Source organism: Nocardia sp. NPDC060249, from assembly GCF_042728755.1.
Lineage (GTDB): Bacteria > Actinomycetota > Actinomycetes > Mycobacteriales > Mycobacteriaceae > Nocardia.
The window spans coordinates 1-90,403 of the sequence record NZ_JBHXAQ010000017.1 but is presented as its reverse complement, the minus strand read 5'-3'; the positions used below and the strand labels follow the sequence as shown (position 1 = coordinate 90,403).

Genomic DNA, 90,403 nt, shown 5'->3' with positions numbered 1-90,403 from the left:
CCTCGTGTCCCAGCCAGTGGCTGAGTCGGTGTCCGTGTCGCTCTGACTCGAATAAAGTTACGTGCCGACCAACACGAAGTCAAATCGGCTGGTCAAGGGTGGTTTCCAAACAGCGGTCCGGTGGTGAACCAGCTCGCCGCGGCCGCGGTGAAGCGGTGGCGGTCCCACTGCCCCGCGCCTGCGGGGATCGCGCCGACTATCGGGGTCTCGGTGACTCGCGGAAGGTCTTCGCGATTGCACTGCGAGGCGAGGTCGGGATCGGTCGGCCAGGAGCCGATGACCAACCCGGCGCAGGGAACACCAGCCGCGGCGAGGGTCCGGGTGGTGAGTTCGCTGTGGTTGAGGGTGCCCAGGCCGGCCGCGGCGACAACCAGGACCGGTGCACCGATCTTCTGGGCGAGGTCGAGCAGGGTGAACTCGCCCATCCGCACCAGCAGTCCGCCCGCGCCTTCGACCAGTACCAGGTCGGCGTCGGCGAGCGATTCGACGGCGGCGACGGTGTCACCCAGGCTCAGCAGTGGCATGGCCGCGCGGCGCGCGGCGGTGTCGGGTGCGAGTGGTTCCGGGTAGCGGGCGAGCTCGAGGGTACGGGTCACCCCGGTCAAGCGGGTGACCTCGGCGAGGTCGCCGGGTTCACCGGGGGCGATGCCGGTCTGCGCGGGCTTGCAGACAGCGACGGTGCGCCCCGCGGCCTGCGCGGCGGCGGCCAGTGCCGCGGTGACGACAGTTTTGCCGACGTCGGTCGAGGTGCCGCTGATCAGCAGGACAGTCATGCCGTCACCGATTCCTTGCCGCGGGCCGAGGCGAGAACATCGCCGAGGACCTCGGCGATCGTGTCGAGTTCGGCGGATGTCAGGTCGGCGCGGGCGGTGAGCCGCAGCCGGGAGGTCCCTTCGGGGACCGAGGGCGGGCGGAAGCAACCGACGTCGAGGCCGCGGGCGCGGCATGCCTGCGCGGCATCGAAGGCGACGTGAGCTTCGCCGAGAACGACGGAAACAACCGCGGAATCCGGTTCGGGGACCCCGGCGATCCGGGCGATGTCGGCGGCGCGGTCGAGTACGCGGGTGGCCATCGACGGGTCGCGGCGCAGCAGCGACAGGGCGGCGCGGGCCGCGCCGACCGCGGCGGGGGCGAGGCCGGTGTCGAAGATGAAGGTGCGCGCGGCATCGATCAGGTGGGCACGGATTCTGGCATCGGCCAGGACAACGCCGCCCTGGGCGGCGAATGCCTTCGACAGGGTCGCGGTGATCACGAGGTCCGGCTCGCCGGCCAAGCCCAGCTCGTGCACGAGTCCGCGTCCACCCTCGCCGCGGACCCCGAGTCCGTGGGCTTCGTCGACGATCAGCACGGCGCCGTTCGCGCGGGTGACGCGATGCAGGTCGGTCAGCGGCGCGAGGTCGCCGTCGGCGCTGAAGACCGAATCGGTCAGCACCAAGGCGCGCTCTTCGGTGCGCTCGGCGAGCAGACGTTCGATCGCGGCGACATCGCGGTGTGGCGCGATCGCGACCCTGGCACGAGAAAGCCTGCACGCGTCGACCAGTGAGGCGTGCGAACCCGCGTCGGAGACCACGAGGGTGCCGCGACCGGCCAGCGCGGTGACCACGCCGAGGTTGGCGGCGTAGCCGGTGGCGAAGACCAATCCTGTTTCGGCACCGACGAATTCGGCCAGTTCGAGCTCGAGGAGCGCGTGCTCGGTGGTCGTTCCGGTGACCAAGCGGGAACCCGTAGAGCCCGCGCCCCACCGACGCACCGCCTCGATCGCGCCCTCGACGACCTCGGGGTGCCGGTGCAGGCCCAAGTAGTCATTGGAGGCGAGGTCGATCGCGGACGACTCGGCGACACGCTCGCGCAGATGCCTGCGTAGCCCGGCGTCGACCCGTTCGGCCGCACGCTCGTCCAACCAGCTCAACGGATCCGTACTCACAGTTGAGCAGCATACTTGAACACCGTTCAGGACGGTCGGGCTCATGCGATCGAGGCCTTCACCGCCGCGCGCACGGCCTCGGTGATGGCGGCGATGTCGGCACTGGTGCTGATGAACGGGGGCATCGTGTAGACGAGGTTGCGGAACGGGCGAAGCCAGGCACCGGCGTCGACGGCGGCATCGGTCGCGGCGCGCATATCGACGGGTTCGTCGAGTTCGACGACGCCGATCGCGCCGAGCACGCGGACTTCGGCGACACCGGGCAGCTCGGCCAGCGGCGCGAGGCCGGTCCGCAGCTCCGACTCGATCCTGGACACCTCACCTCGCCAGTCCCGCGAGCGCAGCAACTCGATCGAGGCGACCGCGACGGCGCAGGCCAGGGGGTTGCCCATGAAGGTCGGCCCGTGCATCAGCCCGCCGTGTGCCGCGCTGATGGTCTCGGCGATCCGCGCGGTGCACAGTGCCGCGGCCAGGGTGAGATAGCCGCCGGTCAGCGCTTTGCCGACGCACATCACGTCCGGCGCGACGCCCGCGTGGTCGGCGGCGAACAGCTCGCCGGTGCGGCCGAATCCGGTGGCGATCTCGTCGAAGACGAGCAGCACGTCGTGGTCGTCGCAGATCCGGCGTAGTTCGGTGAGGTAGCGCGGATCGTGCCAGCGCATGCCGCCCGCGCCCTGGACGACCGGTTCGACGATCACCGCGGCCAGCTCGTCGCGATGGGTGGCGACGGCGAGTTCGAGTTCGGCGACATAGCCGGGTTCGAACTCTCGTGGCGGCGCGGGGACGAAGACCTGCTCGGTGAGGACGTCGGTCCACAGCGAGTGCATGCCGCCGTCGGGGTCGCAGACGCTCATCGGGGTGAAGGTGTCGCCGTGGTATCCCCCGCGCCAGGTGAGCAGCCGGTTCTTCGCCGGGCGCCCGGCCCCGCGCCAGTACTGCAGGCACATCTTGGTCGCGACCTCGACCGAGACGGAGCCGGAGTCGCAGAGGAAGACCTTGTCGAGACCGGCGGGCGTGAGTTCGACCAGCAACTGGGTCAGGCGGGCGGCCGGTTCGTGGGTGAGCCCGCCGAACATCACGTGGCTCATGCGCTGGGATTGCGCGAGCAGGGCGGCGTCGAGGACGGGGTGACAGTAGCCGTGGACGGCCGCCCACCACGAGCTCATCCCGTCGACGAGTTCGCGGCCGTCGGCGAGAGTGAGCCGCGTTCCCGCCGCACTCGCCACGACCAGCGGCTCGGTGGTCGCGGGGAATCCGCCGTAGGGATGCCAGACGTGTTCGGCATCGAGGGCGGTGATCTGCTCGGGGGTCAGGTCCACAGGTTTCCTCGTCGTCGCCCGGGGCTGCCGAAACGACAGCCTTGAACGCTGTTCAAGTTATCACTCGCCGTGCTCGGCGGAACGGGTGTCGGCGTGATTCGCGATCGCGGCGGGCAGCCGAGCGAGGGCATCGCGGACCACGGCGAGCGATTCCGCGCCCCACTCGGCGGCGATCACCTCATCGATTCGCTGGATGTGGCGCCCAGCCAGCGCCACCACCTCCCGACCGGCCGCGGTCGTGACCACCAGCCGCGCCCGCCCGTCCGCGGGGTCGGGCGCGCGCCGCACGTATCCGCACTTCTCCAGGTGCGTGACCAACTCCCCCATCGACTGCTGGGTCATTCCGGCGGCCTCGGCTAGCGCGGTCACCCGGGATCCTTCCGGCGCGAGGTAGCGGAATACCGCGTAGTGGGCTGGGCGCAGATCGGTTCCGCGCCCGGCGCGCAGCGCGGGGTTCAGCGCGCGTTCGTAGGCATCGGCCGCCTGGACCAGCAGTTTCAGCAAGGACGATCGCTCAGCCATTGACATACTAGGAAGGTTACCTTTATATCTGAGTAATGGCTGCCATCGGTTCCGTCCTCACCTTCCGCAACGGGCATCGGGTCACGCTCGTCGACCGGGGCGCCGACGCGCAGGGCGCCTATCTGCGCCTCGAACACGTATTGCCGCACGTCGGCAGGCAAGCCGGCCCGCACTGGCATCCCGAGATCAGCGAAACCTGGACCATTCGCACCGGTCAGGTGCGGTTTCGGGTCGACGGCGAGGACATCGTCGCGGGGCCGGGCGAGACCGTGACCGCGCCCCCGCGCGCCGTACACGAGTTCTGGAACGAGGCGAACGACACCGTGATGGACCATCTGATCCGTCCGCCGCTGCAGCACTGGGAGATGTTCGAATTCTGGAGCGGCCTCGACAACGCGAACAAGACGACGAGGAGCAAGCTCCCCCGCAACCCGCTCGCCCTCGGGCTGCTGTGGGAATACCAGGACGGCTATCTCGCCGGTCCGCCCGCGTTCCTGCAACGGCTGATCTTCGGCGGATTGGCCGGGCTCGCGCGGCGCACCGGCTACGCGCGGCGGTTGCTCGCGACCACATCGGCCTGAGCAGCGGTCCGCGAGCGGCCGGTCACATCGTGCGCGGTGGGACCCACGGTTCCATTACTGTCGTAGCATGTCGAGCCCGAACGACCGACCCGAGGTGTGGCCGGGCACCGCGTATCCGCTCGGCGCGACCTACGACGGCGGGGGCACCAACTTCTCGGTGTTCTCCGAAGTCGCCACTAAGGTCGAGCTCTGCCTGATCGCCAAGGACGGCTCCGAGACCCGCGTCGACCTCGACGAAGTCGACGGCTATGTCCGGCACGCCTACCTGCCCTCCGTCACGCCGGGTCAGCGGTACGGCTTTCGCGTCCACGGTCCCTACGATCCGGAACTCGGATTACGCTGCGATCCCAGCAAACTGCTGCTCGACCCGTACGGGAAGGCGTTCGACGGCGAATTCGTCAACGATCCCTCGCTCTACACCTACGGGCTGGATTCGCTGGGCAACACGATGACCGGGGTGGTGATCAACCCGTTCTTCGACTGGGGTCCCGACCGGCCGCCGAACCGGCCCTACCACGAGACGGTGATCTACGAAGCGCACGTCAAGGGCCTCACGATGACGCACCCGGAAATCCCCGAGGATCTGCGCGGCACCTACGCGGGCCTGGCGCATCCGGCGATCATCGGGCATCTGAAGTCGCTGGGCGTCACCGCGATCGAGCTCATGCCGGTGCACCAGTTCTTCCACGATCATGTGCTCACCGATCAGGGATTGCGCAACTACTGGGGCTACAACAGCATCGGCTATCTCGCGCCGCACAACCAGTATTCGGCCCGGCCGCGTGGCGACGGCGCGGTCGCGGAGTTCAAGGCGATGGTGCGCGCGATGCACGCCGAGGGCATCGAGGTGATTCTCGACGTCGTCTACAACCACACCGGCGAGGGCAACCACAACGGGCCGATACTGAGCCTGCGCGGGATCGACAACGCCGCCTACTACCGGCTCGACGAGGCCGACCCCGAGCACTACAAGGACTACACCGGTACCGGCAACAGCCTCAATGTCCGGCATCCGCACACGCTGCAACTGATCATGGACTCGCTGCGGTACTGGATTCTGGACATGCACGTCGACGGCTTCCGCTTCGACCTCGCCGCCACGCTGGCTCGCGAATTGCACGATGTGGACCGGCTTTCCGCGTTCTTCGACCTGGTGCACCAGGATCCGGTGGTGAGTCAGGTCAAGCTCATCGCCGAACCCTGGGACGTGGGCGAAGGCGGCTACCAGGTCGGCAACTTCCCCAGCCTGTGGACCGAGTGGAACGGCAAATACCGGGACACGGTGCGTGATTACTGGCGCGGGGAGCCCGCGACATTGGGCGAGTTCGCTTCCCGGCTCACCGGGTCGTCGGATCTGTACGAGTCGACGGGACGGCGACCGGGCGCCAGCATCAACTTCGTCACCGCGCACGACGGCTTCACGCTGCGAGATCTGGTGTCCTACAACGAGAAACACAACGATGCCAACGGCGAGGGCAATCGGGACGGGGAAAGCCACAACCGATCGTGGAACTGTGGCGTCGAAGGCGAGACCGACGATCCCCGGGTCCTGGCGCTGCGTGCTCGCCAGCAACGCAATCTGCTGGCCACGCTGATCCTGAGTCAGGGCACGCCGATGCTCGCCCATGGTGACGAGATCGGACGCACGCAGCTCGGCAACAACAATGTGTACTGCCAGGATTCGCCGCTGGCGTGGATGGACTGGTCGCTGGCGGAGTCGAATGCCGAGCTGCTCGAGTTCACCCGGACGGTGATCGCCTTGCGCACCGCGCATCCGATCTTCCGGCGCCGTCGCTTCCTGGCCGCCGGTCCGAGCGACGATCAAGGTCACCGCCGCGAGATCGCCTGGTTCGCGCCCGCGGGCACCGAGATGACCGACGCCGACTGGGACAGCGGCTTCGGGAAGTCCCTGGCCGTGCTGCTCGACGGCGACGGCATCGCCGAACCGGGTCCACGGGGTGAACGCATCACCGACGACTCGTTCCTGCTGTGCTTCAATGCGCACGACGAAGCGATCGATTTCGTCCTGCCCGGACCGGAGTTCGGTGCGCACTGGTCGCTCGCCCTGGATTGTTCGACCCCGACCGGCGCGGCCGACGCGGTGTACGCCGCGGCGGCGACGCTGCCGGTCGCCAGCCGCTGCCTGCTCGTATTGCGCCGAACCGCCTAGCCGCCGAGCGAGACGATGACCCAGACCTATGTGACCGACCCGCTGACCATGCTGCATCGCGCGCCCGTCCGAGCCGGCACGGTGCGCAGCACCTACCGGTTGCAGTTGCGCCCCGACGCGCTCACCTTCGCCGATGCCCGCGCCATCGCCGAATACCTGCAGCAGCTGGGCATCTCACACCTGTACCTGTCGCCGATCCTGACCGCGACGCACGGGTCGACCCACGGTTACGACGTCACCGATCCCACCACGGTCTCCGCCGCGCTCGGCGGGCCGACGGGCCTCAAAGCACTCTCCGACGAAGTGCGAAGCCGGGGCATGGGACTGATCGTCGACCTGGTGCCCAATCATGTGGGTGTCGCCGATCCGCGGCAGAACCCGTGGTGGTGGGACGTGCTGCGCACCGGCCAGAAGTCGCAGTACGCCAAGTACTTCGACATCGACTGGAGCTCGGGCAACGGCGCGGGCGGGCGACTGGCGCTGCCGGTTCTGCAGAACGAGAACGACCCCGCCGCGCTGACCGTCGACCGCTCCGGCGCGGAACCGATGCTGGCCCTGCACGATCTGCGATTCCCGATCGCGGCGGGCACCGACGGCGACAACGCGCTGCGCATCCACGACCGCCAGCACTACCGGCTGGTGAGCTGGAAGGCCGGGGTGTGCACGTATCGGCGGTTCTTCGCGGTGAACAGTCTGGCCGCGATCCGGCAGGAAGACCCGGAGGTGTTCGAGGCGACCCACCGGGAGCTGGCAGCCTGGTGCGAACACGATCTGATCGACGGTGTTCGCGTCGACCATCCCGACGGCTTGTCGTATCCGAGCGCATATCTGACCCGGTTGCGCAGGCTGATCGGCCCACAGCGGCTCCTGCTCGTCGAGAAGATCCTCGCCAATCGCGAGCCGCTGGACGCGACGCTGCCGGTCGACGGCACCACCGGCTACGACGCGCTCGCCGATCTCGGTGGGGTGCTGATCGACCCGGCGGGCGAGGCGACGCTGACCGAACTGTCCCAGCGCGTCGCGGGGCACGGTAGCGACCGGGCGTGGTTCGGTGAGACCGAGCACCGGATCAAGCGTGCCGTCGCCGAAACCATTCTGGCGCCGGAGATCCGGCGATTGGTCGCCGCGATCAAACGCGACGGCAACGCGGGTAGCTTCGACACTCTCGCGGTGAGCAACGCGACCATCGAGGTGCTGGCGTTCATGCCGGTGTACCGGGTGGACTACGCACCGCTGGCCGGGATGACGGCCGCGGTCGTGGCGGAGGTGGAGAAGCGCAATGCCGAGCTGACGGCGCCGCTGTCGGTCCTGGTGACCGCGCTGTCGGTGGGTGGTGAAGCGGCGACGAGGTTCTCGCAGGTGTGTGGGGCGATCACCGCCAAATCGGTCGAGGACACCATGTTCTATCAGGGTGCGCGGCTGGTATCGCTGCAGGAGGTGGGCGGTAACCCGGCGCGATTCGGCCACTCCGTCAACGACTTCCACCTGTCCAACAGTGAACGTGCGCAGCGCTGGCCCGCGACCATGACGACGATCTCGACCCACGACACCAAACGCGGGGAGGATGTGCGCGCCCGGATCGGGGTGTTGTCGCAGGTCGCCGATGTCTGGTCGCAGCGGGTTCGAGGCTGGCTGGAGACGACTCCCGCACCCGACGGGGCCACCGCGTTGTTCCTGTTGCAGAACATGTTCGGGGTGTGGCCCGCCGACGGGCGACCCGCCTCGTCGGTGCCGGGGCTGCGGGACCGGCTGCACATGTTCGCGGAGAAGTCGATTCGCGAAGCGGGCACGAAGACGTCGTGGGAGGAGCCCGACGCGGCGTTCGAGTCGGCCGTGCACGGCTGGCTCGATGCGGTGATCGATGGACCGGTCGGCACGGGCATCGGCGATCTGGCCCATGAGCTCGCGCCCCACGCGTGGTCGGACGCGGTGGCGCAGAAGCTCTTGCAGCTGGGTGCGCCGGGGATTCCCGATATCTACCAGGGCACCGAGCTGTGGGAGGACTCCCTCGTCGATCCCGACAACCGACGGCCGGTGAACTTCGCCGCCCGGGTCGGGATGCTCCAGTCACTCACCGACACACCGACTTTGGACACCACCGGCGCGGCGAAGATGTGGGTGGTCGCCTATGCGCTGTGGTTGCGCCGGGAGCGGCCGGAGTGCTTCGTCGGCGGGATGTACCGGCCGCTGTACGCGATCGGTGAGCACGCGCATCGGTTCATCGCCTACGGTCGGGGGCCCGCGGGCGACGCGCCGGAGGTGATCGTGGCGGCGACCCGGCATTCGGTCGGGCTCGGCGCAACGGGCTGGCTCGATACGACGTTGCCGCTGCCGCAGGGCAACTGGACCGATCGGCTCACCGGGAACACCTTCGCGGGTAGTGCGCGGGTGGACAAACTGTTCGCCCGGCTTCCTGTCGCGTTGCTGGTGCGCTGACAGCGAGGGCAGCACACGCGGGACCGAGGGGACGCACCGGCGAGGGACCGGCCACCGCGGGGGTCGGTCCCTCGTGTCCAGCTCAGTGACTACGACGCAGTCCCAGATACTGCAGCGCGGCGAATCCGCCGACCGTCACCGACTGCATCACCGCCCACACCGCGCCCACCGTGGTGAGACCGAGCGCACCGGTCGACAGCGTGGCGAGACTGGCCACGACCCAGGCGGTGTTGCCGATCGCCACCGCCGACGCCGCGGCCCGGTTGACAGGCGCCGATCGGCCGACGACCGCGACGGCGAGGCCGTAGGCGGTGAGGAAGGCGCCGATCGCGAGGCCGACCCGGGCATCGAGTCCGAGTAGCCGTTCCAGTGGTTGCGCCAGTGCCAGATAGGCCAGGCCGTTGACGGTGGTGACGACGGCGTCGAGGCGCAGCGACAGCCGCAGCAGGTTCTCGCCGGAAGCGAACAACCCGGACAGGCGGGACGGGGCCGTGGTGGTCATGGCGGATCTCCTTGTCTGCGAAGGGGTTACGTGGTGGCGGGGACCTGATCGAGGAAGCCGTAGACGCTGTCGATGCGACCGTCGGCGAGGACGGCGACGTCGAAGCCGATCACCACGGCGGGGGCGTCGGCGGGGCCGAGTCCCCAGGTGAAGCGGACCTGGTCGTGGTGGGCGTCGACGGGGCCGGCCAGGGTGAACGTCCACTCGGGGAACTGGGCCTGGACACCGGCGATGGCGGCCTCGAGTTCGGCGTGGCCGGTGACCGCGACCAGCGGGTCGACGTAGCGCGCATGCGGGGTGAACAGACGGGCGACGGCGGAACGGCGGGCGGCGGGCTCGCGGGTGTTCCACGCTTCCAGGTACTGTGCGACGACGGTGTTCATCTCGACCTCCGAAATGGGCTGTGAGCTGGTGTTTCGCGGGTTGTTCCTGCGATGACACCAACGTTATGGCGCACGGGGGGTCGGTCGAATCAGTCGCCTATAGGTACTTTTCCCGTCGCGACTACTGGCGATACCGGCACGGCGATACGGTGGAGCCCATGCTGCACGGACGCGATACCGAACAGGCCAGGATCGACGACCTGCTCAGCGGGGCGCGCGCGGGGCGAAGCGGGGCCATGGTGGTGCGCGGCGAGGCCGGGATCGGGAAGACCGCGCTGCTGGATTACGCGGCAGCGCAAGGTGTTCCGGCAGTGCGTAGCGCGGGGATCGAGTCCGAGGCCGAATTGCCCTTCGCGGCGCTGCATCTGCTGGTCCGGCCAGGTATGGAGCTCGTGCGCCACCTGCCGTCGCGGCAGCGTGACGCACTCGAGGCGGCGTTCGGGCTCGGCGAGGGCGCGCCCGCCGATCGGATGCTGATCGGGCTGGCGGTACTGACCCTGCTCGCCGAGGAGGCAGCCAACGGGCCGCTGCTGTGCCTGATCGACGACGCGCATTGGCTGGACCGGGCCAGTGCGGAGGCGCTGCTGTTCGCGGCGCGTAGGCTCGAGGCAGAGGGGGTGGTGATGCTGTTCGCGACGCGCTCGGGGCCGCAGGATTTTCCCGCGCCCGGGCTGACAGAACTCCCCCTGTCCGGTCTGCGTCCCGATGCGTCAGCGGCACTGCTCGATGCCGGTACGACCCCGCTGAGTCCGGCCGTCCGGTATCGACTGCTCACCGAGTCGGGCGGTAATCCCCTTGCGCTGCTGGAACTTCCGGCGGTAGTCGGCGACGGCAGTGTCGACGACGCGAATCCGCTGCCGTTGTCGCAGCGGTTACAGCTGGCCTTCCACGGCCGCGTCACCCGCTTGCCCGCGGCGACGCGGACCGTGCTTCTGGTCGCGGCGGCGGCCGGTGCCGCGGACCTGGCGCCGATCCTGCGTGCCGCGGCCGGTCTCGGTGCGTCACTGCGGGATCTGCAACCCGCCCAGGACGCGGGCATGATCGGCACCGACGGCCAGGTGCTGACCTGGCACCACCCACTGCTGCGGTCGGCGGTGTATCAAGGCGCCGCGCTCACCGACCGACTGGCCGCCCACCGAGCCCTGGCCGACGCACTGAGCGGCGACGACACCGTGGACCTCCGGGCATGGCATCTCGCCAGTGCCGCAACAGGTCCCGACGAGAACACCGCCACCGCACTCGAGCACACAGCCGACCGTGCCCGGCGCCGCCACGGCCTCCATGCCGCCGTGACCGCCTACGATCGCGCGGCCGCGCTGAGCCTCGACAGGAGCGCCCGCGTGCGCAGACTCGTCTTCGCCGCCGAGTCCGCGACGGAGGCGGGCCTCACCGACCGCGCAGAGCGACTGGCCGAGCGAGCCGCGTCCCTGTGGAGCGACGTCCGCGAGCCGGCGGGCGATGCCCCCGGCACGCCGGCAACCGGCGGCCCGACGCCGCAGGCGGCGCGACCTGGCGAACGAGAGGCTGTCGGCTCTGCCGGGGTAGTCGACGGGGGCGGCGAGCAGGGCAGCGCGGCCGAGGAAGGCGGAGCCGCGTTCGAGCTGCGGCTGGACCTGGTGCGGGCGCAGGCCGAATTCGCGGGCGGCAAAACGGGTTCCGCGCATCGTCGGTTGATGTCCGCGGCCGTCGCGATGCGCGAATCCGATCCCCGTGGCGCGGCTCGGATTCTGACCAAGGCCGTGCACACCGCCTGGTACCTCGGACCCGATGAGCTCGACGAGGTCGCCGATGTCCTGGCGACGCTGCGGCTGATGGAGGCAGACCCCGCGACGCCGATCGCGCGGTATCTGACCGGGTCGGTGACAGGTCAGCGGGTCGCCGACCTGCGGGACGCGGCGGCCGCCGCCCGGACCGGCGGGGCGGACAGTCCGGCCGACCTGGTGCAGCTGTGTGGCAGCGGATTGGTCGTCGGGCAGGACGATCAGGTCGAGGAGCTGGCCGGCGAGTTGATCAGGGAGTGCCGGGAGCAGGGGCGGATCGGGTTGCTGGCGCCGCTGTTGTTCTTCCGATCCGAGGGGTTGTTGTTCGGTGGGCGACCGAGGGAGAGCCGGATCGCGGCCGAGGAGGGGTTACGGATCGCGCAGGACATCGGACAGGCGCAATGGGTGAGTCAGATCCACGCCTTTCTGGCGTATCTCGCCGCGCTACAGGGTGATTCGGCCTCGTGTCGCGACCATGCCGCCCGCGCGGTAGCCGAGGAATTCGGTGGGCCGGGCGCGGTCGGTGCGTCCTGGGCGCACGCGGCCGTGGCGCTGCTGGCACTCGGCGAAGGCAGGCTGGAGCAGGCGCGGACCGAACTCGCGCAGATGACGATCGAACCGGCGCGGCACCAGGTCATCGGGCTGCGCACGCTCCCGGATCAGATCGAGGTGGCGGTTCGGCTCGGCGCGACCGACCAGGCGACCGAGGCGCTGGATCGGCTCAGCGCCTGGTCGCAGCGGGCCGAGCAGGAGTGGATCGCGGCGCTGGCGGCCCGTGGACGCGCGTTGCTGGCCGACGGCCCGGAGGCCGAAGAGCACTTCGTGGCCGCGCTCGCCGTCAACCGGCCGTTCGACGAAGCCCGCACTCGGCTGCTGTACGGCGAGTGGCTGCGCCGCGACAAGCGCAAGGTCGACGCGCGGGCCCAGCTTGAACAGGCGACAGCGCTGTTCGATCGGCTCGGCGCGGCACCGTGGAGCGAACGCGCACGCACCGAACTGGGCGCGCTCGGGGTCGGAACCGGTACGCGCGCGAGCGGCGGCCCACTGAGTCTGCTCACCCCGCAGGAATCACAGATCGTGCGGCTGGCGGCGCAGGGATTGTCGAATCGGGAGATCGCGGCACGGCTGTTCCTGAGCCACCGCACCGTCGGCCATCACCTGTACAAGGCGTATCCGAAGCTGGGCGTGTTGTCGCGCGGTGAGCTGAGCGCGCTCGACCTGACGGAGTGATCCGCCAACCGGCTCGGACCTGAGCTCGGGACTCGCGTCGAACACCGAGCCGGGCGCGGCGCGCCGAATCAGCTACGCGACGCGGCGCGGGTAGCGCCGACGGTCCAGCGCACGGCGGCGACCGCGGCCGCGACCAGCACCGCGACCTGCGGCGACCCGATGATCAGCAGCAGCAGCGCACCCACCACGAGCGCGGCGACGAGCGCCTCGAGCTTGTAGACCGGCCACGCGCTACCCGCGATGTCGACGGTCGCGGATGCTGCCGATGAGGTGAGCACTGCCATGCAGACCAGGATAGGCGCACATCGAAGTTCGGTCCACCGAACTTATTCGAGGAACCCTATCGGGAACATCACATAGCGTGGATTCGTTGTGCAGGTCATGCCACTCACAGGAGAGTACGCACCGAGCACGTCGGACTGGGCACGCGAACAGGCCGAGACCTACGAGAACTCCGGCGGTGCCGAAGGCACCTCGTTGCAGGGCAAGCCCGTCATCCTGCTCACCACCAAGGGCGCCAAGACCGGCAAGCTGCGCAAGACGCCGCTGATGCGGGTCGAGCACGACGGCGAGTACGCCGTCGTCGCGTCGCTGGGCGGGGCGCCGAAGAATCCCGTCTGGTACCACAACATCAAGGCCGATCCGCACGTCGAACTGCGCGACGGCACCACCACCAAGGACTACACCGCGCGCGAGGTCGTCGGCGACGAACGAGCGCAGTGGTGGGAGCGCGCGGTGGCCGTCTGGCCCGACTACGACGAGTACACGAAGAAGACCGATCGCGTGATCCCGGTCTTCGTCCTCACTCCACGCTGAACCGCAGGTCCGAGCCCACCCGCCGTGGTCGCCACGGCGGGTGGTTCCGCTCGCCGAGCGCGCGAGCCGCCTCGGTAGCATTGTCCGGGTGTCCCCCATCGCTGACGTCGCCGACGTGTCCGTAACCCGTCCGCCGCTCACCGCGGACGAGATCGACGCCGCCGCCAAGCGAATTTCCGACATCATCGAGCCGACGCCGCTGCAGTACAGCGCGCGACTGTCGGCGAGTACCGGTGCGCAGGTGTACCTCAAGCGCGAAGACCTCACCGCGGTCCGCTCCTACAAGCTGCGCGGCGCCTACAACCTGATGGTGCAGCTCACCGCCGCCGAGCGCGCGGCCGGTGTGGTGACCGCCAGCGCGGGCAATCACGCGCAGGGCGTGGCGTTCGCCTGCCGGGCCATGGGTGTGCGCGGACGCATCTATGTGCCGACCACCACCCCCAAGCAGAAGCGCGACCGCATCCGCGTGCACGGCGGCGAGTTCGTGGAACTGATCGCCGTCGGCGAGACCTACGACGCCGCGGCTGCGGCCGCCGCCGACGATGTCGCCCGCACCGGCGCCACCATGGTGCCGCCGTTCGACGACGCGCGCACCGCCGCGGGTCAGGGCACCATCGCCGCGGAGTTCCTCGAGCAACTCGGCACGGCCCCCGACCTGGTGATCGTCCCGGTCGGCGGCGGCGGCTGCCTCGCCGGTATCGGCACCTACCTGCGCGAACGCGCACCGCACACCGGCCTGCTCGCCGTCGAACCCGCGGGGGCGGCCTCGTTGACCGCAGCGCTGGTCGCCGGCGCACCGGTGACGCTGCCCGAGATCGACCCGTTCGTCGACGGCGCCGCCGTGCGCCGCATCGGCGAATTGCCCTACCGGGCGGCGGCGTCGTTCGGCGGCCGGATGGTCTCGCACGCCTCGCTGCCCCTGCTCACCACACCCGGATCCTCCACCGGCACAGCGGCTTTCCGGGTGATGCTGGTCGACGAGGGCGCTATCTGCACCGCGATGCTCGACCTCTACCAGAGCGAAGGCATCATCGCCGAGCCCGCGGGCGCGCTGGCCACCGCGGCCCTGGCCGAGATCGACATCGCACCCGACAGCACGGTCGTGGTGCTGGTCTCGGGCGGCAACAACGATGTGTCGCGCTACGGCGAGATCATCGAACGCTCCCTGGTGCACCGCGGTCTCAAGCACTACTTCCTGGTCGACTTCCCGCAGGAACCCGGTGCGCTGCGCCGCTTCCTCGACGATGTCCTCGGCCCCGACGACGACATCACCATGTTCGAGTACGTCAAACGCAACAACCGGGATACCGGGGCCGCGCTGGTCGGCATCGAACTGGGCGCCACCGACAACCTGGCCTCGCTGATGCACCGCATCGAGGAGTCCCCGATCCAGGCCGAACGCCTCGAACCGGGGTCCCCCGCCTATCGCTACCTGACGTAGGTCCGCCGCACGGCGATCACGCCGCCGCGCGGTCCTCGCGGTGTCCGGACGTGCGGCTCGCGCGCACACTCGACACGACCAACGGCAGCAGCCAGCCCATGGCGAGCTGGTCGTAGGGCAGCAGTACCTGGTCGAGCCGGTTGTGCACGTAGGCCACCGAGAGGCCCGACTGCGGGTCGACCCAGCCGAACGAACCGCCGAGCCCGATATGGCCGAAGCCGTGCCGCGCGCCGGGGACGGGCAACGAGTGGTAGCCCAGGTGCCACATCATCGGCAGGTAGAACAGCGCGTGGTCGAGCCGGTAGCTCTGGACCCGGCGGATCGCGGCATGCGTGCTCTGCTGCAGGTACGGCGTGCCGTCGACGGTGACGCCGTCGGCCAGCGCGGCATACATCTTCGCCAGTCCGGCGGCCGTCGCGACACCGTTGCCCGCCGGCATCTCGGTGTTCAGGATCGGGGGGTCGTCACCGTCGAGAATGCTGTCGAGGCCGGGCACGAACAGGCAGCGGGCGGCCGCGCCGAGCGGTCCGGGCAGCCGGAACCCGACATTGGCGAGGAAACCGGCCGCGACCGGGTGCGCGGCGAAGCTCATGTGCGCGCCGGCGAGCCGGGCGTATTCGGTCGAGGAGTCCGCGGCGGGACGACCGAGGTGGATGCCGTCGATACCGAGCGGATCGGTGACCTCGCTGCGGATCAGCTCGCTCATGCTCCGGCCGGTCACGCCCCTGGCCAGGCCCGCGAGCAGCCAGCCGTAGGTCAGGGCGTGATAGGCGGGGGTGCCGAGCATCCGATCCGGGGCGGCCAGCGCCAGGCGGTCCTCCATCAACTCGTGATCGAGGGCTTCGGCGGCGGTGTTGGCAACCGTGGACAGCGACGACAGTCCGGAGCGGTGGGTGAGCACGTCGGCGACGGTGATCGCGCCCTTGCCGTGCGCGGCGAAACGCGGCCAGTATTCGGCGACCGGCGCCTGGTAGTCGATCAGCCCGCGATCGGCGAGCCGGTGGATGACGGTGGCGGTGACGCCCTTGGTCGCGGAGAACACGATCGCGCCGGTCTCGGCGGTCCACGGCCGGTCACCCGCGCTACCGGTCCAGAAATGGGCGAGTGGTTCACCGTGCCGATAGATCGCCAGTGCTCCGCCCGCGTCGCGGCGATGGCCGATCAAGGTGGCGAATGCGCGCACCAGCGGGCCGAATCCGGCCGGGGCGTAACCCCCGATACCGACCGGGAGGGCAGCGCTGTCCTGCCCGTAAGCGTCGTTGCTCATCATCCGACTATACGGCGTTATGCCGATTCGGCAATGCCACGTTTCGGACTGTGGCCGACCCGTAGCCCGGCGTCATCACTCGGTGACCACCGTGCCCGCGCCGTCACCTTCCTCGAGCACGGCGAAACTATGACCCGAAATCAGTGTTCCCGCACCGCTTTCGGTGGCGGGCGACCAGGCCAGCAGCACTCGACCGTGCACCGGGATGACCACTTCGTCCTCGGCGAGGTTGCACACCACCGATATTCGGCCACGACGCAGGATGAACCAGCGCCGCGCTTCGTCGTAGTCGGCCCACACCCGTTCCAGCCACGGATCGGCGAACTCGGGCCGCGACCTGCGCAGAGCGAGCAGGCCGCGATAGCAGGCGAGCAACCGGGCGTGCGGTTCGCGACCGACCTCGGTCCAGTCGAGCTTGGAGCGGGCGAACGTGGCCGGGTCCTGCGGATCGGGCACCTCCTCGCCCGACCAGCCGTGCTCGGCGAATTCGGCGCGGCGCCCGGTCGCGGTGGCCGCGGCGACGACCGGGTCGGTATGGGAGGTGAAGAACTGGAACGGGGTGCGCGCGCCCCACTCCTCCCCCATGAACAGCATCGGCGTACTCGCCGAGAGCAGCACCAGCGCCGCCTTCACCGCGAGTTGACCGGGGGTGAGGTAGGCGCTGGGCCGATCACCGATCGCGCGGTTGCCGATCTGATCGTGATTGCAGGTGTAGCCCAACAGCGCGCTGCCGGGGATGAGGTCGCGCCGCAGTGGCGCGCCGTGGGTGCGTCCGCGAAAGCTGGAATAGGTCCCGGCGTGGAAGAAACCGTGGGTGAGGGTCTGCATGAGGCAGGCCAGTGAGCCGAAATCGGCGTAGTAGCCCTGTCTTTCGCCGGAGACGGCGGTGTGCACGGCGTGATGCAGGTCGTCGTTCCACTGGCCGGTGAGCCCGTAGCCGCCTGCCGCGCGCGGGGTGATCAGGCGGGGATCGTTGAGGTCGCTCTCCGCGATCAAGCTGAGCGGTCGGCCCAGATGTGCTGCCAGCGCGGTGGTTTCGACGGTGAGCTCGTCGAGCAGGTGGGTGGCGGTGCGATCGACCAGCGCGTGGACGGCGTCGATGCGCAAGGCGTCGAGATGGAATTCGCGCAGCCAGCGCAGGGCGTTGTCGATGATGTAGGCGCGGACCGCGTCGGAGCCGGGACCGTCGAGGTTGAGGCTCTGCCCCCAGGTGTTGCGGCCCGCGGTGAGGTAGGGGCCGAAGCGCGGCAGGTAGTTGCCGCACGGGCCGAGGTGGTTGTAGACCACGTCGAGGCAGACTGCCAGGCCACGGGCATGGCAGGCGTCGACGAAGCGTTGCAGACCGTCCGGACCGCCGTAGCTTTCCTGTACCGCGTACCACCCGACGCCGTCATAGCCCCAGTTGTGAGTGCCGTCGAAGGCGTTCACCGGCATGAGTTCGACCGTGGTGACGCCCAGTGTCACGAGATGGTCGAGGTGCTCGATCGCCGCGTCGAAGGTGCCTTCGGGGGTGAAGGTGCCGAGGTGGAGTTCGTAGAACACCGAGCCGGCCAAGGGTCTGCCGGTCCAGTTCCGGTCGGTCCAGACCGTCTGGTCGAGGTCGTGGACAGCGGAGGTTTCGTGCACGCCGCCGGGCTGGCGGGCCGAGCGCGGGTCGGGCAGCACCGTCGGGTCGTCATCGATCAGGAAGCCGTAACGGGCACCCTGACCTGCGTCGACGCGGACCGACCAATTGCCGCCTCCGTTTCTTCGCATCGGGTGCTCGACCCCGTCCAGTTGCAGCCGCACCGCTCCCGCCTCCGGCGCCCACACCCGAAACTGCCTCATCGGCCCAGCATCGCATGCCCCGCGCCGGTGTGCTCGATCAACGATTCACCGCGCGTGCGCGGCGACCCCGACCGGTCCCGCGCCCACGCACAGCGACTGCCGCTCGTCGAGGGATCTGATCCGCAGGGTGTCCCCACCGCCGAGCAGCCGGACGTACACGGTGTTCAAGCCCGCGCGCACGTCGGCGATCGTCTCAGTCTCGCCCTCGAAGGACAGCGCGATCCGGCCGTCACGTGCGGCGTTGTAGTTCACCTGGGCGGTCCAGTCGCGGATCTGCATGGGGCCGTCGAGGGGAAGATTGGCGCCGGCGGTGCCGTGTACGCGGTACCCGCAGCGGGGTTCGGGGCCCTCGACGATGGCACGGTTCCACCAGACCTGCGCGTCGACGACGGCGCCGTCATCGGTGATCATCCGCAGGCGCGGGGTCGAGAGGGCGAAGGTGGTGGGGGTCGCGATCGGGGCGAAGACGCGGTCGGTCATGTTCTCGGGGAAGGCCAACGGGTTCAAGACATTCCACGGCACCTCTTGTGGCAGCAGTGGCGCGTCGGCGGCGCCGGGGAGCGCGGCCCGCACGCCGCCGACGTAGGTGCGAGCCGGGCTCGGTTCCCAGGACCTGGTGAAGGTGATCGTCGAGTACACACTGCTCGCGAGAAACACGACGATCGCCGAGATACCCACGATCCGCCGAGCTCGACCGTCGTGTCCCGCCTCGACCGGAGCCGATCCGCTGACGGTGCGCGTCGGATCGGCGTCGGCCGGAACTCGTCGGCGTGCAGGCTCGTTCGATCCCGATGCGGAACTCGACCGATGCCGACGTGGTGCCAGCGTGATCAACGCGAGCGCGACGGTCGCGACGACGGCGAAATCGGCGAAATAGCGCACCGACTGGAGAAGCAGTCCCGCGGTACTCGGGCCGTCACGCAGGAGGACGACGGGCGCGATGGTCAGCGCCGCGTATCCGGCGGCGCACACCCAGATCGCGATGACCCGGCCGCGGGTGCGAATCGTCCACGCCGCGAACAGGATCAGCGACAGCCAGCTCAGCGCGACCAGCACGCTCGGCGAATCCGCCCACGGGGTGGCGGGTTGCCAGCGTTCCCAGCGCCATGGGCCGCCGAACAGCGCGGGCACCAGTCCGTCGGACAGCGCGCGGCTCCACAGGGCCGCGGGGTGTTCGGGCGCCGAGAGTCCCCGTGGACGTTGGACGACGAGCAGAAAACACGCCGACCACGCCAGCAGCACCGCACCGGCCGCCGTCCACAGCGCGCCCCCACGCCGAGCGGCCGCCCGCACGGATCCCCCCGCCACGTGGGCGGCCAACACCGCCACCGCGAAAGCCACCGGCAGCACGACCACCGATTTCTCGAAGAACAGCAACGCCACCGCGAACACCAGCGCCCCCGACACCGCGTACCGGCGCTGCCCGGTGCGCACCAGCCGCACCGCGTCCGCGCTCACCCACGCCAGCGCGATCTGCAACGGCAACGCGTTCACCGCCGCCGACCACCAGGCGAACGCGGGCACCGTCAACGGAACGAACAGGAAGAACGCCAGGGGTCCGAGCATGCGAGCGCGAACCCCGAGCAGCACGATCAGCAGTCGCAACACCGCCAGCGAAGCGAGCAGTTGCAGCCCGGTCAGCACCACGACCGCGGCTGCCCAGTTCAACGGCGCCACCTCGGTGACCAGCCAGGTCAGCACGAAGGCCAACGGCATCACATGCCCGTCGTGACTGGTGAACAGCAGTTCCGTCGAGAGCACCGGCTGACTGCTCACCCGGCCGATCAGCAGGAAATCGTCCCAGTAGAAAAAGCCCGACGCGGCCACCCAGCCGCGCAGAACCAGCTGGGCCACGATCAGCGCCGCGGCGACGAGCAGCACCGTCCGCCCGGCCATCCGCCGCGGCACCGGCCGCGACGGGTCACGGGAATGCGGCGGCGAGTCGAGCAGCGGCACGGACGTCACGTCTCTCGACGCTAGCCCGTAGGTCGCGGGGCGGCCATCACGACCCACCACAGGGGACTCACCGATGGGCTGTGCCTGCACACAGCCCAGTTTTGGACTGATCTGTTCAAAACATGCTACGGTCGTCGACATGGCCAGACCCAAGGAATTCGACGAGCACCGCGCCGTGGACGCCGCCATGCGGGCGTTCTGGTCCGCCGGTTACGAGGCGACCTCCACCCAGGACCTCTGCGCCGCGACAGGTTTGGGCCGCAGCAGCATCTACAACACCTTCTCCAGCAAGCGCGATCTGTTCGATCGGGCTCTGCGCCAGTACATGACCACGAAGAACGCGCCCCTCTTCGACATCCTCGACAGCGACGCACCGGCCAGGGAGCGGATCGCCGGCGTTCTGCGCCGGACCGCCGACGCGCCCGATACCGAACCGGCGGGTTGTCTCGTGGTGAACTCGATCGTCGAACTCGCCCCACACGATGCCGCCGCCCGCGCAGTCCTGGCCGCCGACGGCGAGCGCCGTCTCGACGCGCTCACCGCGGTTGTCGAAATCGGCCAGCGCGCAGGCGAATTCGCCGCTGATCGGGATGCGCGCGCCATCGCCCAGTTCCTGACCGCCACCATCAGCGGCATGCGCGTCGCCGCGCGCGGCGGTGCCGATCACGCCACCCTCACAGCGATCGCCGAGACCGCGATGCACTGCCTCTGAAATCCACCGGCCCCCTCGTCTTTCACCATGCCGTCATTTTGAACTGATTGATCCAAAATATTTCGACGTACGAGAGGTTGTCATGCCGACCGCTGTCTACATCCTGGGCCTGTCCATCTTCGCCCAGGGCACCTCCGAGCTGATGCTGGCCGGGCTCCTCCCCGAAATGGCCCCCGACCTGGGTGTTTCCATTCCCCGTGCGGGACTGCTCATCTCGGCCTTCGCGCTCGGCATGCTGGTCGGCGCGCCGCTGCTGGCCGTGGTGACGCTGCGGTGGCCACGCCGCGACGCGCTGCTGGCCTTCCTCGCGATCTTCGTCGCCGCGCATGTCGTGGGCGCGCTGAGCAGCGACTACGGCGTGATCTTCGGGACCCGCGTGGTGAGCGCCTTCGTCTACGCGGGATTCTGGGCGCTGGCGGCGGCGACCGCGGTGCGCCTGGTGGCCCCACAGCTCCGCGGACGGGCGATGAGCATCGTGGCGGGTGGACTCACCATCGCCACGATCTTCGGGGTACCCGCGGGCACCGTCATCGGCCAGCATCTGGGCTGGCGCGCGGCCTTCTGGGCGGTCGCCGGGCTGTCCGCACTGACGATGATCGGTGTGTTCGCGAAGATTCCCGGCGGTCGCCCCGCCACGGTCCCCGCGCTGCGCGGGGAATTGCGAGTGATGGCGAACCCGCGACTGTGGGTGTCCTACGGCGCCACCGCGCTGTCGACGGGTTCGGCGTTCGTCACCTTCGCCTACCTCGGCGCGATGCTGGCCGACACCACCGGCGTCTCGGTGGCGTGGGTCCCCGCCGTGCTGGGTCTGTACGGCGTCGGCGGATTGATCGGTATCACGATCGGCGGTCGATTCGCCGACGCGCACCCGTTCCGCACGCTGTATGTGGGGGCAGCCGGAATGACGGTGGTCGCGGCCGCGATCGCGGTCACCGCGCACTCCCCTGCCCCGATGATCGTGCTCGTGTTGCTGCTCGGCGCTGTCGGTTTCGCTACGAACCCGGCCTTGAACACTCGCGTCTTCACGCTGGCCGACGGTGCTCCGACACTCGCCGCGGCGACCAACTACTCGGCGTTCAATGTCGGAATCACCGTCGGTCCGTGGCTGGGCGGGCTGGCCATCGGCGCCGGACTGGGCTTCACCTCGGTCGGCTGGATCGGCGCCGGGCTCGGTCTGGCCATGCTCGTCACCGTGGGGCTGTCCCATCGGCTGGAACGCGAGCCCCGCACGGCCGCTGCTACTTCCGGGCAGGGGGTGCCCGCGCTCACCCACCCGTAGACCTGGAACGTCGACACCACCCGCGGCAATGCGGGTGGTGTCGACGTTTCCGGTTCGCTCAGCCCAGGCAGCCCGGGCCCAGTAGCGCTTTCAGGTCACCCATCAGCGCGGAGGACGGGGAGACGCGCCAGGCGTCGTCGAGTTTGAGCACGGTGGTCTTCTCCCGGGCGCCGACGTGGCGGATGAAGACATCCGAGGTGCCCTGGTGCCGGGTGAGAACCTTCTTCAGCTCGCCGAGCTTGTCGGGTGTGCACATCCGGGTCGTCATGACCACCGCCACCGGCTTGGCCACGCCGATGGCCGAGAGGTCGGGGACGACGAGGTCGTTGGCGATCAGGGAGATCCGGTCGTCACGCACGGAGACGCGGGCCTTCACCAGCACCACGGCGTCTTCGACCACATCCATGCCGTACACCGAGTACGACTGCGGGAAGAACAGCACCTCCACGCCACCGGTGAGGTCTTCCAATTGCGCCGAGGCCCAGGCCAACCCGTTCTTGTTGATCCGGCGGTTCACCGAGGCGAGGATGCCGCCGATGGTCACCTGGGCGCCGTCTTTGACATCGCCTTCCAGGATCGCCGGGATGGGGGTGTCGACCTGGGCGGCCAGCACGTGCTCGACACCGTTGAGCGGGTGGCCGGACACGTAGAGGCCCAGCATCTCCCGCTCGAGGGCGAGCTTGTGCTTGGTCTCCCATTCGTCTTCGGGGACTTTGACATTGAACACCGACGCCATCGAGTCGTCGCCGTCGTCGAGACCGCCGAACAGGTCGAACTGGCCGATCGCCTCGGCCTTCTTGGTCGACATCACCGCGTCGATCGCGTCGGAGTGGATCAGCAGCAGGCCCTTGCGCGGGTGCCCGAGCGAGTCGAATCCGCCTGCCTTGATGAGGGATTCGGTGACCTTCTTGGAGCAGGCGATCGCGTCGATCTTGTTCAGATAGTCGGAGAAGTCGGTGAACTTCGACTTGTCCTTGCGCGCGGCGATGATCGAGCCGACCACGTTGGTACCGACGTTGCGGACCGCGCCGAGACCGAAGCGGATATCGGTGCCGACGGAGGCGAAGTTCAGCTCCGATTCGTTGACATCGGGCGGCAGCACCGTGATGCCCATCTTGCGGCAATCCGACAGGTAGATCGCGGCTTTGTCCTTGTCGTCACCGACGGAGGTGAGCAGACCCGCCATGTACTCGGCCGGATAGTTGGCCTTGAGGTAGGCGGTCCAGAAGGAGACGAGGCCGTAGCCCGCGGCGTGTGATTTGTTGAACGCGTACCCGGCGAACGGGAGAATCGTGTCCCACAGCGCCTTGATGGCGGGCTCGGAGAAGTCGTTGGCGAGCATGCCGTCGCGGAAGCCGGCATAGGCCTCTTCCAGGACGGACAGCTTCTTCTTACCCATGGCGCGGCGCAGGATATCGGCTTGGCCGAGCGAGTACCCGGCCACCTTCTGCGCGATCTGCATGATCTGTTCCTGATAGACGATCAGGCCGAAGGTGTCGGCCAGGATCTCTTTCAGTGGCTCTTCGAGTTCGGGGTGGATCGGTTTGACTTCTTGCCGGTTGTTCTTGCGGTCGGCGTAGTCGTTGTGGGCGTTCATGCCCATCGGGCCGGGGCGGTACAGCGCGAGGACGGCGACGATATCGCCGAAGCCGGTGGGCTGCATGCGGCGCAGCAGGTCGCGCATGGCACTGCCGTCGAGCTGGAACACGCCGAGGGTGTCGCCGCGGGCGAGCAGTTCGTAGGTGGCCGGGTCGTCGAGCGGCAGGTGATCCATGTCGAGATCGATGCCGCGGTTGGCCTTGATGTTCTCCAGGGCGTCACCGATGACGGTGAGGTTGCGCAGGCCGAGGAAGTCCATCTTCAGCAGGCCGATGGCCTCGCACGACGGGTAGTCCCAGCCGGTGATGATCGCGCCGTCCTGGGCGCGCTTCCACACCGGGATCGCGTCGGTGAGCGGTTCCGAGGACATGATGACCGCGCAGGCGTGCACACCGGCGTTGCGGATCAGGCCTTCCAGACCGCGCGCGGTTTCGTAGATCTTGGCGACATCGGGGTTGGACCCGATCAGTTCGCGAACCTCGGCAGCTTCCTTGTACCGCTCGTGGTCGGGATCGGTGATGCCCGAGACCGAGATGTCCTTGGCCATGATCGGCGGCGGCAGCGCCTTGGTGATCTGGTCGGCGATGGCGAAACCGGGCTGGCCGAACAGCACTCGCGCGGAGTCCTTGATCGCGGCCTTGGTCTTGATGGTGCCGAAGGTGATCACCTGGGCGACACGGTCGCTGCCCCACTTCTCGGTGGCGTAGCGGACCATCTCACCGCGGCGGCGATCATCGAAGTCGATATCGATATCGGGCATCGACACGCGCTCGGGGTTGAGGAATCGCTCGAAGAGCAGGCCGTGCGGGATGGGGTCGATATTGGTGATGCCCATCGCGTAGGCGACCAGCGAACCGGCGGCCGAACCACGGCCGGGGCCGACGCGGATGCCCACTTCGAGCGCGTGCTTGATCAGGTCGCCGACGACGAGGAAGTAGGCCGGGAAACCCATCTCGCAGATGACTTTGAGTTCGAAGTCGGCGCGGTCGAGGTATTCGCGCGAGGGACCGTCCGGGAAACGGCGATCGAGACCGTCGAGGACTTCCTTGCGCAACCAGCTGGCCTGGTCGTGGCCTTCGGGCACCGGGAAGATCGGCATCCGGTCGCGGTGAGCCCACACGTCGTCGTAGGACTGGACCCGCTCGCCGATGAGCTCGGTGTTGTCGCAGGCACCGGGGACCTCGGCGTCCCAGATGGCGCGCATCTCCGCGGCAGACTTGAGGTAATAGCCGTCGCCGTCGAACTTGAAGCGAGTCGGATCCGACAGCGTCTTGCCGGTCTGAATACACAGCAGCGCTTCGTGATTGACCGACTGGTCTTTGGTGACGTAGTGGCAGTCGTTGGTGGCGATCGGCGGGATACCGAGCTGGTTGCTGATATCGATCAGGCCCTCACGGACCCGGCGCTCGATGGACAGACCGTGGTCCATCACCTCGAGGAAGAAGTTCTCGGCCCCGAAGATCTCCTGCCACTTCGCGGCCGCTTCGAGCGCTTCGCGATCGTGGCCGAGACGCAGGCGGGTCTGCACCTCGCCCGACGGGCAGCCGGTGGTCGCGATGATGCCCTCGGCGTGCTGGGCGATGATCTCCTCGTCCATGCGCGCCCACTTGCCGAGCTGGCCCTCGATCGAGGCGAGCGAGGACAGCTTGAACAGGTTGCGCAGGCCGGTCGCGTTCTCGGCGACCATCGTCATGTGGGTGTAGGCACCCGAGCCCGAGACGTCGTCGCCCTTCTGACCCGGATCGCCCCACTTCACCCGCTTGGTGTCGAAGCGCGAGCCCGGTGCGATGTAGGCCTCGATGCCGATGATCGGCTTGATGCCCGCCTTCTTGGCCGAGTTGTAGAACTCCGAGGCGCCGTACATGTTGCCGTGGTCGGTCATGCCGACCGCGGTCATGCCCAACCGCTCCGCCTCCGCGAACAGCGGCGAAATCTTCGCCGCTCCATCGAGCATAGAGTACTCGGTGTGGTTGTGCAGGTGAACGAACGATCCGGACGGAGCCAAGACGGTCCTTCCTCCCAAAGAGTCGACGGGGGTTGGCCTTGGCATTCTATGCACGGGGGTCCGACACATTTCGCACTCGGCGCGCGCGCCACGAACCGCACCTCGGTGTGGGGCGGTGTGTCGTGGTGAACGTCACCGAGGGGCGCTCGACCTCGCGAAGACGGCGACCTGGTCCGATTCCGGTGCCCACACCGACATAATCGATCGGTGCACACCGATCGGCCGACTCGATGACCCCCGTCATCGTGGCCGCTGCCGCCATCGCCCTGCTGGTCGTGGCCTTGCTGGTGTGGCGGCGCACCCAACGGGTGGTCACCACGCCCGCCCAGCGGGCCGTCCATCAAGCGCTGCACACCGCGTCGCTGGCCGCCGTGCCGTTGCGGCGTGGGCTGACCGAGGAGTCCGCGAGCGAAGCCGCGCCACACCTGCGGGCGCTCGCCGGTGCCGAGGCGTTGGGTGTGGCCGACGCCGAGGGGACGCTGCTGGCCTGGGACGGTCCGCACACCGCGATGTTCGCCTCGTTCGCCGAGGCGGCGCGTCGCGCCGTCGCCGATGTGCGGCCCGTGCTGGTCACCGGTGACGAACACACACTGATCGCGCAGCCGTTGCCGATCGACACGGGGGCGGCGGTGGGTGTGCTCGGCATGGTGACGACCGGCAAGCCGGGACCGGGCATGCTCGGGGCGGTCGCGGAGGTGGCGCGCTACGCGTGTGGGCAGTTGGAGCTCGCCGAGTTGGATGCCTCGAGGGCGCGGGTCGACCGGGCCGAATTGCGGGCGCTGCGAGCCCAGATCAGCCCGCATTTCATCTACAACGCGCTCAATACGATCGCCTCGTTCGTCCGCACCGACCCGGATCGGGCCCGCGAACTGATCCTCGAATTCGCGGACTTCACCCGCTATTCCTTCCGCGCCGCGGGCGAATTCACCGTGCTGGCCGACGAACTGCGCAATATCGAGCGCTATCTGGCGCTGGAACAGGCCCGCTTCGGCGATGCGCTGGACGTGCGACTGCGCATCGCGCCGGAAGTTCTCGGCGTCGTCCTGCCTTTCCTCGCCTTGCAGCCGCTCGTGGAGAACGCGGTCCGGCACGGCCTCGCCGGCGGCGGCCGAGGCGGCCAGCTGAGCATCGTCGCCACCGACGCGGGCACCGACTGCCTGATCAGTGTCGAAGACGACGGCATCGGCATGGACCCCGATCTCCTGCGCTCGGGCGCCCTCGACGCCGTCGACACCGACTCCGGCCCGGCCCGCACCGGTGAGGCGGCCCACGTGGGCCTCGCCAATGTCGACGACCGCCTCCGCGCCGCCTTCGGCAACGACTACGGCCTGGTCGTGGAAACCGCACCCGGTGCGGGCACGAAAGTCAGCATGCGGGTCCCGAAGTTCCGCGCCGGTATCCGCGCCTGATTCCTCGCGTGGGCAGTGTCGGCACCGCCGCCGACGGTGCCGGTTACGATGGATGGGTTGTGACTTGGAACACCGATGAACCCTCGACCGCTCTGCGGGTGCTCGCCGTCGATGACGAGAAACCGGCGCTGGACGAACTCGTGTATCTGCTGAGCACGCAGGCGGGGGTCGGCGAGATCTATCGGGCCGGTGAGGCGACCGGGGCATTGCGGTTGTTGCGGGCACATCCCATCGACGCGGTATTTCTCGATATCGATATGCCGGGACTCACCGGAATGGAATTGGCGGGAATCCTGTCGGAATTCGCGGAGCCACCCGCGGTGGTGTTCGTGACCGCGCACGATGATCACGCGGTGGCCGCCTTCGATCTGGGGGCAGTGGATTACCTACTCAAGCCCTTGCGAGGGGCTCGATTGGGTGAGGCGGTACGGCGGATTCTGGCGGGGCGGATTTCGGTGCCCGCGGCGGTGGTGGCGGAGTCCGCGCATCCCAGTGAGGTGATTCCGGTGGAGCTCGGCGGGGTGACCACCTTGGTGAACCGGGCTGATGTGGCGTGGGTCGAAGCGGATGGGGATTACGCACGGTTGCATACCGGCAGTGGGTCGCATTTGGTGCGGATTCCCTTGTCGGCGTTGGAATCACGGTGGGAGGATGCCGGTTTTCTGCGGGTACATCGGTCATATCTGGTGGCATTGAGATTGGTGACCGGTTTGCGGAGCGCGGGAAACGCGACGGTGGTGTGTCTGCGGGCCGAGGGGGCGGCGGGCGCGGTGGAATTGCCGGTGAGCCGGCGGCAGGTGCGCGAACTCAAGCAGCGGCTGGTGCACGGACCTCGGCAGAACTGGTCGCAGCGGTGACGGGTCCGCAGCGACCGCCGCGCGAACGCGTGGTGCTGGCGCAGCGGCGGGGTGCGCGTCAGGTGCGCACTCGCACGGAGGTGGTCGAGCAGACCGACCTGGGCGCGGCACTGATCGGTGGGCTGATCCGGGCGCAGCTGGGTCTGGCATTGCGTCTCGGGCTGGTGGTGGCGGTCGCGTTCGGCGCGCTGCCGGTGCTGTTGCGCATCGACGCGATCGCCGAGGCCGCGGTTCTCGGCATTCGGCTGCCGTGGCTGATCCTCGGAGTGCTCGCGTTCCCGGTGCTCTACGCGGTGGGGTGGTCCTATGTTCGCCTCGCCCAACGCAACGAAGACGACTTCCTGGAACTGGCCGGGGACTGACACTGTGCCGTGCGAACAGACGCGGACCCGATGAGTCCGGACAATCCCGCGCTCACGGTCGCCGCACTACTGCTGGCGGCGCTCGCCACTGTCGGCATCGGGTTCTACGGAGTGCGTCTGTCCCGCACGACTTCGGACTTCCTGGTCGCCTCACGCACCGTGGGTTCGCGGTGGAACGCCGCGGCGATCTCCGGTGAATATCTCTCCGCCGCTTCTTTTCTCGGCGTCGCCGGATTGATCGCCAAATACGGCGCCGACGCCCTGTGGTATCCGGTGGGTTTCACCGCGGGCTATCTGGGCCTGCTGATGTTCGTGGCCGCGCCGCTGCGCCGATCGGGCGCGTACACCGTGCCGGACTTCGCCGAATTCCGGTTGGGCTCGATCCGATTGCGCCGCATGGCCGCCGGTCTCGTCGTCCTGGTCTGCGCGGTGTATCTGATCCCGCAGTTCCAGGGCGCCGGACTCACCCTGCACATTCTGCTCGGCGTACCCGACTGGGTGGGTGCGGTCGCTGTCGGCGCGATCGTGCTGGCGAATGTGATCGGCGGCGGCATGCGGTCGGTCACCTTGGTGCAGGCATTCCAGTACTGGCTGAAATTGACCGCGGTGGCGGTGCCCGCGCTGGTACTCGGCATGCATTTCCTCGCCGACGAACGACCGGTCGCCACCCCGGTCCCACCCACCGTCGACGAGCGCACCACCGTCGACATCTCCACCGATGTCGTCGTGCACCTGGATGTTTCGCAACCGGTCACGATCACCGGAACACTCGACGGGCATCCCGCCGCGGGTCCGGTCGTGCTGACACCGGGCGATCACACCCTCGCCGAAGGCACTGAACTGATCCTCGCGCCGGGCTCGGCTGTGCCGGTGGTGGCCGGAGCACCGGCCGACGGCGCGAGCTGGGTGGCGCCCGGCGGCGGATTCGGCGGGCAACATCCCCAATACCAGGTGTTTTCGCTGATGGTGGCGACCTTCCTCGGCACCATGGGGCTGCCCCATGTACTCGTCCGCTTCTACACCAATCGTGACGGCCCGTCCGCGCGCCGGACCGCGCTGACGGTGATCGGGCTGGTCGGCGTCTTCTACCTGTTCCCGATCCTGCTCGGCGTCTTCGCCCGCCTCTACGTGCCCCAATTGCTGATCACCGGCGCGTCCGACGCCGCGGTCGTCCTGCTGCCGGGCGCGGTGCTCGGCGGACTCGGTGGACAGCTGCTGGCCGCGCTGGCGGCGGCCGGGGCGATCGCGGCCTTCCTGTCCACCTCGTCCGGGCTGCTGGTCAGCCTGGCGGGCGTACTCAGCACCGACGTGCTGCGCGGCCGGATCCGGGACTTCCGGCTGGCCGCCCTGGTCGCGGGACTGGTCCCGCTGACGCTCGCGGTCACCGTGGCCTCCCTCGATCTGTCGCGCACCGTCGCCCTCGCCTTCTCGGTGGCCGCGTCGACGCTGTGCCCGCTGCTCGTGCTCGGCATCTGGTGGCGAGGACTCACCGCAACCGGAGCCGCCGCGGGCATGCTCACCGGCGGCATCACCGCGGGCGGAGCGACCGTGCTGGCGGTGCTCGGTGGCGTCTCCCCCGACCTGGCGCACGGCTGGCCCGCCGCGATCGTCGACTATCCGGGCGCGGTCAGCGTGCCGCTGGCTTTCGCGGTGACCATCCTGGTCAGCCTCGCCACCACGGGTCAGGATCCCCGGGCGGTGGCGGGCGTGTTCCTGCGCATGCACGCCCCCGAGCGGCTCGGGATGAGTGCCGATCGCGACCCCGAAACCGCCACGCACCGGTGATCTCGCACCGACCGTTCGTCGCACCACACCGACCGCTCACCGCACGGGCGGCCACCTTCACCGAGTGACCCACACCACACCGTCATGCGCCCAGGTCCGGGGACCTACCGTCATCCCCACGCACGACCCCCCTTCACGCTAGGACGACCGGCATGACCCAAACCGACACCGAGGCGCCAGATCCGCGCACGCCGAGTGCCGACGAATGGCTCGCGGTACAAGCGAGTCCGCAGTTCCAAGATCTGCGAAACCGGCTGCGCCGCTTCATCTTCCCGATGACCGCGCTGTTTCTGGTGTGGTACCTGAGCTATGTGCTGCTCGGCGCGTACGCGCACGACTTCATGGCGCAGAAGGTCTTCGGCAACATCAATGTGGGCTTGCTGCTCGGCCTCGGGCAGTTCGTCTCCACGTTCCTCATCACCGGGCTCTACGTCCGTTTCGCCAACCGTGAGCTGGATCCGCGCGCCGCGGCCATTCGCGAAGAACTCGAGGGGGGCCGGGCATGAACGTCACCCTTGCCGCGTCCGACACGGTGGGCAACCCCATCGCCAATATCGCTATCTTCCTGCTGTTCGTCGCGGTCACCATGGTGGTGGTGATCCGGGCCAGCCGCAACAATGCCAGTGCCGCGGACTATTTCACCGGTGGGCGCGGCTTCTCCGGCCCGCAGAACGGCGTCGCCATCGCCGGTGACTACCTGTCGGCCGCGAGCTTCCTCGGCATCGCGGGCGCGATCGCCGTCTACGGCTACGACGGGTTCCTGTATTCGATCGGGTTCCTCGTCGCCTGGCTCGTCGCGCTGCTGCTGGTGGCCGAAATGCTGCGCAACACCGGCAAGTTCACCATGGCCGACGTGCTCAGCTTCCGGCTGAAGGAAGGCCCGGTGCGCACCGCCGCCGCGCTGACCACCCTCACCGTCTCGCTGTTCTATCTGCTCGCGCAGATGGCGGGCGCCGGTGGCCTGGTCGCGCTGCTGCTCGATATCTCCAGTCGCGCCGGACAGTCCGTCGTCATCGCGGCCGTCGGTGTGCTGATGATCGTGTACGTGCTGGTCGGTGGCATGAAGGGCACCACCTGGGTGCAGATCATCAAGGCGGTGCTGCTGATCGCGGGCGCCGCGCTGATGACGGTGATGGTGCTGGCGAAGTTCGGCTTCAACTTCTCCGACATCCTCGGTGCCGCACAGGAATCGGTGAGCGAGTCCACCAGCAAGGCGGTCGCCGCCCGCGACGTGCTCGCGCCCGGCGCGCAATACGGCGGTAGCGAGATGTCGAAGCTGAACTTCCTCTCGCTCGGCCTGGCCCTGGTACTCGGCACCGCGGGTCTGCCGCACGTGCTGATGCGCTTCTACACGGTTCCGACCGCGAAAGAGGCTCGGCGCTCGGTGGTGTGGGCGATCGGTCTGATCGGCGCCTTCTACCTGTTCACCCTGGTGCTGGGCTACGGCGCGGCGGCCATCGTCGGCCCGGACAAGATCCTCGCCGCGGCGGGTGGCCAGAACTCCGCGGCGCCGCTGCTGGCGTTCGAACTCGGCGGGGTGATCCTGCTCGGGGTGATCTCGGCGGTCGCGTTCGCGACGATCCTCGCGGTCGTGGCCGGACTCACCATCACCGCGTCGGCCTCGTTCGCCCACGACATCTACGCCAGCGTGCTCAAGAAGGGCGAGGTCGACGAGGTCAAGCAGGTGCGGGTCTCGCGGATCACCGCCGTGGTGATCGGTGTGCTCGCGATCGGTCTCGGCATTCTCGCCAACGGCCAGAACATCGCGTTCCTGGTGGCGCTGGCCTTCGCGGTGGCGGCGGCGGCGAACCTGCCGACGATCCTGTACTCGCTGTTCTGGAAGCGGTTCAACACCACCGGCGCGCTGTGGTCGATGTACGGCGGTCTGATCTCGACCATCGTGCTCATCGTGTTCTCGCCCGCGGTGTCGGGCAACAAGACCGCGATGATCAAGGGCGCGGATTTCGACTGGTTCCCGCTGTCCAACCCGGGCATCGTGTCCATTCCGCTGGCCTTCGCACTCGGCGTGCTCGGCACCTACCTGGGTGGCCGCGGTGAGCAGGTCGACCAGGTCAAGGCCGCGGAGATGGAAGTCCGGTCCCTGACCGGCGTCGGTGCGGAGAAGGCGATCTCGCACTGACGCCAACCCTGCCCGTGCCGCTGGTTCGCCCCACCGGCACGGGTTGTACCCCCATGCTTTTCGAAGGAGAGATTCTTGTGACCAGTTACCCGCCCGCCCCGGAGTTCGTCGCGCAGGCCAATGCCGATGCCTCGCTGTACGAGCGAGCGCGCACCGATCGCGACGGTTTCTGGGCCGAGCAGGCCAACCGGCTGCACTGGCACAAGCCCTTCACCGAGGTTCTCGACTGGACCGACGCGCCGGTCGCGCGCTGGTTCGGCGACGGCGAGCTCAATGTCGCCTACAACTGCCTCGACCGCCATGTCATCGACGGACACGGCGACCAGGTCGCCATCCACTGGGAGGGCGAGCCCGGCGACTCCCGCGCGATCACCTACGCGGAGCTGCTCGATGACGTGTGCAGGGCGGCGAATACTTTCACCGCGCTCGGCCTGGTCGCCGGTGATCGGGTCGCGATCTACATGCCGATGGTGCCCGAGGCGATTGTCACGATGCTGGCGTGCGCACGGCTCGGGCTCACCCACTCGGTGGTGTTCGCCGGGTTCTCCCCCACCGCGTTGCGTCAGCGGGTCGACGACGCGCAGGCACGGTTGATCGTGACCACCGACGGACAGTGGCGGCGCGGCAAGCCCGCGGCGCTGAAGTACGCCGTCGACGAGGCGCTGGGTTCGGACCCGTCGAGCGTCGAGCATGTGCTGGTGGTGCGCCGGGTCGGCCTCGACGTGCCGTGGACCGAGGTGCGTGATCTGTGGTGGGACGAAACCGTCGCCGTCGCTTCGCCGTCGCACGAGGCACAGCCCTTCCCCGCCGAGCACCCGCTGTTCATCCTCTACACCTCCGGCACCACCGGAAAACCGAAGGGGATTCTGCACACTACCGGCGGCTATCTCACCCAGACGGCCTACACCCACCACAACGTCTTCGATCACCAATCGGGCCACGACGTCTACTGGTGCACCGCCGATATCGGCTGGGTCACCGGACACAGCTACATCGTCTACGGTCCCCTCGCCAACCGGGCGACTCAGGTTGTGTACGAAGGCACTCCGAATTTTCCCGACGAGCATCGTCATTTCGAGATCATCGAGAAGTACGGCGTCACCATCTATTACACCGCGCCGACGTTGATCCGCACCTTCATGAAGTGGGGCCGCGAGATCCCCGGCGCACATGATCTGAGCACCCTGCGCCTGCTCGGCTCCGTCGGCGAACCGATCAACCCCGAAGCCTGGCGCTGGTACCGAGAAGTGATCGGCGCGAACACCACACCGATCGTCGACACCTGGTGGCAGACCGAGACCGGCGCCATCATGATCGCGCCACTGCCCGGCGTCACCACCACCAAGCCCGGCGCCGCGATGGGCCCGCTGCCCGGCATCTCCGCCCAGGTCGTCGACGACGACGGCACGCCGCTGAGCACCGGCGAATCCGGGCTGCTCGTCCTGGATCAGCCGTGGCCGTCGATGCTGCGCGGCATCTGGAACGACATGGACCGCTACCGCGAAACCTATTGGCAGCGTTTCGCTTCCGAAGGCTGGTACTTCGCCGGGGACGGCGCCAAGCTCGACGCCGACGGCGATCTGTGGATTCTCGGGCGCGTCGACGACGTCATGAATGTGTCCGGTCACCGCATCTCCACCGCCGAGGTGGAATCCGCGCTGGTCGGGCATCCGGCCGTCGCCGAGGCCGCGGTGGTCGGCGCGTCCGACGAGACCACCGGTCAGGGGATCGTGGCCTTCGTCATCCTCACCGGCGCGGCCGGGGCGGCCGAGTCGCTGGTGACCGAGCTCAAGGCGGCGGTCTCGTTGGAGATCAGTCCGATCGCGCGGCCGCGCGAGATCCACATCGTGCCCGAGCTGCCCAAGACGCGCAGCGGCAAGATCATGCGCAGGCTGCTGCGCGATGTCGCCGAAGGCCGCGAACTCGGCGACACCTCGACACTGGTCGACCCGACGGTGTTCGAGTCGATCGCCACCCCGTGACGGACCGGACGACAGCCCGCGCCACCGGTCAGTGCGCACGGTGGCGCGGGAATCATCGACCGGCCCCTGTCACCGCGGGGCAGGCCGGAACCTGCCGAAAGGACACAGCATGAGCGCGCCGGATGGCGGCAGTCCGCGCGACACCGGGCATGCTGGAACGGTGGAGATACCTGTGTTCCCGCTGGGGGCAGTGCTGCTACCCGGTGAGTCGTTGTCGTTGCAGATCTTCGAGCCGCGGTACGTGGCGCTGGTCGAGGACTGCATGGACGGTCGGCGCGAGCCGGAATTCGGTGTCGTGCTGATCGCGCGCGGGCACGAAGTGGGTGGCGGTGAGGTACGCACGGAGGTGGGCACCGTCGCCAGGATCACCGACGTCATCGAACTGCCCGGCTCGCGATACCGGCTGCGCTGCAAGGGAACCGACCGCATTCGCATCGAGAAGTGGCTCGTCGACGCCCCGTATCCGCAGGCGGAAGCCGAAACATGGCCGGACGGCCCCGGCGCCGACGACAGCGCGTTGCTGGCGAGTCTGCGTGAACGCGCGGACCGCCTGCACACCCTCACGGCCCAGTTCGCGCGACGCAACGGCATCCGCCGTCCGCCGCCGTCGGCATCGCTGGACGATCTGTCCGACGATCCGACCACTCGCTCCTATGAGCTCGCGGCTCGCCTGCCGATCGGCCCGACCGACCGCCAGACGGCGCTGTCGGCCCCGAATACGCACAGCCGGCTCGAGGCCCTGTCCACCTCCGTCGACGACGCGATCGCGATGATGGAGTTCCGCCTGCTGTGAGTCAGCCCGCCGGGGCGATGCTGATCACGATCTTCGCGCGCGCGTGTTCGGTCTCCATGTACTCGATGGCGGCGGCCGTATCGGCCAGTGGATAGGTGCGGTCGATGACCGGGCGGAGCGCACCCGACTCGATCAGTGCGCGCAACTCGGACAGTGACTGCGTCGTCTGCTCCGCCAGTGGGGCACGGATGCCCGGTTTCACGAACGGTCGAGCCAGCTGACCCCGCGCGAGCAGACCGACCGGGCCGAACCAGCTGCCGCCGTCGAAGTTTCCCCCACCGGACAGGACGAGCGTGCCGGTGGGTTCGACCAGGCGGAGCAGGGCCCGCAGCGTCCGTGTTCCGGCCAGGTCGAGGACAGTGTCGTAGCGGCCGGTCAGGGTGTCACGGGTGTAGTCGACGACGTGTTCCGCGCCGAGTGCGCGCGCCGCCTCGACATTGCGGGTGCTGCACACCGCGCTGACCCGCGCACCCCGCGCTCGGGCGATCTGGACCGCGAAGGTGCCGACCCCGCCGGACGCGCCGATGACCAGCACGCGCTCGCCCTCGCCGACGTGACGCAGGCAGGTCTGGGCGGTATTGGCGGCCAACGGCACCGCCGCCGCTTCCTCGAAACTCAGGTTCGCCGGTTTCCGGTCGAGCAGCCCCCGCGCCACCGCGACGTACTCCGCGAACGCACCGCTGACCGCCTCCCCGAAGACTTCGTCGCCGATGGCCAGATCCGTGACACCGTCGCCCACCTCCTCGACCGTCCCCGCGAAATCACCGCCCTGCACCGGGTTCGCCGGTCCCCGACGGCCGAAGACCGACCGATCCATCCACCGCGCGATCTTCGGATCTCCCCGCATCACATGCCAATCCCGCGCGTTCACCGACGCGGCGCGCACCCGGACCAGCACCTCCCCCGCTCGCGCGAGCGGCCGCTCGATCTCCGCCGTCGCCAACATCGCCGATGACCCGTATACCTGCTGCACAATCGCCCTCACACCGAGAACGCTAGGCGCCCGGCCCACCCACCCACATCAGGGAATTCCCCGATACATCCGGAGATTTCACGCCAGGTGCGCAACTACCCGCGTGGCAGCGCACACTGCGAGGATCTCGAGGAATCGGTCGAACCAGGAGGGGGTGTGGGCCGTTGTCAGGGCAGGAGCCGGTGGGCATGGGGCCACAGACCGGCGGCCTCACCAACTGAAGCGGAGAACGACCGATGACCATCAACGATTTCTCGCTGAACCGCCGCACCGTCGTGGTGGGTGTCGGCGTCTTGGCCGCCGCGGCGACGTTGACCGCGTGCGGTTCCGACGACGACACCGAGTCGGCTGCCGCCGCGTCGCCCGAACCGGGGGCGCCTGCGGGTGCGCTGACCAGAGCGGCGGATGTTCCGGTGGGCGGTGGGGTGATCGTCGGCGACACCGTCGTCACCCAGCCGACCGCGGGCAATTTCGTCGGCCTGTCATCGACCTGCACACACGCAGGCTGCAAGGTCGCCACCGTGGCCAGAGGCACGATCAACTGCCCCTGCCACGGCAGCCGATTCGAGCTCGACGGCGCGGTGCGCGGCGGTCCCGCGACCGAGCCGCTGCCCGCCAAACCTGTTCGCGTCGAGGGTGACTCGATCGTTCTCGCGTGAACGCGCGGCACGCCCGCACCGCGGCCTTCGCCGACGGCGCGGGCGTGTCGTTCCGATCAGCCGGCGGCGTCCATCATTTCGGCCATGCGCCGTTCCATTTCTTCGGGCGAGACGTCTTCGATGTGGGTGGCCACGGTCCAGCGGTGACCCCACGGGTCCTCGAAGGCGCCGCTGCGGTCGCCGTAGAACTGGTCGGTCATCGGCGTGATCGCGGTGGCGCCCGCGGTGAGCGCCGCGGCGAAGGCGGCGTCCGCGTCGGCCACGTAGACCATCAGGTTCACCGGGGAGCCGCCGACAGCTTTCGGGTCGGTGAAGCCGATCTCGGGGACCGGGTCGCCGACCATCAGTACCGAGTCGCCCACGAGCAGTTCACTGTGGACGACGGAGCCGCCGGGGCCGTCCATCTTCATGCGCACGGTCGCACCGAAGATCGCGGTGTAGAAGTCGATCGCGGCGCCAGCTCCCGCACACGCCAGCCCGGGACAGATCCGCGGATAACCGTCGGGAAAGGGGGAAACATCAGACATCGGATACCTCCGTGTCGAGAGTGATGCTCGGACGACCACCAGCGTATTCCCCTCACTTGATCGGGGAAAGATCGTCCATCCGATGAGATCGGGACTAGTAGAACTCGTGGTACTCCTGTAGAACTTGTTTCAGGTTTAGAACCTGTTTCAGTTTTGCTGCCGAAGTCGGAGGGCCGGGACGTGCGCTACGGGGTTGTCTTGTTCACCAGTGACCGGGGCATCGCGCCCGCCGATGCGGCGAAGGCCGCCGAAGACGCCGGATTCGACGCGTTCTACGTCCCCGAACACACCCATATCCCGGTCGTACGGGCCGCGGCCCATCCGCAGACCGGCGACTCCTCGCTGCCCGACGACCGGTACCTGCGCACGCTCGACCCGTGGGTCGCGCTGGCCACCGCCGCCGCGGTCACCGAGCGGATCACCTTGTCGACGGCGGTGGCGCTGCCCGCCGAGCACCACCCGATCACCCTCGCCAAGACCATCGCCTCGCTCGATCACCTGTCCGGTGGGCGGGTCGAGCTGGGTGTCGGATTCGGCTGGAACACCGACGAACTCGCCCATCACGGCGTGCCCGCGAACAAGCGACGCACGGTGTTGCGCGAGAATCTCGACGCGATGCGGGCACTGTGGTCGCAGGAGGAAGCCGAGTTCGCCGGCGATTTCGTGACGTTCGGCCCGAGCTGGTCCTGGCCGAAGCCGGTGCGCGCCGGGGTCCCGGTTCTGCTCGGCGCGGGCGGTACCGAGAAGTCGTTCGGCTGGCTCGCGGCCAACGCGGACGGCTGGATCACCACCCCCACCGAAGGTGACCTGGGCGCCAAAGTCGAACTCCTGCACCGGGTCTGGAAGGACGCGGGCCGCGACGGCACCCCACGGGTGATCGCGCTGGCCGGTCGCCACGATGCCGAGCAACTCGCCCGCTGGGCCGATCTCGGTGTCACCGAGGTGGTCTTCGGTCTTCCCGACAAGAGTGCCGACGACGTCCGTGGCTATCTCGGCCACCTCGGCGGGAAGCTCGCCGTCGCGGCGTGAACCCGAACCGGCCTCAGCCGCGCAGTTTGCGCACCTGCACCGCGGTGAGATCGGCGAGCACGCCGGGGTCGACGACCTCGGGCGCGGTGACGACGACCTGAACCAGCGTGTTCCCCACCTGGACCAGTGAGGTCGCCGAGGTGAGCGTGAGCCCCTCACTCGTGGCGGTCAGGGTGAACGCCGAGGCGGCGTCGCCCGCGGGCGGCTGCGCGAGCGCGCTGGTTCGGTACTCGATCCGCACGCCCGCGTCGTCGCCGGAGTAGCTGGTGCAGCGCCGTGGCTGCGCCTGGAGCGCGTCGAATGCCGGGACCAGCGCCGCGTCCGGGTAGCTCGCGGCGTCGATGTCGATGGTGGCGAAGCTGGGCCCCGCGAACTGCACCGACGCGTCGGCGGCCGACCCCGGCCACTGCTGCGCGATCGGCGAGAGCAGCCGTCCGCAGTCCGGCGGATCCGTCAGCGCCGCGGGCGGCACCGCGGGCTCGGCGGACTCACCGCGCGGCGGCACGACCGCGAAATCACCGGGCAGATCGGTAGCGGCGAGCAGACCGGCCGACAACTGCGCCGCATCGCGGATCACGGCCCCGGTTCCCGGTGCGGCCGTGACGGCGGCGGTGAACGGACCCGATCCCGGCGAGTCCACCGCGTCGCCGGACCCACAGCCCGCGACGCCGACCAACCCGACACACGCCGAAACCACCGCGCCTGCGCGCAGCGAATCCACCCCCATCATTCCGTCCAGGAAACCCGGGTCGACTGCGTCTGCACCAGGGTGCTCACACTGCGCGCGTCGCGGTAGGTCTGCTGCCCACCGATCTCGATGGAACCCGAAACCGGCAGCGGCATACCGAGATCGATGGTGATCGAGCCGACGCCTTCCATCACGTAACCGTCGATGTCGAGCTCACCGGCGTCGTTGGGCAACTCCCACACCGTGTCCGTGGGCGTCTGATTCACCTGCAGATCGATGGTGAGCCGGTCGCCCTCGCGGCTGGTGAGCGTGGCGGTGGTGATCTGGTCCAGGGTGACCCCGCCGGTGATCTTCTGGTGCACCGTCCACACCGCGCCGACGCCGACGGGCTGGTCCGGGAACGCGATCGACTGGTACACAGCCTGATAGAAGGCCTGTTCGAGCGCGGCCCGCGCCGTGTTCGGGGTGTCGGGCGACGGCGCCATGCGCAGCTCGGTGATCGCACCGAGGTCGCTCATCCCCAAACCGGCGTGTGAACCGTCGGCGGAGGTGAACGCCTTGTTGAGCGCGGGGTCCGGCGTGGTGACCGCGCCGACGGTGAGATCGACGCCATCGGCGCCCGTGCGCGCGGTCATCGGGATGGTCAGCGCGGCGGGCGAGAAGTCACGCGTCGGCTGATCATTGACCTGCTGCTGGATCCGGTAGTCGGTGCGCAGCGTCACCTCCTGCGTGGTGCCCGCGGCATAGCGCGGCCGCAGCAGGTCGCGCGGCTCCTCGCCGGGCGAGATCATCGTGGTGACCGCGGCCGAGATCGGCACGGTGACTTCCTTGCCGATGCCGAGCGGCTCGGTGCCGTCCATCTCCGCGGCAGGGGCCGAGCGATCGGCGCAGCCGGCGCCGAAGGTCGCGAACCCGAGCACGAGCGCCACCAGTAACACCCCGGGGCGCGCGATGCGGGGTACGCGAGATCTAGACAACACCGTCACAGCCATCAGGGTACGACCGCTTCCTGAGTAACACCTGGGACTCCCCGGCACCGCGGCGCGGGCCGGATCAGCACTAAGGAATGATGGACGCGTGAGTGAAGACCGGCCATCCGACAACGCTGCTGTCCCCGAGACCGGCGACGACTCCGCCACACCGTCGGCGGCTGCCGTGCCAGAGGCTGCCGAGACGGCGAAACCCGCTGGTCGCCGGCGTTTGACGACGTTGCTGATCATCGCCGTCGTCCTGTTCGGGCTCGACCTGCTGACCAAGTGCCTCGCGGTCGCCTTCATCGACCCGGGCGAATCGGTGCCGATCATCGGCGATTTCGCGCGGTTCACCCTGGTCCGCAACCCGGGCGCGGCGTTCTCGATGGCGACCGGCATGACCTGGCTGCTCACCCTGATCGCCGCCGCGGTGGTGATCGGTGTGATCCGGATCGGACGCACCCTGCGATCACTGTGGTGGGCCATCGGCCTCGGCATGGTCCTGGGTGGCGCGCTGGGCAACCTGGTCGACCGGCTCTTCCGATACCCAGGCCCGCTGCAGGGCCATGTGGTCGACTTCGTCGCCGTCGGCTGGTGGCCGGTCTTCAACGTCGCCGACTCGGCCATCGTGTGCGGGGCGATCCTGCTGGTCGCGCTCACCGTGTTCGGTTTCGAACCGGACGGCACCCGCAGCGGTCGCAAACACACCGAGGAGACCGCATGAGAGAAACCAGGACGATGCCCGTTCCCGACGGACTGGACGGGATGCGGGTGGACGCGGGTCTGGCCCGCCTGCTCGGCCTCTCGCGGACCGCGGTGGTGGCGCTGACCGAGGACGGCTCGGTGCAGATCGACGGGGTCGCCGCGGGCAAGTCCGACCGGCTGACCGCGGGCGCGTGGCTGGAAGTGATCTTCCCCGAACCCAAGCGCGAGCTCACGGTCGAGCCCACCCCGGTCGACGGGATGAACATTCTCTACGCCGACGACGACATCGTCGCCGTGGACAAGCCGATCGGGGTCGCCGCGCACTCCGGCGTCGGCTGGACCGGTCCGACCGTGGTCGGCGGCCTGGCCGCGATGGGCTACCGAATCTCCACCTCGGGCGCGCACGAGCGCCAGGGCATCGTGCACCGGCTCGACGTGGGCACCTCCGGAGTGATGGTGGTGGCACAATCCGAACACGCTTACACGATGCTCAAGCGCGCCTTCAAGGAACGCACGGTCGACAAGCAATACCATGCACTCGTGCAGGGACACCCGGATCCGAGCAGCGGCACCATCGACGCGCCGATCGGGCGTGCGCGGGGCAATGCCTGGAAGTTCGCGGTGACCGGCGACGGCAGGCCCAGCGTCACCCACTACGACACCCTCGAGGCGTTCCAGGCGGCCAGCCTGCTCGACGTCCACCTCGAGACCGGCCGCACGCACCAGATCCGGGTGCACTTCTCCGCGGTCCGCCACCCCTGCGCGGGCGACCTCACCTACGGCGCCGACCCGACGCTGGCCAAACGCCTCGGCCTGGAACGGCAGTGGCTGCACGCGCGTCAGCTCGGCTTCCACCACCCCGCCGACGGTCGCTGGCTCGAGATCACCAGCGAGTACCCCGACGATCTGGCGGGCGCCTTGGACGTACTACGCAATGCCTGACGACCCGCGGTCGTCCGAACCGGCGCCGGATGCGGCGCCGGACGACCGCGGGGATTCACCGGCCGGGCAGGCACCGGCGGACGGCGGTCCGGGTTCGACCGCCGCGGATCTCGGGAACATGCCCGCCGAATCGACTGCCGCCGAGCACGATTCGGTCGACCGGCGGATATCGCTGCGCAACTCGGTGATCTTCGGGATCGCGGCTGCCGGCGCGGCGATCCTGTTGGTGATCGCCTTCCGCGAACCGCCGCCCGCGTCGGCGGTGGCCACCGATCGGCTGGGGCCCGCGCCCGGCGAGCAGGTCGAGCAATACCTGGTCGACGCGAAGGCTTCCCTCGACGGTGGCGACACCGACCAGCACTGGGCGCTGGTGTCGTTCACCGAATACATCGCGCCCCCACAGCTTCCGGCCGTAGCCGACGGACTGCGGATCTCCGGGGTGATCCAGCACGTGCCGGTCGACCGGGTCCAGACGCCGGTGATCACCGTCGCGACGCCGGGTGGTGACGAGCCCGCGGTGAAGTCCGGCGAGGCGGCCGCGGGGTTGGTGGCGGCCCAGCAGTTCCGCGACGAGCGCAGCGCCGCGATCGCTCACGTCACCGAGAGCCGCCTGCGTGCGGGCTGCGCGTGCACGGCGGGCATCGTGGTGCACGGCACCCTGTCCCAGTTACGTGAGCTCGCAACACAACCCGGCATCCGGACGGTGCAGGCGTTACCGGCCGACGCCATCGCGGGACGCTTCGCGGTGAGTCCGCTCCTGCCCGGCACCGGCGACACCGTCACACCGAACCCCGACGACGGCCCGGTTCCTGCCGAGTAACACTCCGGTCACTGCCGCTCGATCGCGCTGAGCCGCGGTGTCTACTGAGCCGCGGTGTCTACTGAGCCGCGGTGTCTACTGACGATCGCTGCCGCGACGCGCTTCGGCCATCACCCACAGCTCGCGGGCCCGGTCGACATCTCCGGCCTGGTCATAAGCAGCTGCCATTAATTCCAGCGCATCCACGTCGAGCCGATCGATCTGCTCGATGAGCTCGGCGAACAGATCATCCAGTTCGCCGGGGGTCACCGGGTGGTCCCGAGACGGTGCGAAAGCGGCAGCAATACCTCCATAACCGGCAAAGGTACTCCAACACCGAATGTTCATCCGGCACAAGGGTTCTCGAAAACCACCCGACCCGAGTCAGTGGCCGGTCACGCCCCCTGCGCGCCCACCGGGGGAAAGAGCTTGCCCGCGCCGCCCGAGCGCCGCGCCTGCACCCACCATGCCAGCTCGACCAGCACGATGCCGACCACACCGCAGACCACCGCCGCCAGCGTCAGGCGCGGGTTGGAGGGGTCGAGTTTGAAGAACTCGCGGGTGAACGGGATCGTGAACAGCGCGACATAGGCCAGCACGGACACCGCGATCAGCACGACTTTCCACCACACGTACGGCCGCGCGACCAGCACCAGCACCCATACCGCGATCATGATCAGGGTGATCAACGCGGTGGTGCCCGCCTGTACCTTCTGCGTTTCCGTGGCCTCCGGCCCGGCGTAGGCGATGAGGTAGGCCACGAACGTCGCCACGCCGATCACCACGCCCGAGGGCACGGCCAAGCGCATCACCCGGCCGACGAAGCCGGTGCGGGCACGCTCGTTGTTGGGCGCGAGCGAGAGCACGAACGCGGGGATGCCGATGGTGAACCAGGCCGCGATGGTGACGTGGCGCGGCAGGAACGGATACCCGATGGGGTCGTAGCCGAAGATCTGCGATCCCACACCGGCCAGACCGACGAGGAAGGCCAGCAGCACCGAGTACACGGTCTTGGTGAGGAACAGGTTCGAGACGCGTTCGATATTGCCGATCACCCGGCGCCCCTCCCCCACCACGTAGGGCAGGGTCGCGAACTTGTTGTCCAGCAACACGATCTGCGCCACCGCGCGGGTGGCCGGGCTACCGGCGCCCATCGCGACACCGATATCGGCGTCCTTGAGCGCCAGCACGTCGTTGACGCCGTCACCGGTCATGGCGACGGTGTGCCCGCGCGACTGCAGAGCACCGACCATGGCGCGCTTCTGGTCGGGACGCACACGGCCGAACGTGGTTTCGCGATCGAGCACGTCGGCGAGCGCGGCCGGATCGTCGGGCAGGGTGCGCGCGTCGACGGCGTGATCACCGCCGGGCAGATCGAGCGAGGAGGCGACCGCGCCGACCGACACCGCGTTGTCGCCGGAGATCACCTTGATCGAGACCTGCTGGCTCGCAAAGTATTCCAGGGTTTCCTTGGCGTCGGGACGCACCTTCTGCTCGAGCACCACCAGCGCGGCGGGCTCGACCCGGCCAGGCGCGTCCTCGGCGTCGACCGAGCGGTCGCTGCGCGCCAGCAGCAGCACGCGCAGCCCCGACGAGCCGAGCCGCTCGGCGTGGGCGGCGTCGTCGGAGGCGGGATCGAGCAGCACGTCGGCCGCACCGAGCAGCCAATCACCGTGGGCGCCATAGGAAATGCCGCTCCACTTCTTGGCCGAGGAGAAGGGCGCGACGGCGGTCTGCGACCAGCCGGGGGAGTCGGGCAGCGCTTCGGCGATGGCCTGGACACTGGCATTGGGACGCGGGTCGTCGCTCGCGAGCGCGGCCAGCGCGGCCTTCACCCCGGCCTCGTCGAACGCGCCGAGCGGTTCGACCTGCGCCAGGCGCATACCGTTCTCGGTGAGCGTGCCGGTCTTGTCGGCACACACCACGTCGACCCGGGCCAGGCCCTCGATCGCGGGCAATTCCTGCACCAGGCACTGGCGTTTACCCAGGCGAACCACACCGACCGCGAAGGCGATCGACGTCATCAGGACCAGGCCCTCGGGAACCATCGGCACCAACGCCGCGACCATGCCGGTGACGGCCGGGCGCCACGATTCCCCGCTCGAGACCAGCTGGTTGTAGATGCTGAGCAGCCCGGCGGGAATGAGCAGGTAGGTGATGAATTTCAGGATCTTGTCGATGCCCGACCGCAATTCGGAGTGCACCAGCGTGAACTTGCTGGCCTCCTCGGCCAGTTTCGCCGCGTAGGCGTCCTTGCCGACCTTGGTCGCGCGGTAGGCGCCCGAACCCGACACCACGAAACTGCCCGACATCACCGGCGCGCCGACGCCCTTGTCGATCGGGTCGGCCTCACCGGTCAGCAGCGATTCGTCGATCTCGAGCGCGGCGGCCTCCTCGACCTCACCGTCGACCACGATCTGGTCGCCGGGGCCGAGCTCGATCAGATCGTCGAGCACCACCTCGCCGGGGGCGACCTGCTGGGCGACGCCGTCGCGGCGCACCGTCGGTTTGGCCTGGCTGACGATCGCCAGCTCGTCCAGGGTCCGCTTCGCCCTGACCTCCTGGATGATGCCGACCGCGCTGTTGGCCACGATGAGCAGCCCGAACATGCCGTCGATGATCGAACCCGTCGACAGCACCAGCAGGAACAGCACCCCGAGAATGGCGTTGATGCGGGTGAAGACATTCGCGCGGACGATCTCGCCGACCGACCGGCTCGCCCTGGCGGGGACGTCGTTGGTGCGCCCGTCGCGGCGGCGCTCGTCGACCTGTGCGGCGGTGAGCCCGGCAGCCGCCGGTTCCTGCACGGAAATGGACATGCTCGCCAGATTAGCCGGTCGTAACATGGGATGAATGCAGCGCAGCTCATCCCCGCCCGGTGTCGTTTTCGGGGCGGGGGCCTACCTCATCTGGGGTTCGTTCGCCGCCTTCTTCGGGCTGTTGTCGTTCGCCTCGCCCGCGGAAGTGGTGGCGCAGCGGATCGTGTGGACGCTGGTCGTGGTGCTGCTCGTGCTCACGCTGACGGGGCGACTGGGGAACGTGCGCGGGATCGATGCCAGGACCTGGCGCCTGGCGGCCGCGGCCTCGGCGGCGTTGTCGCTGAACTGGGGCGTGTACGTATTCGGCGTCACCACCGGGCACATCGTGGAATGCGCGCTCGGGTACTTCATCAATCCGCTGGTCACCGTCGCCATCGGCGTGTTGCTGTTCCGGGAGCGGCTCACCAGGGCGCAGTGGGTGGCGTTGGGGCTGGGCGCGCTGGCGGTGGTGGTGCTGACCGTCGACTACGGCAGGCCGCCGGTGATCGCGCTGATTCTGGCCTGCTCGTTCGCGGCCTACGGGCTGGTGAAGAAGGTGATCCGGCTCGACGCGCTCCCCGGCATCGCGGCCGAGGGTATTGTCGCCGTGCCGTTCGCGCTGGCCTTTCTGATCGTCTTGATGGCCACCGGCCGCAGTGAGATGACGTCCAGCCCTGCCCATTTCGGTCTCATGCTGGCCACCGGGCCGGTCACGCTGCTGCCGCTGCTGCTGTTCGCCGTGGCGGCCAAGCGGGTCCCGCTCTCGACCATGGGCATCCTGCAATACCTCACCCCCGCCCTGCAGATGGCCTGGGGCGTGGCGGTCATGCACGAACCCATGCCCGTGTCACGCTGGGCCGGATTCGCCTTGATCTGGACGGCGCTGGCGGTGTTCACCACCGACGCCCTGCTGCGGGCACGTCGCACCAGGCAGCTCTCCGTGGCCGAGGCGGCGGACGCGATCACGCGCTAGCCCGATCCGGTGTCACACCGGAAGCTCGATTCGGTGTCACACCGGTGTGAATCACCGGTGGATCACAAGCCGACCGGTAGGCTTGTCAATCGGACGATCGGAGGGTGGATACACCCGAGAGGGGTGGATTCTGTGCACGATGCGGGGTACTCGGATCGGGTCGCCGGCGTGCTGGTCGGTACCGCCGCCGGCGATGCGCTGGGGGCGGGCTACGAGTTCACTCAGCCAGGTCCGGACACGGTGATCGACATGATCGGCGGCGGGGTGTTCGACTGGGCGCCGGGCGAGTGGACCGACGATACGTCGATGGCCGTCGCCGTGGCGGTCGCCGCCGCCAGTGGGCCGGGAATCGATCTCGACGCGGTCGCGGCCGGGTTCATCTCCTGGTACGACTCGAAGCCGCCCGACATCGGGAACCAGACGCGAAACGTGTTGTCCGCCCGACCTTCCTCCGCGCTGGACATGCAGGCCGTGGCGATGTCGCTGACCGGCCGAACCGGCGGCAACGGCTCACTCATGCGGACCGCGCCGGTCGCGCTGGCCTATCTCGACGACGCCGCCGAATGCGTCGCGGCGGCGGGGCGGGTCGGCTTGCTCACCCACTACGACGAGAACGCTGTCGAGGCGTGCAAGATGTGGACCTACGCCATCCGGCATGCCGTCCTGAACGCCGATTTCGACGGGGTTCGCGAATACATCAGCGGCTCAGCGCAATCCGCGTATTGGACTGACCGGCTGGACGAAGCGGAGAAGGGCACCCCCGCCGACTTCCCGAACAACGGTTGGGTCGTGCACGCCCTGCAGACCGCGTGGTGGGCCATCACGAGCACCGATCAGTCGACGCCCGAGCACCTTCCACTCGCACTGGAGGCGTGCGTGCGCGCCGGAAACGACACGGACACCACCGCGGCCATCGCTGGCGGCCTGCTCGGCGCCCGCTGGGGAGCCTCCGCTGTACCCGCCCGCTGGCGCGCCATCCTGCACGGCTATCCCGGCCTCTCCGGCGCCGATCTCCCCGACCTCGCTCTGCGCATCGCTACCAACTCCCGCTAGGCGTGGCTCCCGCCAGGCGTGGCTCCCGCCAGGCGTGGCCGAGATGGCACCACACCTAGTGCAAGGAAACCACGCCCACACCGCTCTGCGATCCCGAGACGGGCGGCTACCAGGCGGTGATGACGGGGCCGGGAGTCCAGGTGCCCCAGCGGTTCGCGGAGTCGACGGTGACCTTCGCAGGGGAGGCGGTGGTGTCGAGCGGCAGATACTGCTCGAGCGAGCCCCAGTCCCTGTCCCAGTCGTTGTTCAGGTACGTCGGCAGGGTACGGGCGGTGAAGAGGAGCTGGGTCCAGCCGAGCGGACCGCCGCCGTCGTGGCCCTGCCAGAGGTTGGTGATGGTGGCGCCGTTGCGGTCGGGCAGGATGCGGTATTCGGGGAGCTCGGCGATGCCGTTGTAGGTGGGCATCTGGTTCTGGCACGGGAAGTGCAGTCCCACAGCCCAATCCAGCAACACCGGCGCCTCACGGCCGACCAATGCGCTGAGCGTGGTGGTCTGCGGCATGCGCGGCGGGGTGACCGCGAGCCACTGGTCGGCACCGAGGTCCTTGTCGGCGGCGACCAAGCGAACAGCGCTCGTCTCGGCGGGCAGCTGGTCCATCGGGACACGCAGATTGCGCCACATCGGCGCCGGGCCGATATCGGTCGGCGAGATCTGGCCGGTCACGGTGACGCTGCCGTCGGCCGCGGCGGTGCCGTACTCGAGGGCCAGTTCCTGGCCGGGGTGAACGATGCCGTCGGCATCGACCGAGCGGATCCGGCCTGCTACCGACATCGCGAGCAGCGGGCCGCGCGGGCCGTCGGGCAGCCGGAACCAGCCCGTGGTCAGCGCGGCGGGCTCCTGGGTGCCGGGCCGGTAGCTACCGAGAACCGGGGTGGTCGCGGGGTCGAGACCGAAGGGCAGTTGCAACGAGCCCTGCCGTGACTCCGAGCCCGCCGAGGTGGCGGCGTCGCGCGGCTTGTCGGGGTCGTCGGACACCGAATTCGCTTGGCCGGTGGTCGATTCCACCTCGTCGGAGGTGAGCACCGGCGCGACACCGCCGGCCCGGAAGCCGGTCGAGTCGGTGCCGTTCATCGTGCTGGTCATATCGCCGGACAGCGGCGCGAGCATCGACGCGTTCGGGTCGGTTTCGACGAGTACCTCGTCGGCCATCCCACACCCACCGGCGAAAGCCGCGGAGAGGTTGGAGCCGGCGAGCGAATACGCGGGGTACTGGGCGACGGTGGCCTTGGCGAAGGAGGCCACCTCGAACAGCACCATCATCGCGGCGGCGACAGCGAGAACGGGGGTCCCCGCGAACCAGCCGACCTTGGCCTTCGGGTTCAGGTTCGGGTGGACGTGGAACCACGCGGCCGCGGCGAGCGCCAGCAGGGTCAGACCGACGAACACGGTCGAGACGCCGTAACCGGCGACGGTCGGCGGCTTGTCCCACCAGGGAATCCCCCACGAGGAGACATACCAGTAGCCGTTGGCGCCGACCCAGGTCATGGCGAGGGCGAAGAAGACACCGGCGGCGAACAGCGCGCGATTGCGCATCGGCCGCAGGACGTGCCCGCTCACCGCGACCGCCGTCACCGCGGCGACACAGGTGGCCAGGCCCGCGAACACACCGAACTGGTGGGTCCACTTGGTGGGCGAGAACATCATCAGCACCATGGCGGCGAGGGTGATACCGAGCATGCGCCGGGTCGGGCCGACGGCGATGCCGGGGATGTGGCCACCGCGCCGCAGCATGACGGCAATGCAGACGATGAGGCCGATCAGCATCGCGAAGACGCCGAAGCGCCTGGTCAGCCAGCCATCGGCATTGAGTTGCAGCAGGTATTGGTAGCGCAGGAACTCGAAGAACCAGGACTCCCCCGGCCCGATCACGTTGTGCACGGCGAACATCTCCCGCACCCCGGCGAAGGTCCGGTCGGCGAAGACGACGGTGAGCACCACCGTGCCCGCGGCCAGAATCGGGAGCAGTTGCGCGAGGTAGCCCACCGACTTCGACCGCGTCACGATCATCGCGGTGACGACACGCGCACCGGCCACCAAGGCGCCGAGGCAGATCAGGCCCGAGGGCGCGCCGGTGAGGGTAAACGCGGCCACGATCACCGCCACGGCGAACGGGACGAGTCGACGGGTCGCGATCGCCCGTTCGACCGATACCCACGTGACCAGAACACCCAGCGCGACAACGAATTCCGCACGCAGCCCGTTGTTGTAGGGCAGCCAGAAGGCCAGGAAGACGAAGGCCGCGGTCCACGTGGCGATGCGTTCGCGGCGCACCGCGACGCCGAGGCGGGGCAGTACTTCGCGGCTGATCAACCACCAGGTGAGCACGCCCGCACCGAGGGCGGGTAGCCGGACCAGCGGGCTGACCGCGGAGATGTGGGTGAGCCAGCCGATGATGTCGACGTACGGGGTGTAGAACGGGCCCTCGTCGAGGCTGAACCAGCGGTAGTAATTGGACATGTTGCCCGAACTGCGCGCACCCCGCGCCATGCCGAGGATGTAGCCGTCGTCGGAGGTGTTGGCGCCGATGAAATGCCAGACGAGCAGCACCGAGAACACCAGCCAGTCGACCGGGCGCAGCCGCCACCAGCGTTGCGGCAGGAATCGGCGCGCGGAGCGGCCGTCGAGGGCGTCGAGACGGTGCAGCGCGAACAGCGACACCGCTGTGGCCAGCAGGCACAGCACGATGGCAGCCAGTTTGAGCCAGGTCGGGGACGACGTGTAGCGGGCGTCGACGTCGACACGTACCGCGAGGTCCGCGGGGGCGGCGCCGGTGAGCTCACTGAATACGCCGACGACCTGGGGACGCAGATCGGCGGCGACGGCGGCACCCTCGCCGACACCCGTTGTGGTGACCGTGGATTCCTGCGGAGTGATCGCGATCGTCAGCGCGCAGGATCGGTCGAGCACGTCGGCCAGCGGGGCCGTCCACACCAGGGTCGAGCGCGAGACCACGTCCACCCGGCCGGGACGTTCGGCGGTATCGGCGACCACCTTCACGACGAAGCCGTACTTCTCCATATCGGCCGATTGCCGCGGCACGGTCGAGACCGCGACACCGCCGGTCGCGGCCAGCGAACTCAGCGCGGCGCACGGCACCGTCGCCGAGAGGGCGGCGGGCGCGTAGGCGACGAGCGGCGACTCGACCGCGGCGGGCGACCCCTGTTGGGGCCAGGACACCGTCGCGGCGTCGACCCGCACGGGCAGGAACGGGATCACCGCGGCACTGAGAATGCCGATCAGTCCCGCGACGATCGCGACGATGCGCGCCCACCCGGGGCGATCACGTCGCGCCGGCTCCGACACATCCTTGGGCGGATGCCCCTGCCGCACGATCGTCTCTACCACGGGGCCCGATAGTAGCCGCGCCACCGGCAGCAGGCGAAACACCGTCGCGACTCACACGCGAAAGCCCCGCCCGGAAACGTCCGAACGGGGCCGGGGCGTGGCAGATCAGGGGCAGGCGACCGAGGTCTGGCCCAGGTTGGTCATCATGCCGCAGGCCCACGACTTCTGGACCTTCCACTTGCCGTCTTCGGCCACGAACGGCACGTCGACGACATTGGTCTGGCCGTTGACCGTGAAGTTGGCCTTGGCGTTGACACTGTCGCCGAAGGAGGTCACCTCGGTGACCTGCACCTGAACATTGGCGTCCGAGGCGGCCTGGGCCAAGCGGTTCGGCAGCTCGGGGTCGGCCTCGCCGCCCTGCACGAAGTCCAGCTTCTGGTCGTTGGGGACCGAGGGATCCAGCGCGGTGGTGAGCTGCTGGTTGAGCTGTTCCACGGTCGGCACCGGGGGCAGGTCCGCGGCCGCCGACGCCGACGCCTTCGCGCTGGTGGTGGCTTTGGCGGCGGGCTTGTCACCCTTGTCGTCGCTGCACGCGCTCAGGCCGAGGGCGGCGACCACGGCCAGTCCGGCGATCGCTACACGTCCGGTCGTACGAAGCTTCAACTGCTCGTCCTTTGCGTTCGAGGTGGGAGTGATTCCATCGCGGTAGCCGAGGCTACTCTTCACGCGAGACTGGCGAGCGGATCGGCCCGTGTCAGCCCCGTGTCATCGGCTGGAAAGGTACGCGCCGCACCGGGACCTGTCGAACTGGTCTCGAAACGCACGGTCACCACGCCGTAGCCCGCGCCCTGCACCCAGCCGTGCCCGAATTCCGGATGATGCACATCCATTCCCGGAAACCACAGTCCCGCAGGCAGATCCGGCTCGTCCGGGGACGGCGGCGGCGGATCCTCGACAGTGCCGAGATCGGCGGGCACCGCCTGATCCAGTTCGGGGAACAGCGATTCCTGGCGCACCAGCGACAATCCCCCGTAGCCCACACCGACGAGCCGGATCGGGCCCAGTTCGGCCGGATCAATCGCCGAACGCTGCGCGGCCGCGGCCAGGGTGGCCAGGTCGGCGGTGGCGTACGGCAGAGTGAAGGACCTGGTCACGATGCCCATATCGGACTTCCTGAGCTTGAGGACCACGGTGCGGGCGGCGCGGCCGTCGCGTTCGAGCCTGCGATGCGCCGACGCGGCCATCGCGGTGACGGCGGCGCGCAGGTCGGCCATGGTGACGATGTCGCGCTCGTAGGTGTTCTCGGCGCTGATCTGCTTGGCCTCGGCGCGTTCGGTGACCGGACGGTCGTCGATCCCGCGCGCGAGCCGGTGCAGGGCGGCGCCCATGCTGCCACCGAGGGTCGAGACAGCCTCCGATTCCGGCAGCGCGGCGAACGCGCCGACCGTCTCGATGCCGAGGCTGCGCAGTCTGGACTCGGCCACCGGGCCGATCCCCCACAGCTTGCGCACCGGCAGCGCGGCGAGCAACGCACCCTGCTCCGAAGGCGAGATGACCCGCATCCCATCGGGTTTGGCGAGACCGGAGCCGATCTTGGCGAGTTGTTTCCCGGTCGCCGCGCCGATCGAGGCGGTGAGCCCGGTCTGCGCTCGGACCAGCGCGCGCAGCATCGCGCAATAGTCCTCGACCTGCCCGACACTCGCTCCGGCCAACTCGGCCGGTTCGGCGAAGGCCTCGTCGAACGACAGCGTCTCCAGTACCGGAACACGGCTGCGCAACGCGTCGAACACCTGCCCGCTCAGCACCGAGTACAGCGCGCCACGCGGCGGGACGACCACCGCCGACACGCCGATCAACCGCCGGGCCTGGTGCATCGGCATGGCCGAGCGCGCGCCGTAGACCCGAGCCTCGTAGCTGGCCCCCGCGACGACACCGCGCTGACTCGCCCCACCCACGAGGACCGGGCGGCCACGCAGCGTGGGTCTGGTCAATTGTTCGACCGACGCGAAGAAAGCATCCATATCGATGTGCAGCACCCAGCGACGGGCGGTGACCGCCGCATCCGGCCTGGCCGGAGCCCCGGCGGCAGGGGTGTGGGTGCTCACGAGCGCAATCTACGCCGCGCCACCGACAATTCCTCGAGCCGTTGCCAGCCGTCGCACACCGATCACACAGCCGAATATGTGATGATCGGGAGATGAAGATCCGCAAGGCTGTCATTCCGGCGGCGGGAATCGGCTCCCGGCTGCTTCCGCTGACCAAGGCGACGCCGAAGGAGATGCTGCCGGTCGGGGACAAACCGGTCATCGAGCACACCGTGCGTGAGCTGGTGTCCTCCGGGATCACCGACATCACCATCGTCGTGAGCAGCGGCAAGTCGTTGATCCAGGATCACTTCCGGCCGAATCCGGCACTGGTCGCGCAGCTCCGCGCCGACGGCAAGTCCGCCTACGCCGACGCCGTGGAGGAGGTCGGCGAGCTCTCCCGCGAGGGGCACATCACCTACCTCGACCAGCACGGTCCGTACGGTAACGGCACGCCGGTGCTCAACGCCGCACGTCATCTGGGCGACGAGCCGATGCTGGTGCTGTGGCCCGACGATGTGTTCGTCGCCGAGGTTCCGCGCGCTCAGCAGCTGATCACCGCCTACGAATCCACCGGGTGCCCGGTGCTGGCGCTGCTGCCCATGTCGCCGGGTGAGTCGCAGCGCTACGGCGTGCCCGTGGTGCGCGAGGACCTCGACGACGGGCTGCTGCGCATCTCCGGCCTGATGGAGAAGCCCAAGCCCGAGGACGCGCCGTCGGCGTTCGCGGCGATCGGTGGCTACGTGGTGACGCCGGGCATCATCGACGAGCTGCGCATCCAGACCGAGAACTGGTACACCCACCAGACCGGCGAGGTGTACCTGACCGACGCGATCAACAACTACGCCGCCGAGCACGCGGTGTACGGCCAGGTCATCCAGGGCCGCTGGTACGACACCGGCAACCCGGCCGACTACCTGGTGGCCCAGTTCGCCTCGGCGCTGGCCCATCCCGAATACGGCCCGCTGCTGCGTCAGCTGGTGGACGAGAACTAGAACCGGCGAATCGCGAAGATATCGAATTCTCGCAGCGGGTGCAGGCCGACCGGGACGCCCCAATCGTGGGCGTCGAGGAGCTGGCCCATGCCCGCGTAGATGCCGACATGGGAGCCGTCGCCGTTGAGGATGACGACGTCGCCCGGCGCCAGACCGCCGAAGGTCACCGGGAGGCCGACCTTCGCCTGCTCCCAGGTAGTGCGCGGTAGGGAGACGCCGACCTGCCGGAACGCCCACTGGACCAGCGCCGAGCAGTCCCAGGAGTGCGGGCCCATGGCGCCCCACTCGTACGGTTTGCCGAGCTGGGTCATGGCGGCGGTGAGTGCGCCGATACCGGTGGCGCTGGGAAACGGAATCATGCCGGAGCCACTGGAACTCCCCGATGATGATCCCGACGCTCCCGAGCCCGACTCTCCCGAGCCCGACGCGCTACCCGGCTGGGAAAAGGCGGGACCGGCGAGGGCTGCTGTCGTGGTGACGGTGGCGACGAAGCCGAAGGCCAACCGTCTCAGGATTTTTCGCTTCATGTGCGCGCCCTTCCTCACGGCCGGGAGTCGATCTTCCGGCTGGTCGGCTATCGGGCGGCATCGCCTGATCCTCGGGTGAGCCACCCACTGATCCGGTGTCGCGCCGGGAGGTTGCCATCCTCGGCGCGGCACCGTTTCCACAGGACAATCGTCACGAGCAGTTACTGTCGCCTCAGCGGTTCCATGCGCATCAGCAGCAACATCACGATTGTGCCGGACAGGCTCGTCGATGTCATCGACTTCAGCAACTTTCCAGCATATTTTTGAGAACGCTCAGGCGATGTGGGTCAACGCCGCACGGATGCCGGCGCGCACCGTGTCGCCGTCACCGACACCGCCGCTGATGGTGACGCCGTCACGGGTGAGCAGCAGGGCACGGGCCGCGTCGTCCGGGGCGGAATGGCCGCCCGCACGGAGGTGTTCGGCCATCAGTTCGCGAAACCAGGTGCGGTAATCGTCGACGACGCGACGCACGGGGTGTCGCGGGTCGGGGAATTCGACGGCGGCATTAAGAAAGGGGCAGCCACGGAAGCCGGGGCCGCAACTGATGTCGCTGAGAGTGTCGAAGATGGTGGTGATAGTGGCGAAGCCCTCGCCGGGCACCGATTCCAGCGCGTCGCGCTGGCGGGCGTATTCGCGCTCCAAATAGGCGACCACCAGGTCTTCTTTGGTCTTGAAGTGTCGATAGAACGTGGCTTTGGCGATGCCGGCCTCGGCGATGATCCGGTCGATGCCCACCGTGTGGACACCCTCGGTATAGAACAACCGGGTTGCCGTGTCGAGTAGACGTTCACGAGCCGCACTCATCGCCTGACCTGTGTCCTTTCCGGGAATCAGCGCTTCCTCTTGACGATACCAGACAGGTCTGTCTACTCTGGGGTTCACAAGCGAACAGACAAGTCTGTCTAGGAGGACAACATGGCACCCCTCTACACCGCGGTCGCAACCTCGGTCGGCCGCGACGGCCGTTCCTACACCGATGACGGCGTCCTCGATCTGACGCTCGCCCGCCCCAAGGAGATGGGCGGCGACGGCGCGGGCACCAACCCGGAGCAGCTCTTCGCGGCGGGTTATTCGGCCTGTTTCGCCAGTGCGCTGCAGTTGGTCGCCAAGCGGATGAAGCTCGACGCCGACGACGCCTCGGTGACCGCCGAGGTCGGTCTGAACCCCCTGGAAGGCGGCCGGTTCGGACTCTCGGTCGTGCTGCGCGTGGAACTGCCGGAGCACCTGCACAACGAGCAGGGGAACCAGCTCATCGAGGCCACCCACCAGGTGTGCCCGTACTCCAACGCCACCCGGGGCAACATCCCGGTGGAACTGGTTGTCGAGTAACCACATTCACGCGAAAAAGGGCGGGACCAGCAGGTCCCGCCCTTTCGCTGTCCGGCAGTACTAGACCTTCGTGACCGACACCTTCACACCACCGGTGATCTCGGCGGCATCGGCCCCGGCATCACCGAAAGTCAGTGCGGTGGCGAGGATTTCCCCGGCGATCAGGTCGCGGTGGGTCGCGGCCCACTCCGCCCGCTCGGCGGGAACGTCCAGCACCACACTGATCCGGTCGGACACCTCCAGCCCCTGCGACTTCCGGGTCTCCTGCAGGTCACGGATCAGGTCGCGGGCCCAGCCCTCGGCCTCCAGCTCCTCGGTGACCACCGAGTTCAGCACCACCAGGCCGGCATTGCCGGGCAGGGCGGCGGTGGACTCGGGTTCGGCGGCCACCAGACGCTGGGTGTACTCCTCGGGCAGCAGGGTGATCCCGGCGGCGGTGACGACACCGTCGGCGGACTCGCTCCACTCCCCCGCCTTGACGGCCTTGATCACCGTCTGGACCTGCTTGCCGATGCGCGGGCCCGCGGCGCGCGCGTTGACGACCAGCTCGAACCGGCCGTGCGCCGAGACATCGGTGGTCAGGTCGACCTTCTTGACGTTGACCTCGTCGGCGATCAGCTCGGTGAACGGCGCGAGCCGCTCGGCATCGGCCGCGGCGATGGTGACCTCGGCCAGGGGCAGCCGCACCCGCAGGTTCTGCGCCTTGCGCAAGCTCAGCACCGTCGAGCACACGACCCGCACCTCGTCCATGGCGGCGACGAGTTCGGGATCGTGCGGCAGCTCGGTCTCGGTCGGCCAGTCGGTGAGGTGCACCGAACGCTCGCCGGTGAGCCCGCGCCAGATCACCTCGGTGATCAGCGGCAGCAGCGGCGCGGCGAGACGGGTGACCACCTCCAGCACCGTGTGCAGGGTGTCGACCGCGTCGCGGTCCTCGGACCAGAACCGCGAACGCGAACGGCGCACATACCAATTGGTGAGCGCGTCGGCGAACCCACGCAACTCGTCGGCGGCACCGGCGATGTCGTAGGTCTCCAGTGCCTCGGTGACAACGTCGCGGGTGACCGCGAGCTTGGCGAGGATGTAGCGATCGAGCACGTTCGGCGAATCCGTGCGCCACACGCCGGGCTTCGAGGCGTAGAGCTGCAGGAAGGTCCACGCGTTCCACAGCGGCCGCATCGCATGGCTCACGCCCTCGCGGATGCCACGCTCGGTGACGATGAGGTTGCCGCCACGCAGGATGGGCGAGCTCATCAGGAACCAGCGCATGGCGTCGGAGCCGTCGCGGTCGAAGACCTCGTTGACGTCGGGATAGTTGCCCTTCGACTTCGACATCTTCAGGCCGTCGTCACCGAGCACGATGCCGTGCGCGGCCACCGTTTTGAACGACGGCGAGTCGAACAGCGCAGTCGAGAGCACGTGCAGCGTGTAGAACCAGCCGCGGGTCTGCCCGTTGTACTCGACGATGAAATCGCCGGGGAAGTGGCTGTCGAACCACTCCTTGTTCTCGAACGGGTAGTGCACCTGGGCGTAGGGCATCGAGCCCGACTCGAACCAGCAATCGAGCACCTCGGGGACCCGGCGCATCGTCGAATTCCCGGTCGGGTCATCGGGATTGGGCCGGGTGAGATCGTCGATGTGCGGGCGGTGCAGGTCGGTGGGGCGCACGCCGAAGTCGGCTTCGAGCTGGTCGAGCGAACCGTAGACGTCCACGCGCGGGTAGGCCGGGTCGTCGGAGACCCAGACCGGGATCGGGCTGCCCCAGTAGCGGTTGCGGCTGATGTTCCAGTCGCGCGCGCCTTCGAGCCACTTGCCGAACTGGCCGTCGCGGATGTGCTCGGGCACCCAGCTGATCCGCTGGTTCAGCTCGACCATCCGGTCGCGGAACTTGGTGACCGCGACGAACCAGGACGGCACGGCCATGTAGATCAGCGGCTGACCGGAGCGCCAGCTGTGCGGGTAGGAGTGCTCGATCGTCTCGTGCCGCAACAGCTTTCCGGCGGCCTTGAGATCCTTGATGATCACCGGGTTGGCATCGAAGACCATCAGGCCCTCGTACGGCGGCACCATCGAGGTGAACTTGCCCGCCGGGTCGAGTGGCTGCACGATCTCGATGCCGTTGGCCGTCGCGACATCCATGTCCTCTTCACCGAAAGCCGGTGCGAGGTGGACGATTCCGGTTCCGGAGTCGGTGGTGACGTAGTCGGCGGTGAGCACGCGGTGCGAGTTCGGGTGGCCGACGAAGAAGTCGAACGGCGGGGCGTAGGACAGGTCGGACAGGGCGGCACCGTCGTACTCGCCGAGCACCTGCGGCTGCTCGCCCAGTTCGCGGCTGTAGTGCGACAGACGTTCGGCGGCAAGCAGGTAGCGCTTGTCGTCGGCGCCGCGCACGTGCACGTAGCGCACGTCGGGGTGTACCGCGATCGCCAGGTTGGACGGCAGGGTCCACGGCGTGGTGGTCCAGATCAGCGCGTTCGCGCCGTCCAGCGCGGCGAAGGGATGCTCGGCGGGGACGCTCAGGCGCATGTCCACGGTGACCGCGGGGTCCTGGCGCATCTTGTACGCGTCGTCGAGGCGGGTCTCCTGGTTCGACAGCGGCGTCTGCTCGTACCAGCTGTAGGGCAGCACGCGGAAGCCCTGGTAGATCAGGCCCTTCTCGTGCAGCGACTTGAACGCCCACATGACCGACTCCATGAAGTCGAGATCGAGGGTCTTGTAGTCGTTGTCGAAGTCGACCCAGCGGGCCTGCCGGGTGACGTAATCGCGCCACTCACCGGTGTAGCGCAGTACCGACGACTGACAGGCGGCGTTGAACTCGGCCAGCCCCATCTCGTCGATCTGGGCCTTGTCGGTGATACCGAGCTGCTTCTCGGCTTCGATCTCGGCGGGCAGACCGTGGGTGTCCCAGCCGAAGCGGCGGTCGACCTTCTTGCCACGCATGGTCTGGAAGCGCGGGATCAGATCCTTGACGTAGCCGGTCAGCAGGTGGCCGTAGTGCGGCAGACCGTTCGCGAACGGCGGCCCGTCGTAGAAGACGAACTCACCCTCACTGTCGCGATTGTCGATGCTGGCGCGGAAGGTGTCGTCGCGGGCCCAGTAGTCGAGCACCTGGGTTTCGAGCTCCGGGAACGTGGCGCCCGAACCCGCGCCGAAGTCGACCCGGGGGTAGGCGCTGCCGGTAGTTGTCTCGTCCGCCATCGCGGATTGCTCCTCGTGCCGCCGCGCCGTGAGCGCGAGATGTGGGCACGGGGACGATGTCGGCGCCGGTGCGCCGTACCGCGGTACCACCCCGTTTGCCTGATCCCCTCCCTACGAAGGGGTTCAGGCCTCTCGTTGTGTGAGCTGTGACGGGCTCACCCGTTCGGTTCTACTGAGCGCTGACGTGCGCCGTTCTTCCGAAGGCTCCCCGGTGATAGCCGGATCGGTGCCATGTGTAGTTCGATTCTAACCGGGCTCGTCCAGTGGATATTCCGCGCCCGTTCAGTTCCGCCGGGCGTGTCGGCCGGGCGGGACCGGTTCGCTCTCGGGTTTTCGGGTGGCCAGCGCGCTCACGAGCAAACTCGCGGCACCGACTACGCAGATCAGAATGCACCCCCACGCCCACACCACCGAACCGGTGGCGAGCGCCGCGACGAGCAGTCCGAAACCGATCGCCGCCAGAACAAGCGTCAAGACGAGCATGGTGACTCCCAAGCCAACCGAGCAGCCCGACGATAACTGGGCATTCCCGAATCACGCGACGCGCTGCGTCGCGCGACTCGGGAACTAGTTTACTTGCCGCCCTTGGCGAAGGAGGCCGGAGCCAGACTGTTGGCCGAACCGTTGGTTTCGCCCGCGAACTCGCCGCCGTCGACCGGCACGGCCGACCCACGGTTCTCGAGCTCTTCCAGCTGCGATTCCAGGTACGACTTCAGGCGCACGCGGTACTCGCGCTCGAACGTCTTCAGCTGCTCGATACGGCTTTCCAGCACCGTGCGCTGCTGCGTGATCGTGGCCATGATCTCGGCGTGCTGACGCTCGGCGTCGGCGGTGAGCGCCTCGGCCTTGTCCTTGGCCTGCCGGATCTGGGTGTCGGAGCGGTTCTGCGCGTCGGCCAGCATCGCGTCGGACTTCTGCCGCGCGTCGGCGATCATCGCTTCCGAACGGGTGCGGGCGTCGCCGACCAGTCGCTCGGAGTTTGCTCGCGCGTTCGAGAGCAGTCCCTCGGCCTCGGTCTTGGCGTCGGTGGTCAGGCGGTCGGCCATCTCCTGCGCCAGGGTGAGCACCTTCGCGGCCTGCATGTTCGCGTCCGGGCCGTTGTTCTGCGCCGGCGCCGCGACGGGCATCGGGGCGGGCGGCGCGACCGGAATCGGCTGCGGAACGGGTTCCGGCGCGGGAGGAGGTGCCTGCTGCACGGGCGCCTTCGGGGCGCTGACCGGGGCAGGACCACGGTTCTTCTTGGCGTCGGCCAGCTCGGTGTCGAGTTCGGCGACCCGCTGACGCAGGTCGGCGTTCTCCTCGATCAGGCGCGAAAGCTCCTGTTCGACGAGATCCAGGAAAGCATCGACCTCGTCCTCGTTGTAGCCGCGCTTACCGATCGGCGGTTTGCTGAACGCGACGTTGTGCACATCGGCAGGAGTCAGCGGCATCGAAGGATCCCTTCACGCGTCTTTTGGAGAACTAGCAAGCGGTCTTCTCGATTCATTGTGTCACACGGAGGTCACGGGCTGACCGAGCCTACCCACGATCGACATCAGGATGAAGACGAGGAAGAGCAGGACCATTATCGAAAGATCGAGACGAATCCCCCCAAGATTCACAGGAGGTATCAACCGCCTCAGCAGTTTCACCGGGGGGTCGGTCACGGTGAAGATCACCTCCAGGACGATCACCACCACACCGGTCGGGCGCCAGTCGCGCGCGAAACTGCGAATGAACTCGACGATCACCCGACTGATGAGCAACAGCCAGAAGATGAAAAGCACGAGGTACAGAACCGCGAACAGGGCCACGGCTTCACTCTGCCGCAAAATCGGCAGGGTGCAAAATGGCCGCGCCGCGCAGTGCGCGGGCGGCCATCTCGGTATCCGGTGTGCGTTCTCTATTTCTGGTTGTAGAAGCCGTTTTCGGCGATGCGGCGGCGTTCTTCCGCCGATACGTCCACGTCGGCCGGTGAGAGCAGGAACACCTTCGTCGCCACCTTGTCGAACGAACCACGCAGGGCGAAAGCGAGTCCGGCCGCGAAATCGACCAGCCTTTTGGCATCGGCATTGCTCAGATCGACCAGGTCCATGATGACCGGATTTCCCTCACGGAACCGTTCACCGATGATCCTGGCCTCGCTGTAATCGCGCGGACGCAGCGTGGTGATCTTGGACAAGGGACCTCCGTCCTCGAAGATCCCAGGACGTCGCGCGGGTGCGGGCTCGGGGCGCATGCGCTCCTCCAGCCTGCGCTCCTCGGCGTCGGGATCGACCGCGAGCGCACCACGAGTGGAGCCGCGCATACCGGGTGCGACACCGCCTGCCCGGAAGGACCGGCCCGACGACGGCGCCGTTTCGATCCTGGTGGGGCGACGCGGCGTCTCGTAGCGATCGTCGGCGTAGGTGTCGGCGACATAGTCGTCGCGACGCGCCTGGTAGGCCGACTTGTACGCCGGCTGCGGGAAGTCGTCGACCTCGTCCTCGAAACGGTCGGCGCCGTAACGGTCTTCGGCATAGCGGTCGTAGCTGCGCGGACGGGCGCGACCGGCGCGCTCCTCGACGCCGCGAGGGGCATGATCGTCGACGTAGTCGTCTTCGTACTCATCGAGCGGAACCATGCCGAAGTACGCCTTGAACTTATGCAGGGTACTCATCTGGTCGACCTTCCTTCGGCCCCGGTGGCGGCCGGGTGTTGAAGTTCTTGCTCAGCGCCTCTTCAGTCCCAATCGTATGTGTCGAATGTGACTGGTGAGGTTTCTTTGCTACGCCGAGGTTATCGGCCGCGCGCCCATCAAGGCGGTTCCGACACGCACACACGTCGAACCGTGTTCGACCGCAATCTCCAAATCACCCGACATACCTGCAGAAAGTTCGGTGGCTTCGGCGTGTTGCCTCAGCAGCGAAGTGTGCAATGTCGCAAGATTCGCAAACGACACATCACTCGGGGCGTCAAGGGGCGGAATCGCCATCAGACCGGCCAGATGCAGGCCGGGCGCCTTCGCTACCAGGTCGGCCACGGCGAGCAGATCGGCCGGTGCGACACCCCCGCGTCCGGGGTCGGCGTCCAGGCTCACCTGCAGCAGCACCCGCAGCGGCGCGATACGCTCGCCGGCTGCGAGTGCGTCCTGCGCCGCCCGGTCCAGGGCGTTTGCCAGGCGTTCGCTGTCGACCGAGGCCACGGTGTGCGCCCATCGCGCGACCGAGCGGGCCTTGTTGCGTTGTAAACGACCGATCATGTGCCATTCGACATCGTCGTAGGCCAGCTGGCCGACCTTCGCCGAGGCCTCCTGCTCGCGCGACTCGCCGAATTCGCGACGGCCGAGAGCGTGCAGGATGGCCACATCGGTGGCGGGGAAGAACTTCGTCACCGGGAGCAGGCGGACCGAACCGGCCGGGCGTCCCGCGGCGTCGACGGCGGCGTCGATGCGCGCGAGCAGGCCGTCGAGGCGGGCCGAGAGCTCTGCGGTGCGGTCGGTCGCGGTCTCTGTCGTCATGCGGCGGGATCCATCCAGATCACGCCGGCGATGCGGCCCGTGGGGGCGCCGCGGCGGTGGCTGAACAGGGTTTTGTCCTCGATGGTGCACCGGGGGTCGACGGCGATTCCGGCGACACCCGCCTCGGTGAGCTGCCGGCGGATGCCCGCGCGCAGGTCGAGACCGGGGGTTTTCCGGACGGTGGTGGTCGCGCTGCCGGGCAGGTGGGCTTCGACGTCGGCGCGCATCGCGGCGGGGACCTCGTACTGGCGACCCGAGGCGGCGGGACCGAGGAAGGCGCCGATGCGGTCGACGCGTGCGCCGGCCGAGACCATCGCGTCCAGCACGCGCCCCACGATGCCGATCCGGGCGCCGACGCGGCCCGCGTGCACGGCGGCGATGACGCCTGCCTCGTCGTCGGAGAGCAGGATCGGCACGCAGTCGGCGGTGAGCACCACCAGCGCCAGTCCCGGCACGGTCGTGACCAGTGCGTCGGTCACCGGCACCGGTTCGGCGCGCGGCCCGTCGACGATCTCCACAGTGCGTCCGTGGACCTGCTCCATCCACACCAGCCGGTCAGGGGTGAGGCCGATGCCTTCGGCCAACCGAATCCTGTTGCGACGCACGGCTTCCGGATCGTCACCGACGTGATCACCCAGGTTGAACGAGTCGTAGGGCGCGGCGGAGAAGCCACCGGCGCGGGTGGTGGTCACCCGGCGAACGGTCACGGTAGGCGGTGCGGAAGTCATGTGTTCGAGCGTAGTGCGGTCACCGAGCCGGGCGGTCATCGCGCGCAGTGACCTCGATCAAGCCGGTCGGCGGAGCTCACCCGGTGGACTGCGCGGAGTCGAGCTCGCCGAGCTTGCGGGCGATGCCCGCGCGGCTGCTCAGCCCTAGTTTGCGCAGCACCCGGCCGAGGTGGTCCTCGACGGTGCGGGGGCTGAGATACAGGTGCTCGGCGATCGCTTTGTTGGTATGGCCGTGAGCGGCCAGTTCGGCGACTTCGCGTTCGCGTCCGGTCAGGGCGGCGGGAGTACCGACTCGCCGGGCGCCTGCGAGGCGGCGTTGTTCGGTGGTCACTTCGTCGAGCAGGCGGATGGCCCCGGTGACGACGAACGCCGCGCGCGCGGAAGCGAACCGGCTGGTCGCGGCGCCGAAGTCACCGCTCCTTCCGGCTATCACCCCGGCGAACAACTCGGCCTGCGCCCGGCTCACCACCATCCCGGCGCGGGCGAACGCCGCGATCGCCACCTCGGTGCTCGCGGCCGCCGCCGCCAGATCGCCGGTCGCCGCGGCGTAGTCGGCCCGCGCGAATGCCGCCGCGCCGACCTGGCTGCCCAGACAGTCGACGACCCCGGCGGAATTGTCGTTCACTGTTGTCACCCCGTCGGGCTCCGGGGTCGAGCCCATCGCGGCATCGCCCCGGGCGGGGACGGTCACCGATGCGCGCGTGTCCGCGTAGGCAACCGAAGTCGAGTCGCCCGTGCGGTGATCGCGGATCGCGGTGGCAGGCGGTTCGGCTCGGGCGACCGGGTCCGACGCGAGGGACACCCCGCCCGCGCCGAGGTGGGCGGCGGCTTCAGCGCGGGTGATCAGTGCGGCGGCGGTGACGAGGTCGCCCGTGGCGACGGCGGCGTGCGCGGCCCGGGACAGATGGGTCGGGGTCAGCGGGCCGGGGCGGCCGGGTTCGGGTGCGGGTGTGGCGGGAAGGTTCAGAGTTCGGGCGGTTTCGGCGAGGGTTGTCTCCACTGCCTGGCGCCACCAGCGGACGGTGGGGCGTGGGAGGGCGGCGATGGCGTGCCACTGGGTGGTTACCGCCTCGGGTGGGGCAGTCACTTGCAGGGTGCGCAGTTTCAGCGCGCCGGCGAAGGAGACCAGGTCGGGGTAGTGGAAGGTGGTCGCGGCGTCGGTGGCTTCGTCGGCGGCGGCGATGGCCTCGTGCAGGCGGCCCAGTTTCCCCAGGGAGTACGCGCGGACCGTGTGGAGTTCGGCGAGAGCGTAGGTGCGGCCGAAACGGCGGCTCACCGCGATCGCGCGGTCCAGGTGGTGCAGGCCGTCGGCGTCGCGGTCGAGGAAGTACGCGCACCAGCCGAACGCGGGGGCGGCATGGACCACTTCGCGCAGGGCGGTGTCGGTGAGCAGGCCGAAGGCTCGGCCGCAGGGGTCGTAGAGCTGGGCGGCCTCGGCGATGCGCACGTCGGCGAGCAGGCCGAGGCAGCGCAGGGCGATCGCGGCGGCGCGAACGGCCGGGTCGTCGATGGCATCGGAGTCGAACAGGGCGGTGAGGCGGGCCCGGCCTTCGGCGTCCTGGTGGTCCTGCATTTCCAGGATCGCGAGTTCCAGTTGCACCGGTCCGTCGCCGGGGCGGCGAGGCAGCGTCGCACCGTGGGCCAGCAGCGTTCGCGCCTGGTCGATGCGGCCGAGCATGCGCGCGCAACGGGCCGACAGCAGCAGCGCTTCCAACTGGTGCCGACCCGCGGTGGCCGCCGCCGGTTCGAGGGTCTGCCCCGCCTGCTCGGCCGCCCCGGACAGCAACTGCGCCCGGCCCAGCGCCAAGGCGTCGGCGAGTGGGTCGTCGGTCGCGGGCGCGATCCGCGCGGCGGCCGAGAGCCAGCGGGCGCTCGCCGCCGGAGCGTCGGCGAGCACCTGCTCGGCCGCCAGTCGCAGTTCCGCGCCCGCGATCTCGTCGGCGCCGAGCAGCGCGAGCTCGAGATGACGTGCGCGCGAGGGCATCGACGCGCCACGCGCGCGCAGGGCGAGCGCGGCCCTGCGGTGCGCCATCGCCCGCCAGCCGTGCCCGGACACCCGGTAGGCGGCCGTGCGAATCAACGGATGGGCGAAGGTCACCGCACCGTCGGCGGTGCCGACCACGCCGCGCCGAACCAGACCGTCCACCGCCGCGACCACCACAGCGTCCGCGAGAGCGGCCGTCGAGCACAACAATTCGAGGTCGGGCGGCAGACCACACACCGCGATGGCCTGTGCCACGAGCCGCTCGGTGTCCGGAAGCTGTGCCAGCTCGGCGCGGATCGTCCGGTCCAGCGCCGCGTAATCGTTCGACGCGGGGTCGGGTTCCTCCCCGTGCAGTGCCCGGTCCAGCTCACGGTCGGGCAGATCGGCGAGCAGCGTCAGGTACAGCGGATTGCCGTGGGACGCGACGAACAATCTGGCCCGCCGACCCGGGTCCTCCCCCGGCAGCAACCCGTCGACATCGGCCGCGGTGAACGGAGGAACCCGCACGTGCACGGTCCGCACCTGCGGCGCGCGGACCGATCGGGCGATCGACGGTGGGCAGCCACCGTCGCGGAAGGACAGCAGCAGCCGGAATCCCCGAGGCCGGTTCCGAATCAGAAAGGTCAGCAGCCGCAACGATTCCGGGTCCGCCCACTGCGCGTCATCGACGACGAGCAGGGTCTCGACCGCGCCGAGCGCACGCCGCACGTGGCGAACGAGCTCGGCACGGTCGCGGGAATCCGGCGTCACTCCCGAGGCTTCCGGTGCCGCCGCGGACGCGTCATCCGCGTCGGCGCCCACCTGCTCGACGATGTCCTCGGCGAGATAGTGCGGCTGCGACTGGGCGTCTTCGGCGCCGGTGACCACCACGGCCCGGCAGCGGGCCGCGCCGACGAACTCGGCGATCAAGCGGGACTTGCCGATTCCGGCCGGCCCGTCGACCAGCAGCAACCAGGGTGCGTCCGAGCCGGTGAAAGCCGTGTTCAGCGCGGCGAGTTCGGCGGCGCGGCCGACGAATGCGCGTTCGAACATGACACTCCGTACCTCACTGGCGAGATCGGCCGTGGACGGCCGGATCAGAGCATAACGGTGCCACCGCCGCGAAATTACCGTGGTTTCCCGGATGCTCGCCGGGGCCGGGTGAGGTTGGGTGATCGGGGCCTACACCGCCGAAGGGTCCGCGGTGAGGTTCTGCAGAAAGAAGGTTCGCATGAGGTTCACCGGCAAGGGAATGGTTTCGCGGTTCTCGCTCGCACTGCTGGCGGTCACGGCACTCGGTGCCGCGAGTTGCTCGGCCGTGGACAAGGTCACCGAGGTCGCCAAGGACGCGAGCAAGTCCGATACCGCCCGCTCGAAGGTCGGTGAGTGCATCAACGTGATCTCGGCGTCGGTGATCGACTCCAAGACCGAGCCGGTCCCGTGCTCGGCCGAGAACGCCGTCTACCAGGTCGTTCAGGTCCACGACAAGAAGGTCGAGTGCCACGAGGACTACACCTCCTACGAGGAGACCTTCGGCAGCGGCGGTACGGTCGCGTTCCTCTGTCTCGCCCCGAACTTCAAGGAGGGCAGCTGCTACAACGAGGGCATGATGACCGGCTACAAGTTCGTGCCGTGCACCGCGTCCGACGCCAGCTTCAAGGTCGTCACCCGCGTCGACGGTCAGGTCGACGAGCAGCTGTGCGGCGAGGACGCCGACCAGGTGCTCGTGGTCAATGATCCGAAGATCACCTACTGCCTCGGCAGCGCCAAGGGCTGAGCCGCCCGCAGCACGCGAAAGCGCCCGAACTCTCCAGGAGTTCGGGCGCTTTTCGTGTCTGCGAACGCTTATCGACGCATGAAGTCCGGGACGTTGATCTCGTCGTCGTCGTCGCCTTCGCGCACTTCCGGGTTGTTGACCTGGTTCATCGCGCGTTCGGTGACCCGCTGACGCTCCGACTCCCGGTACCGCTCGGTATCGCGGTAGTTCGGCGCCGAGGCCCGGCCACCGGACACCCCGGCCGTGGCGGGCTCGGTGGGACGCGACGGCGCCTCGGACGGACGTCCCTGGCCGATCTCGCCCGCGCGGCCGGAACCGATGGGGTTCACCCCGGTCCGGCTGGTCGTGGCCGCGCTGGACTCCGGGTTGCGTCGCGACGGGCCGCCACCGTCGAAACCCGCGGCGATGACGGTGACTCGCACCTCGTCGCCGAGCGAATCGTCGATGACCGTACCGAAGATGATGTTGGCCTCGATGTGGGCCGCCTCCTGCACCAGCGAGGCCGCCTCGTTGATCTCGAACAGTCCGAGGTCGGAACCACCCGCGATCGAGAGCAGCACGCCGTGCGCGCCGTCCATGGAGGCTTCGAGCAGCGGCGAGTTGATCGCGGTCTCGGCCGCCTTCACCGAACGCCCCTCGCCCCGCGCCGAGCCGATGCCCATGAGTGCCGATCCGGCACCCGACATCACGCTCTTCACGTCGGCGAAGTCGACGTTGATCAGGCCGGGGGTGGTGATCAGGTCGGTAATACCCTGAACACCGTTGAGTAGCACCTCATCCGCGGAGCGGAAGGCGTCCATCAGACTCACCGCCGCGTCGCCCAGCTGCAGCAGCCGGTCGTTCGGAATGACGATGAGGGTGTCGCACGACTCGCGCAGCAGGTTGATCCCCACTTCGGCCTGGTTCCCGCGCCGTTTTCCTTCGAAGGAGAACGGCCGGGTGACGACCCCTATAGTCAGGGCGCCCAACTTGCGGGCGATGCTGGCGACGACGGGGGCGCCACCGGTACCGGTGCCACCGCCCTCGCCCGCCGTGACGAAGACCATGTCGGCACCCTTGAGCACCTCTTCGATCTCGTCCTTGTGGTCCTCTGCGGCCTTGCGGCCGACTTCCGGATCGGCTCCGGCACCGAGGCCGCGGGTGAGTTCCCGGCCGACATCGAGTTTGACGTCGGCATCACTCATCAGCAGGGCTTGCGCGTCGGTATTGACCGCGATGAACTCGACTCCCTTGAGTCCCTGTTCGATCATTCGGTTGACGGCGTTCACGCCGCCGCCGCCGATACCGACGACCTTGATCACTGCAAGGTAGTTGTGCGGGGGCGTCATGGGCTCTCGCCTTCCTTCGATCTTAAACCCTCAACCTCAACCATAGGGTTGGCGTTATGTCAAGTATCCGACTGCTGCGGAACGCTATTCGCAGCCACTGCGATCCCGGCGCAGGCGCGCCGAGATGAGAGCCAGAATCTTGTGCCACAAAGAATGTCGCTCACTTTACCGTGACCAGATTCGGACTCGAAACGTCGAACACGGTCCCCTCACGGGTCAGTAGTGGCAACACGACAGCAGCTTTGCGCTCACCGTCGCCCGTGCCGCCCCACACTACCTTCCTGCCATCGCGAAGGCTCAGCGAGACGTCCGAAATCGACCGTGCGACAACCTCGCCCACCTGCACCGACAACGCGGGTGGCAGGGTGACCAGCACATCCACCGCCGCCCTGGCCGCCGCGGGCCCGGTGAACGAGCCCTCGGTGAGCAGTTTCGGCACCCCGATGGGCGGTTCGGACTCGATCGCGAATTCGACACTCTCGGCGTCGACCAGGTGGGCGCCGTCCGGCGCGTCGAAGTACACCACCGGTGTTCGCTCCACCACGGTGACCAGCACTGTCGAGGGGAATTTACGCTGCACCCGGACCGAACGCACCTTCGGGATCGCGGCGACACGCTGGGCGATGGCGGTGGTATCGATACGCAACATCGAACGGCCGTCCGGAATTTCGAGCCGGCCACGCACGTCGGCCTCCGGCACCGCCGACAGCCCGTCGACACGCACCGTGCGCACCGACAGCACCGGGGTGAACCAGGCCAGCACCACCAGCAGGCTCACCACGACCACCCCGACCACCGTCCAGAGACGGTAGCCGTGCCACCCGCGCGCGGCGGGCATCGGCAATCTCACCGGCTGCCCTGCTGCGGCCTGGCCCGCAGGCCGTCGAGGATCTGCGTGCCGAGCATCGTCACATCGCCCGCGCCCATGGTGATCACGACGTCACCGTCGCCCGCGAGTGCAGCAACCTGCTTGCCGACCTTGGACATATCCGGCTGGTAGTGCACGGGCGTGGTCACCGACTGGGCGACCAGCGCGCCGTTGACGCCGGGCAGCGGGTCTTCCCTCGCGCCGTAGACGTCGAGCACGACCACCTCGTCGGCCAGGCTCAACGCGGTGCCGAACTCCGTGGCGAAAGTGGCGGTGCGGCTGTACAGATGCGGCTGGAACACCACGATCACCCGGCCGCGCTGCAGGCGGGCGCCGTCCCGCGCTTCCTGGGCGACCAGTTGCGCGGCGGCCTCGAGCACCGCACGGACCTCGGTGGGGTGGTGGGCGTAATCGTCGAAGACGCGCACCCCGTTCTCCCGGCCGGTGAACTGGAACCGGCGGTGCACGCCGCCGAATCCCTCCAGCCCCTGCACGATCTCGTCGATGTCGGCGCCGGTGGCGCGAGCGGCCAGCAGCGCGGCCAGCGCGTTGAGCGCCATGTGCCTGCCGGGCACCGACAGGCGCAACGCCCGCGGGATCGTCTCGCCGTCGAGCTGGAACTCGACGATGCCGCCGACATCACGCGGCTGCCAGTCGAGCAGCCGCGCGCCGACGGGCACGGGCGCCTGGCTGAGATCGCCCGAACCGTAACCGAGCACCTCGATCCCGCGTTCGGCCATGCGCGGCGCGACCCGCTGAGCCAACGCGAGCGAACCGGGATCGTCGAGGCACACCACCAGCAGGCCGCCGGGGGCGAGCCGGTCGGCGAAGTCGTCGAAGACCTGGATGTAGGCCTCGTCGGTGCCGAAGTAGTCGAGGTGGTCGGATTCGATATTGGTGACCACGGCGACGTCCGGGTCGTATTGCAGCAGTGAGCCGTCGGACTCGTCGGCCTCGGCGACGAAGATGTCACCGCTGCCGTGGTGGGCGTTGGTGCCCGCCTCGTTGAGCTCACCGCCGACCGCGAACGACGGATCGGCGCCGCAGTGCTGCAACGTGACGATCAGCATCGAGGTGGTCGAGGTCTTGCCGTGCGTGCCCGAGACCAGCAGGGTCTTGTGCCCGCGCATCAGCGCCGCGAGCACGGTCGGGCGCATCAGCACGGGAATGTCGCGCCGGTTCGCTTCGACCAGTTCGGGATTGGTCTTCGGGATGGCGGCGTAGGTGGTGACCACGACCGTCGGGCCACCGGGCAGCAGGTCGAGCGCGTCGGCGGCGTGGCCGATGCGCACCTCGGCGCCGCGGGCCCGCAACGACAGCACGCCACGGCTCTCGCGGGCATCGGAGCCGGAGACCTTGCCCCCGCGCGAGAGCAGAATGCGCGCGATACCGGACATGCCCGCACCGCCGATGCCGACCATGTGCACGCGTTCGAGTTCGGGTGGCAGCGCCGCGCCCGCGGACTCCCCGATCTCCTGGCCCGGCTCGCTCATCGGGCGACCTCGGTGACGATCCTGGCCACCGTGCCGGCAGCGTCGCGATGGCCTGCGCCTGCGGCGGCGCGGCTCATCTGCGCGAGTCGAGCGGGGTCGAGCAGCAGCGGAATCACCTCATCGATCACGTATTTCGGGGTCAGCTCGGCGTCGGCCACAATTGTGCCACCACCTTGCGCGACCACCGGCCGGGCGTTGAATTCCTGTTCGCCGTTGCCGTGCGGCAGCGGCACGTAGAAGGCGGGCAAGCCGACCGCCGACACCTCGGCCACGGTCATCGCACCGGACCGGCACACCACCGCGTCGGCGGCGGCGTAGGCCAGGTCCATCCGCGACAGGTAGGGCACCGCCACATACGGGGCCGGAGCGTCGGCGGTACTCACCTCGACGCTGTTCTTGGGCCCGTGCGCGTGCAGCACCGAGACGCCCGCGGCCGCGAGTTGCGGTGCGGCGCCGGAGACGGCCTCGTTGAGGCTGCGCGCGCCCTGCGAACCACCGAACACCAGCAGCACCGGTCCCTCGGCGGGCAGTCCGAAGTGCGCGCGAGCGTCGGCGCGCAGAGCGGCACGGTCGAGTTCGGTGATGGACGCACGCACCGGGATGCCGACGACCTGCGCGCCCGCCAGCCCCGAATCCGGGACGGCGGCGAGCACTTTCGCCGCGAGTTTCGCGCCGACCTTGTTGGCGATACCGGCCTTCGCGTTGGCCTCGTGCACGATCACCGGCACCGTGCGCTTGCGGCCGAACAGCCCGCCGCGCGCGGCGAGATACGCGGGTAGCGCGACGTAGCCGCCGAAGCCGATGATCACATCGGCCTGCACGTCGTCGATCACCGCCCTGGTCGCCTTGACGGAGGCGAGCACCCGGCCGGGCAGGCGCAGCAGGTCGGCGGAGGGCTTGCGCGGCAACGGCACCGGGGGGATCAGTTCCAGGGGGTACCCACGTTCGGGCACCAGTTTCGTCTCGAGTCCACGCTCGGTACCCAAGGCGGTCACCCGGATCGAGTCGTCGAGTCTGCGCAGCGCGTCGGCGACCGCCAGCGCGGGTTCGATGTGGCCTGCGGTTCCTCCGCCTGCGACGATCACCGACAACCCGGATCGCGGGTTACTCACCTGGATCTACCTCGTTCTCTGTCGTATCGAATCGATCTCGCGAAAGCGTGCGTGGTCATGCTCCGCCGCCTCCGCCGGTCCGCCGTTTCACCGGGCGGTGTGGCATCGGGTAGGTCGGCTCCCACGCCCGTGTCGACCGTAGCGAACTCGTGCCGCGGCTTTCCGGCACACGTCGCCTGCGGGCGGCGGGCGGCTGACGGCGAGGGGCCTGACGTGGACGTTCGGTTCTGGCGCGGGGCGCGACCTTGCGTGGCGCCGGCGGGGCGTACACCTCGGGCACCGGCAGCCGGAGCAGCCTGCTGAGCCTGCCGTCCTGGCCCGCCTTCAACGCCGACACCGCCTCCGGTTCGTGCCGGGCGGCGCTGGCGATGATGCCGAACATGAACAGCGTGATCGCCAGCGACGAACCACCGGCCGAGACCAGCGGCAACTGCAGCCCGGTCACCGGCAGCAGCCCGACGACGTAGCCGATGTTGATCAGCGCCTGCGCGGTGATCCAGGTGGTGGCGGTGGCGGTGAGCAGGCGCAGGAACGGGTCGACCGAGCGCAGCGCGATGCGGATACCCGCGTAGACGAACAGGGCGAGCAGCGCCAAGACCAGCATGCAGCCCAGGAAGCCGAGTTCCTCGCCGATGATGGCGAAGATGAAGTCGTTGTGCGAGTTGGGCAGATAGCTCCACTTCGCGCGGCTCTGGCCGAGGCCGCGGCCCCAGATGCCGCCGTCGGCGAGGGAGTACTTGGCTTGACGCGCTTGATAGTTGGCGCCCTGCGGATCGTCACCGGGGTTGAAGAACGCCCGCACCCGGTCGGAGCGGTACCCGGCCGACAGCGCCAGCACCGACGCCGCGACCACGCCGGTCACCATGATCCCGACGAACAACCGCACCGGCAGCCCACCGAACCACAGCAGCGCCATCAGCACGATCCCCAGCGCGATGGTGGTCGACAGGTTCGGTTCGAGCACCACCAGCAGGCACACGAGCAGACCGGCGGGCACCAGCGGCACCAGGATGTCCTTGAGCGCCGCGCCACGGCGCGAGGCCAGCAGATGCGCGCCCCACACGACCAGGGTCACCTTGACCACTTCGGACGGCTGGATCGACAACGGCCCGATGTCGAACCAGCGCCGCGCGCCGCCGTGCGCCGAGCCGATGCCGGGAATGAGCACCAACATCAGCGCGAGCACCGAGATGCTGAAGACCGGAAACGACCACTGCCGCAACAGCCGCAGCGGCAACCGCAACGCGACATAGAAGGCGATGGCACCGAGCCCGGCGAACATGGCCTGCTGGATGAACAGCGCGTAGGCCGAACCACCACCGGCGTAGGCCTCGACGCTCGACGCCGACAGCACCATCACCAGACCCAGCACGGTGAGCAGCGTCGCGATGGTGACGATCAGATGGAACGACGCGAGCGGCCGGGCCAACCACGCACCGAAGCGCTCCCCCGCCCAATTCGGCTGTCCCGAACTCTTGCGGCGAGTACTCGCGCCCGCCCGGCCCTTACCGACCCGGCTGTCGTCCACGCTGCCCCGGCTCTCAACCACGCTGCCCCCTCTCGGGCGGTGACTGCTCGGCCGGGCGCGCCTTCGTCACAGCGCCCGCCCGATGTCACCATCTTCCAGTGCCGTCACCGCATCCACGAAACAACGTCCGCGATGGGTGTAGTCGTCGTACATGTCGAGGGAAGCGGCCGCGGGCGCGAGCAGGACGGTGTCTCCGGCGCGCGCCAGACCCGCCGCGGCGCGCACCGCACGGCCCATGACGGCCTCGGCGCGCTGCGATCTCGACGACTCCATGTCTGCATCGTCTCCCGCATCCAGCTCGATGACCGGGACTTCGGGTGCGTGTCGCGCCATCGCGGCGGCGATCACCGGCGCGTCGGCCCCGAACAGCACCGCGCCGACCAGCCGGTCACCGATCTCTTCGATCAGATCGTCGACACCGGCGCCCTTGAGCAGACCGCCCGCCACCCACACCACCTGCGGGTGCGCCATGATCGCGGCGCGCGCGGCGTGCGGGTTGGTGGCCTTGGAGTCGTCGATGAACTCGACACCGCCCAGTTCGCGCACGAACGCGGTGCGGTGCGGGCCCACCTTGTGTTCGGCGAGACCTTCCTTGACGAACTGCGGCGCCACGTCGATGGCCCTGGTCAACGCGGACGCGGCCAGCGCGTCGGCGATGCCCGCGGGGCCCTGCGGGCTGATGTCGCTGGTCTCGGCGAGGATCGCGGCCTTGGTGAAGGCGCGATCGAGGAGCTTGCCGTCGACCACACCCAATTCACCGTCGGCGGGGACACCGATCCGGAAGCCGACCGTGCGCCGCGCCTTGGCCTTGCGGGCGAGCGAGCCGGCGACCGGGTCGTCGAGGCCGACGACGCCGACGCGGCCGGTCAGCGCGCGGGCCTTCGCGGCGGCGTAGGCATCGAGACCCCCGTGCCAGTCCAGGTGATCCTCGGCGACATTGAGCACGACACCGGCCTCGGGTCGCACCGACGGCGCCCAGTGCAGCTGGAACGAGGACAGCTCGACGGCGAGCACCTGCGGACCGGGGTTGCGGCGCAGTGCGTCCAGGATCGGCAGGCCGATATTGCCGCAGGCCACGCTGGAGATGCCGGCGGCGCGCAGGATCGAGTGCGTCATCTGGGTGGTGGTGGTCTTGCCGTTGGTTCCGGTGATCACCAGCCATTTGCGGACCGGTCCGTAGATACGGGCCTGATCGACCCACCAGGCGAATTCGACGTCACCCCAGACGGGCACGCCCTCGGTCACCGCCGAGACCAGCACCGGCGAATCCGGTCGCCAGCCCGGGCTGGTGATCACGAGCGCGAACCGGCTCAGATCGGCGCTTTCGAGTTCGACGCTGGTGGCGATCTCCAGGCCGAGTTCGGCGGCCTCGGCCAGCGCCTTCGCGCCGTTGTCGGTGACGACGGGGTGGGCGCCGATATCGCGCAGCGGTTCGATCAGCGAGCGTCCGGAGACGCCCCAGCCGGCGACGAGAACGTCACGGCCACGCAGGAATTCGAGCATCGGGCCCGGGGAACGCAGGGCGCGGGGCGAGTGTTCGACCATGTCTGTGCTCACCCGACCTGTGACAGATATTCGCTGTAGAACAGGCCGAGGCCCACCGCGGCGGAGATGCCCGCCAAAATCCAGAAACGGATGATCACCGTGGTTTCGGCCCACTTACTCAACTCGAAGTGATGGTGGAACGGCGCCATCTTGAACAACCGATTGCGCGTGGTGCGATACACCGCCACCTGCAGCATGACCGATGCCGCCTCGGCGACGAACAGCGCGCCGATCACGGCCATCAGCAGCTCGGTGCGGGTGGTGATCGACAGACCCGCGATCAGGCCGCCGAGCGCCAGCGAACCGGTGTCGCCCATGAAGATTCGCGCGGGCGCGGCGTTCCACCACAGGAATCCGATACACGCGGCGGCCGCGGCGGCACAGACCAAGGCCAGGTCCAAGGGGTCGCGCACGTTGTAGCACCCGGCTTCGGGGCTGGTGGAGCAGGAATTGCGGTACTGCCAGAAGGTGATGATCACGTACGCGCCGAGCAGCAGGCTCATCGAACCGGCCGCGAGACCGTCGAGGCCGTCGGTCAGGTTGACCGCGTTGGACCAGGCCACCACCAGGAACAGCACCCAGACGACGAAGATGATCGCGCCCATCGACACCGTGTTCCAGTCGCGCACGTACGACAGGTGCTTGCTGGCGGGGCTGAGGCCGTCGGTGCTGCGGAACTGCAGGGCCAGCACTGCGAAGATGACCGCCGCGGCGGTCTGCCCGATGTACTTGCCCGCGGCCGAGAGCCCGAGGTTGCGCTGCTTGCGCAGCTTGATGAAGTCGTCGAGGAACCCGACGATGCCGAGCGCGGTGGTGAGCCCGAGCACGAGCAGACCCGACGCCGTCGGCCCCTCGGCGTCGTAGCCGATACCGATCAGGTGCGAGCCGAGATAGCCCGCCCACATGCCGATCAGGATCGCGACGCCGCCCATGGTCGGGGTGCCGCGCTTGGCCTGGTGACTGGCCGGGCCGTCGACCCGGATCTCCTGGCCGAAGCCCTGTCTGGCGAACACCCGAACCAGCAACGGCGTGAGCAGGATCGACACCGCCAGTGCGATCCCCGCCGCGAACAGAATTTGCCTCATCGAGCTGTATTACCTTCCGCTGCCCCGGTCAGGTGCTCGGCGACGGCCCACAGGCCCACCGCCTTCGACGCCTTGACCAGTACCACATCGCCTGCGGCGATCTCGTCGTCGAGCAGCGCGATCGCCGCGTCGATATCGGGAACGAGGATCGATTCCTCGCCCCATGAGCCTTCCATCACCGCTCCCTGGTGCATGCCGTGGGAGGGTCGTCCGGTGCCGACCACGATCAACCGGTCGACGTCGAGGCGCACGGCCAGGCGTCCGATCGCGTCGTGTTCGATCACCGAGGTGTCGCCGAGTTCGCCCATCTCGCCGAGCACGGCCCAGCTGCGCCGGGGTTCGTCGGCCGATTTCGCCAGGGTGACCAGCGCTTTGAGCGCCGCGCGCACCGAGTCGGGGTTGGCGTTGTAGGAGTCGTTGATGACGGTGACGCCCGCGGGGGTGGTCGTCACGTCCATCCGGCGGACCGAGGCCGCGGTGGCGCCGGACAGCGCCTGGGCGACGGTCGCCAGATCGGCACCGCATTCGAGGGCGACCGCCGCGGCGGCCAGGGCGTTGCCGACCTGGTGTTCGCCGTGCACGGCGAGTCGCACCGGGATCGATTCGCCGCCCACGTGCAGGGTGAAGTGGGCGCGGGCCTGGTCGTCGGTGATCACGTCGGTGGCACGGATGTCCGCGTCACCGGACAGGCCGACCTTCACCACGCGCGCCTTGGTGCGCGACGCCATGGCCGAGACATTGGGGTCGTCGGCGTTGAGCACCGCCAGCCCCTCGGCGGGCAGTGCCTCGACCAGCTCGCCCTTGGCCTGCGCGATCGCCGCACGGCTACCGAATTCGCCGAGGTGGGCGGTGCCGACATTGAGCACGACACCGATCCTGGGCGGCGCGATGCGGGCCAGCTCCGCGATGTGTCCGCGACCGCGCGCGGACAGTTCCAGGGCGAGGAACTTGGTGTCGGGACCCGCGCGCAGGGCCGTCCACGGGTGGCCGAGTTCGTTGTTGAACGAGCCGGGCGGCGCGACCACCGCACCGAGCGGCGCGAGTACCGCGGCGAGCAGATCCTTGGTCGAGGTCTTGCCCGAGGAACCGGTGACGCCGACGACGGTGAGTCCGGTGCGCTCGGCGAGCCGCTCGGTGCTCACGCGCGCCAGCTCGGCCAGCGCGGCGAGTACCGCGGCGCCGGAACCGTCTTCGTCGGAGCTCAGCGCGACCGAGGTCGCGGGCACCGAACCGAGGTCCGGTACGACGACGATGGCGGGCACGCCGACCGGGCGAGCCGCGAGCACCGCGACCGCCCCGGCGGCGATCGCGGTGCCCGCGTAGTCGTGTCCGTCGGAGTTGGCGCCGGGTAGGGCGAGGAACAGATCGCCGGAACCGATTCGGCGCGAATCGAATTCGACCGAACCGGTCACCAGTGCCTGGGGGTCGGGTACGTCGTGCAGCTCGCCGCCGACGACGTCCGCGATCTCCCGCAGTGTCATCTCGATCATGAAACCGTCAAGTCCTCCGAGTCCGTGTGCGGACTGTGTTGTCTCCGCAGGGCATCCAGCGCCGCCGCGACCACCTCGCGGTCGTCGAAGGGATGCTTGACGCCCTTGATCTCCTGGCCCGCCTCGTGGCCCTTGCCCGCGACGAGCACCACGTCGCCCGCACGCGCCCAGGCGAGTGCGGCGGCGATGGCCGCCGCGCGGTCACCGATCTCACGGATCTCGCCGCGATCGGTGGCCGGGAGTTCGTGCGCCCCGGCCACCACGGCGGACCTGATGGCCGCCGGGTCCTCGGTGCGTGGGTTGTCGTCGGTGACGATCACCAGGTCGGCGTGTGCTGCCGCGGCGCCCATGAGCGGGCGCTTGGCCACGTCCCGGTCACCACCGGCGCCCAGTACGACAGCCAGCCTGCCCGTGCCCGCTTCGAGGAGGTGGCCACGCAGGGTGGTCACCACGGATTCGATGGCGGCGGGCTTGTGCGCGTAGTCGACGACGGCGAGGAAGTCCTGGCCGCGCTCGACGCGCTGCATCCGGCCCGGCACGTCGACGACGGCCAGCGCGGGAGCGGCAACCGCCGGGTCGATACCCGCCGCGGCGCAGGTGGCGATGGCCAGCAGCGCGTTGGCGACGTTGTAGCGCCCCGGTAGGCGCAGGCGCACCGTCAGCTCGCCGTCGGGTCCGGCGGCGGTGAATTCCTGCTCCCCGCCGGTGGTCTTGATGTCGCCGCTGACCTGCCAGGCCGCCGCGCCGGTGGTCGACACGGTGACCGGGTCGACCAGGTCGCCGGCCAGGCGGGTGCCCCACTCGTCGTCGACGCAGATCACCGCGGTGCGCGCGGCGACCGGCGAATCCGCGTCGAACAGCCGGCGTTTCGCGGCGAAGTAGTCCTCGAAGTCGGCGTGGAAGTCGAGATGGTCCTGGGACAGGTTGGTGAACGCGCCGACCGCGAACCGCACGCCGTCGACCCGGCCCAGCGCGAGCGCGTGGCTCGACACCTCCATCACGACCGCGTCGACGCCCTGCTCGACCATGGCGGCGAACATCGCGTGCAGCTGCGGCGCCTCGGGTGTGGTGAGCGCACTCGGCACCCGCTGCCCGCCGATCCGCGTTTCGATGGTGCCGATCAGCCCGGTGGACAGGCCGGCCGCGGCCAGACCGGCTTCCACCAGATACGAGGTGGTGGTCTTGCCCGAGGTGCCGGTGATGCCGACGATGCGCAGCTGATCGCTGGGGTGGCCGTAGATCTCGGCGGAGAGCTCACCGAGTACCGCGCGAGGCTGCTCGCGCACCAGCACGGGCACCGCGACGTCGCCGATCAGCTCGGCGCCCGCGGCATCGGTGAACACGGCGACCGCGCCGTTCGCGATCGCGTCGGCGGCGAATCGGGCGCCGTGCGAGTTCGCGCCGGGGAGCGCGGCGAACAGGTCTCCGGCGCGCACCGCGTTGGATCGTTGCTCGATGCCGGTGACCGTCACCTCGGCGGACGCCGGGGTCGCCGACGTGGCACCGGTGAGGTCCGCCACGGCCTGCAGCGACGTCGACAGCGGAGTGGTTGGCCGGAGCGCGTGCGGGCTGGACTGCGCGGGCACAAGGCTCCTCTCTGAGAGTGATCGAGCGCGTGGGCGAGACGAGCAGTCAGGTTACCGACGCGCGGTGTCGGTCGGACAACGCGGGTTGAGTTAATCGGTGTTCTCGGCCCGCCCGGCTCGGGACGGAGTGGAGGGTGTGACGAACGGGCCGGGAACTGCGGCACCAGCCGTTATGACACCGCCTCCAGCACCAGCCGCTTGGACTCCGGGGAGGGCGGCACCCGGTCGCGCTGCAACGCCCAGGAGGCGATGCTGTGGAACAGCGGTGCGGCCGAGCCACCGCCGGTGCCGTCGGAGCTGCGCACGGGCGCGTCGAGCATCATGCCGATCACGTAGCGGGGGTTGTCGGCGGGCGCCATCCCGGCGAACGTGCTGTAGAACGACGAGGTCGAATAGCAGCGGCAGGCGGGGTCGACCTTCTGCGCGGTGCCGGTCTTGCCCGCCACCTGGTATCCCTCGATCGAGGCGGGTGCGCCGGTACCCATCTGGACGCCCATCGGGTCCTTCTGCACGGTCGCCTGGAACAGCTCGCGCAGGGTGTGCGCGGTCTGCGGGTTGACCACGCGCACGCCGTCGGGCTGCAGTTCCTCGGTGCGGGTGCCGTCGGGGGCGACCTTGGCCTTGACGATGCGCGGCGGGATCCGCAGGCCGTCGTTGGCGATGGCCTGGTACATGGCCGTCATCTGCAGGGTCGTCATCGAGAGTCCCTGGCCGATGGGCAGATTCGCGAAGGAGCCGCCCGACCACTGGTCGCGGGCGGGTACCTGGCCGCCGCTCTCGCCGGGCAGGCCGACGCCGGTGCGCTGGCCGAGCCCGAAACGGGTCACCATGTCGGCGAACCGGTCCTCGCCCACGCGCTGGGCGAGCATGAGAGTGCCGACGTTGGAAGACTTTCCGAAGATGCCGGTGGTCGTATAGGGCGCGACATCGTGCTGCCACGCGTCGTTCACCGTGACGCCCGACATGCGGATCGAGCCCGGCACCTGGAGCACTTCGTCGGGGGTGGTCACGCCGTATTCGATGGCGGCCGCCGCGGTGACGATCTTGTTCACCGAGCCCGGTTCGAAGGGTTCGGACACCGAGGGGTTGCCCATCTTGCCCGAGGCCCAATGGTTCGGGCCCAGTGCGGGATTGAAGGTGCCGTCGTTGGCCATCGCGAGCACCTGGCCGGTCTTGGCGTCGAGCACCACCGCCGAGGCGGAGGACGCGCCGGAGACCTGTTTGGCCTGTTGCACCTGCTGCTGCACGTAGTACTGCAGGTCGGCGTCGAGGGTCAGTTCGACGCCGTAACCGTTCACCGCCGGCTGCAGATCTCGGTAGCTGCCGGGGATCACCGCGCCGTCGGAGCCCTGGTCGTAGGTGCGTGAACCGTCGGTGCCCGACAGCACCGAGTCCAGCGCCGATTCCAGCCCCATCTGACCGTGCCGGTCGCCGCCGATCGCGCCCACGACATTGGATGCCAGCGAGCCGCCGGGGTATTCGCGCAGGTCCTGCCGTTCGGCGCCGACCTCCGGGAATTTGGCGGTGATCTCGGCGGCCACGCGCGGATCGACGTTCTTGGCCAGGTAGTGGAACTTCTTGTCGCTCTCGAGCTTGTCGAGCAGTTCCTGCTCGGTGGGCGCGCCGAGCTTCTCGTGGATGAACTTCGCGATGTCCTTCAGCCGCTGTTCGGGGTCCGGCGCACTGGGCTTCAGCTTCTTGGCTTCGACCATTTTCTCGCGCTCCGTCACCGGCTGGAAGGTCAGAGCTTTCACGGTGAGGGTGAAGGCGAGCTGGTTGCCGTGCCGGTCGGTGATGGGGCCGCGCACGGCCGCCTCGGTGGCCTTGATGGTGCGCTGCGAGGCCGCCTGCGCCGACAGCGCGGGAGCGGCGAGACTCTGAATGTAGAGCAGCTGCAACGCGACCACGGCCAACGTGGCCAGCAGGGTGACCCGCCCGATGCCGAGGCGCAGGCGGATCGGCCGGTCCGGCGAGAGCGAGCCGGTGCGGCGGGCCCTCGACGAGACCGGCCCGCGTCGCTGCTGCGACGCGGGCCCGGTCTGCTTCATCGAGGACCATCCTGCGATTCGACGACCTGCGGCTGTTCACTCGGTGGTCCGGCCGCCGGGGCTCGTAGTCCGGGGGTCGCGGCCACGGCACCCGGTAACGGCGCAGTCGCCGGGTCGGCCACGACATCCGGTGCGAGCGGCGGCGTGTCGGCCGAGCCCAGCGGTTCACCCTGACCGGCGACGTCGATGCGATCGGGCACGGTCGCCGGGGCGAGCGGGGCCGGGGCGCCTGCGTCCACCGGAGCGGGGACTTCACCGTTGGCCGGGGCCTGACCGGTCGGAGCGGGGACGGCCACTTCGATCGGGGCCGGAACGACCGGAGCCGGGGCCGCAGTGGCGGCAGGCCGCGGCACGGTGGGGGCGGGCGGTGACGCGACCACATTGGTCGGCGCACCCGGATTCGCGGTGGCCGCACCCGGCTGTACCGGCACGACCCGCTCACCCTGCGCCTGAGCGTGCGCGGGCGCCGGGGTGTTCGGGGCGGTGGTCGGCGGACCGTTCAGCGGCGGCACCGGCGCACCCTGCGCGGGCGTGGGGTTACCGATCACGGTGACCTCGCCGTCGGGGCCGATCACCAGCCGGGCCGGATCCTTCGCGGGGATCATGCCGAGTTCACGTGCGCGGGCGGCCAATTCGGGAGCGGAGTCGGCGGCGGCGACCTCGCGCTGCAGCGCGGCCCGCTCGTCGTCGAGCTTGCGGTTGACCGCCCTGGCGTCACCGAGCTGGTAGCTGTCCTCGGCGGCGCGGGTGGTGAGCAACAGGGTCAGGGCGAGGCCGCAGCCGAGCAGTCCGATGATCGCGGTGACGAACGGGATCCGCCCCGCCATCGTCGAGGCCCGTTCGGGCAGTTCGATACCGTCGAGCAGCTGTTCCCTGGTGCGCTTGCGGGCGTAGGCCCGCTCTGCCGCACCGGACTTCACTCGGTCGGCCGCCGCTACGCGCCGGGCCGTCTTGCTCGGCACCGCGACTGTGCTCGTCCGCACGCTCATCGTGTCCCCTCCTGTGTCCTCCCTGACCTCTCCGCGATTCGTTCGGCCGCGCGCATCCGCACCGGCGCGGATCGCGGATTGACCTCGATCTCGGACTCGGTCGCTTTTTCCGCTCCACGGGTCAGCATCCGGAACTCCGGTCCCATGCCGGGCAGTTCGACCGGCAGGTCCATCGGCGACCGGGACACGATCCGTGGCGCGAGTTCGTGTTTGACCAGCCGGTCTTCGAGCGACTGGTACGACATGACGCAGATCCGTCCGCCCACACGCAGTGAATCCAGCGCCGCGGGCAAAGCCGCCCGCAGCGAGTCGAGCTCACCGTTGACCTCCACCCGCAGCGCCTGGAACGAGCGCTTGGCCGGATGTCCGCCGGTGCGGCGCGCCGCGGCCGGAATGGTCGCGTAGAGCACCTCGACGAGTTCGGCGCTGGTGGTGAACGGCGTGACCGCCCGCCTGCGCAGCACCTCCGAGGCGATCTTGCCCGCGAACCGTTCGTCGCCATAGGTTTTCAGCACCCTGGCCAGGTCGCCGTGGCTGTAGGTGTTGAGCACGTCGGCGGCGGTGATCCCGGTGGTCGGGTCCATCCGCATGTCCAGCGGCGCGTCGACGGAGTAGGCGAAGCCGCGCTCGGCCTCGTCGAGCTGCATCGACGACACGCCCAGGTCCATGAGAACGGCTGAGACGGAGCCGGTTTCGTCGAGCCCCGCTTCGGCCAGCGCCGCGGGGATGCCGTCGTAGCGGGTGTGTACCAGCGTGATCCGGTCGGCGTAGGGCGCCAGCCGCTCGCCCGCCATGCGCAGCGCGGTGGTGTCGCGGTCGAGACCGACCAGACGCGCCTGCGGGTAGGTGCGCAGGAAATGCTCGGCGTGCCCGCCCAATCCGAGGGTCGCGTCGAGGTAGACGGCGCCCGGTTCACTCAGCGCGGGGCCGAGCAGATCGTCGGCGCGCTCGAGCAGAACCGGCACATGACGGGGGTTCTCGGCGTCATGGTTCACCTCGACCTCCCGGGATACTGCCTCGCGTCGCAGACGGGTCGCCTTGCCACACAGTGCTTGTCGAATGAGTGCTTGTCGAACGAGTGGATGATGCGAATGCTTCGAGGTCTCTGACCGGGGCAAGGCACCTGGCGTCGGGGAAGTACGTCAGGGTCCACGCCCGGGCAGAGGCCTCGCAGCACTCGCGTGCTCCGGGTCAGAAGATTCCGCCCAGCGACTCGTCTCCGGCTTGCGCGTAGTCCTCCTCGTGTTCTTCGAGGTAGGTCTCCCACGCCTGCTTATCCCATATTTCGAGGAAGTCGACCGAACCGATCACCACACAATCCCGCGAGAGGTTCGCGTAGCGCCGATGGTCCGGCGACAGCGTGATCCGGCCCTGCGCATCCGGACGTTGCTCGTCGGTGCCTGCCGCCAGCGCTCGAACGAAAGCCCTTGCCTGCGGGTTACTTCGGGACGCCGACGCGGCTCGCCGCGCGAGCGCGGTGAACTCGTCTTTCGGATACACGGCCAGGCTGTGGTCTTGGCCTTTCGTGACCATCAACCCTCCCGCCAGATCGTCTCGAAACTTCGCAGGCAACGTCAGCCGCCCTTTGTCGTCCAATCGGGGGGTGTAGGTACCGAGAAACATCCCGGCCACCTCCCTACTGGATTCACCTCGCCGTACGGCCTCTCCTGTAGTGCGCGACCCACATTACCCCACTTTCCCCCACTTTCAATCGAAACCCTGAGTGATCCTGCTCCCCGCCAACACAATTCCGCAGGTCATCCCAGCTATCACTGAGATTCGCGGTTATCCCGTGTTCGGGCAACCCGCGCGGGTCGGCAACCCCTCGTTCCGACAACGTTCAGCAAACATCGCAGGTACGACCTCGGTCGAGTGTCCCGGTGGGGGAAGCGTGGGGAGCGGTGGGGAAGGTGGGGGAACCGCCCTGGCCCTGCGTGCCGGTGGTCATCGACCCGTGGACGCGCGACAGCGGCGCCACACCCGTGCGGGGTGTGGCGCCGCTGTCGTACCGGCTAGGTCTGAGCTATTCCTGCTCGAACCGTCGCCGGAATCGGTCTTCCATTCGCTCGGAGAAGCCGCCGGACTTGCGCTGGCGACCACCTCGGGCCGGGTGCCCCGTGGCCGGGCCGCTGCCCGCCGCGGGAGACTCGGTCGCGTCCGGTCGGGCGGCGCGACGCGAGTTGCCGATCATCAACAGGACACCAGCGCCGAACATGGCGATGAATCCGACGAGACTGATGATCGGGAAACCGCCCGGCTTGAACGGGGCGGCGATGCCGGCGACGAGCAGAAACAGGCCGACGGCGAACAACGCCGCAGCCTGGAGTCTGCGTCGACTCGACGTGGAGCGAAGACGTCCGCCTCGGACGGACGAGGCGAACTTCGGATCCTCAGCATAGAGAGCGCTCTCGATCTGTTCGAGCATGCGCTGCTCGTGCTCGGAGAGTGGCACGGTACCTCCCCCGGCACTAGGCGTGGCTGGTCGCCTCCGGGTAGGCGACGGGTAGCCGACCTTGGCGGCTATCTGCTCCCCATGATACGAGTTCGATCGGTGGCGTACCACCTACTCGGTCATAACTAAGCGGTCATGTCGCGGCCACGACTCGGCTGCGGGAGGCTCTTGGCCGCGGCTACCAGCGCATCGTCGACGTCGTAGAGGAATGCACCCACCCGTGAGCAGAACTCGTCGGCTTGTGTGTCGGTGATCGCACGGTCCAATCCGGCCTCCAACGCGGCCCGTAATTGCGAGTGCGCCTCGAAGTAGTCGGCCCACATCACGAACTCCGGGCTGGCGCGTCTCAGTAACACCCAGGCGCTGCGCGACCGGGCTCGCGGCGCGCGATCGGCGCCGGTGAGCGCGATCATCGAGCCCGCGCCGCGCAACGCGGCCAGATACGCGGTGCGGAAGCGCTCCCCCGGTTCGTGCTCCCAGGCCGAATCGGTGAGCAGCGCATCGGCTTGGCGTAGTAGTCCGCCGGCGCGCCCGTCGTGGCCCGCGTGTGCTCGACCATCGTTGTGACCAGCCATCTGCTGCCCCTTTCGCCCCTCGCACTGATCGAACTAACATTCGAACGTTTGAATTGAGATTGAATATAGGGACACCCACCGACAACTTTGGCGCGTTCGCGCGCCATCGACGAGAGCCATGACAGCCGTCAAGCCGAATCACACCCCCGCACCCGTCATCGTCGACCTCAGCGTCGCCGCCCTGCGCGCACGCCTGCACGACGCCCTGTCGGTCTATGTCGCCGCCATGGACTATCCCCGCGGCACCGAACATCACCGCGCCCCGATGTGGACCGAGCACACCACCAGGTCGGGCTGGCGGGCGGTGGCCGCGGTGCTGCCCGACGATTCGGGCGGCGTCGACCTGCGCACCGCGCCGATCCTGGCGATCGCCTACGGCTACAGCGGTGCGCCGCGGCAGTGGTGGCATCAGCAGGTGCAGACCGGTATGCGCCGGTGTGGCTGGCCCGACGCCGCCGCCCGCGACCTGCTCGCCGACTATTTCGAACTCACCGAGCTGCACGTCCACCCGGCGGCGCAGGGCCGCGGGATCGGCGCGCGCCTGCTCGAGCGCCTGCTGGCCGACCGCGCCGAGGCCGCGGTGCTGCTGTCGACACCGGAAGTCCCGGAGGAGGCGAACCGGGCCTGGAAGTTGTACCGGCGGGCCGGATTCACCGATGTGATCCGCAATTTCGTGTTCGCCGGCGATACCCGGCCGTTCGCCATCCTCGGGCGCAGGCTGCCGATGCCGCCCACGCACCCGTGACGACGGTGGTGGTCGGATCCGGCCACAACGCGCTGGTCGCGGCCTGTTATCTGGCGCGGGCCGGGCAACGGGTGCAGGTGCTGGAGCGCGACGAGGTGCCCGGGGGCGCGGTGTCGACGGTGGAGCGGTTCCCCGGCCATCTCGTCGATCGTGGATCGTCGGCGCACATCATGATCCGGCACACCGGGATCATCGAGGAGCTCGAACTCGAACGGTTCGGGTTGCGCTATCTCGACTGTGATCCCTGGGGGTTCACACCGTCCGACGGTGTGCGCCCGCCGATCGTGTTCCACCGTGATCTCGACGAGACGTGCGCGTCGATCGCGGCCGCCTGCGGTGTCAAGGACGCTGACGCCTATCGCCGCTTCGTCGGGGTGTGGGGCGAGCGCAGCGCGCGGGTGATGCGGTCGTTCGGCGGGCCGCCGACGCCGGGCAGACTCGTTCGCTCGTTCTGGGGGCTGGACGCGCGGGCCGGCGGATCGGCGTTGTCGCGGGAGTTCCTGCAGTCCGGTGACGCGCTGCTGGACTTCTGGTTCGACGACGAACGGCTCAAGGCGTCGCTCGCGTGGTTCGGCGCGCAGTCGGGTCCGCCGATGTCGGAGCCGGGAACGGCGCCGATGGCCGGATTCGCCGCGCTCATGCACACACTGCCGCCCGGGCGGGCGGTGGGTGGGAGTGGGGCGCTCAGCGCGGCGCTGATCGCGCGCCTGCGGGCCGACGGTGGCGAGCTGCACACCGGCGACGCCGTCACCTCGCTGCGCCGATCCGGCAACGGGTGGCAGGTGACGACCGAATCGGGCCGGACACTGCACGCCGACACGGTGATCGCGGGCTCCCATATCCTGTCCACGCTCGACCTGTTGCGCGCGGGCGATTTCGACCCCGAGGTCCTCGACGACTGGCAGCGCCGTATCCGGGTCGGCCCCGGCATCGGCATGGTGGTGCGCGTGGCCACCGACCGGCTACCGGAATACCCCGGCGCCTCCCCGGCCGAATCCGCCCGTGGTCTGCAGTTTCTCGTCTCCGACCGCCGACAGCTTCGACTGGCTCACGGTGCCGCTCTGGCCGGTTCGCTGCCGCCACGCCCGGTGGTGCTGGCGATGAGTTTCAGCGCCCTCGACCCGTCCATCGCGCCCGCGGGCGAACATCAGCTGTCGCTGTGGGCGCAATGGCATCCCTATGATCTCGCCGACGGCAGCGACTGGGCAGCACACGCCGAGCACGAGGCGGACCGGATCATCGCGGAGGTCGACCGGTACGCGCCGGGTTTCGCCTCGTCGGTGCTGCGGCGGTTCGTGCAGACGCCGGTCGATCTCGAGCGGGAGATGGGTCTGCGCGGCGGCAATGTCATGCACGTGGAGATGTCCTTCGATCAGATGATGCTGTGGCGGCCGCTGCCCGAGCTGTCGGGCCAGCGCGTTCCCGGTGCTCCCGGCCTGTACCTGACCGGCGCGTCCACCCACCCCGGTGGCGGCGTCTCCGGAGCCAGCGGTCGCAGCGCGGCCGGGCTGGTCCTCGGCCACGGCCGCAAGCGCCGGTTCACGCTGCTACGCAAGCGATGAAAGCCTGTCCGCCGCACCACCGGAGTCGGCTCCACACCGGCACCGGATCGACCGTTCGGCGGCATCGGTGACCGGCACGGTTCGCGACACAGGCCGTCGGACCGTCGCCGCGATCCGCGCCTGGTTGCGCGTCGATCCACGCCGGGCGATCCCGGCCGCGACGGCGCTGGCGCTGGTGCTCGCGCAGATCACCTACCCGTTGAGTGCCGGGGTGGCGCGCGACCGGATCACCGTCGCGGTCGTGGTGCTGTCCGCCGCGACCGCCGTGCTGCACGCGGCGACCACTCGTGGATTGCGGTGGGCCACCGGGTTCTTCGCCGTCGTGTCCGGCCTGGGGCTCACCGCCGAAATCGTGGGCACCGCAACCGGATACCCGTTCGGCAGCTACGCCTATGCCGTCGACCGGCTCGGGCCCGCGTTCGCCGATGTTCCGCTGGCGGTGCCGTTGGCGTGGACCGGCGGGCTGTACCCGATCTGGATCGTCGCGGGTCTGCTGGTGTCCCGCGCGCACCTGTCGAGCGGCTCGATCACGCAGCAGCCGGGGCGGTCCGGGTCCATGAATGCGCGGGCACACAGCGCCTCGAACGCTCGACTGCTCAGCGGCTCGAATGTTCGGCGCGTGGGTCTGTTCGCCCTCGGCGCGGTCGGCTGGGATCTGTTCCTCGATCCACAGATGGTGGCCGACGGCCAATGGATCTGGTCGGTCACCGACGCGGGACTGCCTGGCATCCCCGAGATCCCCTACACCAACTACCTGGGCTGGGCGTTCGTCGCCGTGGTCATGGCAGTGATCCTCACCCTGCTCGATCATGTCCTGCCGCCGCCGCGCGACCCCTCGGTGGCGGTCCCGGTCGCGGTGTTCGGGTGGACCTGGCTCGGCTCGGCCCTCGCGCACGCGGTGTTCCTCGGCCTTCCGGCATCGGCGATCTGGGGTTTCGCCGGTCTCGGTGTGCTCGGAGTCCCGTTGTTTCTGCGCGCGCGGGCCGGGCGACGCGCGTTCTGACCGGCCGACCCCGCCGCGACACACCCCGATTCGGGATGAAAACGCCTGATCGGCACGGGTGGGCGGGGCGTGCTGGGCCCGTCGTGTGGGCTCTCGGGCCTGAGCCTGGCACGATGTCAACCGTGCAGCCGAGTCCCGTCGCCGACATGCCCGCTCCTTCGCCGCGTCGTTCCGTGCCCGCGCGGCGCGTCGCGGCCGTCGCCGTCCTGCTGGCATTGCTCGTGCCCGCGCTGGCCGGGTGCCTGCGCGTGCAGGTGTCGATGGGGGTGTCGTCGAACGATCGCGTGTCGGGGCGGATCGTCGCCGCGGTGGTGCCGACGGGGCCCGAGGACAAGGGACCCCAGCTGAAGGCGCCGGAGCAGTTGGCGGCGAAGGTGCGCGTGGAGAACTACAACCAGGACGGGTACATGGGTACCCAGGTGTTCTTCGACGATCTGTCCTTCGGCGAGGTCGGCCAGCTCGGAGGCCTCTCGGATCAGACACAGGGCATGTTCACGCTCGAGTTCCAGCGCAGTGGCGATCTGGTCAGCCTCACCGGGCGGGTCGACCTGGAATCGGTGCCGCCGCACGGCTCGGACGTGCAGTTCTCGGTCGCGTTCCCGGCCCGCGTCGCCAAGACCAACGGCACGCGCGAGACCACCGACAGCGAGAACACCGTGTCGTGGAAGCTCCCGGCGGGCGAAGTGTCGACCCTGCGCGCCGAGGTGAAGTACGCCGACCCCAACACCCGCTCGTTCGCGGGCTGGGCGGGCATCGTCGGCGGCATCACCCTCGCGGTGGCCGCGCTGATCGCGGGCCTGGCGTTCCGCGACCGCAACCCCGGCCCGCCCAACGCACCGCGCGGCGGTTTCTCCCCCTCGGAGATGTGGCGCGATATCTCCAGTCGCAGACTGGGCCGCTGACATGAGCGCGGCGGCCCGCTACCTGACCTGGGCGGGCACCGGTCTGGCCGCGCTGGGCGCGGCCACCGCCGCCTACAACCTGGTCACCGTGCGCACCCTGCCGCGCGGGGTCGCGGGCGTGATCGAACCGGTCACGGTGTGTGTCCCGGCCCGCGACGAAGCGGCGCGCCTGCCCGCGCTGATCGCCGACCTTCGCGCGCAGGTCGGCGTCCCCCGTCTGAGCGTGCTGATCCTCGACGACGCGTCCACCGACGGCACCTACGACGCCGCACTCGCCGCGATCGCCGACGACGAGCGCTTCACCGTCCTGCGCTCGGCCGCCCACCCCGCCCCCGGCTGGACCGGTAAGGCCGCCGCGTGTGCGCGCCTGGCCGCCCGAACCCACACGGCCGCCCTGGTGTTCATCGACGCGGACGTGCGCTTGGCTCCCCACGCGATCGCCGCGGCGGTGACCGAATTGCGCAGGCGCGGAGCCGGTCTGGTCTCGGCCTGGCCGAGACAGGAAGCCGGTTCGACCGCCGAGCGCCTGATCCAGCCCCTGCTCGCCTGGTCATGGGCCTCGACCCTGCCCGTCGGTCCCGCCAATCACAGCCTGCGCCCGTCCACCGCCGTGGCGTGCGGCCAGTTCCTCGCCGTCGACGCCGGGGCCTACCGCGCCGGTGGCGGCCACGCGGCCGTAGCGGCCAGCGCCACCGAGGATCTCGACCTGGCCCGCGCCGTCCGCCGAGCAGGCCATCACACCGCCCTGGTGACCGCGGGCCCCGCCGCGAGCACCCGCATGTATTCCGGCGCCACCGAACTCACCGACGGCTACACCCGCTGGCTGTGGTCGGCCTACGGCGGCCGCCTCGACACCGGCGCCGCCATCGGAACCCTTGCCGCCCTCGCCTATTGGATCCCCCCACTGGCCGCGATCTTCGGCCGCACCCGAACCCGCCGAGCAGGCCTACTCGGCTACCTGGCCGCCGTCACCAGCCGCCTGACCGCCCGCACCATCGAAACCCGCCGCCCCCCGACACCCACCGACCTCACCTCAGCCCTGGCCCACCCCCTCTCGGTAGCCCACTACCTCACCCTCTGGACTCGCTCCCACTACCGCCACCGCACCGGCCGCCTCCGCTGGAAACAGCGACCTTTGGTGACGCCCGACGAACCGATCGCCCACCACGCCTGACCGAGTCCACCACGACTTCGGTACCGCCGACCACGCACCCAGCGCACCCCAAAATCCGCCATGCCCACACCCACACCACACCACGTCCAACCCCAGGCCCGGCATGACCGCACTCCCAACCACACCCGTAAACCCAAGACCCGCAGCCCTACCGCACCACCAGCCACACCCGCAAAACCTCAGGCCCGCAGCCCTACCGCACTCCCAGCCCCACCCGTAACCCCAGGTCCGCCATGACCGCACCAGCCACCACCGCACTCCCGACCCCTAGGGAGGGACGGCCACGAAGTGGCCGGTCCGCGGCCGGGTCGCCGGTTAGGCGCCGCGGAGATGCGACGAAGGAGCGATTCCGCGGCGGCTAACCGGCGGCCCCGCAGGG

The 90,403-nt window shown here is 69.1% G+C and carries 76 protein-coding genes; 31 read left to right on the top strand and 45 right to left on the bottom strand.

Going from position 1 to position 90,403, the window contains the following annotated elements:
* Nucleotides 1–92: 92 nt before the first annotated feature.
* The 4 genes from bioD to ACFWFP_RS32285 are packed head-to-tail and all read right to left on the bottom strand — an operon-like array spanning nucleotide 93 to nucleotide 3,771.
* The gene (gene bioD / locus ACFWFP_RS32300; protein WP_379301439.1) at nucleotides 93–773 is read right to left on the bottom strand and encodes a dethiobiotin synthase; all 681 of its coding nucleotides are present in this window, start codon (nucleotides 771–773) and stop codon (nucleotides 93–95) included.
* Nucleotides 770–1,969, bottom strand: a complete 1,200-nt coding sequence (locus tag ACFWFP_RS32295; RefSeq protein ID WP_379301437.1) for an 8-amino-7-oxononanoate synthase — start codon at nucleotides 1,967–1,969, stop codon at nucleotides 770–772. Before ACFWFP_RS32295 ends, bioD begins: the two co-directional genes overlap by 4 nt.
* Nucleotides 1,966–3,243 (bottom strand): adenosylmethionine--8-amino-7-oxononanoate transaminase, encoded by a 1,278-nt coding sequence (locus tag ACFWFP_RS32290; RefSeq protein ID WP_379301435.1) that lies wholly within the window; start codon nucleotides 3,241–3,243, stop codon nucleotides 1,966–1,968. Before ACFWFP_RS32290 ends, ACFWFP_RS32295 begins: the two co-directional genes overlap by 4 nt.
* Before the next feature lie 60 nt (nucleotides 3,244–3,303).
* Nucleotides 3,304–3,771, bottom strand: a complete 468-nt coding sequence (locus ACFWFP_RS32285; protein WP_379301433.1) for a MarR family winged helix-turn-helix transcriptional regulator — start codon at nucleotides 3,769–3,771, stop codon at nucleotides 3,304–3,306.
* A 29-nt stretch (nucleotides 3,772–3,800) separates the two neighbouring features.
* On the opposite strand from ACFWFP_RS32285, the gene ACFWFP_RS32280 reads away from it, so the two are divergent.
* The 3 genes from ACFWFP_RS32280 (at nucleotide 3,801) to treY (ending at nucleotide 8,952) form a co-directional block, all read left to right on the top strand.
* Nucleotides 3,801–4,346, top strand: coding sequence for a cupin domain-containing protein (locus ACFWFP_RS32280; protein WP_379301431.1), 546 nt, complete (start codon nucleotides 3,801–3,803; stop codon nucleotides 4,344–4,346).
* 67 nt (nucleotides 4,347–4,413) lie between these two features.
* On the top strand, nucleotides 4,414–6,516 hold the full coding sequence (glgX, locus tag ACFWFP_RS32275) for a glycogen debranching protein GlgX (RefSeq protein WP_379301429.1): 2,103 nt from the start codon (nucleotides 4,414–4,416) through the stop codon (nucleotides 6,514–6,516).
* A 48-nt stretch (nucleotides 6,517–6,564) separates the two neighbouring features.
* Nucleotides 6,565–8,952: a malto-oligosyltrehalose synthase gene (gene treY, locus ACFWFP_RS32270; RefSeq protein ID WP_379301449.1), complete on the top strand. Its 2,388-nt coding sequence runs from the start codon at nucleotides 6,565–6,567 to the stop codon at nucleotides 8,950–8,952.
* 82 nt (nucleotides 8,953–9,034) lie between these two features.
* On the opposite strand, the gene ACFWFP_RS32265 is transcribed toward treY, so the two are convergent.
* On the bottom strand, nucleotides 9,035–9,454 hold the full coding sequence (locus tag ACFWFP_RS32265) for a hypothetical protein (protein ID WP_379301427.1): 420 nt from the start codon (nucleotides 9,452–9,454) through the stop codon (nucleotides 9,035–9,037).
* A gap of 26 nt (nucleotides 9,455–9,480) precedes the next feature.
* Nucleotides 9,481–9,837, bottom strand: a complete 357-nt coding sequence (locus ACFWFP_RS32260; protein ID WP_379301425.1) for a nuclear transport factor 2 family protein — start codon at nucleotides 9,835–9,837, stop codon at nucleotides 9,481–9,483.
* Nucleotides 9,838–9,995: 158 nt separating this feature from the next.
* Here ACFWFP_RS32260 and ACFWFP_RS32255 point away from each other — a divergent pair, with 158 nt between their 5' ends.
* Complete coding sequence (locus ACFWFP_RS32255) at nucleotides 9,996–12,827, top strand: AAA family ATPase (RefSeq protein WP_379301423.1); 2,832 nt, start codon at nucleotides 9,996–9,998, stop codon at nucleotides 12,825–12,827.
* Between the two features lie 68 nt (nucleotides 12,828–12,895).
* Here the strand turns inward: ACFWFP_RS32255 and ACFWFP_RS32250 are convergent, their stop codons facing one another.
* Nucleotides 12,896–13,111 carry a hypothetical protein gene (locus ACFWFP_RS32250; RefSeq protein ID WP_379301421.1) on the bottom strand — a complete coding sequence of 72 codons (216 nt, stop codon included), beginning with the start codon at nucleotides 13,109–13,111 and terminating at the stop codon, nucleotides 12,896–12,898.
* A 97-nt stretch (nucleotides 13,112–13,208) separates the two neighbouring features.
* Here ACFWFP_RS32250 and ACFWFP_RS32245 point away from each other — a divergent pair, with 97 nt between their 5' ends.
* Nucleotides 13,209–13,643 carry a nitroreductase family deazaflavin-dependent oxidoreductase gene (locus ACFWFP_RS32245; RefSeq protein ID WP_379301419.1) on the top strand — a complete coding sequence of 145 codons (435 nt, stop codon included), beginning with the start codon at nucleotides 13,209–13,211 and terminating at the stop codon, nucleotides 13,641–13,643.
* An 88-nt stretch (nucleotides 13,644–13,731) separates the two neighbouring features.
* Nucleotides 13,732–15,084: a threonine ammonia-lyase IlvA gene (gene ilvA / locus ACFWFP_RS32240; RefSeq protein ID WP_379301417.1), complete on the top strand. Its 1,353-nt coding sequence runs from the start codon at nucleotides 13,732–13,734 to the stop codon at nucleotides 15,082–15,084.
* A gap of 16 nt (nucleotides 15,085–15,100) precedes the next feature.
* Here the strand turns inward: ilvA and ACFWFP_RS32235 are convergent, their stop codons facing one another.
* The 3 genes from ACFWFP_RS32235 to ACFWFP_RS32225 form a co-directional block, all read right to left on the bottom strand.
* On the bottom strand, nucleotides 15,101–16,351 hold the full coding sequence (locus ACFWFP_RS32235) for a serine hydrolase domain-containing protein (protein WP_379301415.1): 1,251 nt from the start codon (nucleotides 16,349–16,351) through the stop codon (nucleotides 15,101–15,103).
* 75 nt (nucleotides 16,352–16,426) lie between these two features.
* Nucleotides 16,427–18,178, bottom strand: coding sequence for a malto-oligosyltrehalose trehalohydrolase (gene treZ / locus ACFWFP_RS32230; RefSeq protein WP_379301413.1), 1,752 nt, complete (start codon nucleotides 18,176–18,178; stop codon nucleotides 16,427–16,429).
* A gap of 45 nt (nucleotides 18,179–18,223) precedes the next feature.
* Nucleotides 18,224–20,143 carry a hypothetical protein gene (locus ACFWFP_RS32225; protein WP_379301411.1) on the bottom strand — a complete coding sequence of 640 codons (1,920 nt, stop codon included), beginning with the start codon at nucleotides 20,141–20,143 and terminating at the stop codon, nucleotides 18,224–18,226.
* 130 nt (nucleotides 20,144–20,273) lie between these two features.
* Here ACFWFP_RS32225 and ACFWFP_RS32220 point away from each other — a divergent pair, with 130 nt between their 5' ends.
* Nucleotides 20,274–20,846: a TetR/AcrR family transcriptional regulator gene (locus ACFWFP_RS32220; protein ID WP_379301409.1), complete on the top strand. Its 573-nt coding sequence runs from the start codon at nucleotides 20,274–20,276 to the stop codon at nucleotides 20,844–20,846.
* Between the two features lie 82 nt (nucleotides 20,847–20,928).
* Nucleotides 20,929–22,125, top strand: coding sequence for a Cmx/CmrA family chloramphenicol efflux MFS transporter (locus ACFWFP_RS32215; RefSeq protein ID WP_379301407.1), 1,197 nt, complete (start codon nucleotides 20,929–20,931; stop codon nucleotides 22,123–22,125).
* A 58-nt stretch (nucleotides 22,126–22,183) separates the two neighbouring features.
* Here the strand turns inward: ACFWFP_RS32215 and dnaE are convergent, their stop codons facing one another.
* Nucleotides 22,184–25,774 (bottom strand): DNA polymerase III subunit alpha, encoded by a 3,591-nt coding sequence (gene dnaE, locus ACFWFP_RS32210; RefSeq protein ID WP_379301405.1) that lies wholly within the window; start codon nucleotides 25,772–25,774, stop codon nucleotides 22,184–22,186.
* A 185-nt stretch (nucleotides 25,775–25,959) separates the two neighbouring features.
* Here dnaE and ACFWFP_RS32205 point away from each other — a divergent pair, with 185 nt between their 5' ends.
* The 8 genes from ACFWFP_RS32205 (at nucleotide 25,960) to ACFWFP_RS32170 (ending at nucleotide 35,057) form a co-directional block, all read left to right on the top strand.
* Complete coding sequence (locus ACFWFP_RS32205) at nucleotides 25,960–27,138, top strand: sensor histidine kinase (protein WP_379301403.1); 1,179 nt, start codon at nucleotides 25,960–25,962, stop codon at nucleotides 27,136–27,138.
* Between the two features lie 59 nt (nucleotides 27,139–27,197).
* On the top strand, nucleotides 27,198–27,995 hold the full coding sequence (locus ACFWFP_RS32200; RefSeq protein ID WP_379301401.1) for a LytR/AlgR family response regulator transcription factor: 798 nt from the start codon (nucleotides 27,198–27,200) through the stop codon (nucleotides 27,993–27,995).
* The gene (locus tag ACFWFP_RS32195) at nucleotides 27,992–28,357 is read left to right on the top strand and encodes a hypothetical protein (RefSeq protein ID WP_379301399.1); all 366 of its coding nucleotides are present in this window, start codon (nucleotides 27,992–27,994) and stop codon (nucleotides 28,355–28,357) included. Before ACFWFP_RS32200 ends, ACFWFP_RS32195 begins: the two co-directional genes overlap by 4 nt.
* A gap of 30 nt (nucleotides 28,358–28,387) precedes the next feature.
* Nucleotides 28,388–30,142: a cation acetate symporter gene (locus ACFWFP_RS32190; protein WP_379301397.1), complete on the top strand. Its 1,755-nt coding sequence runs from the start codon at nucleotides 28,388–28,390 to the stop codon at nucleotides 30,140–30,142.
* 152 nt (nucleotides 30,143–30,294) lie between these two features.
* Nucleotides 30,295–30,648, top strand: coding sequence for a DUF485 domain-containing protein (locus ACFWFP_RS32185; RefSeq protein ID WP_379301395.1), 354 nt, complete (start codon nucleotides 30,295–30,297; stop codon nucleotides 30,646–30,648).
* Nucleotides 30,645–32,282, top strand: coding sequence for a cation acetate symporter (locus tag ACFWFP_RS32180; RefSeq protein WP_379301393.1), 1,638 nt, complete (start codon nucleotides 30,645–30,647; stop codon nucleotides 32,280–32,282). Before ACFWFP_RS32185 ends, ACFWFP_RS32180 begins: the two co-directional genes overlap by 4 nt.
* Before the next feature lie 77 nt (nucleotides 32,283–32,359).
* Complete coding sequence (gene acs, locus ACFWFP_RS32175) at nucleotides 32,360–34,264, top strand: acetate--CoA ligase (protein ID WP_379301392.1); 1,905 nt, start codon at nucleotides 32,360–32,362, stop codon at nucleotides 34,262–34,264.
* 109 nt (nucleotides 34,265–34,373) lie between these two features.
* Entirely contained in the window at nucleotides 34,374–35,057 is a 684-nt protein-coding gene (locus ACFWFP_RS32170; protein WP_379301390.1) for an LON peptidase substrate-binding domain-containing protein, read from the top strand.
* A gap of 1 nt (nucleotide 35,058) precedes the next feature.
* Here the strand turns inward: ACFWFP_RS32170 and ACFWFP_RS32165 are convergent, their stop codons facing one another.
* Complete coding sequence (locus tag ACFWFP_RS32165) at nucleotides 35,059–36,042, bottom strand: NAD(P)-dependent alcohol dehydrogenase (RefSeq protein ID WP_379301385.1); 984 nt, start codon at nucleotides 36,040–36,042, stop codon at nucleotides 35,059–35,061.
* 224 nt (nucleotides 36,043–36,266) lie between these two features.
* Between ACFWFP_RS32165 and ACFWFP_RS32160 the strand changes: the two genes are divergently transcribed.
* Nucleotides 36,267–36,689: a ubiquinol-cytochrome c reductase iron-sulfur subunit gene (locus tag ACFWFP_RS32160; protein ID WP_379301383.1), complete on the top strand. Its 423-nt coding sequence runs from the start codon at nucleotides 36,267–36,269 to the stop codon at nucleotides 36,687–36,689.
* A 56-nt stretch (nucleotides 36,690–36,745) separates the two neighbouring features.
* Here the strand turns inward: ACFWFP_RS32160 and ACFWFP_RS32155 are convergent, their stop codons facing one another.
* Complete coding sequence (locus ACFWFP_RS32155; protein ID WP_379301381.1) at nucleotides 36,746–37,216, bottom strand: VOC family protein; 471 nt, start codon at nucleotides 37,214–37,216, stop codon at nucleotides 36,746–36,748.
* 180 nt (nucleotides 37,217–37,396) lie between these two features.
* On the opposite strand from ACFWFP_RS32155, the gene ACFWFP_RS32150 reads away from it, so the two are divergent.
* Complete coding sequence (locus ACFWFP_RS32150; protein WP_379301379.1) at nucleotides 37,397–38,245, top strand: TIGR03619 family F420-dependent LLM class oxidoreductase; 849 nt, start codon at nucleotides 37,397–37,399, stop codon at nucleotides 38,243–38,245.
* A gap of 13 nt (nucleotides 38,246–38,258) precedes the next feature.
* Here ACFWFP_RS32150 and ACFWFP_RS32145 read toward each other — a convergent pair whose 3' ends face one another.
* Nucleotides 38,259–38,966, bottom strand: a complete 708-nt coding sequence (locus ACFWFP_RS32145) for a hypothetical protein (RefSeq protein ID WP_379301377.1) — start codon at nucleotides 38,964–38,966, stop codon at nucleotides 38,259–38,261.
* Between the two features lie 5 nt (nucleotides 38,967–38,971).
* Nucleotides 38,972–39,925: a hypothetical protein gene (locus ACFWFP_RS32140; protein ID WP_379301375.1), complete on the bottom strand. Its 954-nt coding sequence runs from the start codon at nucleotides 39,923–39,925 to the stop codon at nucleotides 38,972–38,974.
* Between the two features lie 85 nt (nucleotides 39,926–40,010).
* On the opposite strand from ACFWFP_RS32140, the gene lspA reads away from it, so the two are divergent.
* Genes lspA through ACFWFP_RS32125 form a run of 3 tightly spaced genes read left to right on the top strand, consistent with a single transcriptional unit; the run spans nucleotide 40,011 to nucleotide 42,371 of the window.
* Nucleotides 40,011–40,628, top strand: a complete 618-nt coding sequence (lspA, locus tag ACFWFP_RS32135; RefSeq protein ID WP_379301373.1) for a signal peptidase II — start codon at nucleotides 40,011–40,013, stop codon at nucleotides 40,626–40,628.
* Entirely contained in the window at nucleotides 40,625–41,551 is a 927-nt protein-coding gene (locus tag ACFWFP_RS32130) for an RluA family pseudouridine synthase (protein WP_379301371.1), read from the top strand. The genes lspA and ACFWFP_RS32130 overlap by 4 nt, the downstream gene beginning before the upstream one ends.
* Nucleotides 41,544–42,371, top strand: coding sequence for a hypothetical protein (locus ACFWFP_RS32125; protein ID WP_379301369.1), 828 nt, complete (start codon nucleotides 41,544–41,546; stop codon nucleotides 42,369–42,371). Before ACFWFP_RS32130 ends, ACFWFP_RS32125 begins: the two co-directional genes overlap by 8 nt.
* Before the next feature lie 75 nt (nucleotides 42,372–42,446).
* On the opposite strand, the gene ACFWFP_RS32120 is transcribed toward ACFWFP_RS32125, so the two are convergent.
* A complete protein-coding gene (locus ACFWFP_RS32120; protein WP_379301367.1) occupies nucleotides 42,447–42,620 on the bottom strand; it encodes a hypothetical protein in 174 nt (57 codons plus the stop codon).
* Nucleotides 42,621–42,745: 125 nt separating this feature from the next.
* Nucleotides 42,746–45,169: a cation-translocating P-type ATPase gene (locus ACFWFP_RS32115; protein ID WP_379301365.1), complete on the bottom strand. Its 2,424-nt coding sequence runs from the start codon at nucleotides 45,167–45,169 to the stop codon at nucleotides 42,746–42,748.
* 34 nt (nucleotides 45,170–45,203) lie between these two features.
* Here ACFWFP_RS32115 and rarD point away from each other — a divergent pair, with 34 nt between their 5' ends.
* Both rarD and ACFWFP_RS32105 read left to right on the top strand, forming a co-directional pair.
* Nucleotides 45,204–46,121 (top strand): EamA family transporter RarD, encoded by a 918-nt coding sequence (rarD, locus tag ACFWFP_RS32110; RefSeq protein ID WP_379301363.1) that lies wholly within the window; start codon nucleotides 45,204–45,206, stop codon nucleotides 46,119–46,121.
* Between the two features lie 123 nt (nucleotides 46,122–46,244).
* The gene (locus ACFWFP_RS32105) at nucleotides 46,245–47,174 is read left to right on the top strand and encodes an ADP-ribosylglycohydrolase family protein (protein ID WP_379301361.1); all 930 of its coding nucleotides are present in this window, start codon (nucleotides 46,245–46,247) and stop codon (nucleotides 47,172–47,174) included.
* A 106-nt stretch (nucleotides 47,175–47,280) separates the two neighbouring features.
* Here ACFWFP_RS32105 and ACFWFP_RS32100 read toward each other — a convergent pair whose 3' ends face one another.
* The 3 genes from ACFWFP_RS32100 to ACFWFP_RS32090 form a co-directional block, all read right to left on the bottom strand.
* A complete protein-coding gene (locus tag ACFWFP_RS32100; RefSeq protein ID WP_379301359.1) occupies nucleotides 47,281–50,520 on the bottom strand; it encodes an arabinosyltransferase domain-containing protein in 3,240 nt (1,079 codons plus the stop codon).
* A gap of 105 nt (nucleotides 50,521–50,625) precedes the next feature.
* The gene (locus ACFWFP_RS32095; protein ID WP_378636720.1) at nucleotides 50,626–51,123 is read right to left on the bottom strand and encodes a hypothetical protein; all 498 of its coding nucleotides are present in this window, start codon (nucleotides 51,121–51,123) and stop codon (nucleotides 50,626–50,628) included.
* A gap of 59 nt (nucleotides 51,124–51,182) precedes the next feature.
* On the bottom strand, nucleotides 51,183–52,481 hold the full coding sequence (locus ACFWFP_RS32090) for a DNA polymerase IV (RefSeq protein WP_379301447.1): 1,299 nt from the start codon (nucleotides 52,479–52,481) through the stop codon (nucleotides 51,183–51,185).
* A gap of 176 nt (nucleotides 52,482–52,657) precedes the next feature.
* Between ACFWFP_RS32090 and ACFWFP_RS32085 the strand changes: the two genes are divergently transcribed.
* On the top strand, nucleotides 52,658–53,539 hold the full coding sequence (locus ACFWFP_RS32085) for a UTP--glucose-1-phosphate uridylyltransferase (protein WP_379301357.1): 882 nt from the start codon (nucleotides 52,658–52,660) through the stop codon (nucleotides 53,537–53,539).
* Here the strand turns inward: ACFWFP_RS32085 and ACFWFP_RS32080 are convergent.
* Together ACFWFP_RS32080 and ACFWFP_RS32075 are read right to left on the bottom strand one after the other, a co-directional pair.
* On the bottom strand, nucleotides 53,536–54,066 hold the full coding sequence (locus tag ACFWFP_RS32080) for an NlpC/P60 family protein (RefSeq protein WP_379301355.1): 531 nt from the start codon (nucleotides 54,064–54,066) through the stop codon (nucleotides 53,536–53,538). The two genes, ACFWFP_RS32085 and ACFWFP_RS32080, sit on opposite strands and share 4 nt — an antisense overlap.
* A 273-nt stretch (nucleotides 54,067–54,339) precedes the next feature.
* Nucleotides 54,340–54,873, bottom strand: a complete 534-nt coding sequence (locus ACFWFP_RS32075) for a TetR/AcrR family transcriptional regulator (RefSeq protein WP_379301353.1) — start codon at nucleotides 54,871–54,873, stop codon at nucleotides 54,340–54,342.
* Between the two features lie 111 nt (nucleotides 54,874–54,984).
* Here ACFWFP_RS32075 and ACFWFP_RS32070 point away from each other — a divergent pair, with 111 nt between their 5' ends.
* Nucleotides 54,985–55,398, top strand: coding sequence for an organic hydroperoxide resistance protein (locus tag ACFWFP_RS32070; RefSeq protein WP_063005377.1), 414 nt, complete (start codon nucleotides 54,985–54,987; stop codon nucleotides 55,396–55,398).
* Between the two features lie 60 nt (nucleotides 55,399–55,458).
* Here ACFWFP_RS32070 and ileS read toward each other — a convergent pair whose 3' ends face one another.
* The 8 genes from ileS to ACFWFP_RS32030 all read right to left on the bottom strand — a co-directional run bounded on the left by ileS (nucleotide 55,459) and on the right by ACFWFP_RS32030 (nucleotide 65,815).
* On the bottom strand, nucleotides 55,459–58,593 hold the full coding sequence (ileS, locus tag ACFWFP_RS32065) for an isoleucine--tRNA ligase (RefSeq protein WP_379301351.1): 3,135 nt from the start codon (nucleotides 58,591–58,593) through the stop codon (nucleotides 55,459–55,461).
* 282 nt (nucleotides 58,594–58,875) lie between these two features.
* Nucleotides 58,876–59,076 carry a hypothetical protein gene (locus tag ACFWFP_RS32060; RefSeq protein ID WP_067459298.1) on the bottom strand — a complete coding sequence of 67 codons (201 nt, stop codon included), beginning with the start codon at nucleotides 59,074–59,076 and terminating at the stop codon, nucleotides 58,876–58,878.
* A gap of 89 nt (nucleotides 59,077–59,165) precedes the next feature.
* Complete coding sequence (locus tag ACFWFP_RS32055) at nucleotides 59,166–60,023, bottom strand: DivIVA domain-containing protein (protein WP_379301349.1); 858 nt, start codon at nucleotides 60,021–60,023, stop codon at nucleotides 59,166–59,168.
* Nucleotides 60,024–60,083: 60 nt separating this feature from the next.
* Complete coding sequence (locus tag ACFWFP_RS32050; RefSeq protein ID WP_056816435.1) at nucleotides 60,084–60,386, bottom strand: YggT family protein; 303 nt, start codon at nucleotides 60,384–60,386, stop codon at nucleotides 60,084–60,086.
* 89 nt (nucleotides 60,387–60,475) lie between these two features.
* Nucleotides 60,476–61,231, bottom strand: coding sequence for a cell division protein SepF (locus ACFWFP_RS32045; RefSeq protein WP_379301347.1), 756 nt, complete (start codon nucleotides 61,229–61,231; stop codon nucleotides 60,476–60,478).
* A 108-nt stretch (nucleotides 61,232–61,339) separates the two neighbouring features.
* Nucleotides 61,340–62,071: a YggS family pyridoxal phosphate-dependent enzyme gene (locus tag ACFWFP_RS32040; RefSeq protein WP_379301345.1), complete on the bottom strand. Its 732-nt coding sequence runs from the start codon at nucleotides 62,069–62,071 to the stop codon at nucleotides 61,340–61,342.
* Nucleotides 62,068–62,799, bottom strand: coding sequence for a peptidoglycan editing factor PgeF (pgeF, locus tag ACFWFP_RS32035; protein WP_379301343.1), 732 nt, complete (start codon nucleotides 62,797–62,799; stop codon nucleotides 62,068–62,070). Before pgeF ends, ACFWFP_RS32040 begins: the two co-directional genes overlap by 4 nt.
* 76 nt (nucleotides 62,800–62,875) lie before the next feature.
* Nucleotides 62,876–65,815, bottom strand: coding sequence for an AAA family ATPase (locus ACFWFP_RS32030; RefSeq protein ID WP_379301341.1), 2,940 nt, complete (start codon nucleotides 65,813–65,815; stop codon nucleotides 62,876–62,878).
* A 178-nt stretch (nucleotides 65,816–65,993) separates the two neighbouring features.
* On the opposite strand from ACFWFP_RS32030, the gene ACFWFP_RS32025 reads away from it, so the two are divergent.
* Nucleotides 65,994–66,539: a hypothetical protein gene (locus ACFWFP_RS32025; RefSeq protein WP_379301339.1), complete on the top strand. Its 546-nt coding sequence runs from the start codon at nucleotides 65,994–65,996 to the stop codon at nucleotides 66,537–66,539.
* A gap of 68 nt (nucleotides 66,540–66,607) precedes the next feature.
* Here the strand turns inward: ACFWFP_RS32025 and ftsZ are convergent, their stop codons facing one another.
* The 15 genes from ftsZ to ACFWFP_RS31950 all read right to left on the bottom strand — a co-directional run bounded on the left by ftsZ (nucleotide 66,608) and on the right by ACFWFP_RS31950 (nucleotide 84,638).
* Nucleotides 66,608–67,867 (bottom strand): cell division protein FtsZ, encoded by a 1,260-nt coding sequence (gene ftsZ / locus ACFWFP_RS32020; protein ID WP_379301337.1) that lies wholly within the window; start codon nucleotides 67,865–67,867, stop codon nucleotides 66,608–66,610.
* Nucleotides 67,868–68,027: 160 nt separating this feature from the next.
* Complete coding sequence (locus ACFWFP_RS32015; protein WP_379301445.1) at nucleotides 68,028–68,705, bottom strand: cell division protein FtsQ/DivIB; 678 nt, start codon at nucleotides 68,703–68,705, stop codon at nucleotides 68,028–68,030.
* 8 nt (nucleotides 68,706–68,713) lie between these two features.
* A complete protein-coding gene (gene murC, locus ACFWFP_RS32010) occupies nucleotides 68,714–70,228 on the bottom strand; it encodes a UDP-N-acetylmuramate--L-alanine ligase (protein WP_379301335.1) in 1,515 nt (504 codons plus the stop codon).
* Entirely contained in the window at nucleotides 70,225–71,340 is a 1,116-nt protein-coding gene (murG, locus tag ACFWFP_RS32005; RefSeq protein ID WP_379301333.1) for an undecaprenyldiphospho-muramoylpentapeptide beta-N-acetylglucosaminyltransferase, read from the bottom strand. The genes murC and murG overlap by 4 nt, the downstream gene beginning before the upstream one ends.
* A gap of 55 nt (nucleotides 71,341–71,395) precedes the next feature.
* Nucleotides 71,396–72,889: a putative lipid II flippase FtsW gene (ftsW, locus tag ACFWFP_RS32000; protein WP_379301331.1), complete on the bottom strand. Its 1,494-nt coding sequence runs from the start codon at nucleotides 72,887–72,889 to the stop codon at nucleotides 71,396–71,398.
* 45 nt (nucleotides 72,890–72,934) lie between these two features.
* A complete protein-coding gene (gene murD / locus ACFWFP_RS31995) occupies nucleotides 72,935–74,371 on the bottom strand; it encodes a UDP-N-acetylmuramoyl-L-alanine--D-glutamate ligase (RefSeq protein ID WP_379301443.1) in 1,437 nt (478 codons plus the stop codon).
* Between the two features lie 50 nt (nucleotides 74,372–74,421).
* Nucleotides 74,422–75,498, bottom strand: a complete 1,077-nt coding sequence (gene mraY / locus ACFWFP_RS31990) for a phospho-N-acetylmuramoyl-pentapeptide-transferase (RefSeq protein WP_379226627.1) — start codon at nucleotides 75,496–75,498, stop codon at nucleotides 74,422–74,424.
* Nucleotides 75,495–76,988 (bottom strand): UDP-N-acetylmuramoyl-tripeptide--D-alanyl-D-alanine ligase, encoded by a 1,494-nt coding sequence (murF, locus tag ACFWFP_RS31985; RefSeq protein ID WP_379301329.1) that lies wholly within the window; start codon nucleotides 76,986–76,988, stop codon nucleotides 75,495–75,497. Before murF ends, mraY begins: the two co-directional genes overlap by 4 nt.
* Nucleotides 76,985–78,574, bottom strand: coding sequence for a UDP-N-acetylmuramoyl-L-alanyl-D-glutamate--2,6-diaminopimelate ligase (locus ACFWFP_RS31980; RefSeq protein ID WP_379301327.1), 1,590 nt, complete (start codon nucleotides 78,572–78,574; stop codon nucleotides 76,985–76,987). The genes murF and ACFWFP_RS31980 overlap by 4 nt, the downstream gene beginning before the upstream one ends.
* A 170-nt stretch (nucleotides 78,575–78,744) precedes the next feature.
* Entirely contained in the window at nucleotides 78,745–80,622 is a 1,878-nt protein-coding gene (locus ACFWFP_RS31975) for a peptidoglycan D,D-transpeptidase FtsI family protein (RefSeq protein ID WP_379301325.1), read from the bottom strand.
* A complete protein-coding gene (locus tag ACFWFP_RS31970) occupies nucleotides 80,619–81,611 on the bottom strand; it encodes a hypothetical protein (RefSeq protein WP_379301323.1) in 993 nt (330 codons plus the stop codon). Before ACFWFP_RS31970 ends, ACFWFP_RS31975 begins: the two co-directional genes overlap by 4 nt.
* Nucleotides 81,608–82,606 (bottom strand): 16S rRNA (cytosine(1402)-N(4))-methyltransferase RsmH, encoded by a 999-nt coding sequence (gene rsmH, locus ACFWFP_RS31965; protein WP_379301321.1) that lies wholly within the window; start codon nucleotides 82,604–82,606, stop codon nucleotides 81,608–81,610. The genes ACFWFP_RS31970 and rsmH overlap by 4 nt, the downstream gene beginning before the upstream one ends.
* 196 nt (nucleotides 82,607–82,802) lie before the next feature.
* Nucleotides 82,803–83,234 (bottom strand): division/cell wall cluster transcriptional repressor MraZ, encoded by a 432-nt coding sequence (gene mraZ, locus ACFWFP_RS31960; RefSeq protein ID WP_056816815.1) that lies wholly within the window; start codon nucleotides 83,232–83,234, stop codon nucleotides 82,803–82,805.
* Between the two features lie 400 nt (nucleotides 83,235–83,634).
* Nucleotides 83,635–84,063 carry a DUF3040 domain-containing protein gene (locus tag ACFWFP_RS31955; RefSeq protein WP_358072016.1) on the bottom strand — a complete coding sequence of 143 codons (429 nt, stop codon included), beginning with the start codon at nucleotides 84,061–84,063 and terminating at the stop codon, nucleotides 83,635–83,637.
* A gap of 125 nt (nucleotides 84,064–84,188) precedes the next feature.
* Nucleotides 84,189–84,638, bottom strand: a complete 450-nt coding sequence (locus ACFWFP_RS31950; RefSeq protein WP_378636670.1) for an SAV_6107 family HEPN domain-containing protein — start codon at nucleotides 84,636–84,638, stop codon at nucleotides 84,189–84,191.
* A gap of 118 nt (nucleotides 84,639–84,756) precedes the next feature.
* Here ACFWFP_RS31950 and ACFWFP_RS31945 point away from each other — a divergent pair, with 118 nt between their 5' ends.
* From ACFWFP_RS31945 to ACFWFP_RS31925, 5 genes are all read left to right on the top strand, one after another.
* Nucleotides 84,757–85,383, top strand: a complete 627-nt coding sequence (locus ACFWFP_RS31945) for a GNAT family N-acetyltransferase (RefSeq protein ID WP_379301319.1) — start codon at nucleotides 84,757–84,759, stop codon at nucleotides 85,381–85,383.
* A complete protein-coding gene (locus tag ACFWFP_RS31940; RefSeq protein ID WP_379301317.1) occupies nucleotides 85,380–86,945 on the top strand; it encodes a phytoene desaturase family protein in 1,566 nt (521 codons plus the stop codon). The genes ACFWFP_RS31945 and ACFWFP_RS31940 overlap by 4 nt, the downstream gene beginning before the upstream one ends.
* Nucleotides 86,946–87,012: 67 nt before the next feature.
* Entirely contained in the window at nucleotides 87,013–87,948 is a 936-nt protein-coding gene (locus tag ACFWFP_RS31935; RefSeq protein WP_379301315.1) for a carotenoid biosynthesis protein, read from the top strand.
* 146 nt (nucleotides 87,949–88,094) lie between these two features.
* Complete coding sequence (locus tag ACFWFP_RS31930; protein ID WP_379301441.1) at nucleotides 88,095–88,850, top strand: LppM family (lipo)protein; 756 nt, start codon at nucleotides 88,095–88,097, stop codon at nucleotides 88,848–88,850.
* A 1-nt stretch (nucleotide 88,851) separates the two neighbouring features.
* Nucleotides 88,852–90,024, top strand: coding sequence for a glycosyltransferase family 2 protein (locus ACFWFP_RS31925; RefSeq protein ID WP_379301313.1), 1,173 nt, complete (start codon nucleotides 88,852–88,854; stop codon nucleotides 90,022–90,024).
* The last annotated feature ends 379 nt before the right edge of the window (nucleotides 90,025–90,403 follow it).

What these genes read in the sequence shown, in the direction of transcription:
- bioD (WP_379301439.1), bottom strand. Translation starts at nt 773, where the DNA reads ATGACTGTCCTGCTGATCAGCGGCACCTCGACCGACGTCGGCAAAACT.
- ACFWFP_RS32295 (WP_379301437.1), bottom strand. Translation starts at nt 1,969, where the DNA reads ATGAGCCCGACCGTCCTGAACGGTGTTCAAGTATGCTGCTCAACTGTG.
- ACFWFP_RS32285 (WP_379301433.1), bottom strand. Translation starts at nt 3,771, where the DNA reads ATGTCAATGGCTGAGCGATCGTCCTTGCTGAAACTGCTGGTCCAGGCG.
- ACFWFP_RS32280 (WP_379301431.1), top strand. Translation starts at nt 3,801, where the DNA reads ATGGCTGCCATCGGTTCCGTCCTCACCTTCCGCAACGGGCATCGGGTC.
- glgX (WP_379301429.1), top strand. Translation starts at nt 4,414, where the DNA reads ATGTCGAGCCCGAACGACCGACCCGAGGTGTGGCCGGGCACCGCGTAT.
- treY (WP_379301449.1), top strand. Translation starts at nt 6,565, where the DNA reads ATGCTGCATCGCGCGCCCGTCCGAGCCGGCACGGTGCGCAGCACCTAC.
- ACFWFP_RS32265 (WP_379301427.1), bottom strand. Translation starts at nt 9,454, where the DNA reads ATGACCACCACGGCCCCGTCCCGCCTGTCCGGGTTGTTCGCTTCCGGC.
- ACFWFP_RS32260 (WP_379301425.1), bottom strand. Translation starts at nt 9,837, where the DNA reads ATGAACACCGTCGTCGCACAGTACCTGGAAGCGTGGAACACCCGCGAG.
- ACFWFP_RS32255 (WP_379301423.1), top strand. Translation starts at nt 9,996, where the DNA reads ATGCTGCACGGACGCGATACCGAACAGGCCAGGATCGACGACCTGCTC.
- ACFWFP_RS32250 (WP_379301421.1), bottom strand. Translation starts at nt 13,111, where the DNA reads ATGGCAGTGCTCACCTCATCGGCAGCATCCGCGACCGTCGACATCGCG.
- ACFWFP_RS32245 (WP_379301419.1), top strand. Translation starts at nt 13,209, where the DNA reads ATGCCACTCACAGGAGAGTACGCACCGAGCACGTCGGACTGGGCACGC.
- ACFWFP_RS32235 (WP_379301415.1), bottom strand. Translation starts at nt 16,351, where the DNA reads ATGAGCAACGACGCTTACGGGCAGGACAGCGCTGCCCTCCCGGTCGGT.
- treZ (WP_379301413.1), bottom strand. Translation starts at nt 18,178, where the DNA reads ATGAGGCAGTTTCGGGTGTGGGCGCCGGAGGCGGGAGCGGTGCGGCTG.
- ACFWFP_RS32220 (WP_379301409.1), top strand. Translation starts at nt 20,274, where the DNA reads ATGGCCAGACCCAAGGAATTCGACGAGCACCGCGCCGTGGACGCCGCC.
- ACFWFP_RS32215 (WP_379301407.1), top strand. Translation starts at nt 20,929, where the DNA reads ATGCCGACCGCTGTCTACATCCTGGGCCTGTCCATCTTCGCCCAGGGC.
- dnaE (WP_379301405.1), bottom strand. Translation starts at nt 25,774, where the DNA reads ATGCCAAGGCCAACCCCCGTCGACTCTTTGGGAGGAAGGACCGTCTTG.
- ACFWFP_RS32205 (WP_379301403.1), top strand. Translation starts at nt 25,960, where the DNA reads ATGACCCCCGTCATCGTGGCCGCTGCCGCCATCGCCCTGCTGGTCGTG.
- ACFWFP_RS32190 (WP_379301397.1), top strand. Translation starts at nt 28,388, where the DNA reads ATGAGTCCGGACAATCCCGCGCTCACGGTCGCCGCACTACTGCTGGCG.
- ACFWFP_RS32185 (WP_379301395.1), top strand. Translation starts at nt 30,295, where the DNA reads ATGACCCAAACCGACACCGAGGCGCCAGATCCGCGCACGCCGAGTGCC.
- ACFWFP_RS32180 (WP_379301393.1), top strand. Translation starts at nt 30,645, where the DNA reads ATGAACGTCACCCTTGCCGCGTCCGACACGGTGGGCAACCCCATCGCC.
- ACFWFP_RS32170 (WP_379301390.1), top strand. Translation starts at nt 34,374, where the DNA reads ATGAGCGCGCCGGATGGCGGCAGTCCGCGCGACACCGGGCATGCTGGA.
- ACFWFP_RS32160 (WP_379301383.1), top strand. Translation starts at nt 36,267, where the DNA reads ATGACCATCAACGATTTCTCGCTGAACCGCCGCACCGTCGTGGTGGGT.
- ACFWFP_RS32155 (WP_379301381.1), bottom strand. Translation starts at nt 37,216, where the DNA reads ATGTCTGATGTTTCCCCCTTTCCCGACGGTTATCCGCGGATCTGTCCC.
- ACFWFP_RS32140 (WP_379301375.1), bottom strand. Translation starts at nt 39,925, where the DNA reads ATGGCTGTGACGGTGTTGTCTAGATCTCGCGTACCCCGCATCGCGCGC.
- ACFWFP_RS32130 (WP_379301371.1), top strand. Translation starts at nt 40,625, where the DNA reads ATGAGAGAAACCAGGACGATGCCCGTTCCCGACGGACTGGACGGGATG.
- ACFWFP_RS32125 (WP_379301369.1), top strand. Translation starts at nt 41,544, where the DNA reads ATGCCTGACGACCCGCGGTCGTCCGAACCGGCGCCGGATGCGGCGCCG.
- ACFWFP_RS32115 (WP_379301365.1), bottom strand. Translation starts at nt 45,169, where the DNA reads ATGTCCATTTCCGTGCAGGAACCGGCGGCTGCCGGGCTCACCGCCGCA.
- rarD (WP_379301363.1), top strand. Translation starts at nt 45,204, where the DNA reads ATGCAGCGCAGCTCATCCCCGCCCGGTGTCGTTTTCGGGGCGGGGGCC.
- ACFWFP_RS32090 (WP_379301447.1), bottom strand. Translation starts at nt 52,481, where the DNA reads ATGGATGCTTTCTTCGCGTCGGTCGAACAATTGACCAGACCCACGCTG.
- ACFWFP_RS32085 (WP_379301357.1), top strand. Translation starts at nt 52,658, where the DNA reads ATGAAGATCCGCAAGGCTGTCATTCCGGCGGCGGGAATCGGCTCCCGG.
- ACFWFP_RS32080 (WP_379301355.1), bottom strand. Translation starts at nt 54,066, where the DNA reads ATGAAGCGAAAAATCCTGAGACGGTTGGCCTTCGGCTTCGTCGCCACC.
- ACFWFP_RS32075 (WP_379301353.1), bottom strand. Translation starts at nt 54,873, where the DNA reads ATGAGTGCGGCTCGTGAACGTCTACTCGACACGGCAACCCGGTTGTTC.
- ACFWFP_RS32070 (WP_063005377.1), top strand. Translation starts at nt 54,985, where the DNA reads ATGGCACCCCTCTACACCGCGGTCGCAACCTCGGTCGGCCGCGACGGC.
- ileS (WP_379301351.1), bottom strand. Translation starts at nt 58,593, where the DNA reads ATGGCGGACGAGACAACTACCGGCAGCGCCTACCCCCGGGTCGACTTC.
- ACFWFP_RS32060 (WP_067459298.1), bottom strand. Translation starts at nt 59,076, where the DNA reads ATGCTCGTCTTGACGCTTGTTCTGGCGGCGATCGGTTTCGGACTGCTC.
- ACFWFP_RS32055 (WP_379301349.1), bottom strand. Translation starts at nt 60,023, where the DNA reads ATGCCGCTGACTCCTGCCGATGTGCACAACGTCGCGTTCAGCAAACCG.
- ACFWFP_RS32045 (WP_379301347.1), bottom strand. Translation starts at nt 61,231, where the DNA reads ATGAGTACCCTGCATAAGTTCAAGGCGTACTTCGGCATGGTTCCGCTC.
- ACFWFP_RS32040 (WP_379301345.1), bottom strand. Translation starts at nt 62,071, where the DNA reads ATGACGACAGAGACCGCGACCGACCGCACCGCAGAGCTCTCGGCCCGC.
- pgeF (WP_379301343.1), bottom strand. Translation starts at nt 62,799, where the DNA reads ATGACTTCCGCACCGCCTACCGTGACCGTTCGCCGGGTGACCACCACC.
- ACFWFP_RS32030 (WP_379301341.1), bottom strand. Translation starts at nt 65,815, where the DNA reads ATGTTCGAACGCGCATTCGTCGGCCGCGCCGCCGAACTCGCCGCGCTG.
- ACFWFP_RS32025 (WP_379301339.1), top strand. Translation starts at nt 65,994, where the DNA reads ATGAGGTTCACCGGCAAGGGAATGGTTTCGCGGTTCTCGCTCGCACTG.
- ftsZ (WP_379301337.1), bottom strand. Translation starts at nt 67,867, where the DNA reads ATGACGCCCCCGCACAACTACCTTGCAGTGATCAAGGTCGTCGGTATC.
- ACFWFP_RS32015 (WP_379301445.1), bottom strand. Translation starts at nt 68,705, where the DNA reads ATGCCCGCCGCGCGCGGGTGGCACGGCTACCGTCTCTGGACGGTGGTC.
- murC (WP_379301335.1), bottom strand. Translation starts at nt 70,228, where the DNA reads ATGAGCGAGCCGGGCCAGGAGATCGGGGAGTCCGCGGGCGCGGCGCTG.
- murD (WP_379301443.1), bottom strand. Translation starts at nt 74,371, where the DNA reads ATGCTCGAATTCCTGCGTGGCCGTGACGTTCTCGTCGCCGGCTGGGGC.
- mraY (WP_379226627.1), bottom strand. Translation starts at nt 75,498, where the DNA reads ATGAGGCAAATTCTGTTCGCGGCGGGGATCGCACTGGCGGTGTCGATC.
- murF (WP_379301329.1), bottom strand. Translation starts at nt 76,988, where the DNA reads ATGATCGAGATGACACTGCGGGAGATCGCGGACGTCGTCGGCGGCGAG.
- ACFWFP_RS31975 (WP_379301325.1), bottom strand. Translation starts at nt 80,622, where the DNA reads ATGAAGCAGACCGGGCCCGCGTCGCAGCAGCGACGCGGGCCGGTCTCG.
- ACFWFP_RS31970 (WP_379301323.1), bottom strand. Translation starts at nt 81,611, where the DNA reads ATGAGCGTGCGGACGAGCACAGTCGCGGTGCCGAGCAAGACGGCCCGG.
- mraZ (WP_056816815.1), bottom strand. Translation starts at nt 83,234, where the DNA reads ATGTTTCTCGGTACCTACACCCCCCGATTGGACGACAAAGGGCGGCTG.
- ACFWFP_RS31950 (WP_378636670.1), bottom strand. Translation starts at nt 84,638, where the DNA reads ATGGCTGGTCACAACGATGGTCGAGCACACGCGGGCCACGACGGGCGC.
- ACFWFP_RS31945 (WP_379301319.1), top strand. Translation starts at nt 84,757, where the DNA reads ATGACAGCCGTCAAGCCGAATCACACCCCCGCACCCGTCATCGTCGAC.
- ACFWFP_RS31930 (WP_379301441.1), top strand. Translation starts at nt 88,095, where the DNA reads ATGCCCGCTCCTTCGCCGCGTCGTTCCGTGCCCGCGCGGCGCGTCGCG.
- ACFWFP_RS31925 (WP_379301313.1), top strand. Translation starts at nt 88,852, where the DNA reads ATGAGCGCGGCGGCCCGCTACCTGACCTGGGCGGGCACCGGTCTGGCC.